At 52.3% G+C, this 115343-nt stretch carries 97 protein-coding genes, 2 pseudogenes and 1 riboswitch (1 of these 100 running past the window's edge); of the genes and pseudogenes, 71 read left to right on the forward strand and 28 right to left on the reverse strand.

Annotated features, from left to right (window positions below; translation table 11 throughout):
* Window positions 1-276: 276 nt before the first annotated feature.
* The gene (gene trpS / locus CF651_RS05310) at window positions 277-1260 is read left to right on the forward strand and encodes a tryptophan--tRNA ligase (RefSeq protein WP_094013826.1); all 984 of its coding nucleotides are present in this window, start codon (window positions 277-279) and stop codon (window positions 1258-1260) included.
* A 74-nt stretch (window positions 1261-1334) separates the two neighbouring features.
* On the opposite strand, the gene CF651_RS05315 is transcribed toward trpS, so the two are convergent.
* Window positions 1335-1535 (reverse strand): DUF5325 family protein, encoded by a 201-nt coding sequence (locus CF651_RS05315; protein ID WP_094013827.1) that lies wholly within the window; start codon window positions 1533-1535, stop codon window positions 1335-1337.
* 150 nt (window positions 1536-1685) lie between these two features.
* Between CF651_RS05315 and CF651_RS05320 the strand changes: the two genes are divergently transcribed.
* Entirely contained in the window at window positions 1686-1910 is a 225-nt protein-coding gene (locus CF651_RS05320) for an alpha/beta-type small acid-soluble spore protein (protein WP_094013828.1), read from the forward strand.
* Window positions 1911-2191: 281 nt separating this feature from the next.
* Here CF651_RS05320 and CF651_RS05325 read toward each other — a convergent pair whose 3' ends face one another.
* Window positions 2192-3172, reverse strand: a complete 981-nt coding sequence (locus tag CF651_RS05325) for a metal-dependent hydrolase (RefSeq protein ID WP_094013829.1) — start codon at window positions 3170-3172, stop codon at window positions 2192-2194.
* Window positions 3173-3352: 180 nt separating this feature from the next.
* Here CF651_RS05325 and CF651_RS05330 point away from each other — a divergent pair, with 180 nt between their 5' ends.
* The 3 genes from CF651_RS05330 (at window position 3353) to CF651_RS05340 (ending at window position 7729) form a co-directional block, all read left to right on the forward strand.
* Window positions 3353-3679: a hypothetical protein gene (locus tag CF651_RS05330; RefSeq protein ID WP_094013830.1), complete on the forward strand. Its 327-nt coding sequence runs from the start codon at window positions 3353-3355 to the stop codon at window positions 3677-3679.
* Between the two features lie 133 nt (window positions 3680-3812).
* Entirely contained in the window at window positions 3813-5621 is a 1809-nt protein-coding gene (locus tag CF651_RS05335) for an ABC transporter ATP-binding protein (RefSeq protein ID WP_094013831.1), read from the forward strand.
* On the forward strand, window positions 5618-7729 hold the full coding sequence (locus CF651_RS05340; RefSeq protein WP_094013832.1) for an ABC transporter ATP-binding protein: 2112 nt from the start codon (window positions 5618-5620) through the stop codon (window positions 7727-7729). The genes CF651_RS05335 and CF651_RS05340 overlap by 4 nt, the downstream gene beginning before the upstream one ends.
* A 460-nt stretch (window positions 7730-8189) precedes the next feature.
* On the opposite strand, the gene CF651_RS05350 is transcribed toward CF651_RS05340, so the two are convergent.
* On the reverse strand, window positions 8190-8864 hold the full coding sequence (locus CF651_RS05350; protein ID WP_094013834.1) for a DUF2306 domain-containing protein: 675 nt from the start codon (window positions 8862-8864) through the stop codon (window positions 8190-8192).
* A gap of 212 nt (window positions 8865-9076) precedes the next feature.
* On the opposite strand from CF651_RS05350, the gene CF651_RS05355 reads away from it, so the two are divergent.
* The gene (locus CF651_RS05355) at window positions 9077-9769 is read left to right on the forward strand and encodes a response regulator transcription factor (protein WP_094014095.1); all 693 of its coding nucleotides are present in this window, start codon (window positions 9077-9079) and stop codon (window positions 9767-9769) included.
* A complete protein-coding gene (locus CF651_RS05360) occupies window positions 9766-10851 on the forward strand; it encodes a sensor histidine kinase (RefSeq protein WP_094013835.1) in 1086 nt (361 codons plus the stop codon). Before CF651_RS05355 ends, CF651_RS05360 begins: the two co-directional genes overlap by 4 nt.
* A 64-nt stretch (window positions 10852-10915) precedes the next feature.
* Here CF651_RS05360 and CF651_RS05365 read toward each other — a convergent pair whose 3' ends face one another.
* Together CF651_RS05365 and CF651_RS05370 are read right to left on the reverse strand one after the other, a co-directional pair.
* The gene (locus tag CF651_RS05365) at window positions 10916-11614 is read right to left on the reverse strand and encodes a YetF domain-containing protein (protein ID WP_094013836.1); all 699 of its coding nucleotides are present in this window, start codon (window positions 11612-11614) and stop codon (window positions 10916-10918) included.
* Between the two features lie 38 nt (window positions 11615-11652).
* Window positions 11653-12354 carry a L,D-transpeptidase family protein gene (locus tag CF651_RS05370; protein WP_094013837.1) on the reverse strand — a complete coding sequence of 234 codons (702 nt, stop codon included), beginning with the start codon at window positions 12352-12354 and terminating at the stop codon, window positions 11653-11655.
* 263 nt (window positions 12355-12617) lie between these two features.
* Here CF651_RS05370 and CF651_RS05375 point away from each other — a divergent pair, with 263 nt between their 5' ends.
* The 7 genes from CF651_RS05375 to CF651_RS05405 all read left to right on the forward strand — a co-directional run bounded on the left by CF651_RS05375 (window position 12618) and on the right by CF651_RS05405 (window position 18964).
* A complete protein-coding gene (locus CF651_RS05375) occupies window positions 12618-13067 on the forward strand; it encodes a DUF441 domain-containing protein (protein ID WP_094013838.1) in 450 nt (149 codons plus the stop codon).
* A 69-nt stretch (window positions 13068-13136) separates the two neighbouring features.
* A riboswitch (cyclic di-AMP (ydaO/yuaA leader) is annotated at window positions 13137-13285 on the forward strand.
* A gap of 3 nt (window positions 13286-13288) precedes the next feature.
* A complete protein-coding gene (locus CF651_RS05380; RefSeq protein WP_245855715.1) occupies window positions 13289-14131 on the forward strand; it encodes a C40 family peptidase in 843 nt (280 codons plus the stop codon).
* A 142-nt stretch (window positions 14132-14273) separates the two neighbouring features.
* Window positions 14274-15374: an amidohydrolase/deacetylase family metallohydrolase gene (locus CF651_RS05385; protein ID WP_094013839.1), complete on the forward strand. Its 1101-nt coding sequence runs from the start codon at window positions 14274-14276 to the stop codon at window positions 15372-15374.
* Window positions 15352-16464: a DgaE family pyridoxal phosphate-dependent ammonia lyase gene (locus CF651_RS05390; RefSeq protein WP_094013840.1), complete on the forward strand. Its 1113-nt coding sequence runs from the start codon at window positions 15352-15354 to the stop codon at window positions 16462-16464. Before CF651_RS05385 ends, CF651_RS05390 begins: the two co-directional genes overlap by 23 nt.
* A 1-nt stretch (window position 16465) precedes the next feature.
* The gene (gene dagF, locus CF651_RS05395) at window positions 16466-17221 is read left to right on the forward strand and encodes a 2-dehydro-3-deoxy-phosphogluconate aldolase (protein WP_094013841.1); all 756 of its coding nucleotides are present in this window, start codon (window positions 16466-16468) and stop codon (window positions 17219-17221) included.
* The gene (locus tag CF651_RS05400; RefSeq protein ID WP_094013842.1) at window positions 17214-18236 is read left to right on the forward strand and encodes a sugar kinase; all 1023 of its coding nucleotides are present in this window, start codon (window positions 17214-17216) and stop codon (window positions 18234-18236) included. Before dagF ends, CF651_RS05400 begins: the two co-directional genes overlap by 8 nt.
* 11 nt (window positions 18237-18247) lie before the next feature.
* Complete coding sequence (locus CF651_RS05405; protein WP_094014097.1) at window positions 18248-18964, forward strand: GntR family transcriptional regulator; 717 nt, start codon at window positions 18248-18250, stop codon at window positions 18962-18964.
* Between the two features lie 170 nt (window positions 18965-19134).
* Here CF651_RS05405 and CF651_RS05410 read toward each other — a convergent pair whose 3' ends face one another.
* On the reverse strand, window positions 19135-19695 hold the full coding sequence (locus CF651_RS05410) for a hypothetical protein (protein ID WP_094013843.1): 561 nt from the start codon (window positions 19693-19695) through the stop codon (window positions 19135-19137).
* A gap of 62 nt (window positions 19696-19757) precedes the next feature.
* Here CF651_RS05410 and CF651_RS33100 point away from each other — a divergent pair, with 62 nt between their 5' ends.
* The 8 genes from CF651_RS33100 to CF651_RS05445 all read left to right on the forward strand — a co-directional run bounded on the left by CF651_RS33100 (window position 19758) and on the right by CF651_RS05445 (window position 27732).
* Complete coding sequence (locus CF651_RS33100) at window positions 19758-19883, forward strand: hypothetical protein (RefSeq protein WP_281254444.1); 126 nt, start codon at window positions 19758-19760, stop codon at window positions 19881-19883.
* Window positions 19884-19917: 34 nt separating this feature from the next.
* Window positions 19918-22092, forward strand: a complete 2175-nt coding sequence (locus CF651_RS05415) for a GAF domain-containing sensor histidine kinase (protein WP_179232695.1) — start codon at window positions 19918-19920, stop codon at window positions 22090-22092.
* Between the two features lie 18 nt (window positions 22093-22110).
* Window positions 22111-22749: a response regulator gene (locus CF651_RS05420; RefSeq protein ID WP_245855717.1), complete on the forward strand. Its 639-nt coding sequence runs from the start codon at window positions 22111-22113 to the stop codon at window positions 22747-22749.
* 59 nt (window positions 22750-22808) lie between these two features.
* Window positions 22809-23426: an NUDIX hydrolase gene (locus CF651_RS05425; RefSeq protein WP_094013846.1), complete on the forward strand. Its 618-nt coding sequence runs from the start codon at window positions 22809-22811 to the stop codon at window positions 23424-23426.
* Window positions 23427-23460: 34 nt separating this feature from the next.
* Entirely contained in the window at window positions 23461-24351 is an 891-nt protein-coding gene (locus tag CF651_RS05430; protein ID WP_179232696.1) for a protein phosphatase 2C domain-containing protein, read from the forward strand.
* A 61-nt stretch (window positions 24352-24412) separates the two neighbouring features.
* Window positions 24413-25642 (forward strand): MFS transporter, encoded by a 1230-nt coding sequence (locus tag CF651_RS05435; protein WP_094013848.1) that lies wholly within the window; start codon window positions 24413-24415, stop codon window positions 25640-25642.
* A gap of 514 nt (window positions 25643-26156) precedes the next feature.
* On the forward strand, window positions 26157-26639 hold the full coding sequence (locus tag CF651_RS05440) for a GNAT family N-acetyltransferase (RefSeq protein WP_094013849.1): 483 nt from the start codon (window positions 26157-26159) through the stop codon (window positions 26637-26639).
* A gap of 16 nt (window positions 26640-26655) precedes the next feature.
* Window positions 26656-27732, forward strand: coding sequence for an LLM class flavin-dependent oxidoreductase (locus tag CF651_RS05445; protein ID WP_094013850.1), 1077 nt, complete (start codon window positions 26656-26658; stop codon window positions 27730-27732).
* A gap of 162 nt (window positions 27733-27894) precedes the next feature.
* Here CF651_RS05445 and cysI read toward each other — a convergent pair whose 3' ends face one another.
* The gene (gene cysI / locus CF651_RS05450) at window positions 27895-29619 is read right to left on the reverse strand and encodes an assimilatory sulfite reductase (NADPH) hemoprotein subunit (RefSeq protein ID WP_094013851.1); all 1725 of its coding nucleotides are present in this window, start codon (window positions 29617-29619) and stop codon (window positions 27895-27897) included.
* Window positions 29620-29655: 36 nt separating this feature from the next.
* A complete protein-coding gene (locus CF651_RS05455; RefSeq protein WP_094014098.1) occupies window positions 29656-31476 on the reverse strand; it encodes an assimilatory sulfite reductase (NADPH) flavoprotein subunit in 1821 nt (606 codons plus the stop codon).
* A 353-nt stretch (window positions 31477-31829) separates the two neighbouring features.
* Between CF651_RS05455 and CF651_RS05460 the strand changes: the two genes are divergently transcribed.
* Genes CF651_RS05460 through gudD form a run of 4 tightly spaced genes read left to right on the forward strand, consistent with a single transcriptional unit; the run spans window position 31830 to window position 36413 of the window.
* Complete coding sequence (locus tag CF651_RS05460; RefSeq protein WP_094013852.1) at window positions 31830-32534, forward strand: FadR/GntR family transcriptional regulator; 705 nt, start codon at window positions 31830-31832, stop codon at window positions 32532-32534.
* 55 nt (window positions 32535-32589) lie between these two features.
* Window positions 32590-33510 carry a 5-dehydro-4-deoxyglucarate dehydratase gene (gene kdgD / locus CF651_RS05465; protein WP_094013853.1) on the forward strand — a complete coding sequence of 307 codons (921 nt, stop codon included), beginning with the start codon at window positions 32590-32592 and terminating at the stop codon, window positions 33508-33510.
* Window positions 33511-33543: 33 nt separating this feature from the next.
* Window positions 33544-35010 (forward strand): alpha-ketoglutaric semialdehyde dehydrogenase GucD, encoded by a 1467-nt coding sequence (gucD, locus tag CF651_RS05470; RefSeq protein ID WP_094013854.1) that lies wholly within the window; start codon window positions 33544-33546, stop codon window positions 35008-35010.
* 47 nt (window positions 35011-35057) lie between these two features.
* Entirely contained in the window at window positions 35058-36413 is a 1356-nt protein-coding gene (gene gudD, locus CF651_RS05475; protein ID WP_094013855.1) for a glucarate dehydratase, read from the forward strand.
* Between the two features lie 355 nt (window positions 36414-36768).
* On the opposite strand, the gene CF651_RS05480 is transcribed toward gudD, so the two are convergent.
* Entirely contained in the window at window positions 36769-38160 is a 1392-nt protein-coding gene (locus tag CF651_RS05480) for a dipeptidase (protein ID WP_094013856.1), read from the reverse strand.
* A 66-nt stretch (window positions 38161-38226) separates the two neighbouring features.
* Complete coding sequence (locus tag CF651_RS05485) at window positions 38227-38919, reverse strand: metal-dependent hydrolase (protein ID WP_094013857.1); 693 nt, start codon at window positions 38917-38919, stop codon at window positions 38227-38229.
* 198 nt (window positions 38920-39117) lie between these two features.
* Between CF651_RS05485 and CF651_RS05490 the strand changes: the two genes are divergently transcribed.
* Window positions 39118-40512: an extracellular solute-binding protein gene (locus CF651_RS05490; protein ID WP_094013858.1), complete on the forward strand. Its 1395-nt coding sequence runs from the start codon at window positions 39118-39120 to the stop codon at window positions 40510-40512.
* A 645-nt stretch (window positions 40513-41157) separates the two neighbouring features.
* Here CF651_RS05490 and CF651_RS05495 read toward each other — a convergent pair.
* The 3 genes from CF651_RS05495 to CF651_RS05505 form a co-directional block, all read right to left on the reverse strand.
* Window positions 41158-41535, reverse strand: coding sequence for a VOC family protein (locus CF651_RS05495; RefSeq protein ID WP_094013859.1), 378 nt, complete (start codon window positions 41533-41535; stop codon window positions 41158-41160).
* 87 nt (window positions 41536-41622) lie between these two features.
* Window positions 41623-42441 (reverse strand): helix-turn-helix transcriptional regulator, encoded by an 819-nt coding sequence (locus tag CF651_RS05500; protein ID WP_094013860.1) that lies wholly within the window; start codon window positions 42439-42441, stop codon window positions 41623-41625.
* Between the two features lie 163 nt (window positions 42442-42604).
* Complete coding sequence (locus CF651_RS05505; protein ID WP_094013861.1) at window positions 42605-43117, reverse strand: MerR family transcriptional regulator; 513 nt, start codon at window positions 43115-43117, stop codon at window positions 42605-42607.
* A 199-nt stretch (window positions 43118-43316) separates the two neighbouring features.
* Between CF651_RS05505 and CF651_RS05510 the strand changes: the two genes are divergently transcribed.
* Both CF651_RS05510 and CF651_RS05515 read left to right on the forward strand, forming a co-directional pair.
* Entirely contained in the window at window positions 43317-44447 is a 1131-nt protein-coding gene (locus CF651_RS05510; RefSeq protein WP_094013862.1) for an NADH-dependent flavin oxidoreductase, read from the forward strand.
* Between the two features lie 133 nt (window positions 44448-44580).
* Window positions 44581-45643: pseudogene (locus CF651_RS05515) on the forward strand (SDR family oxidoreductase).
* A 46-nt stretch (window positions 45644-45689) separates the two neighbouring features.
* Here CF651_RS05515 and CF651_RS05520 read toward each other — a convergent pair.
* Complete coding sequence (locus CF651_RS05520; protein WP_094013863.1) at window positions 45690-46070, reverse strand: winged helix-turn-helix transcriptional regulator; 381 nt, start codon at window positions 46068-46070, stop codon at window positions 45690-45692.
* 388 nt (window positions 46071-46458) lie between these two features.
* On the opposite strand from CF651_RS05520, the gene CF651_RS05525 reads away from it, so the two are divergent.
* The 9 genes from CF651_RS05525 (at window position 46459) to CF651_RS05565 (ending at window position 59927) form a co-directional block, all read left to right on the forward strand.
* The gene (locus CF651_RS05525; protein ID WP_094013864.1) at window positions 46459-47511 is read left to right on the forward strand and encodes an SGNH/GDSL hydrolase family protein; all 1053 of its coding nucleotides are present in this window, start codon (window positions 46459-46461) and stop codon (window positions 47509-47511) included.
* 121 nt (window positions 47512-47632) lie between these two features.
* Complete coding sequence (locus CF651_RS05530; RefSeq protein WP_094013865.1) at window positions 47633-49183, forward strand: extracellular solute-binding protein; 1551 nt, start codon at window positions 47633-47635, stop codon at window positions 49181-49183.
* Between the two features lie 13 nt (window positions 49184-49196).
* Entirely contained in the window at window positions 49197-51293 is a 2097-nt protein-coding gene (locus CF651_RS05535; RefSeq protein ID WP_245855720.1) for an alpha/beta hydrolase, read from the forward strand.
* A 285-nt stretch (window positions 51294-51578) separates the two neighbouring features.
* Window positions 51579-52649, forward strand: a complete 1071-nt coding sequence (locus tag CF651_RS05540; RefSeq protein WP_094013866.1) for an NAD(P)-dependent alcohol dehydrogenase — start codon at window positions 51579-51581, stop codon at window positions 52647-52649.
* A 137-nt stretch (window positions 52650-52786) separates the two neighbouring features.
* Window positions 52787-53494: a sialate O-acetylesterase gene (locus CF651_RS05545; RefSeq protein ID WP_094013867.1), complete on the forward strand. Its 708-nt coding sequence runs from the start codon at window positions 52787-52789 to the stop codon at window positions 53492-53494.
* A gap of 54 nt (window positions 53495-53548) precedes the next feature.
* Entirely contained in the window at window positions 53549-54364 is an 816-nt protein-coding gene (locus CF651_RS05550) for a sugar phosphate isomerase/epimerase family protein (RefSeq protein WP_094013868.1), read from the forward strand.
* 209 nt (window positions 54365-54573) lie between these two features.
* Complete coding sequence (locus CF651_RS05555; protein WP_094013869.1) at window positions 54574-55722, forward strand: MFS transporter; 1149 nt, start codon at window positions 54574-54576, stop codon at window positions 55720-55722.
* 248 nt (window positions 55723-55970) lie between these two features.
* Entirely contained in the window at window positions 55971-57524 is a 1554-nt protein-coding gene (locus CF651_RS05560) for a glycoside hydrolase family 43 protein (protein ID WP_094013870.1), read from the forward strand.
* Between the two features lie 93 nt (window positions 57525-57617).
* On the forward strand, window positions 57618-59927 hold the full coding sequence (locus tag CF651_RS05565; RefSeq protein WP_094013871.1) for a helix-turn-helix domain-containing protein: 2310 nt from the start codon (window positions 57618-57620) through the stop codon (window positions 59925-59927).
* Between the two features lie 129 nt (window positions 59928-60056).
* Here CF651_RS05565 and CF651_RS05570 read toward each other — a convergent pair whose 3' ends face one another.
* Together CF651_RS05570 and CF651_RS05575 are read right to left on the reverse strand one after the other, a co-directional pair.
* On the reverse strand, window positions 60057-60575 hold the full coding sequence (locus CF651_RS05570) for a dihydrofolate reductase family protein (protein ID WP_094013872.1): 519 nt from the start codon (window positions 60573-60575) through the stop codon (window positions 60057-60059).
* A gap of 231 nt (window positions 60576-60806) precedes the next feature.
* The gene (locus tag CF651_RS05575; protein ID WP_245855721.1) at window positions 60807-61535 is read right to left on the reverse strand and encodes an alpha/beta fold hydrolase; all 729 of its coding nucleotides are present in this window, start codon (window positions 61533-61535) and stop codon (window positions 60807-60809) included.
* Window positions 61536-61639: 104 nt separating this feature from the next.
* Between CF651_RS05575 and CF651_RS05580 the strand changes: the two are divergent.
* The 3 genes and pseudogenes from CF651_RS05580 to CF651_RS05590 all read left to right on the forward strand — a co-directional run.
* A pseudogene (locus tag CF651_RS05580) lies at window positions 61640-61936 on the forward strand (winged helix-turn-helix transcriptional regulator); the annotation flags it as partial.
* Window positions 61937-62505: 569 nt separating this feature from the next.
* A complete protein-coding gene (locus tag CF651_RS05585) occupies window positions 62506-64017 on the forward strand; it encodes an extracellular solute-binding protein (protein ID WP_094013873.1) in 1512 nt (503 codons plus the stop codon).
* Between the two features lie 106 nt (window positions 64018-64123).
* Complete coding sequence (locus tag CF651_RS05590; RefSeq protein WP_094013874.1) at window positions 64124-64429, forward strand: Dabb family protein; 306 nt, start codon at window positions 64124-64126, stop codon at window positions 64427-64429.
* A gap of 145 nt (window positions 64430-64574) precedes the next feature.
* On the opposite strand, the gene CF651_RS05595 is transcribed toward CF651_RS05590, so the two are convergent.
* Window positions 64575-65207: an FMN-dependent NADH-azoreductase gene (locus tag CF651_RS05595; protein ID WP_094013875.1), complete on the reverse strand. Its 633-nt coding sequence runs from the start codon at window positions 65205-65207 to the stop codon at window positions 64575-64577.
* Window positions 65208-65341: 134 nt separating this feature from the next.
* On the opposite strand from CF651_RS05595, the gene CF651_RS05600 reads away from it, so the two are divergent.
* The 4 genes from CF651_RS05600 (at window position 65342) to CF651_RS05615 (ending at window position 75063) form a co-directional block, all read left to right on the forward strand.
* Window positions 65342-65701: a winged helix-turn-helix transcriptional regulator gene (locus tag CF651_RS05600; RefSeq protein WP_094013876.1), complete on the forward strand. Its 360-nt coding sequence runs from the start codon at window positions 65342-65344 to the stop codon at window positions 65699-65701.
* 363 nt (window positions 65702-66064) lie between these two features.
* On the forward strand, window positions 66065-72475 hold the full coding sequence (locus CF651_RS05605; RefSeq protein WP_094013877.1) for an immunoglobulin-like domain-containing protein: 6411 nt from the start codon (window positions 66065-66067) through the stop codon (window positions 72473-72475).
* A 399-nt stretch (window positions 72476-72874) separates the two neighbouring features.
* On the forward strand, window positions 72875-73993 hold the full coding sequence (locus CF651_RS05610) for a glycoside hydrolase family 88/105 protein (RefSeq protein ID WP_094013878.1): 1119 nt from the start codon (window positions 72875-72877) through the stop codon (window positions 73991-73993).
* A 26-nt stretch (window positions 73994-74019) separates the two neighbouring features.
* A complete protein-coding gene (locus CF651_RS05615) occupies window positions 74020-75063 on the forward strand; it encodes a dienelactone hydrolase family protein (protein WP_094013879.1) in 1044 nt (347 codons plus the stop codon).
* A 420-nt stretch (window positions 75064-75483) separates the two neighbouring features.
* Here the strand turns inward: CF651_RS05615 and CF651_RS05620 are convergent, their stop codons facing one another.
* Window positions 75484-75912, reverse strand: coding sequence for a tautomerase family protein (locus CF651_RS05620; protein WP_245855722.1), 429 nt, complete (start codon window positions 75910-75912; stop codon window positions 75484-75486).
* 99 nt (window positions 75913-76011) lie between these two features.
* A complete protein-coding gene (locus CF651_RS05625; protein ID WP_094013880.1) occupies window positions 76012-76767 on the reverse strand; it encodes an SDR family NAD(P)-dependent oxidoreductase in 756 nt (251 codons plus the stop codon).
* 233 nt (window positions 76768-77000) lie between these two features.
* On the opposite strand from CF651_RS05625, the gene CF651_RS05630 reads away from it, so the two are divergent.
* From CF651_RS05630 to CF651_RS05650, 6 genes are all read left to right on the forward strand, one after another.
* Window positions 77001-77384 carry a MerR family transcriptional regulator gene (locus CF651_RS05630; RefSeq protein ID WP_094013881.1) on the forward strand — a complete coding sequence of 128 codons (384 nt, stop codon included), beginning with the start codon at window positions 77001-77003 and terminating at the stop codon, window positions 77382-77384.
* A 378-nt stretch (window positions 77385-77762) separates the two neighbouring features.
* Window positions 77763-77927, forward strand: a complete 165-nt coding sequence (locus CF651_RS31895) for a DUF2780 domain-containing protein (protein ID WP_144029021.1) — start codon at window positions 77763-77765, stop codon at window positions 77925-77927.
* A 407-nt stretch (window positions 77928-78334) separates the two neighbouring features.
* Entirely contained in the window at window positions 78335-78604 is a 270-nt protein-coding gene (locus tag CF651_RS05635) for a hypothetical protein (RefSeq protein WP_094013882.1), read from the forward strand.
* Between the two features lie 19 nt (window positions 78605-78623).
* Complete coding sequence (locus tag CF651_RS05640) at window positions 78624-78833, forward strand: hypothetical protein (protein ID WP_094013883.1); 210 nt, start codon at window positions 78624-78626, stop codon at window positions 78831-78833.
* A gap of 102 nt (window positions 78834-78935) precedes the next feature.
* Window positions 78936-80087 carry a Gfo/Idh/MocA family protein gene (locus CF651_RS05645; RefSeq protein WP_094013884.1) on the forward strand — a complete coding sequence of 384 codons (1152 nt, stop codon included), beginning with the start codon at window positions 78936-78938 and terminating at the stop codon, window positions 80085-80087.
* Window positions 80088-80297: 210 nt separating this feature from the next.
* The gene (locus CF651_RS05650) at window positions 80298-80954 is read left to right on the forward strand and encodes an S-layer homology domain-containing protein (RefSeq protein WP_094013885.1); all 657 of its coding nucleotides are present in this window, start codon (window positions 80298-80300) and stop codon (window positions 80952-80954) included.
* A gap of 70 nt (window positions 80955-81024) precedes the next feature.
* Here the strand turns inward: CF651_RS05650 and CF651_RS05655 are convergent, their stop codons facing one another.
* Entirely contained in the window at window positions 81025-82224 is a 1200-nt protein-coding gene (locus tag CF651_RS05655) for an MFS transporter (protein ID WP_094013886.1), read from the reverse strand.
* A gap of 72 nt (window positions 82225-82296) precedes the next feature.
* Window positions 82297-82914 (reverse strand): TetR/AcrR family transcriptional regulator, encoded by a 618-nt coding sequence (locus CF651_RS05660; RefSeq protein WP_094013887.1) that lies wholly within the window; start codon window positions 82912-82914, stop codon window positions 82297-82299.
* Window positions 82915-83186: 272 nt separating this feature from the next.
* Here CF651_RS05660 and CF651_RS05665 point away from each other — a divergent pair, with 272 nt between their 5' ends.
* From CF651_RS05665 to CF651_RS05705, 9 genes are all read left to right on the forward strand, one after another.
* Window positions 83187-86573 (forward strand): glycosyl hydrolase, encoded by a 3387-nt coding sequence (locus tag CF651_RS05665; RefSeq protein ID WP_094013888.1) that lies wholly within the window; start codon window positions 83187-83189, stop codon window positions 86571-86573.
* Between the two features lie 602 nt (window positions 86574-87175).
* Window positions 87176-88120, forward strand: coding sequence for an ABC transporter permease (locus CF651_RS05670; protein WP_425436223.1), 945 nt, complete (start codon window positions 87176-87178; stop codon window positions 88118-88120).
* Window positions 88121-88143: 23 nt separating this feature from the next.
* A complete protein-coding gene (locus tag CF651_RS05675) occupies window positions 88144-89010 on the forward strand; it encodes a carbohydrate ABC transporter permease (RefSeq protein WP_094013890.1) in 867 nt (288 codons plus the stop codon).
* A 75-nt stretch (window positions 89011-89085) separates the two neighbouring features.
* Complete coding sequence (locus tag CF651_RS05680) at window positions 89086-91446, forward strand: helix-turn-helix domain-containing protein (RefSeq protein WP_094013891.1); 2361 nt, start codon at window positions 89086-89088, stop codon at window positions 91444-91446.
* A gap of 192 nt (window positions 91447-91638) precedes the next feature.
* Window positions 91639-93195 (forward strand): extracellular solute-binding protein, encoded by a 1557-nt coding sequence (locus CF651_RS05685; protein ID WP_094013892.1) that lies wholly within the window; start codon window positions 91639-91641, stop codon window positions 93193-93195.
* Window positions 93196-93328: 133 nt separating this feature from the next.
* A complete protein-coding gene (locus CF651_RS05690) occupies window positions 93329-95521 on the forward strand; it encodes a glycoside hydrolase family 88/105 protein (RefSeq protein WP_245855723.1) in 2193 nt (730 codons plus the stop codon).
* A gap of 172 nt (window positions 95522-95693) precedes the next feature.
* On the forward strand, window positions 95694-96350 hold the full coding sequence (locus tag CF651_RS05695) for a hypothetical protein (RefSeq protein WP_094013894.1): 657 nt from the start codon (window positions 95694-95696) through the stop codon (window positions 96348-96350).
* A gap of 50 nt (window positions 96351-96400) precedes the next feature.
* Complete coding sequence (locus CF651_RS05700; protein WP_179232697.1) at window positions 96401-97975, forward strand: glycoside hydrolase family 28 protein; 1575 nt, start codon at window positions 96401-96403, stop codon at window positions 97973-97975.
* Window positions 97976-98183: 208 nt separating this feature from the next.
* Window positions 98184-100526: a lamin tail domain-containing protein gene (locus CF651_RS05705; protein ID WP_245855752.1), complete on the forward strand. Its 2343-nt coding sequence runs from the start codon at window positions 98184-98186 to the stop codon at window positions 100524-100526.
* 181 nt (window positions 100527-100707) lie between these two features.
* On the opposite strand, the gene gerQ is transcribed toward CF651_RS05705, so the two are convergent.
* Window positions 100708-101151, reverse strand: a complete 444-nt coding sequence (gerQ, locus tag CF651_RS05710; RefSeq protein ID WP_094013896.1) for a spore coat protein GerQ — start codon at window positions 101149-101151, stop codon at window positions 100708-100710.
* Here gerQ and CF651_RS05715 point away from each other — a divergent pair.
* The gene (locus CF651_RS05715; protein ID WP_094013897.1) at window positions 101150-101371 is read left to right on the forward strand and encodes a hypothetical protein; all 222 of its coding nucleotides are present in this window, start codon (window positions 101150-101152) and stop codon (window positions 101369-101371) included. The genes gerQ and CF651_RS05715 overlap by 2 nt on opposite strands.
* On the opposite strand, the gene CF651_RS05720 is transcribed toward CF651_RS05715, so the two are convergent.
* From CF651_RS05720 to urtA, 6 genes are all read right to left on the reverse strand, one after another.
* Window positions 101361-102188: an aldo/keto reductase gene (locus CF651_RS05720; RefSeq protein ID WP_094014101.1), complete on the reverse strand. Its 828-nt coding sequence runs from the start codon at window positions 102186-102188 to the stop codon at window positions 101361-101363. The genes CF651_RS05715 and CF651_RS05720 overlap by 11 nt on opposite strands.
* 227 nt (window positions 102189-102415) lie before the next feature.
* The gene (gene urtE, locus CF651_RS05725) at window positions 102416-103111 is read right to left on the reverse strand and encodes an urea ABC transporter ATP-binding subunit UrtE (RefSeq protein ID WP_094013898.1); all 696 of its coding nucleotides are present in this window, start codon (window positions 103109-103111) and stop codon (window positions 102416-102418) included.
* Window positions 103104-103886 carry an urea ABC transporter ATP-binding protein UrtD gene (gene urtD / locus CF651_RS05730; RefSeq protein ID WP_094013899.1) on the reverse strand — a complete coding sequence of 261 codons (783 nt, stop codon included), beginning with the start codon at window positions 103884-103886 and terminating at the stop codon, window positions 103104-103106. The genes urtE and urtD overlap by 8 nt, the downstream gene beginning before the upstream one ends.
* 52 nt (window positions 103887-103938) lie before the next feature.
* Window positions 103939-105060 (reverse strand): urea ABC transporter permease subunit UrtC, encoded by a 1122-nt coding sequence (gene urtC / locus CF651_RS05735; protein WP_094013900.1) that lies wholly within the window; start codon window positions 105058-105060, stop codon window positions 103939-103941.
* A gap of 17 nt (window positions 105061-105077) precedes the next feature.
* Window positions 105078-105983: an urea ABC transporter permease subunit UrtB gene (urtB, locus tag CF651_RS05740; protein ID WP_094013901.1), complete on the reverse strand. Its 906-nt coding sequence runs from the start codon at window positions 105981-105983 to the stop codon at window positions 105078-105080.
* Between the two features lie 96 nt (window positions 105984-106079).
* A complete protein-coding gene (urtA, locus tag CF651_RS05745) occupies window positions 106080-107351 on the reverse strand; it encodes an urea ABC transporter substrate-binding protein (RefSeq protein ID WP_094013902.1) in 1272 nt (423 codons plus the stop codon).
* A 484-nt stretch (window positions 107352-107835) separates the two neighbouring features.
* On the opposite strand from urtA, the gene CF651_RS05750 reads away from it, so the two are divergent.
* The 10 genes from CF651_RS05750 to CF651_RS05795 form a co-directional block, all read left to right on the forward strand.
* On the forward strand, window positions 107836-108141 hold the full coding sequence (locus tag CF651_RS05750; protein WP_094013903.1) for an urease subunit gamma: 306 nt from the start codon (window positions 107836-107838) through the stop codon (window positions 108139-108141).
* A gap of 17 nt (window positions 108142-108158) precedes the next feature.
* Entirely contained in the window at window positions 108159-108524 is a 366-nt protein-coding gene (locus tag CF651_RS05755; protein ID WP_094013904.1) for an urease subunit beta, read from the forward strand.
* 14 nt (window positions 108525-108538) lie between these two features.
* A complete protein-coding gene (gene ureC / locus CF651_RS05760; protein ID WP_425436224.1) occupies window positions 108539-110260 on the forward strand; it encodes an urease subunit alpha in 1722 nt (573 codons plus the stop codon).
* A gap of 99 nt (window positions 110261-110359) precedes the next feature.
* On the forward strand, window positions 110360-111061 hold the full coding sequence (locus CF651_RS05765) for an urease accessory protein UreF (RefSeq protein WP_094013906.1): 702 nt from the start codon (window positions 110360-110362) through the stop codon (window positions 111059-111061).
* A gap of 40 nt (window positions 111062-111101) precedes the next feature.
* Window positions 111102-111761 (forward strand): urease accessory protein UreG, encoded by a 660-nt coding sequence (gene ureG, locus CF651_RS05770; RefSeq protein WP_094013907.1) that lies wholly within the window; start codon window positions 111102-111104, stop codon window positions 111759-111761.
* A complete protein-coding gene (locus tag CF651_RS05775; RefSeq protein WP_094013908.1) occupies window positions 111754-112620 on the forward strand; it encodes an urease accessory protein UreD in 867 nt (288 codons plus the stop codon). Before ureG ends, CF651_RS05775 begins: the two co-directional genes overlap by 8 nt.
* An 84-nt stretch (window positions 112621-112704) precedes the next feature.
* Window positions 112705-113226 carry a PadR family transcriptional regulator gene (locus tag CF651_RS05780; protein ID WP_094013909.1) on the forward strand — a complete coding sequence of 174 codons (522 nt, stop codon included), beginning with the start codon at window positions 112705-112707 and terminating at the stop codon, window positions 113224-113226.
* Between the two features lie 271 nt (window positions 113227-113497).
* A complete protein-coding gene (cyoE, locus tag CF651_RS05785) occupies window positions 113498-114457 on the forward strand; it encodes a heme o synthase (protein WP_245855724.1) in 960 nt (319 codons plus the stop codon).
* A gap of 99 nt (window positions 114458-114556) precedes the next feature.
* On the forward strand, window positions 114557-115189 hold the full coding sequence (locus tag CF651_RS05790) for an SCO family protein (RefSeq protein WP_245855728.1): 633 nt from the start codon (window positions 114557-114559) through the stop codon (window positions 115187-115189).
* Between the two features lie 42 nt (window positions 115190-115231).
* Window positions 115232-115343, forward strand: partial view of an AEC family transporter gene (locus tag CF651_RS05795; RefSeq protein ID WP_094013910.1) — the 5' end (the start) only. Its footprint extends 812 nt past the window's final position; only the first 112 of its 924 coding nucleotides appear in the window; its start codon is at window positions 115232-115234; the stop codon falls past the right edge of the window.

Consider the following 115343-nt stretch of genomic DNA (forward strand, 5'->3'; position numbering starts at 1 on the left):
CCGGGGACAAAGGCGAACGCTCCGCTTCTCCGGAACCATCCGCCCGCTCCGCTGCATTCCCCGGACTTCCCGGGAGCTTGCAGGCCCTCCAGCCGCCCCCTTGGAGTTTGGGGGCTAGAGGGAAGTGAGCTGAGCTGGCGCCAGCTCAGCTAGGGTCAAGGTCAAGGTCAAGACCAAGACCAACAAGACAAAGAGCCAAGAACCAAGCACAAAAGCACAAAAGCACAAAAACAAAAAGAAGAAACAAAGAATCAAAAACATAGGAGGAAAACAAAGATGAAAAGAGTATTATCCGGCATGCAGCCAAGCGGTCAGCCAACCCTAGGAAACTACATTGGAGCCATGAAAAATTACGTAGAGCTCCAGCACACGCACGATTGCTACTTCATGGTCGTAGATTTGCACGCCATTACGGTGCCTCAAGAGCCCGCGGCTCTGAAGGAGCAAACCGAGTCGGTGACGGCACTATACATTGCCGCGGGAATCGATCCGGCGAAGGCAACGGTATTTTTACAGTCTCACGTGCATCAGCATGCAGAGCTCGGATGGTTGTTGACGACGCTGACCTACATGGGTGAGCTGGAGCGGATGACGCAGTTCAAGGACAAATCGGAGGGCAAGGAATCCGTAGGAACCGGGTTGTTCACTTATCCTTCCCTGATGGCGGCAGACATATTGCTGTACAATGCGGATTTGGTACCTGTCGGTGACGACCAGAAGCAGCATTTGGAGCTGACGCGCGATTTGGCGCACCGCTTCAACCAACGGTTCGGCGATACGTTCACCATTCCGGAGCCGTACATTCCGAAAGTGGGCGCACGCATCATGTCGCTGGACGATGCATCGAAGAAAATGAGCAAAAGCAATCCGAATCAAGGCAGCTTCATCGCCATGCTGGATGAGCCGGCTGTTATTCGCAAAAAAATTAGCCGGGCCGTGACCGATTCCGGCCGCGAGGTGAAATTCGATCCTCAAAACAAGCCGGAGGTCAGCAATTTAATGAGTATTTATGCCCAATGCTCGAATAAATCGATTGCGGAGATTGAGGCGCTGTACGATGGTCAAGGCTACGGACCGTTCAAGAAGGATTTGGCCGAGCATGTCGTTTCCGTGCTGGAGCCGATCCAACAGCGGTATAAGGACATCCGCCAATCCGGCGAGCTCTATGCTATTCTTCGCCAAGGAGCGGAGCGTGCGGGTGAACAAGCGGAGAAGATGATCCGTGTTGCGAGAGAGAAAATGGGCTTCCTGGTCCTGTAAAACGGCAAAATCCCGGGTACTCACCATGGCGAGCATCCGGGATCCGCTAATAGGGCTTGTCCTGAAAAAATAGATTACTGCGGGCTGTTGCGTTCCTCTTCTTCTCTGCGTCTTCTTTGCTTCGCTTTGACGACAAAGCCAAAGCCGATAAATCCGATTGAAGCGAGGGTAAAAAAGATAACGAGCCATAGGTTTCCCAAGCTGAGCCCCAGGCTGATGCCGGCCAGAAGCAGGGTGCCTACAATGGCAAATAAGAGAGCGAGTCCTTTGTTCATGCGGGTGGTACCGCCTTTCTGATGAGTATTTGAAAATCAAAAAACTTTTTCAAATTGTGTGTATAGTTTTCTCCGTACATCACATAATAAGTTTGCAAGCTTGCAAATACATCAAAGATATCATTCAGATTGAAAGGAGTGCTGATCATCATGGCACAAGGACAATCCAGCAACAGTAACACATTAGTAGTTCCACAAGCTTCTTCAGCTTTAGACCAATTGAAGTATGAGGTAGCTCAAGAGTTGGGTATTCAAATCCCACAAGACGGGTACTACGGTTACATGGCAACTCGTGATACAGGTGCAATCGGTGGTCACATCACTCGTCGTCTGGTGCAGATTGCAGAGCAATCGCTGGCAGGTCAATTCCGTTAATCGCGAATGAATGAACAGCTTCAAACGCATCATCATAGAAGCTCAAGGAGAAATCCTTGGGCTTTTTGAGCATATAAGAAAGTATAAGTTTACAACTTACTTTCGTCTGCCTTGACAAACGCATGCCAACTGGAAAGATGGCGAAGCCGTTAATCCTGGACATGCTGCAATGCAAGTCGCTTCAGCTCTATAACTCTTCAGGTAGCTACCTTCCTCGCCTTAGCCGAATGAGCAAAAGAAGAGGGCTGCTGCCGCAGCCCGTTGCTTGTTAACTGTTCCGGTTACGTATTGACCCGAAGCTTTTTCTCCAGCCGGGAATCGCTGAGCCAGCCTACATACGAATCGAGTGGCTGCATCTCGTGATCCATCAGAAGCACGGCGACGAATGGATACTGTCTCCGGTGGCGGTAGCGTACATCGGCCCAGCGTACCTCATAGCCCCAATCGTGCTGCCTCAGCTCGGCACAAGCGAAGGAGGTAAAGTACAGGAAAGCGGCAATGTCCTTATGCTGCTTGGATGCTTCGACAGCGGGATGCGAAGCGCAGGAAGCCTCGTCGACCCAAGTAATCTGCTTGTTTTTATAACCGCCGAGGGCGAAGCTGCCGTCCGCATGCTTTTTGACAATTTGCCATACATGAAGATGAAACGTAGGTATCAAGTAGTAGCGGTCGCCGTTGCGATAGTGCGGATCCTGCTGGTACAGATGAGATTCCAGATAATGATGATACCATGATCTCCATATATAATACACTGCAATACAGGTGTACAAAATAGGGAAGATGATATTCGGCTCCACCAGATGAACAGACCACATGAAAATGGCGACGATATGGCTTAAAAATATGAACGGGTCGAAAATATGGATAATATTCCAATGCACCCATTTTTCCGAAAAGGGCCTGTAGGCCTGGGTTCCATAAGTATTGAACAGATCGGTAAACACATGAAAGGCGACGGCGATAAACACCCACATGGCAACATGTCCTATTGGCAGGCCGGGAAACGAGAGTGCGAGCGCCAAGGTAATGAAGATGGTCCATAACACAAGAGCCGGCAAGGAGTGGGATAGTCCGCGGTGATTCTTGATGTAAGCCGCATTGCTCTTCAATCGAAGCAAAGTATCGGCATCCGGAGCTTGAGAGCCTATGACCGTTCCGATCAAGACGGCTGTAGAAACGGTTGGATCTGCTGCAACGACAGGATCGATATAGGCGAGTCCCGCCAATCCGAATCCGATCACTAGATGTGTTCCGCTGTCCATGGGTGTCCCTCCTAAAAGTATTCCAACTGGCATCGTAAGCAAAAGCTGTGTTTTTCCGTAAGAAGAGCTTACCTCGTAATCAAAGGCTGGCGTTTTCTAAGACTTGTGAGATCAGGATATAAAGACATATGATTAGTTTATCATTTTCTTCTTCAAAATAAAGCAAAGGGAGTGAAAAAATTGAGTAAAATCTTTGTCGAATATCAAATATTACCCCAATACAGGCCAGCTTATTCAGCATGGGTAGGGAAGGTGAGGGCCGTTTGCCCACAGCTGGAAGTATATGAAGGATCGGACCAGCCCGGTCTGTACGTGGAGATGTGGGAGGGGGTGTCACAGGACGATTATCGGAGAATGAAGGCGATTCGGAAGGACAAAGCGGGGAACGTTGAAAATCATCTGCCTATGGCTGCCGATTGGGCTCAGGTGGACTGGTCGCCTTTGGCAGAATGGGTTCAGGGCGGGGAAAGCAAAATACATATATGGCATTTTGTGAAGGTAAGATAGTCCATAATATGAAGTAAGGATATCCATGGTATCTTTTGGCGAGTCGCGGTAATCTTACAATAGCCTTGCAGTAGAGTATGGTTATTGCAAAGAAAATTGCTTCTAGATCGCGAAGCGCCCGGGGGTAGAATGGATGGAGAGGAACAATATTTTCTGGGGCCACATTAAGGAGAATCGCTGGCCTTACATCATTGGATTTGCATTATTGTCCATATCCAGTCTGCTGCAGCTGCTTATTCCACAGCTTTTGGGACATTTTACAGACAAATTGCAAAATGCAACGCTGACGTTGGATGAATCGGTGAAATTCGCTTTATGGATGATTGTCGTTGGGGTTGGTATCGCTTTTTTCCGCTCAACGAGCCGGATTTATTTGTTCCGTTTATCACGGATGCTGGAAATGAAGGTAAGGGGAGATCTGTTCAAGCATTGGGAGAAGCTGTCGGCGCAATATTTCAACAATCAGCGGATCGGCGATCTGATGTCCCATGCCATCAGCGATGTAGGTGTGATTCGCGAGGTAACGATGCAGGGATATTTTAACATTATGGAAGCGGGGCTTCTCATCATCGTGTCGGTCGTGGCGATGGTCACATCGGTAAACCCTTGGCTGACGCTGGTGACGATGCTTCCTTTGCCGCTCCTGAGCCTGTTGGCGTACCGGTTCAATAAGAGGATTATGGAGCAATCGGTGGACATGCAGCGTGCAATATCGGATTTAACGAGCCGGGTGCAGGAATTTACCGCCGGTATCCGTGTTGTGAAAGCGTTTGTACAGGAAAAAGAGGAGCGTAAGCTGTTCACCAAGGATAACCAGCACGCGGTCGATATGAACCGGAGATTCGTTCGCTCGAACTCCTTGTTCGGCTCGCTAAGCTCGGGGATTGTAGGCTTCAGCTTCCTAGTGTCGGTCGTTCTGGGCGGTGTGATGGTGCTGAAGCATGTGATCACCTTGGGCGAGTTCGTGGCCTTCAATACGTACTTGTCTCTGCTCATGGGCCCTATCGAGAACTTGGGCAAGGTCGTCAATTTGATGCAGCGGGGCAAAGCCTCCGAGATTCGGCTTATGGAAATTTTCCGGACGCAGCCGGATGTGGTGGACGATATGGCGGCCAAGCAGGATATCGAACAAATTGAAGGAGACATCGAAATTCGCAACCTGACCTTTTCGTATCCGGAAGCGCAACGGCCAACGCTTAAAAATATTAATCTTAAAGTTCCGAGAGGAAGCAGTCTGGCCATCGTAGGCCGGGTCGGCAGCGGCAAAAGCACGCTGGTTCACCTGTTGGTTCGGATGTACAACGCGCCGAAGGGAACCGTTTTCATTGACGGGCACGATATTCGGGAAATTCCGCTGCGCACGGTGCGCGGTCAGATCGGGATTGTACCGCAGGATCAATTCTTGTTCTCCTCCACGATTCGGGACAATATCGGCTTCGACCCGAAGCCTTATTCCGATGAGCAGGTGATTGAGGCATCGAAGGTCGCCCAGGTATACGACAACATTGTAGAGTTTCCTGATCAGTTCGATACGGCGCTCGGGGAGCGGGGCATATCGCTATCAGGCGGGCAGCGCCAGCGTGTAAGCATTGCCCGGGCAATCATTAAGAAGCCTTCGATTCTTATCTTCGACGACAGTCTATCTGCGGTAGATACGATTACGGAGGATTTGATCCTGGAGGGCTTGAAGTCGGTGATGAATAAGCGAACGACCATTATTATCGGGCACCGGATTTCGTCGGTTCAGGCGGCGGATCAAATTGTGGTGATGGATGAAGGCAAAATCGTGGAGCAAGGCAACCATGACCAGCTGCTTCGCCGCAACGGAATTTATGCGGATATGTACCATAAACAACTGCTGGATCAGGAAGCGGAGCGCCAGGACGGGCAGGAGCATGATGCGTTAAAAGCCCGGTTGCTGCAGGGAGGTGCCGGCGCATGAATATCCACAGCGAACGTGAAGTGAAGAAGTTTAAGGACAGCCAGCTCCTTACCAGGCTGTTGTCTTTTGCATGGCCTTATTGGAAAATGATCCTGCTGTGTATCGCCCTCGCCTTTCTTATTGTGGTTGCCGATTTGGCAAGACCTTATCTTATGAAGGTAGCGATCGACGGACATATTAACGGGCTGCACAAGCCGATGCTGTCTGCTCCCGTGAACCAGACGGAACCGCTCAAGCCTTATGGCTCGGCGTCGCGTTGGGATGGCCGTGATTATGTTCGGCTGGATGCGGCGGATGCCGCACAATTACAAAGCATTCCCGCTGGGGCGGACAAGAAGCAGATTGTAACTGTGGGCAATCAAGAATACATGATTTTCGGCTGGCTGCCAACACAGCAAGCAGAGGTGCAATTGACAGGCCAGGGTCAAGACACGGCCGTCCTCTCCGGAGGTAAATCGTATCCGGCGGTGCTGCTGGACGAGAAAGCGCTGGAGTCGTTCCGCAAGCAGGATTATACAGGCTTCGTGCAGATCGGCATCCTGTTCCTGCTGACAGTGACGGCGGGAGCCGTGCTCAGTTACTTGCAGAGTAATCTGCTTCAATTTACGGGGCAAAAAATTATTTTCAATATCCGTGAAAGGCTGTTTACGCATCTAAGCCGCATGTCGATGTCCTACTTCGACCGCAATCCGGTCGGAAGGCTGGTCGTACGGGTCACGCAGGATACGGAGTCCTTGAACCAGCTGTACTCTCAGGTCGTTGTCAATCTGGTCAAGGACGTCATCGTCTTGATCGGTATCGTCATCATTATGCTGCAGATGAGCCCGAGGCTGGCGCTGCTGTCCTTTGCGGTGCTGCCTTTCCTGGCGGCGCTGACCTTCTGGTACCGGTCCGTCATCCGGCATGCGCAGCGGGTGTCCAGAATTATTTTATCGCGGCTGAACTCGTTCCTGGCCGAGAATTTGTCCGGGATCCGGATTACCCAGCTGTTTATCCGGGAGGAGCGGCAGTGGGAGCAATTCGATCATCACAATACCGAATTTTATCGCGCAGGGATGCGGGGAACCGTCATTAACTCCATCTTCCAGCCGGCCATCGGCTTCCTCGGGAACCTGGCCATTGCTCTGCTGCTGTGGTATGGCGGAGCCAGCGTCATTGACGGAAGCATTACATTCGGTATCGTGTATGCCTTTACTCATTATGTGCGGCAGTTTTTCCAGCCTCTGATGAGTCTGGCGGAGAAATACAATCAGATTCAGACGGCGATGGTAGGTGCGGAGCGGATCTTCGATATGCTCGATGAGAAGCCGTCGATTGTCGATGCACCGAAAACTTTGAGCCTGCCGAAGCAGGTGCGCGGCGAAATTACGTTTGAGCATGTTTGGTTCGCGTACAACCGGGAGGATTGGGTGCTGAAGGATGTAAGCTTCACGATCCAGCCGGGGCAAACGATTGCCTTCGTCGGTGCGACCGGCGCGGGGAAAAGCTCGATCATTCAATTGATTAACCGGTTTTACGATATTCAAAAAGGGACGATCCGTCTCGACGGTGTGGACATTCGGGACATTCCGCTCGACGAGCTGCGCCGCTGCATCAGCATTGTGCAGCAGGACGTATTCCTGTTCACGGGAGACATTGCTTCTAATATCCGCTTGAACAACAAGGCGATTACGGATGAGCAGGTGTTCGAAGCGGCACGCATGGTGCACATGGACGAATTCGTCCGCGAGCTGCCGATGGGCTACGATACACCGCTCGGAGAGCGCGGCGTCAATCTGTCGCTCGGACAGCGGCAGCTGCTATCGTTCGCAAGAGCGATTGCTTTCCGACCGCAGATTCTTATTCTCGATGAGGCGACGTCGAACATCGATACGGAGACGGAGCTGATCGTGCAGGATGCGCTGCACAATATTTCGGCCGGACGAACGACGTTGATCGTCGCGCACCGATTGTCCACCATCCAGCATGCGGATCAAATTATCGTGATGCATAAGGGCAAGGTGCGCGAGATTGGAAATCATTACCAGCTACTGGCGCAGCGCGGGTACTATCACCGATTGTATGAGCTCCAGTACAAGGAGCAGAAGCCAATATCGAAGGCGAAGTAGGCTTAAGGCATAGCGGCCAGGAGGAAGCAAATAAAGCCGTAACCATCGTAAACCTCATGGACCCAGCCGTTTGTATAACGGTCGGGTTCATGAGGTTTACTTTTTTACCACAATAGAGGTTATCGGATGTGAATTTTGGTTTTGGCGATAAAACCTGCACCGAACGCGGTCGCTCGTCTGCAAGGCTTCGATGGAGGTTTTCTCAATAAGATCCTTAGTAAAGATTAACCCTCCGCATCCGCGTATTCCAGCCGGACTCCCTCTACTTTGATGTAGGCAGGAGGCCCGCTTTGCAACACCAACCATAGCGTTCCCTTTCACCGTTACCTCGAACTTGAGATGTAACGATAGCGGCTTGGTGACGCGCTGTGACCATGTCATTCGATTTCCACTAAGGACTGGATCGACAAACGCTGCAACATCTTCGCCTTGGGTAGCCGTACCTTTCCTCATTCGTTGCTTACGGTACCGCATCATTTGAATGCCCGCATGCGTGATTCGTGGACCCCATTCCCGTCTTACGTATTGTTCTGATCACCGCTTCTGCCGACAGGGGCAGGAGGATCACGGTTCCGATGACACTGCCTGTGTAGGCAACGACATATTCCAACCCCAGTACACCCGATAATAGGGTCAAGAGCAGGTGAATAGAGAGATTCGTAAAGCAAAAGGCGTAGTTTCTTATCATCCAATTGCGGTGCATGTCGAATTTCTTGCGCTTTACGTAAACATAGGCAGTCAAGGTGACGGCAAGCCAAGCCAAATTCCACAGGTTGAACATCATGCTGATGGTTCGTCCGCCTGTCGCATACGGAGCCATGTATCCGGAAGTAAGCACGACCCCGACCACGCTGATTAAATAAGCGTATCCCACGATTCGATGTGCATTCCGGTAATGACGGAGTATCCAACTCGAAATATTTATAATGCCTGCTAGTAAAGCAATTGAAGCAAAAGCAATGTGGACATCCAACACAGTCAACCAAACCGGCACCTCAAGCGTATGTTTGAGACCGAGCTTGTGCGAAAGGAAACCTGCTGCACCCGGATCCCAGACATATCGATTCAAGAGCGCCCAGAGGATAGATGCGATAGCGACCGCAACGATCCCCCCGTATAAGCGTCCAAGCTTCATTGTTACATCCTCCCTGTTTGCTAAAATCAGTTTTGACATCTACCAGCTTAATTCCGACCCGTCAAAAGACAAAGACCCAAACCATCACAAAACCATCACAAAACCGTCACGAACCCATCACGACATACAATCCGTTCCTGCCGCTAAGAGGAAAAGTGTTATACTATTCGGTAGGTTCCTGGTTTAATCGTGCCAAAAAGGTAGGGATTTTCATGAATCAAATGAAAACGGTAATGGTCATTGACGATGACGTCAGCATCGTTGAGCTTATGAGGGATTTTTTGGCGAATGACGGCTTTCGTGTGATAACGGCAAATGACGCAGAGACAGCACTGGCCTTGTTCAAGCAGCATCCGGTTGATTGCTTGATTCTGGACGTGATGATGCCTGGAGCGGACGGCTTTGACCTGTGCAGGAAAATTCGCGAGACGAGCCATGTTCCGATCCTGTTTCTAAGCGCGCGGGACGATGATCTTTACAAGATCCGGGGGCTTGGTATCGGGGGAGATGATTACATCGTGAAGACCGCTTCTCCCATTGAAGTGATTGCACGCGTCAAGGCGGTTTTGCGCCGGGTCAGCACATCGGGGCAGGTCATAGAGAACATTATCGATTACGGCCGGCTTCAGTTGAATATTACGACGAGGGAAGTATATGTAGGCGGTGAGACGGTTTCCTTTACTCCAAAAGAATACGAAGTATTTCGTTTGCTTGCCGAGCATCCGCGGCAGGTCTTTACCTACGATCTGTTATTGGATCGGTTCTGGGAAGGCATTGGGGATAAACATACGGTACGGGTGCTTATGGCAAGGATACGTGAAAAAATTGAGGCCGAGCCGAGTCAGCCACATTACATAACGAATGTTTGGGGAATAGGATATCGGTTCGAGGGCAAAGCGTTATGAAGGCAATCCGGGTACGCACGGTTTTGTTCGTTGCCTTGTTGATGATCTCAAGTCTTTCCTGGCTTACTTACGTTATCGTTTACCTCATCGAAACCAAATCCCTGCACATCGGTACTCGGGAACCCAGCCGAGTCGGGGTGTGGATAGCCATGTCCATGGGCGTTCTTTCTGCTGCAGCTGTGTTCGGATACGGTCTGCACCGATGGATTGTCAAGCCGCTCGAAGCCGTGGGCAAGGCCGCACGGCAAATTGCGGAAGGCGATCTGGATATCGCGATACCCCCTATGGGCATTCGAGAGATAGCAGATGTCAAGAATGGCTTTGACCTCATGGTTAGGGGGCTTGGCCGGTCTCTTGAGAAGCAGTCTGCTCTTGAAGAAGAAAGACGATTTTTTATCGGGTCTATTGCGCACGATTTGCGCACGCCGTTATTTGCCCTTAAAGGATATTTGGAAGGACTGGACCGGGGCATTGCAGCCACTCCCGAGCAAATGGACCATTACGTGAAGGTTTGTATACAAAAATCCAACCAATTGGACCGGCTGGTCACGGACCTCATCACTTTTGCCAAAACGGAATACATGGAAAACCTAAATCAGGAAGAGCCAATCGAGGTCGTGGAGCTTCTCAGCAAATCTGTCGAGACCCTGCGTCACTTAGCCGAAACCAAGATGATCACCTTTTACATTGAAGCGCCTCCGAAAGGCAGGGGATCGGGCACGATCCTTGGGGACGTCTATCTTTTGGAACGTGCCTTCAACAACCTGCTCGATAATGCTGTCCGGTATATCCCAAGCCATGGTGTCATTTGGGTAAGCTGCTCTTTTGCACCGGACAGAGTGACAATAACCATTCGGGATTCAGGTCCCGGCATACCGGAATCGGATCTTGGGCAGGTGTTCGAACCGTTATACCGCGGTGAGTCCTCGCGAAACCGGGAGTCTGGCGGAACCGGGCTTGGTCTGACTATAGCGAAGCGTATTTTTAGGGCCCATGGGGGAGAGCTGAAGGCCGGCAATCATCCTGAAGGGGGAGCGATGGTTACGGGATGGTTTCCTGATAAGCGGGATACGAGCGGATGAATAAACTTCGTTGAACTAGACGATTCCCGAAAGAGAGAAGCTTGAGCCACAGATATACTTACGGTTAACTGCTGGTTTGATCAGATTTTTTGTCTAAATAAAGACTCCCATCACTTTGGAGCTCAGCAAAAAATACCTCATCTACGGATTGCACCCCGAATGATTTGATTTGATCCTCAAGCCACTCCCGATTTAATTGCAGCTCCTTGAGGTTTCTTTTTACGATTTTACCGTCAACAATGAGCTCAGTCGGAAGATAAAGGCGCTTCTGAATAGGCAGCTTCAGATCCCTTTTGGTCGGAGCTTCCTCTTCTTGTTTCTTTAATACGCTTAATTTGCCATTGGGCTCTAGAATCCCATAGTCGACTTCCCGGACAGAGAAAACATTTTTATCTCGAAGCAGCATGCTTAAATCATCCATATTTAATTTACTTAATGCCATGGCTTTTGGTTGAATTTTCCCTTTTTTGATGACGATTGCCGGTTCCCCATCAAACAATACTCTAACTAGAGGCGATTTAAGAGCTAATTGCTCAATAAGTATCGTCAGGAAGGCCCACAAGGCCATGGCAGTAATACCGGCAGCCGCTTTAATTTCTTTATTCAGTACGATTTCACCGGCAATGTTTCCAAGAGCAATTCCTGTGATGTAGGTAAAAAATGTCATTTGGCTCAACTGTTTTTTTCCTAACAAACGTGTTAGCAGCAATAAAGCGACAAAGCTTAACAAAGTTCTGAGAGAATACTGAAAAATATGATCCATAACTCATCTCCGTTGATTGTATGTACCTGGCGCGGTCTTCACTCGAGTAAACCTAACTCTTCATATACCTTTAACGAGACGACGCCATTTGGAATCAGGCTGTGATCGCGTTGAAATTCTTTTAAGGCTGCGGTCGTGTTCGAGCGAAACTTTCCGTTGCACATCCCTTTGAAGTAACCGGCGCTTTTCAGCCGAGACTGAATCAGCTGCACGTCCCCTCCGACGTCGCCCTCCGCCAAATCCCTCGGTTCATGATTCGGGTCTCCCAATACATGACCATAAATTTTTACAATGGTACCAACCGGTATCATCTCAAATAGCTCTATGACATCACTATTGCGCATGCGGATGCAACCGTGACTCAAGTGCTGGCCAATGGAGTAGGGCCTATTTGTACCGTGAATACCGTAATTTCCCCAAGGGACGTTCAAACCAAGCCAACGCGGGCCGAAGGAAGGAGCCCAATCCTTCCCCTTATATACAATTTGATATTCTCCAACAGGAGTAGGAGTGGACGGATTGCCAACGGCAATAGGATATGTTTTGAATTTTTGCCCTTGTACACGGACCACCATTTGATGACGTTGAGGGTAAATTTCTATCATGTATATTCCCTGGTCAGCGACAATGGGCAAGGGGGTATCGGCATGAGCAGGGGAGTAAGTACTTCCTCCAAGCAGGGGCCAAATCAGTAAAGGCAGTATAAAGGAGCGCAGTATAAAATATCGCAGGCTTCGCATGTTTTGTTCTCCACCAGTTAAATTTTAATGTATGATCTAGGTTGTCCCTGAGGTGGAAGTTCATTCATTATTTTCGATAGATGATGCCCTAACCGTCTCATTCTTATTTGATGAAGATGCCGATTCGGCTTCCGGGGTTTTAACAGCATAAGCCCTATATCCCGAGAAAATACGGCTTTCGTCCCCCTGTATTTTTGCCCCTGATTCCTGTATGATGGAACATGTTGTCGAATTATGGAATGCAAAGGGGGAGTTTTGTCCTTATGCCTCAAATAGACATGCCTTCCGTCGTGCTTTTAATTTTTGCGGCCCTTGGGATCGTGAGCAATAACAATTCCATTACGATCGCAGTTGTTTTTCTGCTGCTGCTGCGAGTCGTGAATTTGCACCAGGCGTTTCCATGGATTGAAAAATACGGTCTGACGATCGGTATTATTGTCCTGACGGTTGGGATACTGGCACCACTGGCCAGCGGCAAAATTACCGTACAAACGTTGTACGAATCGTTTTTTCATTGGAAGTCTCTGCTCGCAGTAGCGGTCGGTGTACTAGTGGCTTACTTGGGCGGACGCGGGGCTATGCTGATGACGAACCAGCCGACCATTGTGACCGGATTGCTGCTGGGCACGATTTTGGGTGTCGCGTTCTTGAAGGGCGTTCCCGTGGGACCGTTGATTGCGGCAGGCATTTTATCCTTATTTCTTGGGAAATGACGCCAACTGCTGCAGGATGGACCCACCGATTTACAGACCGGGCAACGAATATATTGGATGGATAGCTTTTTGTAAAAAATGCCGAATCAGCACAGCACAAGTGCTTGTACGGGGGACTTCTTTCTTGGGGTGAATATTCGCGTGCCTATAGGCAGCGACTAAGGGAAACCTCTTCCCTAACCCGTCAACTAACCTCGGAGGCGAATAGGAGGAATTTGGCTTTGAAGCTTTTTGGTAAAATGTTTGTTTTTTCATGCGCATTTGTTTCGTGCGCCCTCTTTTCGGTCGTTCATGCACATGCAGCCGCCCCGGAGGAAAGCGTCAAAATTCAGGTGAACGACAAGATCGTTCTGTTTCCCGAAGGACAGCCGGTCGTGGATGGGAGCTCTCAGCTGCAAGTGCCGTTCCGGCCTTTGATGGAGTCGCTCGGCTACCAGATCGGCTGGTCACAGGAAGGCAGAGAAATTAAAGTTACAATGAAAAAAGACGATCAGACCTTAGCCTTGAAGACGGGAGATTCCTTCGTTGTCCTCAACGGAAAGCAAGTGAACTTGAATTCGATGATCGGCATGGCCCAAGGCAGCGTCTATATTCCGCTCCGGTTCGTCTCGGAAACCTTGGGCAGCAAGGTGCAATGGGATGACGACAACCGGATCGCTATCGTGGATGCCGATGGGAAATACCATGCCCCGGCTTGGTACAAGCCCAAGCAGCAGGATGGCGTGCTCGAATTTGCCCAAGGCTATCTTGGGGTTCCGTATGCTTGGGGAGGCACGACACCTGACGGCTTTGACTGTTCCGGGTTCGTACGTTATGTATTTAACCAAAAACGGGGAATGGATTTGCCGCGAACCTCTACCGAAATGTACGATAGTGTAGGAGTGGCGGTAGCTAGTCCCAAGCCGGGCGATTTGGTCTTCTTCTCCAAAAGCGGAACGTCCCATGTAGGGATCTACCTCGGTAACGGCCAATTCATCTCAGCTACAACGTCCCACGGGGTTCATATCGATTCACTCTCCAGTTCTTATTGGGGCTCGAGATACATAGGCGCAAAAAGCTTATAGGATTCATTTATCCAAAGTGAAGGCAGGATGAAACAGGTTGCTTCGGCAGCCTGTTTTTTTTGTTTACATCGAACTTATTGTGTGATACTTTAAACATTATAACGTTATAACCATAATAGAGTTGGAGAAAAAGGTGAGTGGAATGAAAGAAAGCTTCGTACTGCGCAACGTCAAGCGGGTGACCGGAGAAGCCCTCGACCTTGTGATACATGAAGGGAAGATTGCTGAGGTGACACCGCCCGGAAGCGGCCGCGGCCCTCGAATCCTGGATGGTTTCGGAGCCTACGTCTCCAGCGGTTGGATCGATCTGCACGTACATGCCTTGCCGCAATTGGATCCGTACGGTGATGAGATCGATGAGATCGGTGTGAAGCAGGGCGTTACGACGATTGTCGATGCGGGAAGCTGCGGAGCGGACCGGATCGGGGAGCTGGCTGCCAGCCGGGCGGGAGCCAAAACGAATGTATTCGCTTTTTTGAACATTTCGCACATTGGTTTGCAGCGTATCGACGAACTATCCAACCTGGACTGGATCGATTCGGAGAAAGTCAAGCACTCGATTCACAAGTATAAGGATGTTATTGTGGGATTAAAGGCACGCATAAGCAAGAGTGTCGTCCGTGACAGCGGGATCGAGCCGCTGCATAGGGCCAGAAGCCTTTCGGAGGAAACCGGCTTGCCGCTTATGGTACATATCGGATCAGGTCCGCCGAGTATCGAGGAGGTGATCCCTCTGCTCAAGAAAGGCGATGTGCTCACCCACTATCTTAACGGCAAGGCCAATCATTTGTTCGATGCCGGCATGGCGCCGCTTCCCGTGCTAACGGATGCGATCGCGCGAGGCGTGCATCTTGATGTGGGTCACGGCACGGCCAGCTTCTCGTTCAAGGTTGCGGAGGCGGCCAAGCGGCACGGTATCCGGTTTGACACCATCAGCACGGACATTTATCGCGGCAACCGGATCAACGGTCCCGTGTACAGCATGGCCCACATTCTGACCAAATTTCTTTATTTGGGCTATTCGCTTGAGGAAGTGATCGCTGCCGTCACGACCCGTGCCGCAAGCTGGCTTGGCAAGCCGGAGCTGGGACGAATCCAGGCAGGGGACACAGCGAATCTGACTTTGTTCAGGTTGTGCGTTGAGCCGACAGTTCTAGTCGATTCCGAGGGAGACCGAAGGATGGCGGAGGTTAGAATAGAAACCAAGGGAGCGGTAGTAAATGGCGAATTCATTGAATGCTAAATATGGCTTGAAGCGAGTGATTAACGCGAGCGGGCGCATGAGTATCCTCGGGGTATCGGCTCCGACGGATACCGTGATGGAGGCGATGAAGCGGGGCGGACAAAGCTACGTGGAAATAGCCGATCTCGTAGACAAGGCGGGGGATTACATCGCACGGATACTAGGCTCGGAGGCGGCGCTGGTTGTCAATTCGGCATCAAGCGGGATTGCTCTCTCGGTCGCGGGGATCGTGACGGAAGGGAACCGCCGCAGGAGTGAGCGTCTGCATCAAGACGAGATTATCAAGAATGAAATTATTATATTAAAAGGACATAATGTGCAGTACGGCGCACCGGTAGAAACGATGGTCTATTTAGGCGGAGGGAAGCTGGTCGAAGCAGGCTATGCGAATGAAGGCAAGGCGGAGCATATCGAGGAGGCTATCTCTGATAAAACCGCGGCGATACTTTATGTGAAATCCCATCATGCGGTGCAGAAAAATATGATTTCCGTAGAGGAAGCCTGGGAAATCTCGCAGCGCACCGGCGTTCCGCTGATCGTGGATGCGGCAGCGGAGGAGGATATCCAGAAGTATGTCAAGGTTTCGGATCTTGCGATTTACAGTGGCTCCAAGGCGATCGAGGGTCCGACCTCCGGCATCATCGGAGGAAAGCGCAAGTATATCGAGTGGGTGAAGGTGCAGCTTCACGGCATTGGACGCAGCATGAAGGTCGGCAAGGAAACGACCTTCGGACTGCTGCAGGCGCTGGATGAGTACGGAGTCAAGGAAGATAAGAGCGGGCAGGAGAAGGCTTCGCTGCAGGCGCTCATGCCGCTCGGTGAGCTGCCGGGAGTCCGCGTCACGATTGTACAGGATGAAGCGGGCCGTACCATCTTCCGCGCCAGAATCGCCATTGATCCGCAGGCCTCCGGCACGACTGCCAAAGAAGTGGTGAAGGGTTTGCAGGAAGGCGACATCGCCATTTATACTCGGGATTATGGCGTGAAGCAAGGTTTTTTCGATATTGACCCGCGTCCGCTGCAGGGTAACGATATGGATGTCATCGCAGACCGTGTCCGTGAATTGGTTACAAATGGAGGGAGCTTATAGCATGTCGAATATAGCGAAACGATTTTATAAAGGCCGCGTCGCCCTGAATGTGCTTGCGAACCGTATTGATAATGCCAAGGAAGTGTTCGAAGCCGCCGAAGGCTTCGTGCTGGTCGGCGTGCTGTCAAAAGATTATGCTACCGTAGAAGAAGCGGTTTCTGCCATGAAGCAGTACGGCGAAGCGATCGACGATGCCGTATCGATCGGCTTAGGCGCAGGGGATAACCGGCAGGCCGCAGTCGTTGCAGAAATAGCGAAGCATTATTCGGGAACCCATATCAATCAGGTATTCCCCTCGGTAGGAGCCACGAGAGCGAATCTAGGCGGGAAGGACAGCTGGATTAACAGCCTCGTATCGCCAACAGGCCGCGCAGGCTACGTCAATATTTCCACCGGCCCGGTCAGCGCAGCTTTGGATGAGCATGCGATTGTTCCGGTCAAAACGGCGATTGCACTAGTTCGTGACATGGGCGGCAATGCCCTCAAATATTTCCCGATGAACGGTCTCAGTCGGGAGGACGAACTCCGGGCGGTTGCTCAAGCCTGCGCCGAAGAGGCGTTCGCGCTGGAGCCGACCGGGGGCATCGACAAGGACAATTTCGAAGCCATTCTGCGCATTGCGCTGGAGGCCGGTGTGCCGCAAATCATTCCCCATGTATATTCGTCCATTATCGATAAGGCAACCGGAAGGACCCGCGCAACGGACGTACGGGAATTGCTGGCCATAGTCAAGAAATGGGTGGATTTGCATGCCTAATGCGAAGGTCGCCGCTTTCGGAGAAGTGATGATGCGGCTTGCGGTTCCGGGCTGCGAGCTGCTGACGCAAGCAAACACGTTAAATTATTCGTTCTCCGGTACGGGTGTCAATGTGGCTGCCGCCCTCACCCGGTTAGGGCATACGGGCTACATGGTATCCCGTTTGCCGGCCAACCCTGTCGGGGATGCGGCCGCATCCAGTCTCGGAAAGCTGGGGATTCATCCGGCATTTTTGAAGCGGGGGGGTCAATACATGGGCATGTACTTCCTGGAGAGCGGGTTTGGTACCCGCCCGAGCCGGGTGACCTATTCGAACCGTCTGGAGAGCAGCTTTAATACGGCGCCTGCAGGCGAATATGATGTTGACAGCATTGCGAGGACGGTCAAGCTTGTTCATTTTTGCGGCATTACGCTGGCAATGAATGATGGCGTTCGCCAGCATATGCAGGTATTGGCCAAGGCGGTCAAAGCCGCCGGAGGGACGGTCGTGTTCGACTGCAATTACAGACCCTCCCTGTGGGGCGACAATGGCTATGAAAAGGCACGGCCTCACTACGAGGCCATGCTGCAGCTGGCGGATATCGTCATGATGAACGAGAAGGACGCGATGTACACGCTTGGCATGATTCCGGCCTCCCGAGAAGGACGTGAGGAGCAGCTGCGGGAGCTGATTCCCGCTGTAGCGGCTCAGTACGATATTGCCGTCATTGCAGGAACACACCGCTCCATTCAAGGAAACAACACGCACTCACTGCGCGGGTTCATGTATAAGGAGCGGGTGTTTACCTTTTCGCGTACCCTAAATTTTGCCGTCTATGATAGAATAGGGGCAGGAGACGCCTATACGAGCGGGATTATTCATGGGGAGCTGAACGGCTTCCCTCCGGAGACAACCGTTGGCTTTGCGGCTGCCGCCGGAATGCTTGCCCATACGATTGCCGGTGATACACCGATGTCGTCGGAGCAGGAAATACGGCGTGCGATGACGGAAGCTGTGGGTGATGTAGAAAGGTAGTGGATGCAGCCGTGAATTTATCCCGGAGAAATAAACCGTTATATTTGCAAATTAAACATATTGTGAAAGACCGGATTTTGCATGGGATGTACCCGCTTGGAGGCACCATTCCGTCGGAGCCGCAGCTGGAGGAGGAATTCCAGGTCAGTAAAATTACGGTGCGCAATGCGATACAGGAGCTGGTGCAGGAAGGCTATCTGGAAAAAGGAAGCGGCCGTGGCACCAAGGTGATCCGCAATACCTCGGCCTCCAAGCTGTCCAGGTGGAAAAGGTTTACGGAAGTCCTGGTCGAGGAAGGCCACCGGATTGAAAAGCAATGGCTGCATGCCGAGACCGTGGACAATGAGGAAGGAAGCGAGCTGCACCGCTTGTTCGGAAGCCGCTGTCTGCGCATTGAACGCGTATATCGTCTCAACGGTGTCCCTTACATCCATTATACCCACTACTTGAGCGGGCAAATGGAGGACGCCGAGCTGTCCCCGGAGCCGAATGCCCAGTCGCTCTATGAGCTGCTGGAGGAGCAGAACATCGCGCTGGTGCGGTTTCGGGATGAGTTCGCAGCCTCGCTGGCTCCCGCAGAGGCAGGGCGCATTTTAGGCGTTGCGCCAGGAACGCCTTTGTTGAAGCGAACCCGCTATTCCTACGGGGAGAACGATGAGGTTGTAGAATACAGCATCGGATATTATCACACGGAGCAGCAAACGTATGTGGTGAATTACGAGGTATAGCTTTGGAGGGAGCGGTTCTCGAAAGAGGGACGCCCTTGCCATATCAATATGAGGTATGCGGGAAAAAAGCATCCGCCGACGTGCTCCCATTTGGCGCGCAGGCAGATGCTTTTTTTTGGTGTGTTCAATGCAGCAGGCCAGCATAGCCGGCACCAGCTTGTTCCCGAACGTTACCACTTATACGTTCCTTCCGAATGATTCAATTTATTGGCCCAGATGGTATACCCCATCCCCACGTACGTCAGCCCCCAGAAGAATGCAAAATATTTGTTGTCCTCCACCGGCAGCACCATGGATGCGATCATCATAACGAACAGACCCGGAATCCAGCGGGGGAATACTTTGGCACGGTAGGTGAGTAAGGTAAATACGAGCGTCCCTCCGGTAAAACAAATAAGGGTAAGTGTCCTTGAAATCACTACAAAGAGCCCATCCGGATTAATCTCCGGCTTTATGGAGGCAAAGGATGACCACAGCATGCATGTCGTCACAATATTGCCGATGATGATCGCCAGCACGGTAATAAATCCGATGACTCCGGTTTCGCGGGATTGAACCATGTAAGTGACAATCGTACAAGCAGACATCAGGATGCAGGCAATGAGCCCGAAGGTCAGCTCCTGCACACTGTCCGTCCCCCAAATCAAAGAGCTTGGCGTCATCCCCATTCGGATAATACCCGCCAGCAAACACAGCATACCTAACCATCGAATCACTTGCTTTTCATTCATTATCATTTCCGCCTCCCGCATGATCGTATCGCTTATGTGCTCATTGTAGAGGAGGGGGCATCATGGAAAACAGAGGAGGGGCGTCACGGGAATCGGGGAAACAGGATCGGGACATTTTCGGGAAAATCTCTTGGTCTGTTGGGAAAATAGCTGATTTCCATATTCAAGGCGAGGGAGTGCCGTTATAATGAAGGTAATCTTTACGATATGCAGGAGGACAGGATGCCGGAAACCCAGGATCGAACGGCCGAACATGCGGCGATATCCATGCGTTGGTTTACACAAAAGTGGGTCATCAGGGCTTTGCAGCTGGTGGTGATGCTTTTTGGCTTCATTACCTTGGTGCTCTATACAAGCAGCATTCCCCGCTATTATGAGGAGCTCGTTTCCACTTGTATTTTGAACGGCTGCGGTAATTGGGTCGTTGCCATGCCCCTGGAAAATGCAAGCCATATCAGTCTGTCGCTGGAAACGTATGGCGTATTGTTCGTTCTCATAGACGTTACGTTTACGTACGTGTATTATGCGGCCGCGATCCTTATACTTTGGAAAGGCTTCCGGGAACCAATGGCGCTGTTGGCTGCATTGGCGCTGATCTCGTTCGGCACTTCGTTTCCGTCCCTTACCTCCGTGGCCTCGCAAGGAACGGTGCTGCTTAACCATTGGTTTATGATTGCAGCTACGTTCGGCTGGATCGGACTGTCCCTGTTGTTTCTGTTGTTCCCTAACGGAGCCTTCGTCCCTCGATGGACGATTTATACATTTGTGATCATCGCAGCGGTGGATGTAACCAACTTTTTTTTCAACGGGAGCATTTGGAATGAATTCGATCTTCCGGTCGTTTTGCAGTTTCTATGGTATATGTCCTCGAATCTCATTCTGATTTATTCGCAAATATACCGGTTTCGCAAAGTATCGTCCCCGGCGGAGCGCCAGCAAACGAAATGGGTTGTGTACGGGCTATCCGTCGGCATTACGGGATTCGTTATCATGAGTATTTTGTTTAATCCCGGACTGAATAACGGAAGCGCATTAACTTACGTGTATCTCAACGGCATTCTCAATTTGGTGCTGCTCTCGATCCCGGTCACGCTGACCTTGGCAGTGCTGAGGCACCGGCTGTGGGACATCGACCCTTTGGTCAACCGGACATTGGTCTACACCGCGCTGACCATATGTGTAGCAGGCATTTATATTTTTTCGGTGTTTTACTTGAGCAGGATATTCGAGACCAAGGATAACTTGTTCATTTCTCTGGCTGCGACCGCCGTCGTGGCGGTTGCGTTTGCTCCGTTGAAGGAGAGGCTCCAAAGACTGATTAACCGGATTATGAAGGGGCGGCATGATGATCCCTACTCGGTGCTGCTGAAGCTGGGCAATCAGCTGGTTCAGCCGCTCCCGCCGGAAGCGATGCTGGGAGCCGTAGCCGAGACGGTCAAAGAATCGCTCCGGCTGCCTTATGCCGGAATTTCGATCGGGGTCGGGGGCCAGGATACACTTGTTGCCTCGGCAGGGGATCCGATTCACGAGGTGCTTCCTTTTCCGATTGTTCACGGAGGGGAACGGATCGGGACGCTGTACTTGTCCAGCCGTTCCCCGGGAGAAGCATTCTCCTCGGAGGACGGCAAGTTTCTCGATGTGCTGCTGCATCAGGCGGGGCCGATTGTGGAGAATGTGAACATGACGCTCGGCATGAAGCTGCTTGCGAAGGACTTGCAAGAGTCCCGGGAGAAGCTGGTGCTGGCCCGGGAGGAGGAACGGCGGCAGATTCGCAAAAATTTGCACGATGACCTGGCTCCGCGTCTTGCGGCGCTGGCATTGAATGCGGCTACTGCGGAGAAATACGTCGAGAAGCAGCCGGCCATCGCAATCGAAATGCTTGCCGACCTGCGGAAGGTGATCCGCTCGACCGTGGACGAAATTCGGACGCTGGTGCATGATCTGCGGCCGGCTTCTCTTGACGAGCTCGGCCTGATCAGCGCGATCCAGGAGCGGATCACGGAGCTCAACAAGCCGGCCCGCCTGCTGGCCGATGAGCAGGGAACCGCTCCGCTGAGCATCCGGCTGCTTGCGCCGCCTCCGCTTCCGGCGCTGCCGGCTGCGGTCGAGGTGGCCGCTTACCGGATCGTGACCGAATCGCTCGTCAACGTGATCAAGCACAGCCAGGCTACCGCGTGCACGGTTAAACTGCACGTGTCTTCCTCGCATCAGCTGGTGGTCGAGGTAACGGATAACGGTACGGGGCCTCATCCGTCCCATACGCAATTGCTGCCCGGCAAAGGAGGCATCGGCCTTGTCTCCATCCGGGAGCGCGCGGCCGAGCTGGGCGGCCACTGCACGATGGAACGGGTGGAATCCGGCGGTACGAGGGTGCTGGCGGTTTTGCCGATATCATAACAAAGTGGGGGATTGAAGTTGAGAGTATTAATTGCCGAGGACCATCCGCTGTTCCGCAGCGGTGTGCGAAATTTGCTTCAAACTACGGACGATCTCGATGTCGTAGGGGAAGCCTCCTCAGGGGAGGAGGCACTAGAGCTGGCGGATCAGCTGCGGCCCGATCTCATCCTGATGGATATCCGGATGCCGGGCATGAACGGCATTGAGGCGACACGGCACATTAAGGAGAAGCATCCTGCGATCGAAATTTTAATTCTGACGATGTTCCGGGATGACCAATCCGTCTTTACCGCGATGCGCGTCGGCGCCAAGGGCTATGTGCTGAAGGATGCCGACGAGGATGAGCTGCTGCAGTCCATCCGGATGGTAGGCAGCGGCGGGGCTGTCTTCAGCTCGGATATCGCAGGCCGGATGATGCATTACTTCTCCCAGCCTAAGGCGGTTCCGGCCGACGATCCTGCATTTGCGGAGCTGACGAAGAGAGAGATGGAAATATTGGAGCGGATCGCCGAGGGCGACACGAATGCTCAAATTGCCGCCAGGCTGCACATCAGCAACAAGACGGTTGCCAATTACGTATCGAATATATTGAACAAGCTGCAGGTCACGGACCGCAACGCAGCCAAACGGCTGCTGCAGAAATCCCGTGAGGATTAGGGCGTCAGCCCAAAGACCAACGATCGAATGCCAAATACCGAGAGGAGCTCTTCGTGAAAATGGATAATCGGGGAATCGAATGGGCGAAAAAAATTCAGGCGATCGCTCAAGCCGGGTTGACTTATTCCAGGGACGGCTATGACCTGGAGCGGTTTGAGGAGCTTCGGGCGATCAGCGTGGATATGATAGCGGCTTATGCCGATATGGAGATCGAGAAAGTGGCGGGGCTTTTTGCCAATGACAGCGGGTACTGTACCCCGAAAGTGGAAGTAAGAGCCGTAGTGATGCAGGGGGACGGGATTCTGCTGGTCAAAGAAACGCAGGACGGGGGCTGGTCGCTTCCCGGCGGCTGGGCAGATGTAGGGTACTCGCCGAAGGAGATTGCCGTCAAAGAGGTCAAAGAAGAATCCGGCTACGATGTCTGCCCGATCCGGCTGCTGGCCGTGCTGGACCGCAATAAGCATCCGCATCCGCCGTTGGCTTATCATGTATATAAGCTGTTTATCCTGTGCGAGCTAACGGGAGGCGCTGCGACAACGGGGATCGAAACAAGCGAGGTTGGTTTTTTCAAGAGGGAGGAGCTTCCTCCACTTTCGATAGACCGGATAACGGAATCGCAGCTGGACTTGCTGTTTCAAGAAGTGCGCCAGCCGTCGCCGCAAGTTCCATTGGACTAATTCATACATATTACGAGACCGGGAGGCGTTAAGCTTGCGAATAGAAACCTTAACCTTGCAGGGGACGACGGAATGGAATGAGGATGCTCTGGTGATCAATGAAGCCTTGGGGTTGTACGGGGTATTGGACGGGGCGACGTCGCTTCAGCCTTATCGCGGGCCGAATGGAGAAACAGGCGGATACTTGGCATCCCGTACGCTGAAGCAATTTTTCGAGGACCTGACTGTTGAGGATACTGCGAGCGACAGCCTGCTGCCCTATGTCGTTGAAGCGAATCGCCGGCTGCGCAGGCAGATGGCTGAAGCCGGTATCGACACGAACCGAAAAGACGCTTTATGGACCAGCGCTCTTGCCGTTATTCGCGTGAGGGACCGCTATATCGACTATGCTCAGGTCGGGGATTGCATGATTATCGCCCAATACGAGGATGGAACGATCCGGGTGCTGTCCAGGGATCAGGTGGCTCACATGGATAAGATCTCCAAGAACGCCCGGGAGGAAGGGATTCGTCAAGGCTTTACGACAAGAGAACAGCTGTGGGACATCGTAAAGCCCATCCTCTTGAATAATAGAACGCAAATGAACACGATCGAAGGCTACTCGGTCATGAGCGGAGAGCCGGAGGTGGCCGATTTCATAGAGTATGGACGAATCAACCGGATTCGGCTGAAATCCTTGCTGCTGGTGACGGACGGTCTGTTTCTGCCTTCGGATGGAGGAGCAGAAGGTGAAGGCGCGTCTCCTGTTGGAGGCAGACATGCCGACGCCTATGCGGAGCTGCTGTCCCGCATTGTCCAATCCTCGCTGGAGACCTATGCCCGGAAGCTGATGCAGCTGGAATCGGAGGACAAGGAGTGCCAGCGCTATCCGAGGTTCAAAGTATCCGACGACAAAACCGCGATCTGGATACAATTTCTTGGGTGAGGAAATACTATCCAGCAAGAAATGACGATATGACTATGAAATGGAAAAGGAACCCCGATATATGAATAAATCGGCTTTATGGCACGATCCCAAACAAAGAAAGCTGTTGTTCAGTGCCGGTTACAGCTGGATGTTCGATGCGATGGACGTAGGAATTATCTCGTTCATCGTTGCGGCGCTGGCCGTGGAGTGGAAGCTCGGCGCCCAGCAGGTTGGCCTGCTGACGTCGATAAATTCCATCGGCATGGCTGTCGGAGCCGTCGCGGCAGGAGCGCTCGCCGACCGGTATGGCCGGCGGGCAGTGCTGCTTTGGACACTGCTTATATTTTGCGCAGCGAACGGGTTATCGGCTTGGGCCGGCAGCTTTTTCGTTCTGTGTGTACTGCGGTTTCTGGCCGGCTTTGGGCTCGGGGGGGAGCTTCCGGTTGCCTCGACCCTCGTGTCAGAGTCAGTAGCTCCGAAGGAAAGAGGCCGGGCGGTAGTGCTGCTCGAAAGCTTCTGGGCCGTCGGCTGGATATTGGCTGCGCTGATTGCGTATTTCATCATTCCTGACTACGGCTGGAGAGCGGCCTTTGTGATTGGGGCACTGCCCGCCTTCTACGCTTTGTATCTTCGGAGAGCCATCCAGGACTCTCCCCGATTTATGGAGCAGCAGACCCGCAGGCTGTCCTTCGGCGAACGCGTCCGGTCGGTATGGTCTCCGGAATACCGGCGCTATACCGTAGCGCTTTGGATCCTTTGGTTTACGGTCGTATTTTCCTATTACGGCATGTTCCTCTGGCTGCCGACAGTGATGGTCCTGAAGGGCTTTACTTTGGTCAAGAGCTTCCAATACGTCCTCATCATGACGCTGGCGCAGCTGCCGGGCTATTTCACAGCTGCTTACCTGATTGAGAGGTATGGCCGCAAGTTTGTGCTGGTTACTTATTTGCTGCTGACTGCAGCAAGCGCCATCTGGTTTGGCAGCGCGGAAACGGAGGGAGGCTTGATTGCGGCAGGGATTCTCTTATCGTTCTTCAACCTAGGGGCCTGGGGAGCGATGTATGCGTACACGCCGGAGCTGTATCCGACCTCCATCCGGTCGACCGGCGTCGGACTGGCCGCTTCCTTCGGCAGGATAGGGGGCATTATCGGCCCGTATCTGGTCGGGATGCTGGTGGCTAGGCATACGGGAATTACATCGATTTTTATCGTATTCTTCTTTGCCATCGTGATTGGCGCCCTGGCTGTGATGATCTGGGGAAAAGAGACGAAGGGAACGGATCCGGATCAAACGGCGGCAGGAGCATGACGGTTCGACCAACCGCCATGCAGAGCGATTAACGCACGCTTGGGATTGCGCGGATTGGACAGATCGTTGAAACGATATGTGCCGTATGCTCCGCTTTCAAGGCATGTCTGGCAAGGATGAGATGAATACCGGCTTTCAGACGGGATAGGGAGTAAAGAATCAGCGCCAAGCACAGAGTAGAACGGAGGGGGGCAGGTGTGGGGTGGAGGAGTGGAGCATCCGCCCTTGAAACTTGTGTTCTACCGCTGCTTGGATGGATTTAAGGAACACGAGTTTCAACAGCGACCCGAACCTCCTACCTGACTCCCTCCTGATCCACAAACGTATAGGGTTCACCGAAGGACGCCGTAAGGCGTTCTTCTCATTTTAAACTTCAATAGAAATGATCGATTTATGGATAGAAAATCGTGATTATCCTCGCATTGACGGCTTTCCTGCGCGGTGATAAGGTTAATTACAAGTCAATAACCAACTAAAACAATGCGATTTATAAGAATTGGAGGAGGGGCCGACGATGAGCACACACATAACTGCTGCTGCAGAGGATATCCGCAGTACGGATGCGGAGCAATTGATCAAGGAGCTCAGTCAGGAGCTGGGAGCACTGTACGATTCAGATGGAAGCGCCGGTTTTCAACCTTCGGATGTGGAGGTTCCGCGTTCCGCTTTTATTATCGCGCGTTTGAACGGCCACCCGGTCGGCTGCGGGGCACTTCGCCCTCTGGATGAGGAGACGGTGGAGGTCAAGCGCATGTATACGCGAAGCGGCTTCCGCCGTCAAGGGGTCGCCCAGGCGATTCTGGCCGAAATCGAGCGTTTGGCGGAGGACTTCGGCTACAGCCGGATCAAGCTGCAAACCGGACCGAAGCAGCCTGAAGCGGCTGCGCTCTATGAACGGGTAGGCTACTACCGCATTCCAATTTATCACGGAGATTGGGACCGGGTGCTGGCTTACCAGAAAGATATTCAACCTAAGCCATCCGTCAAAACGCGATGAGGGAGGCTCATTCATCATGAAGTTTGCCCTATTCAGCCTGATGAGCAACCTGCCGAATCCCGTCACAGGGGAGAGCCTGACGACACAGCAGAAATTTGCCAACGTGCTTCAGCAGGCCCGACTAGCGGAGGAGCTTGGCTTCGATGCCTACGGCGTCGGGGAACGGCACGGTGCGCCTTTCCTGTCTTCTTCTCCTCCGGTTGTGCTGACGGCGGTGGCGGCAGCAACCTCAACGATTCGCCTCCTCACGACGGTCACGGTCCTCAGCGTCCTCGATCCGGTTCGCGTGGCGGAGGATTATGCGACGCTGGATCATTTGTCCGGGGGAAGGCTTGAGCTGATCATCGGTAAAGGCAACGATCCGCGCCATTATCCGCTTTTTGGCATTACGGAAGAGGAGCAATGGGCATCCCTCGCCGAGCGGTATTCACTTCTCAAGCGTCTTTGGACGGAGGAAAACGTAACCTGGCAGGGGCATTACCGGCCGCCGCTCGAGAACGTTACGACCCAGCCGCGCCCTTATCAGCAGCCAATCCCAATATGGCATGGCAGCGCATCGAGTACAATCTCTACAGAGCTAGCGGCCAAGTATGGGGAGCCGTTATTCTCGTCCAATACGTTCCACCCGCAGGCCAAATATAAAGCGCTCATCGACCATTATCGAGAGCGGCTCGCTTATTATGGCCATGACCCGGCTCAAGCGGTCATAGGCGCCGGTGCAGGCAGCCTGTATTTGGCGGACACGACGGAGGAAGCCATCCGCCGGTACCGTCCTTATTATAATGCGTTTCATGCTACGGCATCTGCACAGCATAATCAGTCTCCATTCAAGGACCTTGAGGATAACCTGGAAAATGGGCCGATCCTTGTGGGCAGCCCGGACCGTGTGATCGAGAAGATCCTGAACTATCACAAGGCGTACGGACATCAAGTGCTCAGCATCAGCGTCGATGGGCTGACCGAAATGGAGCAGCGGGAACAGGTCGAACGCTTTGCCCGCGAGGTCGCGCCGGTGCTGCGCCGGGAAATCCCGAGCGCCGTATGGAGCCGTAAGGTGTCCCAGCCGCAAGGGCCTTTTGTTCTACAAGCTTAGCTTTTGCTCCGGCCTGAGTCCTCATGGACCCCTGAGAGTTACATGGCACTGCTATTGCCCCTTTGTTCCGCATGTTAACAACCAGCCAACGCCGCAACGTGAAAAAGATCGCTAACCATCCGGCCAAGCTTGCCGGATAGAGCGATCTTTTTTTAAATTAGCTTACGAATGAAAATCTTGTCCTGAACGAACTTCTTTAACATGTCCTGCGCGAATGACAAAATCACCGAAGTGCTCGCCTTCATGTCGTTCTTTAGCGTACTGGAAAATGATCGGTCGGAGTGACTCCAGAATCTCGGTCTCCCCGATATTTTCCTTGTACAGCTTATTCAGCCGGTTGCCGGCGAAGCCACCGCCCAAATACAGGTTGTATTTACCAGGTGCCTTACCGATAAATGCGATTTCGGCCAGCATCGGTCGAGCGCAGCCATTCGGGCAGCCTGTCATACGAATGACGATATCGTCTTCACGCAAACCAGCCTCATTCAGCATCGGCTCAATTTTATTCAGCAATTCAGGCAGGTAACGCTCCGCTTCAGCCATCGCCATTCCGCACGTAGGCAGCGATACGCAGGCCATGGAATTTCTTTGCAGCGCGGTGTGGTGAACGCCATCGGAAAGACCGTATTCTTTAATTAAATCTTCGATTTTTTTCTTCTTTTGACTGCTTACATTACCGATAACCAGGTTTTGGTTCGCTGTAAGCCGGAAATCGCCGGTATGAACCTTCGCCACTTCTCTTAAACCGGTCATCAAAAGATAGTCGCCTTCATCCTTCACGCGTCCGTTCTGGATAAACAGGGTATAATGCCATTTGCCGTTGCTTCCCTTCACCCAACCGTAACGATCCCCATTATGCTCGAAATAGTAGGGGCGTGCCGCTTCAAGCTCCCAGCCTAACCGGCTGCTTAATTCCTTGACAAACCACTCGATGCCGCGGTCGTCAATCGTATATTTAAAGCGCGCGTGCTTCCGGACAGCCCGATCCCCATAGTCACGTTGAATCGTGACGGTTTTCTCTGCGACCTCAACGACCTGCTCCGGTGTGCAGAATCCGATCACTTGGGCAACCTGCGGGTAGGTTAGCGGATCGCCATGGGTCATCCCCATTCCGCCGCCCACTGTAACGTTGAACCCTTTCAAGCGGCCTTCCTCAATGATCGCGATGAAGCCCAGATCCTGAGAGAAGACATCTACATCATTGGATGGAGGTACTGCCATACCTATTTTGAATTTGCGCGGTAAATACACTTTACCGTAAATAGGCTCTTGTTCTGCTTCGCTGTCCTGGCTATCCACGACTTTCTCGCCATCAAGCCAAATTTCATGATAAGCTCTGGTACGCGGGTCAAGATGGGTGCTGATTCGGGTTGCCCATTCGTAAACCTCGGAGTGAACCTCGGATTGATACGGATTGGGGTTGCACATCACGTTACGGTTAACGTCACCGCAAGCGGCCAGCGTGCTCAGGAGCGCTTCATTTACTTCCTTGATCGTCTTCTTCATGTTCCATTTGAGCACGCCGTGCAATTGAAACGACTGACGGGTCGTCAAACGGATCGTGCCATTCGCATATTTTTGCGCAATACGATCCATCATCAGCCATTGATCTGTAGTAACGACGCCGCCTGCGGCGCGTACGCGCAGCATGAATTGATAAGCCGGCTCCAGCTTTTGTTTATGACGCTCATTCCGCAAATCCCTGTCATCCTGCATGTAGCTGCCGTGAAATTTCATAAGACGATTTTCATCTTCAGGGATGGAAGCTGTAATGACGTCCTCAAGCGTTTCCGCAAGGTTACCCCGGAGGTAATTGGTTCTGCGTTTGATCTCCTCCACATCACTGTGCGGCGCGCTGTTGGGTGAAAGTAAATTATTATCTGACATACGGCTTTCTCCTCTCGAAATCTTCGGGAATCTCTATTAGTAAACGTCCCGCTGATAACGTTTTTGCTGTTGCATACGGGTCAAATATTCCACTGCTTCATCCGAGCTGAAGCTGCCCTCTTGTTCAAGGATGGTCAACAAAGCTTCATGGACGTCATGCGCCATTTTCTTCTCATCGCCGCATACATAAATATGGGCACCTTCCAGCAGCCACTGATAAAGCTCCTTGCTCTTTTCAAGCATCCGATGCTGAACGTAGACTTTCTTATCCGTATCGCGGGAGAAGGCCACATCCATCCGTGTCAGGACTCCTGCCTTCAGCCAACGCTGCCATTCGATCTGATAGAGGAAATCGGTTGTAAAATGCTGGTCTCCGTAGAACAACCATGTTTTTCCCTCCGCACCAATTTCCTCTCTTTCTCCCAAAAAGGCACGGAATGGCGCAACGCCGGTGCCGGGTCCGATCATAATGACAGGCGTATCCGGGTTCTCAGGAAGCTTGAAGTTCGGGTTATGCTGAATGTATACCGGCAAAGTATCCCCTGCATGGATTCGTTCAGCCAGCTGAACGGAGCAGACGCCGTATCGTTCTCTGCCTTGCGCCTCGTATCTTACGGCACGAACGGTAATGTGAACCTCACCCGGTACTGCTTTGGAGCTGCTCGAAATCGAATACAGACGGGCGGGCATTTTTCTCAGGATCGGTAAAAACTCGCTTGCAGTCACGCCTCCAAAAGGATAATCCTGAACCAGATCCAATACATCCCGTTCTTTGATATAGGCTTTCAGGTCTTGTTCGTGCCCCGGTGCTACCAGTTCTTTCAGAGCGCTGCCCGAAGTCAGCTTCGCCGCTTGCTCGAGCAAAGGCTTTGTCAGCACCGTAATTTCATAATGACGAAGCAGGGCTTCTTGAACGGTGCTCTTGTCGCCTTGTTTATTCAGGGTCACAAGCTCATTGGCGTTCCAGCCCATTGCCGCGATCAGCTCGCTGACAAGCTGAGGATGGTTTTCGGGATAAATGCCCAAGCAATCGCCCGGCTCGTATTGAAGATTAGAGCCATCGAGAGATATTTCAACGTGGCGGGTTTCCCGATCGGAGCCGCGTCCGTTCAAATTCAAATTTTCGAGGACCTCGGCCTGAAACGGGTTCGTTCTGGAATAGTCCGATGCGGTGCCATTCTCGGCCGCCGGACCGGAATCGCCTGGAATGGAAACGGCGTCCGTCGTTTGCCCCAGCGTACTTAACACGTTTTTCATCCACTCTGCCGCAGCTTCGTCAAAATCTACGTCGCAATCGACACGGTCTGTAAGACGCTTTGCTCCAAGCTCTTCCAAACGCTGGTCGAAGTCCTTGCCCGTTTTGCAGAAAAACTCGTAGGACGTATCTCCCAGAGCCAGCACGGAAAACGATAAGCCCTCCAGTTTTGGCGCTCTTTTGCTGTGAAGAAACTCATAGAAGGGAAGCGCATTATCCGGCGGTTCTCCCTCGCCATGCGTGCTGACTACGATAAACAGGTTTTGTACCTTCTTTAAATTATTGGTCTTAAAGTCGCTCATCGAGGAGAGGGTGACATTCAGGCCGCGCTCTTCCAGCTGTTTGGACAGCTTCTTGGCCAAGCCCTGGCTCTTTCCGGTTTGCGATCCGAAGAGCACCGTGGCCTCCTTGGGCACGACCGCCGAGCTCGTTGTTACAACGGCTAGCGGAGCGTTGGAGGACGCCTGTGTTCCGGCTGCGTTAAGAGCTGAGAAATAGCCGCTCAACCAGATTCGCTGCACTTCGGTTAGCGTAGGCAGCAGGCGATTAAGCAGTTCAGCCTGCTCCTGATTAAAAGGACTGTTTGTTACTTGAAGTTCCAACAAGATTCACCCCACCTATCATGTAATTACGAATTCCTAGTATTCTTATATCAATTATTTATTCGCTATATAGAACCTAACACAGCCGCACGAACAGGTCAATTAGAATGACCTTATAGGATCTATAAGGAAACCTGATATAAGCGGCTTATGCATCGATTTGGACCAAAAGGGCGTAGTAAAACGCCATGGGATCGGCGGTTATACTGTCGGTCATCCCCGGCTGCAATCGCCTTGCGGGAGGTCGCGGGGAATCAGGGACAGCATGGAAGCGAAGGAAACAATTGACCTTTAGGTTTATTTGTCATACAATTGAACAAACGGACAATAAACATAATTGAGTGGTGGAGCGCATGGCAGGCAATCACAATGAGCTACAAATGAGAGGCATCAAGAGGGAGACCATGTCGAAGCAGGTCGTGGATCAAATTATCGGGCTGCTGCGAAGCGGCCAGCTGAAGCCCGGTGATAAGCTGCCGACGGAAGCGGAGCTCAGCGGAAAGCTGTTCGTCAGCCGTCCCGTGCTTCGCGAAGCCTTGAGCTCGCTGGAGACGATGGGAATGATTCACCGTAAAACACGCGAGGGCACTTATTTTGCCGATAAAATCGGCAGCAAGCCGTTCTCCATTATGCTGGCGCTATCCGCGGGGGACATTCCTGCGATTATGGAAGCGCGCATGGCTTTGGAGCTTGGCTTGGTGACCGTCGCAGCGGAGAAGATCTCGGAGGACCAGCTGGCACAGCTTGAAGAGCTTCTGCGGTTGATGGCATTGCGGACCAAGGATTACGTAGATCTCGACAAGGAATTTCACCGAACGATTGCTTACAGTGCAAACAATCCGATTCTCGAAGGCAGCATTGATCCGCTTCTGAACATGTTTGACGAAACGCTGAGCCAAATTGCTTTGACGGACCGCGACCACGCGATCACTTTGCAGGAGCATCAGGTTATCTTTGAGGCTTTGCGGCGAAGGGACGCCGCGGGTGCATTCAGCGGTATGTATGCCCATCTTAACCATGTCAGGGCGAAGGTCATGAAGAGACTGGCAGAGAGCTGATAGCTCAGCTCAATTCAGCCCAAAAACTTTTTAGCGGAGGAAAGGTGGTATTCCTATGACAGCAAGCAATTTGAAAGCGCCTACAGGTATTCTCGGTTTTCCTGTGACGCCTATGGATCCGAATGGCAGCTTGAATGTGATCGCTTTGGAAGCGAATATCCAATTTTTGATCGACAATGGATTATCCGCGATTTTTATCGGCTGCGGTTCCGGGGAATTCCATGCAGTCAGTCCGACCGAATACCGGACGATGGTGGAGACGGCACTGGCAGTCGCCAAAGGCAAGGTGCCCGTGTATACAGGTGTGGGAGGCAACATCAGCCATGCATTGGAGCTCGCCCGAATATCGGAAGCTGCGGGAGCCGACGGCTATCTTATTCTGCCTCCGTATTTGATTGAGCCGGAGCAGGAGGGGCTGTATCAGTATTTGAAGACGGTTATCGACAGCACCCCGCTGAACGCTATCCTCTATCAGAGAGACAACTGCGTGCTGACTTTGCCTACGCTGCAGCGGCTGCTGGAATATCCCCAGCTTGTCGGGTTCAAGGACGGGCTCGGTCACATGGAAACGAATATTGAATTCACTCAGACGATCGGGGACCGGCTGGGCTGGCTGAACGGCATGCCGATGGCCGAGGTGACGATGCCTGCTTATGTAAATCTGGGCTTCCGCTCTTATTCTTCCGCGATTTCCAACTACATTCCGCACATTTCTGCCATGTTCTATGATGCGCTGCTGAAGCAGGACAAGGAGCGGCTCAACGAGCTTTATACGCACGTCATATTGCCGATTAACCGGATCCGCAGACAGAGAAAAGGGTACGCTGTGTCCCTCATTAAAGCCGGGATGGAAATTGTCGGCCTGCCTGTAGGAACTACCGTCAGACCGCCGTTAATCCCCGTCGAGAAGGAGCACTACCAGCAGCTGGAGCGCATAGTGAAGGCGGCCTTCGAACGTTTTCCCGTTACCAAGTAACGCACCTACATTCACCGTAATCCAGGAGGGAACATGAGCCATTTTACCGCAAATGAAACCTATCGCAACTTTATGAACGGGCAATGGAAAGCATCGGTTACAGGGCAAACGGAAGCAAGCCTCAACCCTGCGAGAACCGGCGAAATCGTCGGTTACATCCAAAAATCGAACGCGCAGGATTTGGATGAGGCCGTGGCGGGTGCAAAGCAAGCGCAAAAGCATTGGCGGAAGCTGTCGGGAGCGGCACGCGGCGACATGCTGTATAGAGCGGCAAACGCACTGGAACGCCGGCTGGATGAGATTGCGGAAACAATGACGCGCGAAATGGGCAAGACGCTGCCGGAGGCCAAGGGCGAGACCGCAAGAGGCGTCGCGATTTTGCGCTATTATGCGGGGGAGGGGCTGCGTTCTGTCGGGGACGTGATCCCGTCTACGGATAGCGAAGCGTTGATGTTCACAACCCGCGTACCGCTTGGCGTTGTCGGTATCATTACACCATGGAATTTCCCAGTCGCCATACCTGTATGGAAAATGGCTCCCGCCCTCATTTACGGGAACTCGGTTGTGATCAAGCCGGCATCCGAGGCGGCCGTGACGTGTGCCAAGGTAATCGAATGCTATGAGGAGGCGGGATTCCCTGCCGGGGTTGTGAACATGGTCACCGGGCCGGGCTCTGTGATCGGTCAAGGTCTGGCTCAGCACCCGGACGTGCAGGCCGTTACCTTTACCGGCTCGAATGAGGTTGGCAAACGGATCGGACAAGCGGCTCTTGCGCGGGGCGCCAAGTACCAGCTCGAGATGGGCGGGAAAAATCCGGTCATTGTTGCTGACGATGCCGATCTGGACTTGGCGGTGGAAGCGACGGTGAACGGGGGACTCCGGTCTACCGGACAAAAATGCACGGCCACGAGCCGGGTCATCGTACACCGCGAGGTTTATGAGTCTTTCAAGCGAAAGCTGCTGCAGCGAATCGGGCAAATTACAGTCGGGGACGGGATGAAGGACGGCGTATGGATGGGACCGTGTGCCAGTGAGCATCAGCTCCGGACGGTCCTCTCGTATAGCCGGAAGGGGCTAGAAGAAGGCGCGGTGCTTTTGCATGGCGGCAAACGGATCGAAGGGGAGGCCTACGACGGCGGCTATTTCGTGGAGCCTACCGTATTCGAGCAGGTAGCGCCGCATATGGCGATAGCAAGGGAGGAAATTTTCGGACCGTTTCTTGCTCTGATGAAGGCGGACACGATGGAGGAAGCAGTGGAGCTGGCAAACGATGCGGAATTTGGGCTGAGCGCCTCCATTTTTACTTCCAATATCGGCCGCATGCTGTCGTTCATCCAAGAGATGGATGCCGGACTGATCCGAATCAACGCAGAAAGTGCAGGCGTGGAGCTGCAAGCGCCATTCGGCGGGATGAAGCAGTCGAGCTCCCATTCCCGCGAGCAGGGGCGGGCGGCGATTGAGTTTTTTACATCGGTGAAGACGGTGTTTGTGAAAGGCTAGGCGGATTGTGAACTAACCATACTTAATGACGATTAGGGGTTGGTACGATGAAGGAACCGTTGACCAATGACAGCCTGGCAGGTACGCCGCTCGTTACGGAGATGCGAGTGGTGCCTGTTGCGGGTCATGACAGCATGCTCCTCAATCTGAGCGGGGCGCACAGTCCCTATTTTACAAGAAACATCGTGATCCTGAAGGATAGTGCCGGTCGGACGGGCATCGGTGAGGTGCCTGGCGGCGAAAGCATCCGGCAAACGCTGGTTGACGCGCAGCCGTTGGTTATCGGGCAGCCGATCGGCAGCTACCATGCCGTGCTGAACGCGGTGAAGCGCGGGTTCGCCGATCGGGATGCGGGTGGCCGCGGGCTGCAAACCTTTGACCAGCGCGTTACAATCCATGCGGTGACCGCTTTGGAGGCGGCGCTGCTGGATCTGCTCGGACAGTATCTCGGCGTGCCCGTTGCCGCGTTACTGGGGGAAGGGCAGCAGCGCAGCCAGGTGGAGGTGCTCGGTTATTTGTTCTACATCGGGGATCGGAACAAGACCGGTCTGTCGTATGTCAGCGCTCCGGATGCGGAGGACGAATGGTTTCGGCTGCGCCATGAGGAAGCGCTTACAACGGATTCGGTTGTGCGGTTGGCGGAAGCGGCCCATGATCGGTATGGCTTCAATGATTTCAAGCTGAAGGGGGGCGTGCTCCGGGGCGAGGAAGAGATGGAAGCGGTGACGGCATTGGCGCAGCGGTTTCCGCAGGCCCGGATTACGCTTGATCCGAACGGGGCTTGGCCGCTTGCGGAAGCTGTCCGGCTGTGCCGCGGGCAGCAGCAGGTTCTGGCTTACGCCGAGGACCCGTGCGGAGCGGAGCGGGGCTACTCCGGCCGCGAAGTGATGGCGGAATTCCGCCGCGCCACGGGGCTGCCTACGGCAACGAACATGATCGCGTGCGACTGGCGGGAGATGGGACATTCCATCCAGCTGCAATCGGTCGATATCCCCCTTGCCGACCCGCACTTTTGGACGATGCAGGGGTCCGTCCGGGTGGCGCAGCTGTGCGATGCGTGGGGGCTTACCTGGGGATCGCACTCTAATAATCATTTCGATGTTTCGTTAGCTATGTTCACTCATGTCGCTGCCGCGGCACCGGGTCAAATTACGGCGATCGATACCCATTGGATATGGCAGGATGGGCAGCGGCTGACGAAGGAGCCGCTGCGGATCAAAGGCGGTAAAATTACCGTCCCGGATAAACCGGGACTCGGGATTGAAGCGGATATGGGGCAAATTGAGCTTGCCCATCAGCTGTACCTGCAGATGGGCCTTGGGGCGAGGAACGACGCCGCCCAGATGCAATATTTGATTCCCGGGTGGACGTTCGATCCCAAGCGTCCTTGTCTGGTGCGGTAGCAATGGAGGGGACATGTTCTTTTATTGAAATGGGGAAACCCCTCAGCAGATTTGACTGCTGAGGGGTTTCTATTTAAGCTGCGAGGCAAAGGTGACCATGCCGGGCATCGCCGCTGCGTGCTGCTTTGGGCCTAGCAATCGCCGACTGCGAGTCTACGCAGAGGGGCGCCTCGACGGCCTGCTGCACATGGCCGTGTGCTGCTTAGGGCTCAGCAATCGCCTAGCGGCAAGCTCACGCAAGGGAGCGCCTCGACGGCCTGCTGCCCATCGCTGCGAGCCACACAAAGGGGCGCCTCCGCAGCTCTGTTGCATGTGACTGTGCTCAGCACCCCTATGCCGGGTGCCTGAGCGTTCTTTATGCATCGGCCTTCGGAGCCGCTTGCAGCTCCTGCCAGTATTGGCACAGCGTCGCAATGCCTTTATCGAAATTATCAAGATGAAAGTGCTCGTTCGGCGCGTGCATATTTTCGCTTGGCAGGCCGAAGTCCATCATGACGACGGGTGCGCCCAGCACCCGGGAGAAGACTTCGACGATCGGAATCGAGCCGCCGCTGCGTATGTATACCGGGGCTGTGCCGAAGCCTGCCTCGTACGCGCGGGATGCCGCATGGATGTAAGGATGCTCCGGCGAGATATAGAATGGCTTCCCTCTGTGCGTTTGCTGCACCTTGACGGTGACGCCGGCCGGCTTGAACTTTTCAATATGCGCCTCGATCCGCTTCATGATCTCATCCGGGTCCTGCTGATCGACCAGACGGCAGGAGATTTTGGCCCCCGCGGCGGATGGAACGATCGGCTTCAGCCCTTCCCCCTGATAACCGCCGTAAATCCCGTTAATCTCCAGGGTGGGCCGTGCCGTAGTCCGTTCCAGGAACGAAAAGCCTTTTTCGCCGGTCAACTCGGGCACCGCAAGCTCCTTGGCCGTCTTTGCATCGTCGAGCTCAAGCGCGCGGAACGCTTCCCGCTCGATGTCGCTAAGCTCGTTCACGCCCTCATAGAAGCCTTCGATGGTAATATGCCCATCCTCATCGCGCATGGAGGCAAGTAGCTGTACGAGCGCAGTGGCGGGATTCGCTACGCCGCCGCCGAATAGCCCGGAGTGCAGATCGTTCTTGGCCCCTTGGATGTCGATTTGGAAGCCGCACAAGCCCCTCAAGCCGTAGCAAATCGAAGGTACGCCCTCATCGTGCATCGGGCCGTCAGAAATGACGATCGCATCCGCCTTCAGCAGCTCGGCCTGCTCCTGCAGAAAGGCGGGGAGACTCGGACTGGCGATTTCCTCCTCGCCTTCAATGCAAAACTTCACATTCACGGGAAGCTCACCGATCGTCTTCAAAAAAGCCTCGACTGTCTTCACATGGGTATACAGCTGTGCTTTATCGTCGGTGGCGCCGCGTCCGTACAGCTTCCCGTCGCGAATGACCGGCTCGAACGGAGCCGTCGTCCACTGCTCCAGCGGGTCTGCCGGCTGCACGTCATAGTGCCCGTAAATTAATGCCGTAGGCTGACCGGGAGCATGGAGCCAGTCGCCGTAGACGACCGGATTGCCTGCGGTAGGAAGCACCTGCACGTTGTCCAGCCCTGCCTTGCGAAGGCTGTCCGCCAGCCATTCCGATGCTTTTGCCATATCAGGTTTATGCTCCGTGCTTGCGCTCACGCTAGGAATACGGACGAATTCGATCAGCTCCGCCAAATGACGGTCCCGATGCTCCGCCAAATAGGCGCTTACTTTGGATTTGGAATCCATACACGAACGTCTCCCTTCAAAATTGGATACAGCCGGGTCTAATTGCATTGTAATCTAAAGCTGTGGCTATAAAATAAAGTGCTCGCCCGGATGCATGACTCTGCCCTCGATGCCGCGCGCGCTTAGCAGCTTCGCAAAAGCGGCCCCGTCCTGCTGGATCAGCTCGAACGTATTATAATGTACAGGGACAACCTGCTTGGCTTGCAGCCATTCCGCTGCATCCGCCGCATCCTCCGGTCCCATCGTATACAGGTCCCCGATCGGCAGGAAGGCCAGATCAATGGCATTCCGTTCACCGATCAGCTTCATATCGAGGAACAGGTTCGTATCGCCTGCATGCAGAATCGTATGACCGTTCCAGCGGATGATGAAGCCTGCAGGCATACCGCCGTAGATGATCTCCTTGGTCTCATGATGGATAACAGCCGAGCTGTGAAACGCCTGAACCATCTGCACTTCAGCGTAACCGAGCGAAATGCGTCCTCCGATGTTCATGTCCTGCGCCTTGACGCCCTGCCAGCTCATATATGTGGCGAGCTCATGAATGGCAATCAGCGTAGCGTCGTTCGATTTGGCAATCTGCGCCGCATTCTGGATATGATCACCATGGGCATGGGTCAGCAGCACATGCTGGACACGGATGGCATCCGGGTCCGCAACGGCGACCGGGTTATCCGACAGGAACGGATCAATAATGAGCGAATGCTCGCCATCCGACAGCTGGACACAAGAATGTCCGTGATACTCGACTTTTAACATCCAATCACCTCGTATTTAGAATGAATACCCTATTCTTCATTATAATGGACAAGTAGAGGACCGTTCAAACGAGGCCGTAACGTCTTGTCCTCACGAGAGCTTTTCAGTATGATGAAAAAGTGATCGGGTTCATTTCAGGCACGGGAAACAAACCGCTTAAAACACATATACAGTGAAAGCGAAGATGGTGGGGGTCACATGAAAAAAAGAATAAGCCGCAAACATTTTCGGCTTAGATTAGATGAGATGGTCGCTACGCTTCGTCATGAAATCATTTCTGGAAAGCTTGCCGTCGGCAGTTATTTGCCGTCCGAGAGCGATCTGGAGCAGCGCTTCGAGCTCAGCAACGCTTCGGTGCGCAATGGGCTCAAGGTACTGGTGGACGAAGGGCTCATTGAGAAAATTGCCCGGGTCGGCAATCGGGTCACCTGTCCGGCTCCAGACCAAGGCACGGTCATTAAATTCGGTTACGTCCATGACATCGCCGATTTGGTCGAGATGGACACGCTGCTTGCCGAGTTCGGACGGCAGCATCCGCATATCCAGGTGCAGCCTGTGGAGCTTCCCTCCGGCAGCTATTCCAAGACGCTTCAGGATTATATGCAATCGGAAATACTGGATGTTGTTCTGATGAACAACAACAATTTTCAGGATTTTGTAGAGAACGGCTGCACGGAATTATTGGAGAGGATCGAGCCTGTTGAGGATTGTTCCACGTTCCTGAATAAGCCTTTTCAGCAGGGAGACGGACTTTGCGTCCGGCCGTTTATTTATTCTCCGGTCGTTTTATGCTACAACCGGAAGCACTTTGAACAAGCGAACGTTCCGGTGCCTGACAGCAGCTGGACCTGGCGGGAGCTGCTGCAGTACGGGCGTCAGCTTGCGGTCAAGAATGAGCATTTCGGCTTTTACTTTTATTTGCCGTCCCGCAACCGATGGCCGATCTTTATGCTGCAGAGCGGTGAGGCGTTTCAGGCCGATGCCGAGGGACAATATCATTTGCAGAGCCGAGGCCGGCTGCTCGGGAGCCTGGAAACCTGCAAGGATTTGCTGGAAATGACCGATGTATTTCCAAGAATATTATCGGAGAGCGACGCGGATGCCGAGGCCCTGTTTGTGAAGGGAAAAGTATCGGTCATCATGACGACCTACTATTTCCTTAACCAGCTCCGCCAATCGGATATCGTCTTTGACGTTTCCCCGCTGCCAGGACTGCAGGATTCAAGCACACTGCTGATTGTGAATGGCCTGGCTATCAGCAGCAGGTCGTCGAACAAAGACGCGGCAAGGCTGTTTGTCGATTTTATGACCGGCTATGAGACGCAGCTCTTGATCCGCAGGCGGACTTTGAATATTACCGCAAGCCGGCGGGCGATGGAATGGGATGGGGAAGAGTCGATTTACCGCCCGTCGCGGTTTTATATGTACAGGGAAATCTTCCCGACGCTGCGCCTGATTACGGAGCTAGGTCTAAGTAATGCCCAGCTCAAAGCGATACAGCGGGATATCATGCTATTTTTATCGGGACTTCAGGATGGAGAAGACTTGCGGGAGCAGCTGGAATCGGTGCTGAGTCAGGTATCGCAGGCTTAATGGAAGGCAAGACTAGTCGAAGTTCGACAGGGGAATAGGCGGTGCTTTTTCCACAATAGAAGCTATAAGCCTCCGAGTTCATCGAATGTTAAAATTGTATTTGGCGATACAACCAACCATAGAACGCGGTCGCTCATCTTGAAAGGCCTCGGAACAGAAAGACACGAGTCGTTGATTTAACGCGGTTTTTGAATTGAATAGTCGCCGATTCTAATTTGTCTCCCACTGAATAATCCTGTCAGTTCGCGAAACAAGTCCGTCGTATTTTTTTGAAAAAGAAAAAGACCACAGGTGTCGTATTTCCCCCGCACGATATTTGTATAAAGCAGGAAGCCGTAGTTTCTGAGGAGACACTTTTGTTTAATCTTAACACGGCTGCCGATACATGTCGGCAGCCGTGTCTTTGTGGTTTATTGAACTATAGTGCCCGTTAGCGGACTACACCTTAGCTTCCCACTCACTTTTACCAAGAGTGTAATTGCAAAACTATCCTCCCGTTACTTCAATAGCCTGACGATGATTCTCGTCAGCCTGGCGTCATGATGCTATCGTTTACCGTTAGCTGAAAAGTCGATCGAATATCTCAGGTTCAGTCCTAGTTTTTTCGTTCTCGAATTTGCTAATAGTGGTGTTGGTGTTCTCCTCTTAAGCGACAAGACTAATTAAATTGCCATCGGGGTCCTTTACAATCGCGTAGCGCTCTCCCCAAGGCGTATCCCGTGGCCCGCGATGTCCGATATATCCATGTAGCGTCAATTGGCGGTACAATTCATCCAGTGCTTCGCGACTCTCAAACTGGAATGCGAGCTCTATTCGATATCCGACAGGCTCTTCCCAGCCGTCCAAAATGACCTGCGCCGACTCCCATGTGCCGAATGCCAAGCGAATCCCGTTATGCTCCACCTCAACGTGATGTTCTTCGTTGGCGCTTTCCGGTATTTCGAATCCCAACATACGGTAGAAATCCAAAGCCCTTTTCATCTGTTCCACGAAAATCGCGACTCTTTTTAACTTAACCGTCATCCTTCGTAACTCCCATCGTTGTAATTTATTTTTCACCCCCACTATATCAATTGTACCGATTGTCAAAATAGTAAAAAACGGACTTCTTTATCCCTTTTTAGTCAGTCGTTTAAGAGGCAATCCATAATAACGCGTAAAGGTATTGGCAAAATGAGACTGATCGTAGTAACCGTATTTCAGCGCAAGATCCGTCAAGCTGGAATAGTCTCCCCTATAAAACTCTTGTAGTATACTTTGAAACCGGACGATTCCCAGCATTTCCTTTGGGCTCAATCCGAATTCCCTATCAAAAGTCCTTCTTATGTGCCTTTCGCTGAAATTTACCTTATCCGCCAGATTCGTTACGGAAAGATTCCCTTTGTAGAGATACATATACTGCATGCTTTGGTACACCAAAGAAGGAGTAGGCATACCGCTGTCATTCAGCATTTGGCATAATTTATGCTCGACAATTTCAATGATGTCCGAGGTTGTCTTAGCGGTCAGGATTTCTTCGACCCAGTACAGCCCTTCAAGGCCCCAGACTTCTTCCAGAAAGACATGATGTTTCATAAACGCAGAGAGGGGGAATTTTAATATATCCCGGGCCGATTCCGAATAAATCCGAATACCGAATATCGAACGAGCTTCAGAGAAATGCAAAACTTCAGATTGAGTCGCCAACCCTACGACATAGGCGGCCTTCCGGCTTGAAGGAGAAAGAAGATCCACAACGATATCGACGCAACCATCCGGTATGATCCGATGCCATTGATGCTCCGGCACGGGCTGAAAATCCATTGTCCAAAAGGAAGCAACATGCGATTCCAAGCGGCGACTTGGCGTATATTCCCGGCAACGGTACCAAGGGCGATGCAATTCCGGCTGCAGTATGGGAGAATGTATAGGTCGATAGGGATGAGTCATCTTAACCTCTCCTTGTCCACGATATTTTGTCCATCGCTCTTATTATACTTCAGTTAATCGAAATGAAAATTCACTTCTCCCAGTGCAGCAACATCGAACATATGCGCATTGCAAAATCCGGCCGCTGTGGCCGGATTTTTGTTGAGCTATCGTGCCCGTTAACTTACTCTTCCGTCAGTCTACCAGTTGGCAACTTGTCCATTTTCGCATATGCGGGAAAATAACTCATCTCAACGACGGAAATGGGCTTTATTTGTTCTATCTCCTTGTGATCTTCTAAAACTTCGTCTTGACTTTGGTCTGAGGATGCCTTGCGGGGTCTCCCTTCTTCCAGTTTTATGTCAATAAAATCAACAATCTGCTGAAGTGAGGAGATTTGATTTACGATATTTTCGCGGTGACTTCTTAATTGATCCACCAGTTCGGGATATTCCGCGGAAGCATTGTCGGCCGAGGCCGCCAAAAATGGCCTCATAGCCTCAAGCGGCATTCCCGTTTTTTTGAGGCAGGATATTAGCTTGATCCTATAGATGTCCTCTTTTCGATAGACGCGATGCCCGTTTTCCTTTCGTTCTGCCTGAGGCAGGAGCATGATCTTTTCGTAAAAACGGATCGTGTCCTCGGAAATTCCGGTTTGCTCAGCAGCTTGCTTGATGGTAAACGTTTGTTCTGCCATTGTGTCCCCTCCTGAAATTTCCATTTTGTGTATTATACATCTTGGAGCCGACTCCAAGTCAAACGTATTCCCCCACCCCTTATCCTTGGGCAGCTTCTTTGTTTCCGCACCTTGACTTGGATTCGACACCAACTTTTATTATGGGTTCTGACGGGGAGAAAATCCTGGTCAATAAAGCTAACTAAAGGAGTGGGCCTCTATGAACCCTAAATATCAACCTTTAATGGAGACGTTTCATTTCAAGAATGGTATCGAAGTAAAGAACCGCATTGTTCATGCGCCAATGACGATATCGTATTCCAGGCAAGACGGTACGATATCTGATGAGTTAATCACCTATTACGAAAGACGTTCGAACGGTGTTGGAATTGTTATCACAGGGAGTACAATAGTCACACCAAATAGCAGGGTTTTTGGCGGTGAATTGGCGGCTGATCATGATGATAAGATCCCGAGTTTACAACGCCTGGCAACAACAATAAAGAAAAGCGGGGCAAAAGCCATTCTGCAAATCTTTCATGGCGGTCGTGAAAGTTCGCCGGAAGTGGTATCGAACAGTGAGATTGTAAGTGCGAGTGCGGTTGCTAAAGAAGGGGGGAGCGTAATCCCTCGAGCACTCGAGGAAAAGGAAATTGGGGAGATCATTCGTGCGTTTGGCGCTAGCACTCGGAGGGCAATCGAGGCTGGTTTCGACGGGGTAGAGATTCACGGGGCAAATCGATTTCTTATTCAACAATTTTTCTCACCGTACACAAACCAACGCGATGATCATTGGGGAGGAAATATAGATAAACGTATGGCGTTTCCGCTCGCTGTTGTAGATGAAGTGCAAAAAGTGGTGGCAGAGTATGCCAAACAGCCTTTTCTTGTGGGATATCGGTTATCGCCAGAAGAAGAATGGACACCCGGTATTACAATGGCCGATACACTTAAATTGGTGGAAGTCCTCGCAAATCATAATTTGGATTATTTGCATGTCTCTTTAATGGACTTTTGGTCTAAGCCTAGACGTGGAGTAGAGGACAATCGCTCCAGAATGGAAATCATCTATGAGCTTGTCGGGCAAAGAGTTCCCGTTATCGGTGTAGGTTCGATCCACACACCTGATGAGGCGCTAAGAGCGTTACAATCGGGAATTCCATTTATTGCACTTGGACGAGAACTGATTATCGATCCAGATTGGGTTGAAAAAATAACTCTAGGTAAGGAAAACGAAATTCGTACGGAGTTAACATTAAATGATCAAGAAAAATTGGGGATTGCCGAACCATTATGGTTGAAAATCGTCCATACTCCGGGATGGTTCCCTATCGCAGATAAAGCGAAATGAAAAATGGTAACGATGAATTTACCTGGATTACTTTAAAGTGCTTATGTCACTATAAAGTGCGTACTTCCTATGTATGGTTAGTTGATGCAAAATGATGTTGTAGAAAGAATAGTACAGAGGGAGCTGAACCCGTATGAATAGTACAGCAACACGCAAAGTCGCCTTGGTTGTGGGTGCAAATGGTGTTATAGGCCGCAACCTTATCGATCACCTCATCACTCTCCCGGATTGGGACGTAATCGGCGTATCGCGCCGCGGTGGAGAATCAAGTGAGCATGTTCGTTATGTGGCTGCGGATCTACTCAATATAGACGAACTTCACGAGAAGTTAAGCGATGTAACGGAGGTAACACACATTTTTTATGCTGCTTACCAAGACCGTCCAACTTGGGCTGAGCTTGTTCCACCGAATCTCTCCATGTTAGTGAACATCATAGAAGTGATCGAACCAATCGCGTCGGGCTTAAAACATGTCAGTCTGATGCAGGGATACAAGGTATACGGTGCACATCTCGGCCCGTTCAAAACGCCTGCTCGTGAGACAGACGCCAACCACATGCCTCCTGAGTTCAATATTGATCAGCAAAATTTTTTAGAAGAACGGCAAAAAGGTAAGGCTTGGACTTGGTCTGCACTCCGTCCTTCTGTAGTTTGCGGCTTCTCGCTTGGAAATCCGATGAACCTCGCAATGGTCATAGCGATTTACGCTTCAATTTCGAAGGAGCTTGGAATCCCTTTACGGTTTCCAGGCAAGCCGGGAGCCTACAACAGCCTCTTGGAGATGACAGACGCCGGGCTTCTCGCAAAGGCAACAGTATGGGCGGCGACCGACGAACGCTGTGCGAATCAGGCATTTAACATTACGAACGGCGATCTGTTTCGTTGGAATGAGTTATGGCCGAAGATCGCTCAATACTTTGGCATGGAAACAGCGCCTCCGTTGCAGATGTCTCTGGACGTTCATGGCAGACAAGGAGCAGCTTTGGAACAAAATGGTCGAGAAGCATGGGCTTGCCCGGAATTCCTATAAAGATGTATCCTCTTGGCCATTCGGTGATTTCGTGTTTGGATGGGATTACGATTTTTTTGCCGACGGAACGAAGGCTCGTCGTTTAGGCTTTCACGAATTCGTCGATACCGAAGCCATGTTTATGAACATTTTCGACGACTTCCGCAAGCGCAAAGTCATCCCGTAAACTACCGTATACAATAAGAAAACCGACCTCGTTTTGGGTCGGTTTCTTAGCTGTTATTTAAGTCGGTAAGCGTTGGATTAACCAGAATGGTAGCCTTTCCCTCGTACTTTCTCTCTATATGCGAATCGCCCCAACGGCACATCAGATGCAGGATCTCCTTTAGACTCCAGCCGTAGTCTGTCAACTCATACTCAACTCTTGGTGGTACCTGATTATAGGAAATACGTAAGATGACGCCCTCTTCTTCAAGCTCCCGAAGGTGCTGCGTTAACATCTTTTGAGTAATTGCAGGAATCAAGCTTCTAAATTCACTATTCCGTTTCTTGCCAAATGTCAGATGAAAGAGGATAACAGGTTTCCATTTCCCGCCAATTACCTCCAAAGTTGCCTCTACTGCAGTGTTGTAAATTTTTTCAGCCTTTTGCACACAACCTGCTCCTTCTCGAATATTGCGGCACCGGTCACTGGTAACTCCTGATGAATTGGGGCATGAAATGGCCCTATTAAACATTATAACTACAACCCAAATATTATGCTATCCTCCCGCTTAATGAAGCATCGTCCGTCCGGTAAGCCCCAGGCGTTTTTTTTGCGTAGAAAGTAGAAGTTCCTCCTACTGACCCGCAGGGTATGAATGTTTAGCTTATAAGGCCGGCGAAGCCAACCGGGGGACCTGTCCGCGGCACACAGAAAACATGACTATTTTCTAACTTATAAAATAAAAAGAATAACTTATTGACAACGCTTTCTTTTGTGGAATATGATAAGTTATGAGTTAGATAAGAGTCAGTAATTCATGAGGAGAGGGCATAACCATGCTGTACAACGGATTATATTTTCATAACGTATCGGAGCTGGAGCAGCGAGACCATGGATCTGGGGTGAGGCTGCAGCGGTTTCCCAAGGAGGTGCGGCATCAGCTATCGGAGAAAGGGCGCTGGAAGGCAGTTCAGTCCAACGGATGCGAGCTGCGTTTTGTTACAGAGGCCAAGCACGTGCGGGTGACGGTCGCTTCGCAGGAAACGAACGGTAGGGTGTTCGTGTTTCGGGGGGACTTTTTCCATTCGGCTCATACGCTTCAGGCGGGTGTCGTACAGACGCTGCAGCTTGATGTGCCGGAGCGTTTCGCTGACGTGATCCCGGAGCGGCTGAACAACCGTGCCTTTCAATCCAACGTGTGGCGGCTGTACTTTGACCGCTTCAGTGCGGTTTTTTATGAAGTGGAAAGCTTCGGCTTCGAGGTGCGGGCGCCTTATCCGGAGGAGATGCCCCGCCTGACGATGCTCGCCTATGGATCCTCGATTACCCAGGGGGCCGGGGCGTTAGCCAACTATAACTGCTACGTGCAGCAGGCTGCCAGACGCCTGGAAATGGACGTGCTGAACCTGGGCTTAAGCGGATCGTGCTACTGTGAGGCGGAGCTGGCGGACCATCTGGCCGAGCGTCACGATTGGGATATCGCCTATTTGGAGCTCGGCGTCAATATGCGAAGTGTTTTTACAGTGGAGGCATTTAAGGCCCGCATCCATTACTTGCTGGACTCGATGATCGAGCGCCATCCCGGCAAGCCGGTTTTTTTGACGACCATGTACCCGAATCGGGGGACTTACTGTCATGAGGAGGCGAGCATTCGCCCCTACCGGGAGCATGAAGAGCAGTTCAACGATGTGCTGAGGTCCTACTGTGCGGACAAACAGCATAAACAGCTGCATCTGCTGAACGGCAGTGACATCATGACGGACTTCGTTTCCTTGACCAGCGATCTGATTCATCCTTCCGACTACGGTCACATGCTGATGGGTGAGCAGGTAGCCCGGCTGCTGTGCACTGAGGTGGAGAGGCTGCGGGCCAAAGCGGTAGGCAAGTAAGACAAGTAAGCGCAGCGGGGCGACAGAGGGCAAGCGGAGAATAAGGTGAACGAGCCGAGGCTCAGGATCAATGAACTTTACACATATGCAATTCATGACGAACCATAAGGGGAGTAATCCAATGAAAAAATGGCTTTTGGTAGTAACGGGGGCGGCGCTGACCGCTACCTCGGTGATCGGCTGCGCACAGCCCGGGTCCCAGGGAAGCGAAGGCACGGCCAGTCCGGGCGGGAAAACATCGTTCTCGATCTCGTTCCGCTCCGGTAACATCTCTTATGCGGAGAATCATCCGAATATCAACGAGGAGAAGTGGGTCAAGAAGCTGGAGGAGCTGACGAACACGAATCTGGACATCCGCCTGATGCCGCATAAGGAATTCGATCAAAAAATGATCCAAATGTTCGCAATCAACGATATTCCCGATGTCGTACAGGCAAGTGCGGGGTTAACAAATCCGCAGCTGGCCGGCTCGGTACAGTCGGGGGTCTTCATGCCGCTGAACGATTTGCTGAACAAGCACGGCAAAAACCTGTTGGCCAAAATCCCCAAGGATGCGTGGGAGAAGGAAACGGATGCGAACGGGAACATTTACGCCATACCGGAATGGCTGTCGAATCCCTCCCGGCGGGCGACGTGGATTCGCGCGGATCTGCTGGAGAAAACCGGCCTTCCGGAGCCGAAAACGGTGGATGACTATCTCAATGTCATGCGTGCCTTCAAAAAAATGGGCGTTGAGAATCCCTATATGGGCCGTGAGGATTTCGTCTATTCGGACGCCTTTTTCGGGGCGAACGACGTGTTCGCCAACTTTTTTATGAAGCAGGGGGATCAGATTGTTCCGAAGTTTTTTAATGTGGAAGGCATGCAGCGGACGATGCAGACGTACAAAACGATGCTCGAGGAAGGGCTGATCAGCAAGGAGTTCGCAACGACGAATCCGACCAAGTTCAAGAACGATATTCTTGCCGGCAAGGCGGGAATATGGAATATGAACGCGAATCTGCTCATTCAGTGGGACAATCAGCTGAAGGAGAGCGTCCCGGGCGCGAAGATGAAATTGATATCGTCCCCGACGGGGCCGGACGGCAAGGGCGGCTTGAGGCTGGTCGGAAACGTGACCCGGGCTTATTTCATTAATAAAAATGCAAAGGACCCCGCAGGCATTATTAAATTTTTTGATTGGATGGTCAGCGACGAGGCGGAGAAGTTTTTCACCTTCGGGATCAAGGGAGAGAACTACACGGAGGAGAACGGCAAAATCAACTACAAGGCTCCGGCCAATGCACTTGAGGTGGATGAGGAGACGTACAGGCAAACCCTGCTCTGGTTCGTACAGGACACGACCTATAACAAAGGCTCTCTGAGCTTGACGCCGGAAGGGCAAAATCTGATGAAGCTGTACGACACCGTGTTGGCGAAGGAAGGCCGGGACGGCATTCAATTCGAGCCCCAGCTGCAGGGCTATACGAAAAATCCGGATATTACGCCTACCGGGGATAAGCTGCCGCCGGTTGTTCTGGTCCATGTGATCAAAATGGTGTACGGCAAGGAAAACATCGCCGATTATCCGAAGGTGCTGGAGGAGTGGAAGTCGAAGGGCGGCAACGAGATCATCAAAGAGGCGACGGAGCGTTATAACAAGAAGGAAGGCGTCATTTTATCGAAAAAATAAGGAGGCGTTACGCTTGAACCATTGGCTGAACGGAAAATGCACGAGACTGCTCGTCTGTGCCGCCTTGCTTGCAAGCCCCCTCGCAGGGGCGGAGCCTTGGTCTGGTTTGAAAACGTTTACGGGTACAGCTGAGGCGGAAGGGACGACAAGCACGCAGCTGTTTTACGACAGCTTCGAGTATGGCGACGCAGCCCCCGTACCCGGCTCCGCGCCATCCTTATGGTCCCAGGACGGCACGAGCGGAAGCTTGGTCAAGACGTTGACCAGCGGCATGCATACGGGGACGTACGGAGCCAAAATCGACGCGACCGATGCGCTTACACTGCACCTGAGCACAGCAGGCTACAAAAACATTCAGCTCGGCTACTGGTACAAGTCGAGCGTCACCGCAGGCGGGGTGAAGGTGGAATATTCCGTCGACGGCGGGGGTTCATGGGTGACGCTTGATCCGATCGATGCGGCCCAGGGTACGTTCAAGCAAAGGACGTATACCTTAACGGCCCCGGAACGGATGTCCGCAGACAATCTGGCGGAGCTCAGAGTTCGTTTCCGCGTGGACACGGCGACTGCTCTGTCCGGCAATGTTTACATCGATGATGTGGAGCTTGCAGGGGAGCCGCTGTCAGGTACGATTCCCGAGCCGGAGGGACCGGACATCACCTTCTTTAACGATAACTTTGATGACCCGGACAATTATGGCTCGGGGGGCGGCGTTGTCATTCCGTCTCCATGGGTACAGGAAGGGGCAAATGCCAGTGCCGCCAAGACCTCCGTATCGGCCAGTGCGCCATCGCTTCCGAATCTGGTCAAAATGGATTCGAAGGATGCCTTGGCCCTCCCGTTAAATACGACAGGCTACGGCAGCATCAAGCTGAGCTATTATACGAGGGCATCCTCCTATATTAGCGGCAGCATCATTGCCGAATGGTCACCCGACGATGGAGCGAGCTGGACGACGCTTGAGGAATTCAAGCTTCCCCCGGGCACAACAGAGCAAAAAAACAGTGAACCCAACACGTTGAAATCGTGGACGCTGGCCAGCAATGCAAACAATAACGCTCATGTGAAAATAAGGTTTCGGGTAGGCGACACGATGAACGCCAACATGTACATTGACAGCGTATCGATCGCGGGACAGGCGATCCCGGGCATTCCGCCGGCGGCCAGTCCGGTACCGGTCACACCGCCGACGGAGCCGGCGCCTTTTACCCCTCCGGCAGGAGTTACGCTGTATGAGGATGTGGAGATTGGCATGGCCGGAACGCGGCCGCTGTATACGTCCATTGCGGTACCGGAGACCGTACCAGCGAGCCCGATGCCGGTGGTCGTGTACATTCATGGCGGAGGCTGGAATCACGGTGACCGGAAGCAGGCGTTAAGTACGATTTGCAGCTATGTGACCAAAAGAGGCTATATCGGCGTATCACTCGATTACCGGCTCACCCCGGAAGCACCGTATCCGGCCCAAATTCAGGATGTAAAGCTGGCCATCCGATATTTGAGAGCGCATGCGGCACAGTATGGTATCGACCCCGATCGGATCGGGGTATGGGGTTCCTCCGCAGGAGGGCATTTGGCCTCGCTGCTCGGCACCTCGGGAGATCTGACATCAGCTGATCAAGTGACGCTGGATAATGGGCATACCGTGAATGTGCCGGATTTGGAAGGCAGCGGAGGCTGGCCGCAATATTCCGACAAGGTGCAGGCCGTTGCGGACTGGTACGGCCCTGCCGATTTTACAACGGAGTTCGCGAACAGCTACAGCTCGGTGACGGCGCTGCTGGGAGGGCACAATGCCTTCTCCGTGCCGGATGAAGCCCGGCTGGCGATGCCCGGAACGTACGCCTCCCCTGACGATCCGCCGATATGGATTCGTCATGGCGATGCGGACGCAACGATTCCTTACACCGATAGCGTCACCTTTGCTAACCAACTGACCGCTGCCGGGGTGCCGGTTGTTGATTTGAAGATCGTTCCGGGTCAAGGGCACGGCTTTACCGGGACCGCGTCGGAGCAGGCCAATGCGGAGGCTTGGACGTTCCTGGATCAGTATGTGAAGAACCGGACGGTCACGGAACATGTGTATTATAAGGCGGGATACCAGCCGTAGGCACAGGTATTGCAGAGAAAAGCTGTTCCCGTAGCGAAAGCGGGGGCAGCTTTTCTTGTTTGCTGCAGCGATTCAGAATAGGATATATGACTGATGAAGGCGGATGAAATAGGTGGTCCGCATTTCTTTTTGCCTCCTTGCAGGAATATGGGGATTGAAACCGAATACATAAACTTAGTATAATAATTAAACTTAGTTGATGCCGAGCCGAAGCCAGCGAATTGGCGGCAGGCTCCTCCATTCCATTCACCCTGAACCTTAACTGCCTGAAGGAGGAAACAAGAGATGACAGCAGCAACCGAAATGATTCCAGAGACAATGAAAGCGGCCGTGATGCATACTCCCGGACATATCGCCATCGAACAGCTGCCGGTTCCCGAAGCCGGCCCGGACGAGGTACTGATTAAAGTCATGGCCGTCGGAGTATGCGGGTCGGACGTGCATTATTTTGAGCATGGCCGCATCGGTCCTTATGTTGTGCGCAAGCCGATTATACTGGGCCATGAGTGTGCCGGTATCGTCGTTGCCTGCGGGGAGCGGGTGACGCGCTTTGCTCCCGGCGACAGGGTCGCCGTCGAGCCCGGCGTTACGTGCGGGCGCTGCGAGCAGTGCAAATCCGGCCGGTACAACCTGTGCCCGGATGTGCAGTTCCTGGCCACACCGCCTGTGGACGGGGCGTTCGTGCAGTATATCAAGCATCGGGAAGACTTCGTATTCCCGATTCCCGATCATGTGTCGTTCGAGGAAGCGGCCATGGCGGAGCCGTTATCTGTCGGCATCCACGCGCTGAACCGCGCCGGCTTCAAGCCCGGCGGGGAGGTGGCGATCATCGGCATGGGGCCGGTCGGGCTGTTGGCCGTTGCCGCAGCCAAAGCTTTCGGCGCCTCGCGTATTTATGCAAGCGACCTTGAGGAGAACCGGCTGCAGGCTGCATTGAAGCTTGGCGCGACAGACGCCATTTCCGGCAAAGCCGGGGATGCGGCTGAACGCATCCTGGAGCTGACAGCGCAGCGCGGGGTGGATTTGGCAATAGAAACCGCCGGGCATCCGCGTGCGCTGCAAACCGCCATGAAGGTGATTAAACGCGGCGGCAAGCTGTCCATCGTCGGGCTCCCGCCCGTGGATGAGGTCGGCTTCAATGTTCCATTCCTTTGCGACAATGAGATCGATATTTACGGCATTTTCCGGTATGCGAATACGTACCCGACGGGCGTACGCTTTTTATCGTCCGGCATGCAGGGATTAAGCGAAATCTTTACGGATCGCTTTCCGCTCGAGCGTACACAGGAAGCGATGGTTAAAGCAATGACGGAGAAGGCGACCAGCGTGAAAATCATCGTATATCCGAACGAGTAACCGATGAAAGAATAGCATGAATTTGCAGGGCCGAAGACACTTAACTCCAGGTTCCATTGGCGAAAGACGCCGCTTGACGGCACCGTTTACAGATTCAATCAAATAAGGTACGTTAATGGCGGAGGTGTTGCTTGCGTATGGAACCAAGCGGTATGAAATTATTTTTGCTGATCGGCCAGTCGAACATGGCGGGCCGGGGCGAGCTGACGGCTGGGGAGCTGACGCCTGTCCCCGGCGTATGGAGCCTAGCAGCCGATCTGACATGGAAGGCTGCTGTGGATCCGCTTCATTACGATAAGCCCGAGATTGCCGGGGTTGGACCCGGCTTGACCTTCGCTGAGACCATCGCAGCGCAGGGCAGCCAGCCGATCGGGCTTATTCCTTGCGCCGTTGGGGGCACAAGGATCGAGCGCTGGGTCGGAGGAGCGGACTTGTATGAGGCTGCGCTGCAGCGGGCGAGGGCTGCACTGCCGCACGGCGAGCTGAGCGGTATTTTGTGGGCGCAGGGCGAGAGCGATTCGGACGACGCGGAGTGCGCGCGGGCGTATGAGGAACAGTATTTTTCCCTGATCCGCGATGTGCGGGAAGATTTGGGCTGCGGTACGAAGGTTCCCTTCATCGCTGCCAAGCTGGGCACCTTTATTCGTGAAAGCGATTATCCGTATACCAGATACATCCAAGCAGCGGTTGAAGCAGCTGCGGATCGTTTCCCAAGCTATGGCTGGGTAAGCTCCGATGGATTGGAGCATAAGGGAGACTTTTTGCACTATGACGCGCAGTCGGCCCGCGAGCTTGGCAAACGGTTTGCGCAACGGTATTTAAGCATGATGTCCGGCCGATCCTAGAAGTCCGGTGAAACTATGCGGGCTCGGCGATCAAAATGGGGGAGGATCACAAGCATGAAGCTGTCGTTTACCACATTAGGCTGCCCGGATTGGGAGCTGGACACGGTGATCGGGAAGGCTGCGGCCTATGGCTTTGACGCGATTGATTTTCGCGGTCTTGCCGGAGAGATGAATCTGTACAAGCTCCCGGCTTTCTCCGCGGGGGTATATCACACCCGGGATCAAATTCGGGCTGCGGGGCTGGCCGTATCCTGCTTCTCCAGCTCGGTTCATATGGTGTCCGCCGACAACTATGAGAAGAATCTCGCGGAAATTCGTGAATACGCGAAGCTGTGCTCGATCTTCGATACCCGCTATATCCGGGTGTTTGGGGGCGCCATCGGGCAGTTAAGCCGCGCGGAAGCGCTGGAGGCAATGGTGCGTCATTTCCGGGCCATGGGTGCCGTGGCCAAAGAGCATGGTGCGAAGCTGCTGCTCGAGACGCATGACGATTGGACGGCCTGCGCCGATGTAAGAGCCGTTATGGAGCAGGTCGATCCCGAAGCGGTAGGGGTGCTGTGGGACCTGCACCATCCGTACCGGATGCTCGGAGAACAGCCCGAAACGACATGGGAAGCGTTAGCCCCGTGGATTCACTATACGCATGTAAAGGACTCGTATAAGAAGCCGGAAGGGAACGGCTCCTTCCAATACTGCCTGCTGGGCGAAGGCGATGTGCCGATTCCTTCGATCTATGCCCTCTTGAACAGCAAGGGCTATGACGGATATTACACGCTGGAGTGGGAGAAAAAATGGCATCCGGAGCTGGAGCAGCCGGACATCGTGTTTCCACACTATGTGCAGGCCATGCGTCATTTGCATAACCTGTAGAGAAAGGCTATCGAGGCGTTTATAAGAGGAGCACTGCGGATCCCGAGAGGGAGGCGGTGCTCCTTTTTTTGTTTCTGTCGAGGATGACGTTCTGCTCATCCTGGCAGCCCTGGATGTCACGATATTGCATTGTCAACCCATATCCCCGGTGAGATAATAGGCAACATATAGCAAGCTGCCAAGATTCCAAGAGAGCGGAGAGAAGCCAGATGACCTATTTTTTGCTGTTTTATATCGTTTTTTATATGGGGAATGCGGTGTATGGGACGTATTTGCCCGTTTACTTCCAGTCGATCGGCGCCACACCGACACAGATCGGGACGCTGCTCAGCTTGGGGCCTTTGGTTGCGGTGCTGGCCCAGCCTTTGTGGGGATCAATCGGGGATCGGGCGAAGACGAAAAACTCGGTGCTTGCCTTCTTGATGATCGGCAGCAGCATCGTCATCCTGTTTTTCCCACTGTCTACGCTATTTGCTTATTTATTGGTTATGGTCTGCTTGTTCACGTTTTTCCAGACGTCCATTTCCGCGCTTAGCGATGCGATTACGCTGGAAGAGCTGGAGAAGCATAAGAAATGGTCGTTCGGCCCGATTCGTCTCGGGGGGACGGTAGGATTCGCTATCATGTCCCTGACGTTCGGATTTATAGCAAAATATAACATCAACTATCTGTTTCCCGTTTATGCGGCTATTATGGTGGCGGCGCTCCTGCTGCTAACCCGGTTTCCCCGCATTTCCGGCTACCAATCGGCAGGCAGCAAAATGCAAGTCTGGGTGCTGTTCAAAAACCGCAAGCTGATGACGTATATGGGCATCAGCCTGGTGCTGCAAATTACGCTGGGCTATTACTATACCTTCTTCCCCGTTTATTACCGGGAGCTTGGGGGGGACAGTGTCCTGCTGGGCTGGTCGATGGTCATCTCCTCTTTAAGCGAAATTCCGTTTCTGCTGTTTGCCCAGCGTATTTTGCGGCGTATCCGCATTCCGCATATTTTGCTTATTTCCAGCATTGCGGCTGCTCTCCGCTGGTTCTGTTTTTATTTTACAGATCAGCCGCTATGGGTGCTGCCTGCACAAATACTCCACGGACTCATCTTTATCGTCCTCTCGGTTACACTTGCCATGTACATCAATCAAGAGGTGCCCAAGGAGCTCAAGGCAAGCGGCCAAACGTTTCACGGCCTGCTCAGCCTTGGTCTGGCCCGGATTATCGGCAGCTTCGTCGGAGGCTTCGCGAGCGAGGCCTTTGGGATGAGGAATGTATTCCTGTACAATGCATGGATTGCACTGGCCTGCGGCTTGGTCATTGTGATGGTAGCTGTGAGGGAGAAGCGTTCGGCTGTAAGTGTGAACGCATAGAACCAAGCCGTGCGTCTGCCTCTTTCCTGCGTGCAAAGTGCAAGAATTGTTAAGTTATCCGGATCTGAGCATATTTTGTGTAGAACCTTGTTTGGGCTATCCCTTACAATAGGAAGGTACAGGGGCGCCGGACCTGAATTTGTATAGTTTGCTGCAAACGATTACGGAGGGCTTGGCGAGGAGCTCCCGCCGGATCAATTTCAACCGCTTTCATGGCGGGAATTTTAAATATAAGGGAGACAGATACAATGAGCGTTAATAAGCAAGAGCTGCCGGTATGGTACGCTGATTTAGGCGATGGGCAATTCCGCAATCCGATTCTTTATTCCGATTATTCCGATCCCGATGTCGTTTGCGTCGGTGACGATTTTTATATGACCGCTTCCAGCTTCAACAGTCTGCCGGGGCTTCCGATTCTGCACTCGAAGGATCTTGTGAACTGGACCCTGCTGACGTATGCGATTCAAGACGAGCTTCCGGGCGGTTACGACCGTGTGCGTCATGGAGACGGTATTTGGGCACCGAGCATTCGTTATCACGACGGGAAGTTTTGGATATTTGTGAGCATGCCGGACGAGGGCATTTTCATGACGACGGCCGTGGATCCGGCAGGTCCTTGGACGCCGCTGCACCTGGTAAAAGACGTCAAGGGCTGGATCGACCCTTGCCCGCTGTGGGATGAAGACGGACAGGCTTATCTTATTCATGCGTTCGCCAACAGCCGCTGCGGCATCAAGCATAAGCTTAAGGTTTGTAAAATGAGCCCGGACGGCACGTCGCTTTTGGATGACGGCGATATCGTGTTCGACGGTACAGTGGAGCACCCTACCCTGGAGGGTCCGAAGTTTTATAAAAGAAACGGGTATTATTATATTTTCGCCCCTGCCGGAGGTGTGCCGACAGGCTGGCAGACGATTTTCCGTTCCAAGCATGTCATGGGCCCTTACGAAGACAAAATCGTGCTTCATCAGGGGGACAGCATCGTGAACGGTCCGCATCAAGGCGGGTACATAGAGCTGGAGTCGGGCGAAGCCTGGTTCATTCATTTCCAGGATCGCGAAGCGTACGGGCGCATCGTGCATTTGCAGCCAATGCGCTGGGAGAACGATTGGCCGGTCATGGGGATCGACACGAACGGAGACGGAATCGGCGAGCCGGTGCTGGTTCATCCAAAGCCGGATGTGGGCCGCGAATGGCCGTTTGCCGTTCCGGATATGGGCGACGAGTTCGATCGGCCTGTATTGGGGCTGCAATGGCAGTGGCAGGCGAACCGCAAGACCGATTGGGCGTCGCTGGAAGCGCGGCCGGGTCATGTGCGTCTGTTCGCCAAGAGCGCCAAGACGCTTTACGAGGCACCGAATGTGCTGTGCCAAAAAATTCCGGCGCCTGTTTTCTCGGCAACGGCCAAGCTGGACTTCGCTGGAATTCAATTGCAGGAACGGGCGGGTCTGACGGTATTCGGCCATCAATACCGCTATATAGCTGTGGAACGTACGGAAAACGGAAGCGAAATCGTTTTTGTGCATGGCGAAGGCAATAAGGAAACGTCTTCGGAGAAGACAGCAGTGAGCCTGCCGCTGCCTGCTGGAGCCACAACGGTCTACTTCCGCGTGCAAGTCGTGCTGGAAGCTAAATGTACATTCCAATACAGTCTGGATGGAGAAGCATTTACCACCGTAGGCGATGCGTTCGAAGCGGTACCCGGCGGCTGGGTCGGTGCGAAGCTGGGCTTGTTCTGCCTGCAGCTGTCATCCGCCGATGCGGAAGGCTTCGCGGATTTCGATTGGTTCCGCTTTGCCTAAGGGAACTGCAGTCAAGAAATATGCTTACAGCCGGCCCGTCGGCCTGTTTGGAGGGCAAGGCAAAGCGGAACCTGAAAGGAAGTGCGAGTGTCTATGACGCGCAAATACTTATTACGGCTCCTTTGCTTCAGTCTTCTTCTTGGGGCACTGCCGACGGTGTTTATCGGAATGATTTCTTATTATTTGGCTACCCGGGATATTGAGGAAAAGGTTAATGAAGGCAATATGCAGCTGCTGCTGCAAACCCAGATGCGGGTGGAGCAAACGTTAAAATCATTGGAAATGTCCGCTACGCAGCTGGCCAATTCCTCTGTCGTTCTGTCGGCGATGAACAGCCCGCTTCAGAACGAGGATTTCGTTCAGGCCAGGCAGCTGACGACTGAGCTGACGAATCTGCAGTCGGTAGCGGTGATCAAGCAGGCGCATTTGATTAATTTTCAATACGATTGGACGGTGAGTCTGGGCACGTTGAAAAGGCTTAGCGAGCTGGATAATCGCGGTGAGCTTCAGGCCTTGGCAGCGAAGCAGACCGGCATGTTCTGGAGCACCGGGGATGGGAGTTCGGCTCCGGGTACTGGTACTCGGCCAGCCGGAACGGGGAAGGAGCCGGATACCGTGAGCCTGGTGCTGAAGCTGCCGATGCTTACCAAGTCGAGCACCCCGAAAGGCATGCTCGTCGTTCAAATTTCGACTGCCGATCTGAAGGAAGGCTTGGCACCGAGCAGCAAGCTGGGCAGCAGCTACGTTCTGGACAAGGCGGGGCAAGCTTTCTTGTCCTCGTCTGCGGACAAGGCGGCCACGGCAGAAATCAACGGCCACATCGCGAAGGCGCTGCAAGCGGACGGCCGTAAGCAGGGTGTCCTTCGGTCCGAGCTGGAAGGCGAGGAGGTCGCTGTCCTTTACAGATCCTCCGGCCATAACGGATGGACCTATGTGTCTATCGTCTCCATTGCCGAGATGACGAAGGCCACGAAAAATATCGCACGGGTGACTGCCGCCGCTTGCGTGCTCATTTTGCTGGTCGTTGCCCTCCTCGCTTATATCGGAAGCCGCCGGATGTATTCACCGATCCGCAAGCTCCTGGAGCTAACGCAAAAAGTGGAGGTCCCCGGCGGCAGCCATCCGGGCACCCGCAGCGACGAGCTGGATTACATTCAGGCGAGCCTGGAGACGCTCGCCGTATCGAGAAGCCGGCTGGAAGAGCAAATGCAGGGTCAGGTTTCGCATTTGAAGGAATTTTTCGTTCTGAAGCTGTTTACCGGACAGCTGTCCGACGATGATTTTTTGTACCGTGCCCGGCTGTACGGGTTTCCAACACAGTGGAGCCGTCTTTGCGTGCTGACGCTGCAGATCGATAATCTGCAGGAAACACGCTACCAGGAGCAGGACCGGGAGCTGCTGCTGTTCGCGGTGAACAATATCGTGGGGGAGCTGCTTCCTGCACATTCCCGGTTCAGCCCGATTCTGCTCAACGCCTCACAGGTCACACTGCTGACGGCGGATACGGAGGAGCCTGAACGGCTGAAGGCGTACGCGTTCCAGACGGCCGAGCTGATCAAATCGAAGGTAGAGCAGTATTTGCAGCTTCAGGTCAGCATCGGCGTCAGTTCGGCGTTCACCCGGCCCTCCGGGACCGTCAAGGCCTACGGTGAGAGCTTGATGGCGTTGAAAAGCCGGATGAGTCTGGGACCGGATATTATCGTCCACTACGAAGATATCGAGCAGCAGGGGGAAGTCGAGAAAATCGTATACTCCCACCTGAAAGTGATGGAGGATAAGGTCATCCAGGCGCTGCGGGAGCTGAAATCCGATAAGGCGTTGGAGGCGTTCCGCGAATACTTGGCGTCCGTCTTAAATAAAGACGGCTTTACCGGGGAGCACTCTATTTTGTTCATGCAGCTTATTTCCCGGATCATGCAGATGATTCAGGAGCAGGGGGTTTCCGCAACCCGCGTACTGGATGGGGAAAAGGAGCTCGATAAGCTGTTGAAGCTGCAGACGAGAGAAGATATCCTGCAGTGGTTCCAGCTGCGGATGTTTGAGCCGGTCGTGACCGTCTTAGGGGAGAATGCCGATATCCAATACGGCAACATTGCGGAGCGGATGGTCCGCATCATCCGCGAGCAGTACGACTGCGATATTTCGCTCGAGTCGTGCGCTGCCATCTTGAACTTCCATCCGGTCTATTTGAGCCGCGTGTTCAAGAAGGAAATGGGTGTGACCTTCAGTGAATATTTGTCCGAATACCGGATGCATATGGGCAAGGTCATGCTGGAGACGACCACGCTCAAAATATCGGAAATCGGGGAAAGACTTCAGTATAAGAACATCAGCGCCTTTATCCGAACATTTCGCAAAACGTTCGGGCAAACCCCCGGGAAATACAGAGAATCGCTCGATTAAGCAAGGGCTGCATGCTGGAATCATGGACCCGAAAGCCAAGAAATCAAGCATCATCCTGCCCGATTGGGCCTGGAGATGCTTAATTTCTTTTTTACATTTATCCTGCTGCCACTGCCGCTGCTGTACATATTATGCCTTTCCTACCGCATAATGCAGCTGGACGACACCGCCACCGAGCGGCTTGCAATGAAGCAGCTGCACATTCTGAACACGGTATTGCGCTTGGTCCGTTACAAGATGAAGCCCCTTCCCCTCCAGCACCGGTGCCATGTTGAACAACAGCTCATCGACAAGACCTTCACCCAGAAAAGCGTTGTGCATATCCGCGCCTCCGGCAATGAGTGCCAGGGCATGCCCTTTTTCCTTCAAATAAGCTAATGCCTCACGGGGAGATGCGGCAAGGCGGACGCCCGGCATTTCGGTGACGGTTCCGGATACGACGACGATATCGATACCGGCCAAAGCGTCCCCGAAGCCGCCGCCTGACGCTTGCATGTTCTCAAAGGTCCGGCGGCCGACGATGAAGTTGCCCGCAGCCCGAGCATGTGCAACAAAATCGTCCAGTGTCTCCGGCTTGGGCGGGTTATCGGGGCCTGATTGTGCGTAGTTGCCATTCGCGGTTAATGTTGCCCATAGCATCGTTTTCATTATTTTTTCCTCCTCATTTTTCCATCCATTTTCGTAAGCGATTCAACGGTTTACTGCAACGACGGGTATTCAAACGACGGTTCTTTCGAGGACTCTGTGGATCGACGCGGCGACCCGGTCCGGCCGATCCTCCTGCACGTAATGTGAGGCATCGTTCAGGATCTCGGTCTCATGCATCCGAAGGTAGCTTTGCCATTTGGCCATCTCTGTGAGCGGGAAGCCTGCGCTATCCTACGTTCCCCACAAAATTTGTGCGGGGACATCGGATAAAAACGGCAGCTTGGCTTCGATGTGCGCCAGCCATGCCTTTGCCTTCCGGATCTGCCAGGGGAATACCCATGTCGGTATTCTTGATTGGGGGGTGGGAAAAGGGTCGGTGTAAGCCTTTCTCAGACTTTCCGTCACGTTTTCCGCATGGTGGATACCGTGGGGAACAATTTTTGCGGCAAAAAAATTTCGCTGGGTTTGAAGCCAATAGCCAAGAGGCCAGCCTCCCATAGCCAACGAAAAAAGCTTCATCGGCATAAGCGTTGCGGGCCATGCCCAGGTGTTCATCAAGACGATGCCTCGCAGGTTTTCCCGGTGCCGTACGGCATAATGGAATCCGACAGGGCCTCCCCAATCTTGAACCACTAACACAAAATGCTTCAGGCCCAAGTGACGGATGAATTCCTCTACCGCAGCCGATTGCTCCTGTGGGGTAAAGCCATACCCGGAAGGAGCCTTTGACATGCCGAAGCCGGGATAATCCAAAGCGATCAGCCGGCAGCTGCCGCTCAGCTCCTTAATGACATTGCGGTACAGGTAGGACCACGTCGGATTTCCGTGCAGCAGAAGCACTGTCGGTCCTTGCCCTTCATCGATGTAATGAATGATTCCGTCACGATAGGGCAACCAATGATCCTTGAACGGATATTCCGATGCGTCCACGTCAAACGGTCTCTTTATCGCTATCTTCACTTTGTTCACCTCCTCTTTCACAAGGTTAGCTGACTATGGTAAATTTGAAAAGTAGTTACAAAAAAGTGCAATAGTTTCAAAAAATGAACTAAGGGGGAACACCTATGATTAACCCTTCCTGTCCTGACGCGATCGAGCCCGTCTTGGAGCTTTTGGATGGCAAGTGGACCCTGCTGCTGCTGTTCGACTTGTTCAATGGCATCAAGCGTTTCGGGGAGCTGCGCCGTTCGCTTCACCCGATCAGCCCGAAAACGTTGACAGACCGGCTTCGACTGTTAGAGGAAAAAGGAATCGTGACACGGACGCTCTATCCCGGCGTCCCCCTGCACGTTGAATATGATCTTACGGAGCGGGGGCAGCGGCTCCAGCCGATTTTTGCAGCGATGAGATTGTGGGCGGAACCGCTGCCGGGGGCGAAGGTTACGGGCAGCACGTCATGTCTTGGCGGGCACGACCCAATGACCCCGGAGCAATGGGAGAAGGCGATTGTCGAGGCGCCTATTGTTCAGGCTGGTGTGGAAAGCGGCTTCGGGGCGGAGCATGTTGTCGGAGGGGAGCCGGTTCGTTACGGTTCTCTTATGGAAGTAAAGTTTGGGGACGGGTGGATTCAAGGGCGGTACGAAGGAAGCTCGGCGCAAGACGCCTCGATACGATTTCATTCCGCCGGCGACGAGGTGCTGTATATTCGCGAGGGTCATTTGGTACGAATCAAGAGATCCGTTGTGTAGGCATGGAGCCTTCGAAGAGGCACGTTTGAATTGGGCTGGAAGGCAAGAGGTACAATATCGGGTTATGTCCGGCGTATGGCTGGTTGCATAGAAGCTATTGAACCGATAAACCGGGGGTTAACCGCAGTGTTTGGGGGGATCGCGGAATAAAGTTAATTATAAGGTATAGCAATTCACAATGGTACGGGACATAATGGGGGCAGCTATTGAACATCGACAATTGATGAGAGAGAGGGTCACCCATGAAGAAGAAACAAACGGCAATGACGATGAGCGGTATCCTGCTTCTAACTACAGCTTTAACGGCCTGCGGCGGGGATAAGGCAGCGGATGGAGGCAGTAAAGGACCGGCTGAGGATAACAAGCCGTATCCGATTACCCTGGTGGTCAATCAGGTCGGAGAAATCCCGCTCAAGGACAATGATATGGAGAAAGCGATCAAAGCGTATACGAATACGGATTTGCAAATTCAGTGGATTCCTTCGTCCGCCTACGATGAGAAGGTCAACGTGATGATCGCCTCAGGCGAGCTGCCATCGCTGATTAAACTGAATTATACGCCTACGGTCATCGGTACCTTGAAATCCGATCAATTTTGGGAGATTGGCCCTTACTTGAAGGATTACAAGAACCTGAATGCACAAAACAAGCAATTTTACGATAATATTTCGGTCAACGGGAAAATCTACGGCGTTCCGTTGTTCCGGGATCTTGGCCGCGCCGTAGTTCACTACCGCAAAGATTGGCTGGATACGCTCGGACTGCAGCCGCCTAAATCGTTGGATGACTGGTACAACGTCATTAAAGGGATCTCGCTCGGCGATCCGGATAAGAACGGCAAAAATGATACATTGGGATTCATGATGGATAAAAAATACAACCAGGATTCAGGCTCCACGCTTACCCGGCTATCGGTGGCCCAAGGCGGACCGAACAAATGGCAAAACGATAACGGAACCTTTACGCCCGAGTTTATGACGGAGCCGTTCTTCCAAACGATGAAGCTGTTCAAACGGTTATACGATGAAAAGCTGATCAACCAGGATTTTGCGGTGGTCGATTCGACAGAAGTCACCAAAGCGTATGAATCCGGCCGGGCCGGCATTCAAATTAGCGGAGGCAACGCCCAAAGCTGGATGGATAAGCTGGTGAAGGTCGTGCCGAACGCCGTGGTGGATGCCGCGCCGCTGGAAGGCCCTAACGGCAGAAGGCTGCCGGGAGAAAGCGGGAATAACGGCTTCCTCGCGATTCCGAAAGCATCCGTTAAAACGGAGGCGGAACTGAAGAAGGTGCTGAAATTCGTCGATCAGCTGATGGATCCGAAGATGGCGACGCTGCTTGTCAAAGGAATCGAGGGGCGGCATTGGGCGGATAAAGGCGAATTCACGGAAGTGCTGGACCGCGATGCGGACGTGAAGGAAGTCAAGCCTTACCGCGATAACCTGCCGCAGCGCAATGAATATTACAATATTGCCAAGCCTGCCAAGCAGCCTGACCTGTTCCGTAAAAATACGAGCATCGGTAAATCGAATGAGCAATTTATCGTACCGAACCCGGTATTAACCCTGGATTCGCAAACGTTTGCGGAGCGGGGCAAAGAGCTGGAGCAAATGATTACGGACGCCGAAACGAAATTCATCATGGGTAAAATTGATGAAGCCGGATGGAAGGCTGAAATCGAGAAGTGGAGAAAGGCCGGCGGCGACAAGCTGGCTCAGGAATACAAGGAAGCTTACCTGAAGACGAAGAAATAGGGTCTGAACTGCAAGGAGGCAAGCATGGAACCCGAGAGGTATGGTATGCTGGATGTGGCATTGTCAGTCCAAGTGCAGACTATAGACCGTTAGGGGGCTTCATCCCATGTATGAGCATCTCGTCAGCTTCAAATTCAATGAAAAATTCCAGCCGGGTATGGAGGCGCAGCTGCTCGAAACGCTGCTGTCCTTCAAAGGACGCATACCCGGGATCGTCGAACTGACAGCAGGAGTCAACGTCACCGAAGAAACCGGTAATATGCACGGCTACACGCTCGGGCTTCGGGTTACCTTCACCGATCAGGAGGCATTGCGCCAATACGGCCCGCATCCGATGCACCAGCAATTTGTCGGTATGCTGGATGGGATCCTCGACAATGTGGTCGTGGTTGATTATCCGATTGTAAAATGACAATTATGCAAAAAAAGAACGCAGGCCGCGTTGGCCTGCGTTCAGTCTGTTGGGAAAACTCAACAGGCTTTTTTTACTTTAGGAAATGATGCGACTTATTTTCCTAACGGATAACGAGGGGCTCCCCCGAATTACGCTCCCAATATCAGAAACGTTTGGCAACTTCCTTAGCATGTGCCATTGCTTTTTCTTTAATAGCTGGAGCTTGCTCTAATGATGCCGTCCCTTCAACAAAAATGGCCTCAATAGATTGAATCCCATAGAACTGTAAAACTTTATTAAGATAGCTGTATCCCATTTCAATAGGAGCAAGTGGACCCTCCGAATAAACAGAACCGCTAGCTTGAATGTGTAAGGCTTTCTTGCCGGACAACAGACCTACAGGACCATTTTCGGTATATTTGAAAGTCTTGCCCGGAATTGAAGTCGCATCTGTGTATGCTTTCAAAACCGGCGGGATCGAGAAATTCCACATGGGGGAAACATACACGTATTTATCAGCAGCCACAAATTGATCAACAACCGCCTCAAGACGAGCTACTTTTGATTTCTCCGCTTCCGACAGTTGATCGAAAGCCGAGCCTGACCGAAGCTTTCCCCAACCACGTAAAACATCGGCATCGAATTGCGGAATATTCTCTTTGTACAGATCCAAATGAACAACTTCATCTGTTGGATTGGCTTCACGGTACGCTTCAATAAATTTCGCGCCTACCGCGAGGCTGAAAGATGACTGAGGATCAAGGGGATGTGCGGTGATGTACAGTACAGTTGCCATTAATTAAAACTTCCCTTCTGTAATTAGAATCATTACACTTCTAGGGCTGATCATATACTATATATATTTTTATGTGAAGTAGGCACAATCATGTTGTATAGTATTAAAAAAGGTACTGTAATGGAGGCCAACGTATGCAAAAGAACCCTGTCCAATGTCAATTCGTTGTGGCGCTGGATTCGATCGTCGGCAAATGGAAGCCGATTATCCTTTATCATTTGCTTCAAGGTAAACCTTTGCGTTTCAATGAGCTAAGGAGATTGCTGCCCGATATCACGCAAAGGATGCTTACGCTCCATCTGCGCGAATTGGAGGAGGAAGAGATCGTTAAACGAGTTATTTATCCGCAAATCCCGCCGAAAGTGGAATACTCCATCACGGAATACGGCAAGAGCCTGTCCCCGATTTTGGAAACCTTACATCAATGGGGAGCGGCCCATCTCGAGCGAAAGCAGCTCAAAGAGGCAAAAAATGAACAAACAGAAACGGACTAGCGTTCGACATTACGCTGATCCGTTTCATTCAATAGAAGATGTAAAAATAAAAAGAAAAGAGGTAAAAAAAATTGCATTTATTTTACAAGCCCCTTATCTATAATGGCTTTATATGGAAGGAGAAGATGTATTGGTCAAATAGTGCGCTCATCTGGTATCGCTTACAATTCATTGCGCTTATCCAGGAGAGGAGAGGATAAATTGATGAGAGCATGAGCCGGCTGAAGACCGAAAGGCACCGGCTGAACGCAGCGATACGTATATAAACGAGTTTAATTGAAAGCGTATTCTGAATACGTTTTCTGAATTCGCTTTCCAGGCGTGAATGACTTTTTATACTATGACACAGAATGGAGTGAGGCAATGAGTCAAAGTAGGATCCTAAAGAGAGGTATTGCATTGGTATTGGCGGCTTCTCTCACAATTCCATTTATTCCGGCTTTACCTGTAAAAGCTGCCGATCCGGCGCCACAGGTCGTTACGATTGACGCTAACGCTGTCGACACCAACCCAGTCAACACGTTTAAAGGCTACGGCGCCGTATCTGCCAACAATACGTCCCGCTTACTGCTGGATTATAAGGAAGAGCACCCGGATCAATACTGGCAAATCATGAATTTGCTGTTCAATCAGGATACCGGAGCCGGCATCACGCACATTAAGGTAGAAATGGGTAACGACTCCAACACGTCGTCCGGTACCGAGCCGGCAACCAAGCGTTCTGCGGATGAACCGGCCAACGTTCGCCGTGGAGCAGGCTTTGTATTTGCAGCGGATGCCAAGAAGATCAATCCTAACATCAAGGTTAGCATTCTGCGCTGGACCGAGCCGAACTGGGTTCAGCCTTGGAGTGACGGCAACTCTGCCGATCCGACGCTTCCGGCAACTCAAGCAGCTTATGAGCGCTTGTACAAGTGGTATAAGGAGACGGCCATCGCGTTGAAGGACACCTACGGCTACACGCTCGATTACATCAATCCGGACCGTAACGAAACGAGCACGCCGAATGTGAATTTCATTAAGTGGTTCGCAAACCGGATGCATCAAGATTCCGATTTCCCGAACTACGATAAAATTAAGATCGTCGCCTCCGACGAGAACACTACACTGAACATTCCGGACCGAATGCTGGCTGATGCCGACCTAATGAAGGCAGTCGATGTTATGGCCTATCACTATAACATGGCCACCAGTGCCAACTATGTGAAGGTCAATCAGGATAATCAGAAGGAAGTTTGGTACAGCGAGGGCGTGGCTCCGCAGACCTGGTCCCAATACCGGGTGAATTACGACCAACCGTTCGGAGGCCCAGGCAGTGCGCTGGACGTGGCCGGCCGATTTATCGGTATGTACACTCAAGGCAAACGGACCCATTATATGTTCCAGCCTGCCGTCTCCGCTTTCTACAGCGGTGGACAATACAGCAGCAAAGAGCTCGTTTCCGCCAAAGATCCGTGGTCGGGGCATTACACGATCGATGTTGGCGTAAATACCGTGCAGCATTTCACCCAGTTTGCGGCTAAAGACTGGTTGTACTCCAATGCCAGTGCAGCCGTCATTGGAAACAGAGGCAATAGCGAAATGGACGGTAACGCAACCGGCGCTGAATATAATCGGCTAGTCCTGATCAGCCCGGACAAGAAGGATTTTTCCGGCGTACTGGTCAACGACAGCGACCGTGTGGCTAGTTTCCAATTTGATGTGAAGAACAATATCGTAAACTCCGGCAGTCCGGCACAGGTTTGGGAAACTCGCGGACCGGATAACGGGCAAGAGTACGACGCGAACTGGTACCAACGACTCGCTGACATTACGCCGGTACCGAACGGGACTTTGGACGGGTATACGTACAATCTTACAGTGAAACCGCACTCTATGGTCAGTTTAACGAGTACGGTGAATAACCCGAATACTGATCATCCACGTACACCGTATACGCGCAACAACACGATTCCAGCGCAAAGCGTTTTGGATGTACCCGGCAGCAACCCTGCCCTTCTCTATGAGGACGATTTCGAATACAGCGGATATCCGACTGTTGACGGTTTAAGCTACCTGGCACGCCGTGGCGGTACGCCACGATATACGAACGACCAAGGGGGCGCTTTCGAGGTTTACGAAGGCATTGGCAAGGACGGCTCCAACGGCTTAAGGCAAATGATCCATTCAGGCATCAAACCGGGTACATGGGCTACGACTCCTTTTTCGTTTACGGTGTTAGGCGATGAGCGTTGGACCAACTATGCCGCATCCATAGACTTCAAGATGGATATGGACCCAACGCGCACAGGGGAAAACTACGTTGCTCTAGGCGTACGCCATAAGCTGCAGGGAACGACGGCCGATTCGGAATCCGGCTATAAATTCCGGGTTTATGCCGACGGCACGTGGCGGTTGATTCGTGAAACGACTACGTTGACAAGCGGCAGCCTCACCGGCTTCGATCCTAAGGTATGGCACAGGTTCTCGGTAAAAGCCGTGAACAATATCATTACAGCTTCGTTGGACGATAAGGTTATCACCAATTATCTTGACAATGGCAGCACAGGTACGCTGCTTTCTGGTCAAGTAATGCTTCAAACCAGCCTGCGAACGTCGGTATTCGACAATTTGAAAGTGGAAGCCGTGAACGGCTACGCGCCTTATGCAAAGGAGCGGGTAGACGATCTGGATTCCCGTGTTGCGTACCACGAGGGCAACTTCCCTTGGAGCCACAGTGTGTCCGGCGGTTACGCGCGTATTCATCGGACCTTGACCACAAGCGGCGCGACGATTACGCCGATGAGCAATCTTACGAAAGTAGAGGGTACGCTAAACCGGTGGTATTTGGTGCGAAATGATGGTAATACGTTAGCATGGAGCTCCAATACCGCCAATGCTTGGGCAGGCGATAACGGCAGCTACGCTTCCTTGACCTTTAACGGAACCGGCGTAACGGTATACGGCATCGGGCAAGGCTCCGGTTCCGTCGCCCGAATGGATGTTTATTTAGACGATTTTGGCAAAGGCTACAACCATGATGTATCGAAAAGAGTCGCCACCAATGTTGCCTACGCAGGTAACACTTCCAGCCAAGTCATTTACCAGGTAAACGGACTCGCGCCCGGTACGCATACGGTGAAAATTGTTAAAACCGGTGCAGCCAGCGGCTCCGGCAATACGATGTCCATTGAGAAGGCAGTGGTTACACCATCTTCGGACAGCAATGAACTCACGTACCTGCAGCTGCCGTTCACCGGTACCGGCTTCAGCCTGTTGGGCGATACCGCTACGGTTACCCTTGATGTATATGTAGACGGTACCTCTGTCGGATCGAATGTTGTAATCCCGGCCGTAACCGGCAAACGTACGGAAAGCTATTCGTACAGCGGATTGCCCAATGGTCCTCACACGTTAAGATTAATGGTGAAAAGCGGAAGCTTTAGTGTAGACGCAATCGATATTTTGGGCGACATCTACGGTAATGTTACGAAAACGGCCTTGAGCGATTTGATCGCAAAGGTAAGCAGCTATCAGGAAGTGGACTATATCGCGGCGGATTGGACTGCATTCACGAACGCTTTGAATACGGCACAAGCGCTGCTGGCGAATCCATCGGCTACCCAATCGGCTATTGATCTTGCCACGAATTCGCTGCAAACGGCAGTTGACTCGATGAGGCTGAAGAAGCAGCCCGTAGCCTTGACGGGTACGATCCCAGCAGTAGTTGCGACCAAAGTCGGCAGCTCGGTTGCGGGACTTCCAACGACCGTTAAAGTAACCCTTGCGGACGGTACCACAGATGCAGATGCGAATATCGTATGGCAGAACAATACGGCTGACCGGTTCACCGTTCCCTACTCAGCCGTACAGGTTAAGGGTGAAATTGTCGGCGGTAAAAATCTTTACGTAACTGTTCAGGCAGAGGTTATACCGGAAGGTTTAGTTTACTTCCTGGATCCCGGTATCAGCACTTCCACCGTAACGTCTTCGTATACCGCAGTCAAAAATTTGGCAGGTACCGATCTGCTTAACGATAAAGCCGATCAGCTGACCAGCAGCGATACGGTTTGGGGGCATACGAACGCAGCTGCCAGCTATTCCTACAAAGGATTAGGCGGCAGCATAGTCGAAACGGACAAGAGTCAGACAGGCGTTTATACGGCGAACACGAAGGATACTCCGCTGGTCTATGTACTTCCTTTGAAGGCTGGCAAGTATACGATCACTTCCTTCCATCGGGACTGGTGGAATATCAGCAACCGCACGATGGATGTGAGTCTCAGCTATGTGGATGCCGATGGAAACACGGTAACCAAGACGATTAAAACCGGCATGATAGCAGGAACTGACGGAGTGACGGTTGCTTACGATTTCGATCTTCCGTTGGACGCGACAGTTAAGTATAAAATTAATAATACGTACGCTCAAGCTGCACTGATCAGCTATTTAGGTGTAGCAAAAAGAACGGCCATTGCAGCCGATCTGCAGGCTGTATCCAACGCCAAAACCATCATGGAGACTGCAACCTACAGCGTGAATAAAGCAACGGCCAATACGGAAGCGGATGTCAAAAGTTGGCTTCAGCAAACCTTTGCCAATTTGAACGGTATGAGCGCAACCGGCGTTACGATTGGCGACTTGGCGATGACCTCGTTCCAAGCGGCAACCGATAGCATAAACGGCAGCTTTGCTTTTACGGCCGCCCTGGCGAAAGGTGAAGCTCAAGGAACGGCAGCAGTTGTCGGAACCATTACGACATCTGATACGACGAAGCCGGTGATTACGCTCACAGGAAATGCAACGGTCAATGTAACGGTGGGTGCCAGCTACACGGATGCGGGAGCGACGGCTACCGACAACGTGGACAGCGACATTACCAGCCGGATCGTAACGACTATAACCAGCAACGGAAACCCAGTAGCGGCTGTGGATACCTCCGTACCTGGTACCTACACGTATCATTATAATGTAAGTGATGCTGCAGGCAATGCGGCTGAGGAAATCACAAGAACGGTCCATGTTTTAGCTGGACCGGATACGGTTAAACCCGTCATCACGCTGATCGGCGATGCAACGGTCAACTTGGCAATCGGGGCAGGCTATACCGATGCGGGTGTTAAGGCGGTTGACGATCATGACGGCGATATTACGAACCGCACGGTAACGACCATTACCTACAACGGTAATCTGACCTCGTCCATCAGTACGGTGGTTCAGGCAACCTACATCTATCATTACAATGTAAGTGATACCGCAGGCAATGCGGCCAATGAAGTGATAAGAACGGTCAACGTAACAGCGGCTCCGGTAATGGATACAGTGAAACCGGTGATTACACTGAATGGGGACGCAACGGTTCAGTTGATCGCTGGCGCCACCTATGCCGACGTCGGTGCCAGCGCAATGGACGACCGTGATGGAAGCATTACGGACCATATCGTAACCACGATTACGAAGAATGGTACCGTCGTAACGGCAATCGATACTTCGTCTGCAGGCACCTACACCTATCACTACAATGTGCGCGATGCAGCAGGCAATGCGGCTGATGAAGTGACAAGAACTGTAGTAGTAGCTGCAGTAGTTAACAACAATAATAAGGGCAATAAGCACAACTCGAGCTCGTCAACGGTGCCTTCCGTTACGACAACGCCTCAGCAGCCGACTTCGACGCAAATGTTGAGCAAGGACGATTTGAAGGCAACGACTGCGGGTCAATTCACTGCACAAATTACAGACGGTAAAGATTCGGTACTGCTTCCTAGCAATGTTTTGGAAATCATTGGAGACAAGTCGCTTCATTTAGTTCAGAAGGATGTGACGATCAATATTTCCAATGAAGTATTGAAGAATATCCAGACAGCGGTATCCGGAGATCAAGCTCAAGGAGCGCGAATCTATATCTCGGCAGCCGTAGCATCGAAGGATGAAGTGAAAGATGTCTTGAATAAATCTGGACTTAACGGTTCGGTTCACTTCTCTCCTGCAAGTGAGATGTATGACTTGGCCGTACATGTCGTAACGGCAGACGGCGCCAAGGTGGCGGTAACAACGCTGGTCGATCCAGTGGTTGTTACGTTTAGAATCGATCCGAAGGCGGATCCCGACTTGCTGGGTGTCTATGAAGTCGGGTCAAACGGCACCCTCTATTACCGTGGCGGAACCTTGGAAACAGACGGAACGATGACCGCGAAGGTTGATCGTCTCAATCAGTACGTCGTGCTGGAGTATAACAAGCAATTCACAGACGTGAAAGAAACCTTCTGGGCGAACGACGTCATTACGAAAATGGCAGCCAAGCACGTGATCGAAGGCGTGACCGATGCTGAATTTAACCCGCATGGCAACGTGACGAGAGCAGAATACTCGGCGATGATTGCGCGGGCGCTTGGTCTCGAGCCAGCAGCAGCTTCTGGTTCCAGCTTCAAAGACGTAGGCACTAACGATTGGTATTCTGGGGTTGTCGCTGTATTAACCCAAGCGGGTATCGTGACGGGTCGCAGCACGGATTCCTTCGAGCCGAATGCCAATATCACCCGTGAGGAAATGGCTGTGATCGCCGCTCATGCCTACGAGTTTGCAACCGGCAAGAAGGCTTCACCAGGAAAAGAATCCACGTTTGCTGATTCGAATCAAATTTCCGCATGGGCACAAAATTCGGTCGGCATTGCGCAAGAAATCGGCTTACTGAAAGGGCGAGACAACAACCAATTCGCACCTCAAGAAAAGATGACGCGGGCAGAAAGCGCACAAGTGATGTTCAACCTGCTGAAAAGCATGAAGCAAAAATAAATAACTTCCGTTAGGTTTACAAGCAAGCAGCTCTTCCCTATGACTAGGGGAGGACTGCTTGTCTCGTTTTAGGTTATTTTCAAGACAGGGATGTCCGTCTTATATAGTCAAATCACATTTTCACAATATATGCGGCGCCATTCATCTGAAAGGGAACGGACCAGAGCCCTTTCCCTGGACCCACTATGAGCCATCCTCGGCTGGCTTTGCCACGATTTGCTTGGGAATTGAACAAGATACGATAAAGATAGGGTGAAATCGGCAAGAAACGCTAAGTTTCTTTGGGGCAAATATGCTAAGGTAAATTAGGGCTGCAGCAAGATTGTAAGCGATTGCCGATCATGGCACGCGAGGGCTTCACCCGCATTTACCTTACTACTGAAGGAGGATTACAAAGCAATGAATACTACCTGGTCTGTAGCTATGGCTGATTCTTTTATGCAAAAATATCCGATCGTCTCCGACATGCCTTTTCAGAAAAGAAGATGCTGGAATTACGAGAATGGCTGCGCATTAACGATGCTCGAGCGCGTTTATCGTGTCACTGGAGACGAGCGTTACTATCAATATATTAAAGAAAATATGGATCTGTTTATCAAGCCGGACGGCACTATCGATACGTATGAGCTGAACGAGTACAACGTCGATATGATTAACCAAGGCAAGTCACTGTTTATGCTGTATGAGAAAACAGGCGAGGAGAAGTACAAGAAAGCGATCGAGCTGCTCGTCACCCAGCTGAAGGGCCATCCCCGGACAAGCGAGGGCGGCCTGTGGCATAAGAAAATTTACCCGTTCCAAATGTGGCTCGACGGTGTGTACATGACTTCCCCGCTGCTGGCGGCTTACGCCCAGCTGACCAACGAGCACGAATGGTATGACGACGTAGCGAACGAAATTTTGCTGATGGAGAAAGTATCCCGCGATCCGGTGACCGGTTTGCTGTATCACGGTTGGGATGAAACGAAAGAAGAACGCTGGGCGAATAACGAAACAGGCTGCTCCCCGCATTTCTGGGGTCGTGCGATCGGCTGGTATGTGATGGCTATCGTCGATGTATTGGATTATTTGCCGCTGGACCATCCAAAACGGGGGCAGATCGTAGGTATCTTCTACCGTTTGGCGCAAGCGATTATCAAATATCAGGACGCGGAGTCCGGGATGTGGTATCAAATTATGGATCAGGGCGACCGCAAAGGCAATTATTTGGAAGCTTCCGCGTCTGCGATGTTCGTATGTGCACTGGCTAAGGGTGCACGCCATGGTTATTTGGGCAAGGATGCGCTGGAGGCGGCGAGACGGGGTCATGCAGGCCTGCTTGAGCGCTGTGTAGGCAAAGGCGAGGATGGAGCTTATTACCTCGATTATATTTGCAGTGTGGCGGGGCTCGGCAACAAGCCTTACCGCGACGGCTCCTTCGCTTATTATATCAGCGAACCGACACGCAGAGACGATCCGAAGGGCTATGCGCCGTTCGTTATGGCATGCGTAGAAATTGAGGCTACAGCTTCCAGATAACATGGGAGGAAAGGCGGGAATCGAACATGACTTGGAACCCGGATGCGTATTTGGAACGATTGTATACGGCAGCAGGCACACAACGGCTGGCTTTTCAAGCAGGAAGCCGGGAGTCGTGGCAGGCATGGCGAAGTGAGCTGAAGGAGAAGCTGATCGAATCGCTCGGCGGTTGGGGCGATACGATTCAGGATCCGTCGCCGCGGCTGCTGGAGCGTGTTGAGTATGAGGATTACGTACGCGAGCGGATCGAGCTCCAAACTGCGGAGTCGCTGACGATGCCCGTCTATGTGCTGCTCCCCAAAGGAAAGCAGGGGAAGCTGCCGGTCGTTGTCGGCTGTCACGGCCATGGCTATGGCAGCAAGTCTGCTGTCGGTCTGCTGCCGAACGGGGATGAGGCCGGAGACGATCCGAACGTGCACCATAAATTCGGCGTCGCGCTGGTAAAGCGCGGCTTCGCCGTCATTGTCCCTGAGCTGCTCGGCTTCGGTGACCGCAAGCTGGAGCAGGAGGTTATCGTCAATCGGGATACGAATTCGTGCTTCCCGATCGGCGTATTCCTGATGATGCTCGGCAAGACGATTGCCGGCATGCGCATTCAGGAAACGATGGCTGCGATCGACTATGTATCGACACGCCCGGAGATCGATGCCTCTCGCATCGGCATCTTCGGCTTGTCCGGCGGCGGGCTCGTGGCCGCCTTCACGGCTGCGCTCGATGAACGTATTCGTGCAGCGGTGGTGAGCTGCTACACGAATACGTTTTACGATAGCATTTTGCATCGTCGTCATTGCATCGACAATTACATTCCGGGCATTCTCCGCTATGCCGAGATGCCGGATTTGATCGGCCTGACTGCGCCGAGGGCACTGTTCATCGAGGCGGGGGAGCGGGACCAGCTGTTCCCGCTGCACGGCACGAAGAAGGCGCTGGCAAAGCTGGAGCAGGTATATACTGCTGCGGGTGTGCCGGATCAGCTGGCTTCCCACCTGTTCCCCGGCGGGCATGAGGTGTGCGGCGAGCAATCATACGCCTGGCTGGAGCGGCAGCTGCAACTCCGCAGGGAGACCTAAGGCTGCAAGCAAAGCCTTGCCGATAATCATTAGTTGGAACCTGTTGAGGCCGCTCCCATGCGAAGCATGGGCGTGGCCTTGAATTTTGTTGAACGAATGGGAAGTAGTTTAGTGGAGAAGAATGGATATGAAAAATGACGATCACTAGGGGTACTCCTTGTGGTCGCCTTTTATTTTTAATGGGTTAGCTAAAATGCTCCAATATGATCTTTCCTATGGTTTTTCCCGACTCGATTTTTGGCATGTGCCAGCTTCAGGTTATCGGGTTGATCGGGGACAGTTTCTGATTAAGCTCTACCGGGCACGATAGTCGAGAGCATGCCGCATGGCAGCTCCTCGTTTCCGCAAACTCCACACATGAAATTGTCGTATCAGAAAATTTGTTGGGCCGCATTTGAAGTTGTTATGCTGCTCAAATGATTACATAGCTGCCGCGTCAATTGGTGATGTTCGGAAAGCCGCTAAATCCGCTTTCCGCCCAAAGATCCCCCAATTTTCTTCGGGGACTTCGTGAATGATGATATAGACGGGGATGAGGTCAGAAGTGCCGAGCTGCCGTCCGAAAATTGCGCTAGCTCCTTCGACCAGCCTCATTTTGGCGCCGCTGTCTAAACCGCCCTCAATGACGAAGATCTGCACGCTGACAACATTCGTTGTCGCTTCTTCTTCTCCCATAAAGACAGTATCCTGATCGTAAAGATTAAAATAGGTCCAAACCGTACTTTTGACGAAGGGTGACTTTGGCAAGGTTTCGCATTCAAGAGCAAAATCTGTAAGTTCTCCGACAATGGCTCGCCGTGCCTTCAAATCGAACGCAGCTTCAGGTGCGTGAACAATAATCATTGGCATTGTATTTTCCTTTCCTTAGACATATTATGAGGCCGCCGCATCTCCACGCAGCGGCCTCTGACAACTAGAAGGAAGGTGCTTTGCGGCCATTACTAGCCATCAGATGTTCTGGCCGCCCGAGACCTCGATTCTCTGCGCATTAACCCAGCGATTGTCGGAACCGAGTAAGCTGGCGACTGCGGGACCAATGTCGTCGGGTACGCCGACACGACCAAGGGCAACCATCGCGGCAAATGCGTCATTGTAAGCAGGCGTATCGCGTACAGCACCGCCTAGAAAATCGGTTTCGATTGCACCAGGTGCAATGGTATTAGCGGTGATACCGCGATGACCGAGTTCTTTAGCCATATAGATGGTTAGAATCTCGACCGCTCCCTTCGCCGCAGAGTAGGCGGAGAATCCGGGATAAGATACACGAGTGAGACCTGATGAGAAATTCACAATACGGCCACCATCCGCAAGAAGCGGCAGAAGGGTCTGAGTCAAGAAAAACACGCCCTTGACGTGCACATTGAACAAGCTGTCGAACTGAGCTTCTGTTGTTTCGGCGAAGTCTATCATTTCTCCGTGGCCGGCATTGTTCACCAGGTGATTGAAAGTGGGGCTATCCCAAGTAGAATGCAAGGTCGAACGGACTGTCTTAGCAAAAGCCGCAAAGCTGGCGATGTTTCCAACATCGAGTTGTAGAGCGACTGCTTTACGCCCCAGAGCTTCGATTTCAGCAACAACAGACTTTGCTTCTTCTACTTGGCTGCGGTAGGTCAGGATGACATCACCGCCATGACGTGCAATACTGATGGCAGTATTGCGACCAAGTCCGCGGCTGCCCCCAGTGACGATTGAGATGTTTGTCATTGTAACTTCATCCTCTCAAGAATCTTTATTAATTACACTGTTATCATAAGAGATAAAGTTTACTTGAAGTCAAGGCTTTTTTGATGAAATAATAAGTATATAATTGAACAGAGGAATTCTTTGTTTTAATCCTATTTATATCATTATTTACAGCTAAAATACGGCTAATTTAATTAGAAAAGCCAAGGAATTATTTAAAGTATACTTTAATAGAAGGGGATGAAGGTTTATTTATGTTGACAATAAAAGAAGTAACTGAATTGACAGGAATAGCGGCTCCCACACTTCGATATTACGAAAAGGAGGGGCTGCTTCCACATGTGAAGAGAAATGAAAATGGGAAGCGGTTGTATGATGAAGAAGATTTAAGCTGGATACACTTTGTTACTGCACTTCGGGCAACAGGAATGCCGATTGCCCAAATTCAGAAGTATGTATACTTGTATAAAGAAGGGGACTCGACGATTTCGGAACGAAAAAGGATGATGCTATATCATAAAAAAGATATTGAGAGGAGTATAAGGGAACTATATTTAAATTTGGACAAAATAAACTATAAACTTGCTCTATATGATGTATTAGAATCACAGATTGAACGGACTAGCATCAAAATTTGACTTAAGCCTGTTTCCGAAACGCATACGGTATCAGCGTACACGTCAATAGCCCAGGCCTATCATTGTACTTGGACTGTTATAGATTCTATCACGAAGTCCTCAGTGGAATAGACGATGACCAAGTCAAAACGGCTCCAGTGACTTCGGATCACGGGGATCCTCAGCGAGGCAAGATAACAGAGGATGCTTGCGTGAGCAGACGGGTTAACAGTTCTTCATCCAATCTGTTGTCCGGAGAAAAGCTAAAAAGCTGACGTCTGCTGCTTACAGACGCCAGCTTTTTAGCTTTTTAAGGAAGATCAATAAGCATTTCGCCAGTTACTGAATAAATTTCCTGAATTGTAAAATAATAAACCTGTGTCAACAGGAGGTGATATATTGAAACACATGGTTAGGCAACAAATAGCTGCAGAAGCAGGGATTACGGAACATCAGGCAGAAAAAGCAGCAGAAGCTCTTTTAGGCTATTTTAAAACTAGATTACCTGAAGAGATCAACAGCGAATTATACAACTCGATTATTGGCGAAGATAATCATGACTAACTCCCGTTTGGGAGTTTTTTACGCTTGTTTTCATAATTATGTGGCACCCCAATAGGTGCATGGATGGGCCCATGACGGCAGCGGGACGGAAGGTTGGGGTTGAGAAAAAGGTACCGCCAGATCCGCAACGCGAAAGGTCGATCAACGAACGTACAGGTATGAAGCCATTAGGACTTGGGGGCTCCCAGGTCTTTTTTCTTGGGCAAGCAACCAGTTTTTCCCTCCGCGCATAGTGTATAGTATCACTGAATTGGAGGAGATTTTCGAAATGGCATACAACCCTTACAGCTATACTTACGGACAGTATCCATATGGGCAATACCCTGTAACACAATACCCTGGCCAGTATCCGGTAGGTTATCCGGTCCCTATACCCATTCCTTATTCAACATGGGGTTTTCCATACAGTGGATGGTATAGCGGGCATTGGTACGGCGGTCATGGAAATTGGCATGACTGGAACGGCGGGCATGGCGGCGGTCATACGAGTCACGGCCACCATGGCGGTCACGGAGGACACCGGTCATCGAAATCCTCCAAGTCTTCGAAAAAGTAAAATGATCATGAAAAGAAGGGAGCCGGACTTGTTCCGGTCTCTTTTTTCATTAGCCGGAAAATGCTGCCCGATCAACTTGCCATCCGGCGGCTTTTCCTTTATTTTAATAAGAAACGAATGAAAGGGAAGTGCATTGCTCAATGAGAACAGAAAATCAAATTAAACGCAAATTGAACGAGCTTCAAATGCAAAAACAAACGCTCGCCTCCAGAAAGGCCGAGTTGCAGAGCCAGGCGGCGCAGGACGATAACGCTATCCAATCCATCACTTTGCAAGTTGAGCATGTGGAAGATATGATCCTGCTGCTGGAATGGGTGCTGAATGCACCGATGGGCAGCTATCACGGCTAACAGACTGCTGGGATCAAGCATCCAGGACAGACGGCCCTCCTTTTTCTTGGTTATCTCGGAGCCGATTCGGGTAATAACGAGGAAAAAGAGGAGGGAATCACCATGAATACGATTCGCGTGGGGGTTGTGGGCACTGGTTTTTCGGCGCAAGCGCATATTGAAGCGTTACGAAGGATCCCGCTGGTAGAGGTATGGGGCATCCTGGGGAGCTCGCCCGAGAAGAGCAGAGCCGCGGCGCGCAAGCATAACATCCCGATGGCCTACGACTCACTGGACGAGCTTCTTGCGGATTCGGATATTCGAGCCATCCATAACTGCACGCCGAATGCGCTGCATTATGAGGTGAGCCGAAGGGCCATTCTGGCCGGTAAGCATCTGCTGTCCGAAAAGCCGTTGGCTGTAAATAGCCAGCAGTCCGCCGAGCTGCTGAAGCTGGCCACGGAGAGGGAGGTTACCTGCGGAGTTTGTTTTAATTACCGGCATTATCCAATGGTTTCCCAAGTCAAGGAAATGTTGCATACGCAGGAGCAGGGGACGGTTAACCTCGTCTACGGCGGTTATTTGCAGGACTGGCTGCTGCTGGAAACCGATTACAGCTGGCGGCTGGACTCCGAGAAGAACGGGCCCTCAAGGGCGATTGCCGATATCGGCTCACATTGGTGCGATACGATACAGTATGTGCTGCAGCGGAGCATTACCGAAGTAATGGCCGATCTCAAAATCGTCCATCCCGTTCGGCTCAAGCCAGCGGAAGGTCCGCAAACGTTCGCTGCTCTGGAGGAGGATGCGGAGCGGGAGGAAGTGGCGATTGAGACTGAGGATTACGGCAGTGTACTCATTCATATGGAGGGGGGCATCCAAGGGGTATTCACTGTTTCCCAGGTCGCGGCGGGCCGCAAGAACAACCTGCATTTCGAAATATCAACCGACAGCGCATCGTTTGCGTGGGATCAGGAATCGCCCAATCAGCTGTGGGTGGGCAAGCGGGAGCAGTCCAACGAGCAGCTGCTCCGCGATCCCGATTTATTGCTGAAGAAATCGGCAGCTTTGGCTCATTATCCTGGAGGGCATCAGGAGGGCTGGCCGGACGGGTTGAAAAACCTGTGCAACGACTTTTACCAAAAGGTGTTGAATCAGAAGTATAGAAGCTCCTTTGCAACCTTGGCGGACGGACACCGCATCATGCTGCTTATCGAGGCGATTCTTGAGAGCGCGCGGGAAAGAAGATGGGTTTCCGTTCCCAAGTTTGAATAGAGGGAAGTGAAGGAAAGACATGTCTTGAGCCGGTTACGGCAGGCATGTCATTTTTTTGTTTTCGGGTGAGGAGAGAGCAGCTGTAGTTGATTTGTTGTTGAACAAAAGGGAAAATAATACAATTACACCAATGTCAAAATAAAGGAATTTATCATTCGTTATTGAACTGTTTATTACCGACTAAATATCGGATTACAAGATTAAAATAGGATGGGTGAAAATGAAGTGTGGAAAATTTTCCAGTTGGTATGCTTGAGTCTTGTGCTCACTTTTACAACAATGGATACTCAAATTTATGCTTCGCTAGTAAAAACATCCGCGGATTTCAAAGATCTTACTAATATGGATGATATAACGAAAGCGAAAATTGACAAATGGTTATCTCTTGGATTAATACAAGGGGTGTCGGAAGACCAGTTCGGCATAAAAGATACCATATCCCGCGCTGAGTTCGCCAAGATCGTGGCTCTTACGGTAAGATTGAAAATAGATACCACTTTGAAAAAATCAAGCTTCATTGATGTGGAGGCAGATGATCTGAAGTATGGTGATTTACTTCCCTATATAGAAGCACTTCGCCAAGCTGGCATTACCAATGGTGTTGATCAGGATCGGTTCGATCCTAGAGGCGAAGTGACTAAAGAGCAGTTCGCTGTTTTTTTAATCCGTAGTCAAGCTAAAGATGCAGAGGGAAGACAAACAGAGGGAACAGCCGATGCAACGGTGTCTCCTTATGCAAAAGGGTATGTGGCATTGGCGTTGAATTTGTTTCCGAATTTAAATTCTGACGGCCCCTATTACGGTTCTGCCCCCATTACCCGTCAAATGGTCCTCCTCGGGTTAGATGTTCTTACGATAAGTTATTGAGGATGCCACTAATAATTTTTGAATGCTCATTGTTCATCAATAATATTAAGTATCAGTATCTGTACATGTGCTACTCGTTATTCAGAAGTGCCTTGTAGGGTATCTCTCTGGACTTGAAGGAAAGCAGGAACCCTATAATTAAAATCACACCGGCCATCAAGTAAGGAGAGCCCATATGAAAGTCGAATAGTGCACCTGCTGCAATGGGACCTACAATGTTGCCAAGGCTGGTAAAGGCGGAATTTAATCCTGCTACGTAGCCCTGCTGCTCGTCGGCGAACTTGGACATTTGCGTACCAATGGCCGGCCGCAACAGATCAATCGCAAGAAACAGGATAAAGGTAACGGCAATCATGAACCAGAAGGTGTGCGCAAACAGCGTAAGGATGACGAAGAGCGCGGAGACGAGGAGGCTTAACGTAATAACCTTTTTCTCCCCGAACCGATTGATGATCCACCCAAAGATCGTAACCTGCACGACGGCTCCGCTGATCGAACCAAAAGTAATAATGAAGGCAATATCCTTCGGCGTAAATCCGAATTTACGGTCGACGAACAGTCCGAACACGGTCTCAAAGCTAGCAAGTCCGAAGGAAGTGACGAACACCACAATCAAGCTGATAAAATAAGGCGCGCGGTAGGATCGGGTAAGCTGTTCCAGCAGACCGGCTTGTGCCGGCTTTACCGCATCCATGGTGCGGACAGTCTTCGAGGCTTCGGGTAAAAATAGAGCAGTAACAGCCATGGCAAGCAAGCCGCCTGCCGCAGCAGTGGAGAAGGGAACCCGGATTCCGAACTCCGCGATAAATCCGCCAACTCCAGGTCCTATGATAAAACCTGTTGTGATGGCTGCATTAATCAACCCCATGCCTTTTCCGCGTTCCTCGTCATTGGTAACATCAGCTGTATAGGCCATAACGGCAGGCATGACAAGCGCAGCGCTAACTCCTCCCAGCATCCTAGCCAGAAACAGGAGAGGCAGCGTGCTGACGGCGCCGAACATCCACTCCGATATGGAAAAAAGCAGCATGCCGGCTAGAATGATCTTTTTACGGCCTATGGAATCGGATAGCCGACCTGCCAGAGGCGAGAATACGAGCTGCGTGATAGAGAAAGCAGCAACAAGCAAACCGAGCACGCTGCCATTAATATGAAGCAGATTCATATAACTAGGCATAATGGGGATAATGAGCCCAATACCTGTAAAAATAATGAAATTATTCAGCATGAGAAGCATTATCGCTCCTCGGTTTCTTAGCAGTAACGACATGGTGGAGAGCCTCCGTGTGATTTTATATACTGAACGTTCGTTTTGTATTCGTGCATAGGAGACCAAGGATGACTATTCCTCCTCAGATTCCGTCAGCTTATTGCGGGTTATGCCGTTTAGAAATACGGTGATGGCATCTTTATAGAGTACGCGTGTTTTGTGGGGAGAAAGGCTTCGCGATAATTGATTTGCTCCGAAAAAGAGGGCTTCCAATATGACGGCGAGACGTTCCGTATCATTTGGGCCAAATTCACCGCAGTCGATCCCTTCTTGCAGCAGCTTCTGATTAAATTCCAAATGTCTAGCCATCATCTCGGCTATTCTGGATTCGACTTCAGAGGTCTTCTCCTCTTGATGGAAAAACTCATCCGCAGCTTTCGTAAGAGGGTGGTTCAAATCATCATCTGCCAGCTGCTGGGCCACTCCATAAAGCTTATCGGTAGTTGTCTTATACAGATGTACACTTTGTCCCCAGTTAAGAATCCATTCACGGTCCCATTCTTCAATTAAATAAAGGAACAAGCCTTCCTTGCTTTTGAAGTGGTAATAAATATTCCCCTTACTGCTGCCGGTTGTTCTCACAATATCTTCAATTGAAGTCGCTTTATAGCCTTTTTGTACAAAAAGCGCTCGAGCGGCTTCCGCTATTTTTTTCTTGGTTTGTTCGCTTTGGAGCTGTTTTTGGTTCATGACGCCCACTCCTGTTCATCACGCATACTGAACGTTCATTCAGTATCGTAGCATAGTGATTTTCACGGGTCAAGCGACACCTTGGGCTTTCCGAAGCAGCAGTAAGATATTTTTCTCTGCAAATGAGTCGATTTTCTTTGTTTTGCAAAGATGTGCAAACCCGGCAAAATAATCGTACCTCCAATCCAAACCGGTCAAAATAATACGATTGTCCGTCCGGACAACTTCTTATATAGTAAGAGAAATTTGATACGCCTAGGAGGAATACTTAGATGGCCGAGTTTCGTATGCAGTCATTTCAACAGCCTGAATCGACTTACCGGGTTCATCCGTTTTGGTTTTGGAATGGGGAGATGGATGATGACCAAATCCGTTATCAAATCGATGAGATGGCGGATAAAGGGCTGGGCGGATTTTTCGTTTGCGCGAGACAAGGCCTGCAGGTGCCTTATTTGTCCGATGCCTGGTTTCAAAAGGTACGCGTAGCGGTGGAGGCGGCGCAGCGCCGTGGTCTGAACGTCTGGCTGTACGACGAATATCCGTACCCGAGCGGAATTGCGGGTGGAGAGGTGACGCTGGAGCATCCCGAGGCGAAGCACTACACCCTTACCCATCAGGCTGAGCGGGTGCAAGGCGGCGAGCGTCTCTCCGTGGAGCTGCCCTGGGCACGCATTTTGTATGCCAAGGCGATCCCGGTTACCGAGACGGGGGAGAAGCGATGGAACGATGCGGTGGATGTTCGTTCGTCCATCGGGAATTTTCAGGCGGAGCCGATTTTTCAAAAAGCGGGCTTGACCGCCTACAACCAGAAGCGCTTCTTTACGTACCGCACCGTGCAAAAGCTGGAATGGACCGCGCCGGCCGGCGAGTGGGAAGTGCTGGTCGTGCAGGAGAAGGAAATTGAAGACTTCAAATATTACGGCACGTTCGTCGATCCGTGCAATCATGAGGCGATGGCAACCTTTATCCGCTTGACGCATGATAAATATGCGCAGCATTTCGGAGAATACTTCGGCAATACGATTAAAGGCATGTTTACCGATGAAATCGGGCTGCTGGGCAGCATCCCGTGGTCGCCGAAGCTGGCTGAATTTTTCATTGAGCAGCATGGCTACGATCTTCGGGAGCATCTGCATGCGCTGCTGTATGAGGAGGCCGACGAAGCCGCCAAAATTCGCTACGACTACTATCAGGCGATTCATATGCTGCTGCTCGATGCTTATCATAAGCAGGTGCACGACTGGTGCGAGCAGTATGGGCTGAAATATGTGACGGAGGTGCCGTCGGTACGGCATACGACGCAGCTGTACAGCCATGTGCCCGGCGGAGATACCGCACACGAGAAGCTGGGGCGGTCTTTGGATTGGATCCTGAACAATCAGGCGGAGAGCTTCCGCAGCAGCGCCAAAATGGTCAGCTCGATCGCCCGCCAGCTGGGCCGGGAACGCAATCTGATCGAATGCTTCCACAGTGTCGGCTGGTCCATGACGCTGCAGGATGCGAAGTGGATGATTGACCGAATGGCGGCTCAGGGCACGAACTTTTTTAACTTTCATGCGTTTTTCTATACACTGGACAGTCTGATGAAGCATGATGCGCCACCGTCCCAATTTTTGCAAAACCCGTATTGGTCGCATTTCAAGCAATTGGGCGACTATGTCGGACGGGTCAGCTATGTGATGAGCTGCGGTCAGGCAGACATTAAAGTGGCTGTGCTGCAGCCGACGACCACGTTATGGGCGCATATGGGGAATCCGTTCCACCATTTCGACTACGGCGGCAATCAGCCGGAAGAGGAGCGGAAGCTTGCGGATTTGAAAGCGTGGTGGACACGCATCTGCAATGAACTGACATACAGCGGAAGAGACTTCGACCATCTGGATGCGGAGCTGCTGGCGGAAGCCGCCGTCGATCACGGGCATGTCTTGATCGGAAACGCAAGCTATTCGGTCATCATTCTGCCTCCGATGACGAATCTGGAGAGTGGTGCCTGGGCGAAGCTGGAGGCGTTCCTCGCGCAAGGAGGAACCGTCATCAGCATGGGGCAGCTGCCCTACCAAGCCATCGAAGCCGACGGATGGGATGCCGCTGCGGTCACGGCTGCTTTCGGGCTGCCGGATGCTGCACGCGAGTCGTTATGGACCGGCAGCGGGAACGCGGACGGCGCGGCCCAGCTGCAATGGACCAAAGGCGAAGCTCGCGCCTATCATTTGCCGTTTGCCGCATCGGCTGAAGCATCGGCGGTGCTGGGCAGCATGTCCGCGCTGCTCGAGGAGCTGCAGCCGCTTGCAGTGAAGCTGCTGCCGGCCTACGGCGGCAAAAGCTTGCTGATGCAGACGCGTCGCATTGATGCGGATAGCTTCCTTGTGTTCGTCAGCAATCAGGAGGAGGCTGTGCGCGACGTCTCCCTGCAGGTAGCGGAAGCGCTTTGGGCCGCTGACGGAGCGGATGCAGAACGCGAGCGGTTTACAGTTGCCGTTACTGAGCTGTCGCTGGACCGCGGGGATGAAGCCGCGGTGGAAGCCCGGCAGGAGGGAGAGGGCTGGAGTCTGCCGGTCCACCTGGATTCGTATGAGTCCAAATTGTTCCGCTGGACACGCGCCGTTACGCAGGCTGATGGGACAGCGGCAGCAAACGATGGCCGTACAGCTGCCGGGACAAGCCCAGCCGCTCAGGAGAAGCCGTGGAGCCTGACTGTCGACGCTTCCGAATCGACCTTGTGGACGATGCAGACGGAGCAGGCCAATGCGGTACGCCTGGATGCGTTCAAGCTCTCGATCCGGGGGGTGAACGGAGCCTCTAACCAAGGACTAGGGGAAGGCCATGATGACGGTACGCTTGTGCAGGTGAAGACCTTTATCGATCAATGTGCGGATCTGGCCGCTTCGACGAAGCTGCCGGTGAACATGAGCCAGCTGTTCGGCACCCCGATGCGAATCAGCTTGTCGTATCCACTTCAAGCCCGTTATGCTGCTGCCTTGCGGGTGGACCAGCCGCTGGATAAGGTTTGCCTGGTTATGGACCAGGGCGCGGTGTCAGGGAACGGCTCGATCCTTGTAAACGGTCATCGGATCCGGCCGGCGGATTTTGAACGTACCTTCCTGTACGACCATATGAACGTCGGCTATGACATTACTTCATATATACAGCAAGGCGTGAATGAAATCGCCGTCGAGGTGGAGATTGAGCAGGACTGGAACGGCCTGATCGATGCCCTGTACGTTACAGGAGCTTTCCAGGCTGCATTCGATGCGGAGCAGTGTCCTGTATTGAAACGTCCCGTTGTTCAGGAGCTGCCTCTGACGGCGGGTCCTTATCCGGGATATCCGTACTTCGCGGGGACGATTTCTTTCAGCCGTGACGTGCAGTTGGATGCATTGCCTTCCACGTCTTCGTTCGAGCTCTCGTTCGAGGGCTTGGACCCTCAGTTCCATGAGGTGGCCGAGGTGCTGGTGAACGGTCAGTCTCTGGGGGCCCGCGCTTGGATGCCTTACCGCTTCGGTGGGGAGACGAGGCTGCTGCTTGAAGGCTCGAACCGGATTGAGGTTCGGGTGACCAATACTTTGATTGGTTTGCTTGAGGGCAAATATTTCGACTATGCTTTGCACGAGTTGAAGCCTGTCGCAGCTCGTTGGAGCGATGTGCGTTCCATACAGTAAGATGATATGATCCCCGAAATTTAGTTTTTGGTTTTTGGTTTGGTTTAGGTTTAGGTATTGCTTTGATTTAAGTTTGGTCTTGGTCTTGGTCTTGGTTTTTGATTTTGGTTTTTGGTTTTTGGTTTTGGTTTGCCGGTTTTGAGGTGAGATGGCTCCGCCATCCATACCGACCTAGTACCTTAGAGGAAAGGGCCCCCCCTTTCCTCTTTTTTCTTTCTACTCCCCCTGGAGAAAGGGCATTAGCGGAGGGAAAGGGGATGTATCGGAGGAACGAAGTGATCGCCTTTGAAATCGTGAATACACCTTAGAGGACTCCATTTAAAAAATTCACGATTTCAACAGCGGCCGAAGATACATCCCCTTTCCTGCAGCGCCTGCCTTGAATCCGCCTCCCTCCGCGCCCGCCCTTTCTCCCCTTCCACTCAATATTGTCTCAACCCGCAAAATAGTCTCAATCCCTGTCCAAGCTGCGATTATCTTGCCTTTGCCGCGAACAATAATGTACGATTGTCAACCGCTCCAATTTGATTTAAGTTGATACAACGATGAATTCAATTTGAGAGAGGGGAATGGAGAGGATGGCTTTAGTACAACCAGAGCGCATGGCTTCCGGCAATTCCGCGAAATCCCAAGGCCGCCGTAAAGGGGGGCTATTCAAGGATTTAAGCCGCGACAAATATTTATACCTGCTGGCGCTGCCGGGGATCTTGTTTTTTCTAATTTTCAAGTTTGTCCCGATGTGGGGCGTTGTCATTTCATTTCAAAATTATTCTCCGTTCGCCGGCATTACAGGCAGCGAATGGGTGGGCTTCGAGCATTTTCAGCGGTTTTTCTCGAACCCGGATTTTATGCTGCTGTTCCGCAATACGATGGCGATCAATCTGTTGAGCCTGATTTTATTTTTCCCGCTGCCGATCGTGCTTTCCTTGCTGTTAAATGAGCTGCGCAGCGTCATGTACCAACGGATCGTACAGTCGATCGTATACATGCCTCACTTCTTGTCCTGGGTTATTATTTCGGGCTTGACATTCCTGCTGTTTGCGAAGGGCGAGGGCCTGGTCAATAAGCTGCTGGAGGGCGTCGGCTTGGCCCGCGTAGACTTTTTAACGAACCCGGATACCTTCTGGCTTATGCTGACCGTACAGTCCATCTGGAAGGAATGCGGCTGGGGAACGATTTTGTTCCTGGCGGCGATGGCCAGTATTGATCCGGGCGTGTATGAAGCAGCCAAAATCGACGGCGCCGGACGCCTGCGCCAAATGTGGAGCATTACCCTGCCCGCAATTCGCAACGTTATCATTACTTTGCTCATATTGCGGTTGGGACACATGCTGGATGTCGGCTTCGAGCAGGTCTTTCTGATGTATAACGGCGCGGTTTCGCAGGTTGCCGAAGTGTTCGATACTTATGTATACCGTGTCGGGATTCAACAAGGGGAATTCAGCTACAGTACCGCGGCAGGCTTGTTCAAGTCCGTTGTCGGCCTGGCATTGGTAGTCCTGTCCAACTGGATTGCCAAAAAAATGGGAGAAGAAGGCGTATATTAAGCCGAATTCAAAAGGAGGATCACATGAAACAAGGACTGGGCAACCGTCTTTTCAACGTATTTAATATCGCACTGCTGGGTATCGTAGCTATCGTTACGTTTTTCCCGCTCTACTATGTGTTTGTTGTCTCCTTCACCGATCCGACGGAATATTTGAAAAAGAGCTTCGTGCTCTTCCCGCAAACCTGGTCGCTTGAATCGTACAAATTCCTTATGGCGACGGGAGCTTTTCCCAGATCGATCGGTGTCAGCGTGTACATTACGCTCGTCGGAACCGTGCTGAGTTTGGTTGTCACTGCATCTCTGGCTTATGCGTTATCCCGCAAAAGAATGCGCGGCAGACAAATCATGCTGCTCGCGATCCTGGTGACGATTTTGTTCAACCCCGGGATGATCCCGAACTACATGCTCGTTCGCGAGCTGAAGCTGATCGACAGCTTGTGGTCGCTCATTTTGCCGGCACTGGCCAGCGGCTGGAACGTGATTCTGATGAAGGGCTTTTTCGACAGTATCCCTGCGGAGCTGGAGGAATCGGCCTCGATGGACGGCTGCAACGACTTGTCCACGTTTTTCCGTATCATTTTGCCATTGTCGCTGCCATCGCTTGCAGCCTTCGGATTATTTTACGCAGTGGCCTATTGGAATCAATTTTTCAATGCGCTGATTTACATCAACGACGCGACCAAATGGCCGCTTCAGGTCATGCTGCAAAACATTTTGCTCAATGCGAACAACGCTGATCTGCGGATGGATGTGACGACCGTAGCGCCTCCGACAGAAACGTTGAAAATGGCCGCAGTCATTGTGGCAACGGTTCCGATTTTGCTGGTGTATCCTTTCTTGCAAAAGCATTTTGCCAAAGGGGCTATGGTAGGCTCGGTTAAAGGGTAAGCTTCTTCCAGGTAGAGGATTTCAGCTCAAGATGTCGAATCGTGTAAAAAAATTGTTTTTTGGAAGGTGAGCATCTTGACTGGCATACTCCAAACTTGGCTGGGCTATATCCAGAAATATAAATACAACAACCGCTTTTTCCGCAAAAGCCTGGCGATGATTCTAATTATGGCGAGCATTCCGGGACTCATCATCGGGCTGAGCATTTATTGGATCGCGACGAACAATATCGAGGAAGAGCTGCAGCGGCTGCACCAGAATCAAATCAAGAACCGGGCGGTGAATATTGACGATCAGCTGGCTTTCCTGGAAATGACGGTGTCGCACTGGGCATTCGATTCCAAGTTCGACGAGAAGCTGAAATCGATTAATTTCGCATACAACTACGACACGGTGCAGGAAATGTACCGCACGCTGCTCTCGATGGAGAGCGCTCATCCGCTGCTGCAAAAGGTGGAGCTGTTTCTGGATAAGCCGCGTCCGCTGACATTTTCAACGGAAAAATACGCATTCTTGAGCGAGCTGCCCGAGATTGAGAACTACGAGGTGCTGCTGAAGCATGACAAGTCGCTGTTTTGGACGAACCCGTATCCCGCGGCTTCAGGACGGCAGGCGATTTCGATCGTGAACAAAATTCCCGGCGGGAGCAGCGAGCCATTCGGGGCTATTATTGCTACTATCAACCAAGACAGTTTGCAAAAGCTGCTGAACACATTGACGCCCTATGATGAAGGGGTAACGATGCTGTTCAGTGAAACCGACAATGTAAATTTGTCCAGCAGCGCAGCTGCGGGCTCAGAGCTGGATGAGGCCATCCGGCATGCTTATGAGAAGCATCAAGCGGAGCTTGGCGAAGCGTCCGAGCAGAACTCGAAGCCGGAATCGTTTCTTTATGATTACAAAAAGGTGTCGTATTCCGTATCGTACGGGCATTTCAGCCGTCTCGGCCAGACATGGGTTTATATATCCGCGGCACCATTGACATCGATTACGGCTCCGGTGATTGCTATCTCCAAATGGATCCTGATTGTCAGTATTACCGGGCTCGTCTTTGCCTTGCTGCTGTCCTGGTTCGTATCCCGCCGAATTTACTCGCCTGTTCAGCGTCTTGTTACTCTGCTGACCGGTGAGAAGCATGAAGGGGTGCGGGATGAATTCGACCTGATCGAGCAGCACTGGCAGCACTTGTCCAAGGAAAGCGAGTCGATGCGGTACAAGCTGAATGAGCAAATGCCGCTGCTTCGCGAAGGATTTTTTCTCCAATTGGTGCAAGGCTATCTGATTTCGCTTCAGGAGAGCGATATTAAGGAGCGCATGAAGCGTTATGGCTGGGAGACGGAGGAGCGCCAATTCGTAGCCCTGATGTTTCAATTAACCGGCTTCTCCAATCTGGAGGGGCGATTTTCCGCAGGCGATGAGAATTTGGTCACCTTCGCGGCTTCCAACATTATTGAAGAGCTGCTGCGCAACCAGTACGAGCAGGCGGAAATTATTAATTTTCACAATTTCTCAATAGGCGTGCTGCTGTCTTTCCCATCCTCACATCCGGTCAAATGGCTGGAGAACGATTTGGAGCAGGTATGCAATGAGGTTACACGGACGATTAACCGGATTCTGAAAATGCAGGTGACGATATCCGTCAGCAAATGGATTCACAGCGTGAAGCAAATTCCGCATCTGTTCGAGGAAGTGAGGCAAGCGTTGGTATATCGCGATTTGTTGGACGACAATCAGATTATTAAAGCGGAGCATCTGTCCAAGCTCAATGTTTTGAAGGAAAGCAGCTACCCGTTCACCCTGGACAAAGAGATTATTCATGCGATCCGTAACGGGCAGGAAACCGATGCGGTCGATTTAATCAAGCAGTTCATGGACGAGCTTTCGGCCAACGGCTCTACGGAATTTATGCTGCAGCAAGGCATGCTTCAACTGCTGGGAAGTATCCGGTATGCTTCCTTGCAGTCGGGAATGAACCCGGTGCAGCTGTTCGGTACCGTCAATTTGTTCGAGCAGCTGGCCCAGATCAGGGAGCCGGAGGAAATGCTCAAATGGTTCCGGCATAAAGTGATTGCCGTCTTTGTGCAGGAAATGATCAGCCGGCAGGATTACCATTTCAAGCAAATCATCGAGCAGGTCATCCTTTACTTGCATGAGCATTACATGACCCCGCTTTCGTTGGAATCATGCGCAGATCTATTCGGCACGAGTCCTTACACGCTAAGCCGTGCGTTCAAGCAAATTACAGGAATTAACTTTATCGATTTCTTGACGAACATCCGCATCAGCAGCGCCAAAACCCTGCTCATTGAAACGGATATGAAAATTAATGAAGTGGCCGATCGGGTCGGCTACCAGCATAGTTATTTTAACCGCCTGTTTAAAAAGTACGAAGGCATCACGCCAAGCCAATACCGCGAGTTAAACCGCACGGAATAAGGGTTTGCGGCCTTGTGCATTGAAGTGCAAGGCTGCAATATAGTCTCATGTGCTGGATTTGCGGCTACAAAAAAGTACGATTGTCGATCAAAGTCGAATGTACTATCGTCTACCTTGTGCTCGACTTCGACTGGAACCGGAACGGATCGTTTCAATGTCAGAGGATAACCACAAAACAAGGGAGGATCACGAATGAAATTAAAGAGAAGCAAGAAATCAGTTATGGGCTCGCTCGTGCTTATGCTGGCGCTTTCAAGTGTCGTTGCTGCATGTGGTAACAAAAACAACGCCGGAGGGAACGCCGCAGGCGGGAATGAGGGACCTCTGGAAGTGAGTGTAATGACGATTTTGCTCAGCCCTTCACCGGCGGCAGATGACAATAAGATTAAGCAGGCGATCGAGAAAGCAACCAATTCCAAGCTGAAAATTCAGTGGGTTTCCGGTAATAACTACACGGATAAGCTGAACGTGACGCTCGCTTCCGGCGACATTCCGGATCTGGTCACCATCAACGATCCATTCACCTCGGTATTCCGCAATGCGGTAACCCAAGGGGCTTTCTGGGATTTGACACCTTATATTAAGGATTACCCGAACCTGAACTCCAAAATTTCCAAAACCGCTTGGGAATTGACCAAAATGCAGGACGGCAAAAACTACGGGATTCCGCGTCCGCGCCCGGCAGAAGCCGATCAATTTTTCGTAATCCGTAAAGACTGGCTCGACAACCTGGGCTTGAAGGTCCCTACGACAACCGATGAGCTGTACGATGTCATGAAAGCCTTTGCGGAGAAAGATCCGGACAAAAACGGCAAGAACGACACCATTCCGTTGGCAGCTTACATGAACCCGCCTGCCGATATGGGAACGCTTGCTATGATTGAGAACAGCTTTACGGGTGCGAACGTGAAGAACGATAAATGGAAGCTTGTCGACGGCAAAATTGTCAACACGGCGCTGCTGCCTGAAACGCGCAAGTCGCTTGAATATTTGGCGAAAATGTACAAAGAAAAGCTGCTTCCTGAAGACTTCGCTTCTTTGAAGCTGACTCAGGCATCCGATCTGTTCAAAGGCGGCAAAGCCGGGATTATCCTGGAAAAAGCCGGCACGATGAACGATTATTACGAAAAGCTCAAGAAAATCGACCCGAACATGAAGCCGGAGGATTTCTATCCGCTGACCAGCATGAACGGCTACAACCCGAAAGGGCCTGGCTTCTCCGGTATGATCTCGATTCCTAAATCCGTTCCTGAAGCGAAAATGAAACGTATCCTAAAAATGGTCGATACTTGGATGAACGATGACGTATTCGCGATCCAGCAGTACGGTATCGAAGGCGTGGATTACACCGTGAAGGACGGACAAAAAGTCGTGAATACCGAGCAATTGGCGAAAGATAACGGACCGGACTTTAACCAAATCGTTTATGTCGCGGATCCTTATGCCAGCTCGACGAAGGTGTACTTCCCGAAAGAAGCGAACGATCTTTTCAAAAAAATCCAGGACGAGCGTGAGAAAACGAGCGTAGCCGACGTAAGTATCGGTTTGTACTCTCCAACTGTTCAAAAGCTGCTTCCTGAGTTCGAGAAAAAAGTGCAAGACTTGAAAACGAAAATTATTTTGGGCCGCGAGCCGATTACCGCTTGGGATGACTTCGTAGCCAAAGCGAAAACCGATGCCGACCTGGCCAAGATGAGTCAAGAGATGACGGATGCGTATCAAAAACGCAGCGGCGGAGCGGCGAAGTAACAAAGGGTTGCTGCTTCAGTGAAGGATTGAAAGTAAATGATGAAAGGGGCGGGCAGATTCCGCCCCTTTACTAATGAAACAAAGTTAGGTGAAGCGGATACGGATTCAACGGGCTTCAATGGGGAGGAAGAAAATGATGACTGAGCGTTACATCGATATCAACGAAAGCATCTTCGCCAAATGCGGGGATCGCGTTAGTGAAATATTAGCCACGGTAGCAGACCGGTATGTAGGCAGTAATCCGCCGCATCCGATGACCTACCGGGCTTTTTGCGCTGACGGCATTTTGAAAAAGCACGATTACAGCTACAATTTTAATCTGACGGAGCGGTTCCCGAGCCTGGAGAACGGGCAGCTTGTCTATGCCTGGTGCAAATATTGGAGCGATGCTGAAGCTCCGTTGAACTTTATTCTGTACTGCTACGGTCCGTTGATCTTGTATGCCAACGGGGCGCAAATTTATAAGGCGAACATTGCAGATGAATTGAATCCGAAGCGCAGAACAGTCGTGACGGTCCCGATGAACAAAGGGTGGAATCATCTCGTGTTCCAATTCACGAAGACGGAAGCAGGCTGCGGCGGTTCCCTCGGACCGGGCTCGTATAAGAGCAATCCGGTTCATTTTCTTGCGCCTTCGCCGGAACGTTCCGGTCACGAGGGCTGGATTTATTCCGAGCCGCAAAATGCGGTGTGGAGCGAGCTGCCGGGTGAAGGCAGCACCGAGGCCGATCATGGCGTGACCTGGTATCCGAAGCTGCAGTGGAACGCTGCAGAGCAGGAGAACAATCCGATCGCGCGCATCTTCGGCAAGCTGGAGGGAGCCTATGCGCTTGCTTGGACCAAGCTTCGCTCCTTCTCGCAGCAGGTCCGCGAGGTGGAGCTTACCGGCTGTGCGGCCGGGAAGATCGCCGTCTATCTGGACGGTGACCTGAAATGTACGGTCGACAAGGCCGGAGCGTTCCGTGTCGGGCTGAGCTTGTCCTATGGCGAGCATGACTTGACGGTTCAAAGCTTCGGCTCCGGTGAAGCTGTAGGCTTCAAGCTGGATTCGCTGCCTGACGGAGTGCAGCTGGTAGAACCGTACCCCGTGCATGGAAGTAAGGATGCTTGGCTGTATTTGGGGCCATTTGCGGCCCATGAGACCGTGCCTGATTTGGCCGATTCCCTTCGCTCCCTGGTGGAGACGGAAGCAGGCGGGACGTTCTGGCGGTTGGATCAACCGAACACCTGGGTGCGCCCGTTTACGGAAAATGCGCTGTTCGGCAAATGGAATTATCCGCTTGGCGTAACCCTGTACGGCATGCTACAGACAGGCAAGCTGCTGGAGCGCGACGACCTGCTCCAATATGTATACAAGCATGTGGAAACATGCACCCGACTGTACGGCTATGCCTTGTGGGACAAGGAGCAGTACGGCGCATCAGGTGTACTGAATACTTTGGCTACACTCGACAGCCTGGACGACTGCGGCTCTTTCGGCGCAACGATGCTGCTTGCTTTGCAGGAGCAAAAGCTGGAGGGCGCCGAGCGTATTGCGGATGTGATCGCAGACTACATCAGCACCGGACAGGAGCGGCTCCCGGACGGGGAATTGTACCGGAAGCCGCGTCATGTGGATTTCCCGAACGCGACGCTCTGGTGCGACGACCTGTATATGAGCGTGCCTTACTTGTGCCGCTGCTACCAACGGACAGGGGAAATCAGCTTCCTGGAGGATGCAGCGAACCAATTCATTCAGTTCAAGAAGCGGCTTTACATTCCTGAGCTGCAAATTATGTCCCACGTCTATGACTTCGGGATCGATAAACCGACCCGGATTGCTTGGGGACGCGGTAACGGCTGGGTATTATTCTCGTTATCCGAGCTGCTGGCCGTCCTTCCGGAAAATCACGGTCAACGCGCCGAGCTCATCCAATTCTTCAACGAATTGTGCGAGGGATACCTGCGTTTGCAGGGAGTTAGCGGTCTGTGGCATCAAGTATTGACCGAGCCGGAGTCCTACGAGGAAACGTCCTGCACATCCATGTTCCTGTACGCATACGCCCGCGGCGTCAGATATGGTTGGATCACCGATACCGAGAAATATATCGCTGCCATCCACAAAGGCTGGAACGGCATGGCCCGGATTTCGATCGATAAATTCGGGAACGTCTATGGGGTCTGCCGCGGCTCCGGGTATTCCTACAGTGTAGGCTACTATAAGGATGATCTTTCCTGGCTGCTCAACGATACGCACGGGATCGGCATCGTCTTGCTGGCAGGTATCGAGGTACTGCAATTGGAGCGTCATCTGGCAGCCGGCAAGACTGGTGCTGCAGCGGTATAGAGAAGCCGTTTCTGATGTAATATAGACCCGGCAAAATGGATGAACGGCTGGAAGCAAGAACAAAGAGCCGTGCTTTTTGTTCAATAAGCAGACATGTTCCCTGCCGGTACTTGAGCGATTGGCAAAATTTTGAGAAGATAGTGCAAGAAAGGCGCAAGGGGGCGAAACAGACGTGAAACGATTGATTTACCGGGCCCAATGGCTGGAAGGGCAGGACGAGCAGGGATTGCAAAGCTTGCTGTCCGACAAGGACGCGGCAGTTCAGCGGCATGTCGATGGCGGGGGCATTATGACCATTGCAGCCTATAAGTGGCAGCATCATGTTTTTTTGTACTATGAGTGCATCCGGGAGGTCATTCAGCCGGAAGAGCTGTTCCCGTCGGCGGAGCCGTTCTTGGAGGATTGGCCCGGGAAAGCGGAGAAACGCAAATGGATGCCGATGATCGACGTGTTTCATTTTAACGAGCCGGTCAGCTATGAGCATTGGCTTCGCAAGGAGCCGGTGGAGCGGCGGGCGGGGCGCGTTGCGCATCTGAAGCCGGAGATGATCAGCAGTTATATTTATTATCATTATCAGCTTCAGGAAGAGAGAGCCTTCCTTGGCGACAAGTATGAGATTATTGCCCTGCACGACAATCTGATGTTCGGCTATCAGGAATTTCCGAAGGTCATCGAAGAGCCGCTTGCGCCGAAGAAGCTGCAAACGAAAGGGACGCCGGAGAACTGGAACGATTCCCGGATGGACCTGCACTTTCAGGCCTGGGAGGACGGGCACCTGTATTTCAAGCATATTGACCCGATTTTCACCCTTTATTGCGGTGATCGGTGATAACTAGGCAGTCGAGCCAATGAGAGCGACTACAGAAGGAGATGAATAGGGTGGTTTTCAATATCCGGGATTTCGGTGCCGTCGGTGATGCGACGACCAAAGATACGAAAAGCATTCAAGCGGCCATCGACCGCTGCTTCGAGCAGGGGGGCGGCACCGTGCTTGTTCCGAAGGGAGAGTATTTGTCGGGAACGCTGCTGTTGAGATCGAACGTCAATCTGCATTTGGATGCGGCAGCCCGTATCGTAAGCAGTATGGAGGAGCAGGATTTTGAAGCTCCCTTCTCTGAAGGGCCGGATGTTCAGGCGCTTAGCGAGGGGCAAGGCAGCAGTGCGCTTATTTGTGCCCGGCATGCGGACAAGGTATCGATTACCGGATTCGGCACGATTGACGGACGCGGAGAGCATTTTCTCGAGCCGGAGGACGGCGTAAGCGACTATGTGCTGCTGCCGCTCGGCGGCTTCCGCCCGAAGCTGATTGACTTTGAAGGCTGTACGGATGTGCTGTTTCGGGATGTCACTTTGTACCGTGCTTCCTCCTGGGGCCTTCATATGACCGGGTGCAGCCGGGTGAACGTCGATGCTATCAAAATTCTCGGACAGCTGCGCGGACCGAACAATGACGGGATCGACCCGGACAGCTGCAAGGACGTTCATATCTCGAACTGCCACATTGAAACGGGCGACGATTGCATTGTGGTCAAAACGACGAAATACGGTGCAGAGCGTTACGGCGCGTGCGAGAATATTACGGTGACGAACTGCACGCTGACCTCACATGATTCCGCAATCAAGATCGGAACCGAAACACATGGAGATATCCGCAACATTACGGTGACTAATTGTGTCATTCGCAACTCCAACCGGGGGATGGGACTGTGGGTTCGGGACGGCGCGACCGTGGAAAATATTTTATTCTCCAACATTACCGTCGAAACGCGTCTGTTCAGCGATGAGGAGGAAACGAAGCGGGAGCTGCGCTGGTGGGGCAAAAGCGAGCCGATCTTCATTACGGCGGAACGCCGCAAAGGGGCGACCTGGGCTCCAGGCCGCATTCGCAACATCCGGTTCGATCACATTCTGGTGGAGGCCGAGGGCGGCGTGTACTTGGAAGGCTCGGAGGAAAGCGTCATCGAGGATATCTCAATCCGCGGCCTGAAGCTGGCGATGCGCCGCAAAAGCGGATACCCGGGCGGGGTGTTCGATACCCAGCCGTCGGAGCGCGGGGTGTTCCCGCACCATATCCCGGCCGTATTTTGCCGCTATGCGAAGAACGTATCGCTTGACGGCGTAGAAATCGTATGGGACGGCGAGCCGAATCCGCACTGGTCCCACGCAATGTACGGCGAGCAGATCGAGCGCCTGACGATCAAAGGCTTCCGCGGCGCACCGGCCGCTGCCGGCATCGATAGCGCCATTGCTTTGAAGCGGGTACGGGAGCTTTCCGTGGAGCAATGTAAAGCGGAAGAGGGAACAGGCACCTTCCTTTCCTTGGAAGAGGTGGCGCCTGACGGTCTGTTCGTCGTTGGCAATGATTTCTCCAAGGCGCGCCAGGGGGTTGCTTTTGCCGACGGCACCGCGCCGGATTATTTTGCAGCGGCCAATAGGCCTGCGAAGCAGTCATAGTTTATGTACGTAAGTTAAGGAAGCCCGGTCGGACAACAGGTCCGCCGGGTTTCTATTTTTTTTGTAAACATATGAAATTAGGCAAGTTTACTAGATTCTCCTGTGATAGAATGAGTTTAGGCGTATAGCCTAATTTTTTCCAAATTAAAGGAGGAGAAGTGAAGTGAAAAGGTACAACCGTCTGTCTCGTGTCGCTTGTGCATTAGCCTTGTCCGCAGCCGTTCTGCTGTCCGTAGTGCTACCTGCTCCGCAGGTTCGAGCGGAAGGCCCGTCCGATCCGGCCCCTGTCATCCAGCCTGCAGGCACAGCGAATGGGAAAAAGGTACTGTTCGACAACACCCATGGACAAACCGCCGGTGCGGCCGACTGGGTGATCGACGGGGGCTTCTCCGATTTTGGCAACGCGCTTGCCGGTGCCGGCTACTATGTGAAGGAGCTGCGCAAAGCGACGCCGATTACCTTGTCCGATTTGACCGGATACGATGTATTGGTCATCGGGGAGGCGAATATTCCTTACAAAACATCCGAGCAGACAGCTTTGCTTAATTATGTGCAAAATGGCGGCAGTATCTTTTTCATCGGAGATCATTACAATGCCGACCGGAATAAAAACCGTTGGGACGCATCGGAAGTGTTCAACGGCTATCGACGGGGTGCCTGGAGCAATCCGGCCCAAGGCATGAGTACAGAGGAGGCGGCGTCCGCAGCCATGCAAGGCGTAGCCAGCTCCGATTGGCTGGGCAGCAATTTCGGCGTGCTGTTCCGGTATAACGCGCTGGGGGATATTACTGCTAACAATATTGTCGCACCCGGCCAAGCGTTTAACATTACAAGCGGTGTGTCCACGGTAGCGATGCATGCGGGTTCGACCTTGGCCATTATGGATCCCCAGAAGGCCAAAGGGATCGTCTACTTGCCGGCGACAAGCACGAAATGGGCAAGCGCCGTTGATCAAGGCGTCTATGCCGGAGGCGGAGTGGCCGAAGGTCCTTTTGTCGCGGTAGCCAAGGTCGGCGCCGGGAAGGCCGGCTTCATCGGCGATTCCTCGCCGGTGGAGGATGCGACGCCGAAATACAAGCGTGAGGAGACGGGCGCTTCGAAGACAACGTACGACGGCTTCCAGGAGCAGAACGATGCGGCGCTGCTGGTGAATCTGGTGAATTGGCTGGCAACGCCGGAAAGCTATACGAGCTTGAGCCAGGTTTCCGGGCTGACGCTGGATACGGCAACGCCACTACTCGCCATGGAGACGCCGCAGACCTCAACCGAGCCGCAAGCGGAGCCATGGGCTGCCCCGGCAGCAGGATATAAGTGGTGGGATCCGACCACCTTTAAATCCGGCTCTTACGGTTATGCGACGTCCGGTGGCGGCGGAGGCGGGGGAACGGGCGTATTTTTCTCCGAGTATGTGGAAGGAAGCAGCTACAACAAGGCATTGGAGATTTATAACGGCTCGGGGGCATCCATCGACCTCAGCGGCTACAGCATCGCCCAGTCGAACACGACGTCGACCATTGCTTTGAGCGGTACATTGGCGAACGGAAGCGTCTATGTCATCGCCCATCCGAATGCCTCCAGCACGCTGCTGGCCAAGGCTAATGCTACCAGCTCGACGATCTCCTTCAACGGGGACGATTCGGTGACATTGATGAACGGCAGCACGGCGATCGATGTCATAGGCACATCGGGCACCTCCTTCGGTACGGATAAGACGTTGGTGCGCAAAAGCTCCGTTACGGCGGGCAGTACCTCCTATGTGTCCACGGAGTGGGACTCGTATGCCGCCGATACCTTTACGTATTTAGGCAGCCATACGGTGATGTCGACGAACAACGCGCCGGTTGTCGCTAGCGCCATCGCCGACCGTTCGGCGGCAGCGGGCAGCGGAGCCTTGACGATTGACATTTCAGGCACGTTCACAGATGCCGACGGCGACGCCTTAACGCTCACGGCAGCCTCCAGCAGCAGTGTAACGGCGTCTGCCTCTGTCAGCGGCACCACCTTGACGGTAACGCCTGTTGCAGCGGGGACGGCAACCATCACCGTTACAGCCAATGACGGCAAGGGAGGCACGGTGTCTGACGCGTTTACTGTCACCGTTACCTCCGTCGCGACAACCTCGCTGAGCGAAGCGTTCGAAACCGGGACCAAGACGGCTTATGCCGCTGCGAATGTCACACTGGGCTCGGGATCATGGTACTTTGACAATGCGCTGATCGGCAACAGCACGACGGACAAGAAGAACGGCACCCAGTCGGCACGGGTAAAAGCAGCAGGGGCGATCACGATGAATTTCAACGTGACGGGCGCGGCTGCGGTTTCCGTGAAGCATGCCAACTTCGGCTCCGATACGGGAGCCAGCTGGAAGCTTCAGAAGTCGCTGGATAACGGAGCGTCATGGACGGATGTAGGATCGACGTACACAAGCTCCGCATCCCTTGCTTCCCAGACGATTACGGTGGGGGAAAGCGGCGCGGTCCGATTCCGTATTGTCGTCTCGGGCACATCGGGCAGCCGGTTGAACTTCGACGACTTCACGATTTCAAACTGATTTCATCATCATTCCTGGCTGTTCATGCAAAAAGCCGTCACGAATCTGTGACGGCTTTTTCCGGTAGGCAAGACAACCTTCGTCTACTTGACAAACGCATACCATCTGGACAGATGGCGAAGCCGTTTATCCTTGTTGGAGGAGGGAAGAGGGGAAGCAGCTCTAGATGGACCTTCTAAAATTAACGGGGCGGTAAAGGCTGACCCGAGTAAGGGTAGCTGTATTTCAGCTCCTCGTCAAAGGTCACATAATCTAGGTTCACCATGAGCAGCAAATAACGCATGCCCGTGTTCGGATCACTGATAATAATGTGATCGCGGCCAGCCGCTTCGATCCGGCCCTTGAATATTTTCGCATTCCATTCGCTGTTGTTTTCATACGTCATGTAGAACGTGCCTATCTTGCCCAGGTTCAAACGTAAAATATTTTCGATAAAGGACTGCTCCAGAGGGAGCTGGGAGACCGTGGTGCCCTGAGGAGAGATGTAAGACCCGCTTGGCACCTGCGGCGGCTGCATTTGCTGTGTCTGGGGAGCATATTGCGGAAATTGCCCGCCTGCCTGAGGGGGATACCCGGGATAACTGTAAGCGGGAGTCCCTGACGGCCGGTAAGGAAGGTTCGTCATGTTTGGAAATTCCTCCTTCAATGGAATGAATATTGTTTTCCTACACTTATACCTATTATGGTGGCTTGGACAATTAGCACCTTTCGGAGAAGAAAAAAGCCGAGCTTTTTCCGAGAGCTTGTTTCACGTCCTTCAGTTCCCTGCAAAAGGCTGCAACGCAAAAAAAGCCACCGCACCGGGCGGCAGCTTCTCGCATTTTGTAGCCGATATTAAAAGTTAAAGTTATCCGGGTCAGGGCCGAACCGGTGGTTTTCGTTCAATGCATCCAGCTTGGCGATATCTTCCTCCGAAAGGGAGAAGTCGAATATATTGCCGTTTTCACGGATGCGCGCTTCGGTAACGGACTTCGGAATGGTGACGATACCGTTCTGCAAATCCCAGCGCAAAATAATTTGAGCTGCCGATTTGCCGTATTTCGCAGCAAGCTCGGTCAGGACCGGAATGTCCAGATTGCCTTGCATGAGAGGGCTCCAGGCCTCCAGCTGAATCCGGTGGGCTGCGCAGAAGCTGCGCAGCTCCTGTTGGGTCAGACGCGGATGGCATTCAACCTGGTTTACCATCGGTACGACTTCGCTTCCCGCGAGCAGCTCCTCGAGATGGTGCACTTGAAAGTTGCTAACGCCGATAGCGCGGACCGCGCCGTCCTTGTACAGCTTCTCCAGCGCACGCCACGTGTCTTTATACTTACCCTGGACCGGCCAGTGGATCAGATAAAGATCGATGACCTCCAGATCCAGCTTCCTGCGGCTTTCTTCAAAAGCGCGCAAAGTCGAATCGTAGCCTTGGTCGGCATTCCATACCTTGGTCGTAATAAACAGCTCTTCGCGGGCTGCGCCGCCTTCCTTAATCCCTGCTCCTACGCCGGCCTCGTTGTTGTAGGCTGCGGCTGTATCGATGCTGCGATAGCCGGCCTGAATAGCCGTTTTGACCGATTGAATGACCTCATCGCCATCCTTCGTTTTCCAAACGCCAAGTCCAAGCCAAGGCATTTTAACTCCATTATGTAATACAGTGCTGTCGGAAATATGCTGGATCATGGGGTTCCTCCTACGCTTTGAAATGGTTTTTGAATGCAAGAGCCTTTCTTTATTATCATACCACGCGGAGTCGCAGGAATGAAATTCGGCGGTGGCCGAGAGGGCGGGAATTGATTCATCGAGCCGGTAAAAAAAAGAAACAGCTGCCGGAATCGCTGCTGTTTTCCAATGCCTTAATGCCATTTTGTGCAATGCCTCCTTGATGGGATCAATTGCACAGGGCAGGATCACACGGCCAAATGCTTTTTGACCTGCTCCTCGCTCAGCGCAGAGGAACTGCCCTCGGCAACGATCGTCCCTTTATCGAGCACGTAATAATAATCCGCGATGCTTGTGGCAAAGGTGAGACTCTGCTCGACCAGCAGAACGGACATCCGCTTGCTCGCTTTAATCGATTCAATCACCTGTTCAATCTCCATCACGATGGACGGCTGGATGCCTTCCATCGGCTCGTCCAGAAGGATCAGCTGCGGCTCGGCTACGAGCGCACGGGCAATGGAAAGCTGCTGCTGCTGGCCCCCGCTTAAATCCCCGCCCTTGCGGCGCATCATTTCTCTCAGCACCGGAAACATCTCGTAGACGGAATCCGGCACGCCTTTGCGGCGGACGCTGCCGGCCTCCAGACCGAGCAGCAGATTCTCCTCGACGGTCAGCATCGGGAAAATATCCCTTCCCTGCGGCACATAGCCGATGCCTGCCTTCGCCCGCTTATCCGGGGAAGTGTGGGTGAGCTCACGCTCGTTGTAGGTGATGGTTCCCCTGCGGGGCTTGATCAGGCCCATGATTGTTTTCATGAGCGTCGTTTTGCCGACTCCGTTGCGGCCCATCAGGCAGACCACCTGGCCGGGCTCAACCTGCATGCGGACGTTCCGGAGAATCATGCTTTCTCCATAACCTGCCTCCAGCTCCTGAATGCTAAGCATCGCGCTCACCCCTTCTTCCCAAGTAAACCTCGGCCACTTTATCGTCGTTTTGGATGTCCTGCATCGTTCCTTCGCGCAGCACAGTGCCTTCATGCATCACCGTAACGGTTTTGGCGAACTGGCGCACAAATTCCATGTCGTGCTCCACGACGACGATCGTCTGCTGGTCACTGATTTTATGCAGCAGCTCGCCGGTTTTCTCGGTCTCGCTGTCGGTCATGCCGGCGGCCGGTTCATCCAGCAGCAGCAGCTCGGGCTCCTGGATGAGGAGCATGCCGATTTCAAGCCACTGCTTTTCGCCATGGGACAGGGAGCCTGCTTTATCTTTGGCCTTATGCTCCAGGCCGATCATGTGTAAGTAATATTTCATCTTATCGCGCTGCTCGGGGGTCGTTTTGGCGACGAGCGAGCTGAGAAGGCCGCGTTTCTGCCGCATGGAGAGCAATAAATTTTCCTGTACGGTCAGTGTGATGAAAATGGAGGGGGCCTGGAATTTACGGCCCACGCCGAGCTGTGCGATTTGGTGCTCCTGATGCTTGCTCAGATCGATATCCTTGAATCGAACCTTCCCTTTGGAGGGCTTGACTTTGCCGCAAAGCACATCCAGCAGCGTTGTTTTACCTGCGCCGTTCGGACCGATCAAGAAGCGCAACTCCCCTGATTGGAGGGAGAAGTCCAGTCCGCGGATGGCTTTGAAGCCTTCAAAGTCGACTTCGAGCTGTTCGATTCTCAATAAGTCGGCTGCCATTTCTTTTCTGGGTGACGTCTCCATCATGTGAGTTCCTCCTAAGCGTTTTTTACAAGCCTTCTATCCTATGTTTCCCTATTTATTTGGTCACGGCGGGATTGCCCTCGTTGTCCAGCGTGACAAGCGGGGAGGGGGGCTTGATTACAGCAGCCTTACGCCCCTGAAACCAGCCTCTTTTATCGGCAAAATCCTTGCAGGTCCCTACTATCCCTTTCGGTAAAAAGAGGACAACGACGATGAACATGGCCCCTAGAATGATCGGCCACCACTCAGGATAGGCTTCGCTGAAGCTTGTTTTGGCAGCGTTCGTGATGACTGCGCCGAGTATGGCTCCGAAGATGGAAGCCCTGCCGCCGATAGCAACCCACAGCACCATTTCTATCGATGGAACGATTCCCATTTGGGCGGGAGAGACAATGCCCTCCTGCAGGACGAACAAGATGCCGGCGAGCCCTGCCAGACCGGCGGAAATGCAATAGATGAATACTTTGTACGTTACCGGGTTGTAGCCGATAAATCGGACGCGGTTCTCCCCGTCACGAATGGCGACGAGGATTTTGCCCAACCGGCTGCCTGCGAGCCATTGGCAGAGCACAAGGGTAGCAATTACAACGAAAGCTGTAATGTAGTAGAACGTCAGCTTGGTTGAAGGCTCTCCCATCGGCAGGCCAAGGAAGGTATCGAAGTTGGTTAATCCGTTCGTGCCGCCGGTATAGCCCTGCTGTCCGACGAAAAGCGTCACCGTGATGATCACGAGAGCCTGTGACAAGATCGAGAAGAACGAGCCTTTGATCCGGTTCCGGAAGGTCAAGTAGCCTAGCAGGAAGGCGACCGCCATAGGCACAAGGATCGCTAACACAATAGCCGCAGCCGCCGACTGAAAGGGGAGCCAGAAGGCAGGCAGCTTGTCGACGCCGCTCCAGGACATGAAGTCGGGAAGCTCCCCGTGTGAAGCGACGAGCTTCAGATGCATTGCCATGCAGTAGGCTCCCAGTCCGAAATAGACACCGTGACCGAGACTCAGGATACCGGTGTAGCCCCAGATCAGGTCGAGCCCCATCGCAATGATGGCGTAGGCCAGAAACTTCCCGAGCAGCGACAGCCGGAATTCGGAGAGAAACATCGGCGCTGCGAGCATGACAGCAAACAAAATGAGCGTAAATGCAATTTTTATTTTCGTGTTGGATAGAGATAAATTCATGGGTATCTGCCCCCTCTTTAATCCAGTGCCCGGGATCGGGTGGTGACCAAGCCTGAAGGCTTCCACTGCAGGAATGCAATGATCAGCGTAAACACAATGACTTTGCCGAGCGTTGCGCTGGTCGTGTACTCGAAGGCGGTGTTCAGTACACCGATGCCGAGTGCGCCCGCCACGGTGCCGATGATTTTGCCAATGCCGCCCAAAACGACAACCATGAAGGCATCGACGATGTAATAGGTGCCGATGGAAGGTCCGATCGGACCGATCAGCGTCAGGGCGCAGCCTGCGATACCGGCCATGCCGGAGCCGAAGGCAAAGGCCTGCGCATCAACACGCCGGGTGGAGATGCCAAGGCAGGAGGCCATACTGCGGTTTTGCATAACGGCCTGCATATTGCGGCCTCCGCGACTGCGATATTGGTACAAATAAATAATCGTGATGCACACGATGACGAGCCCGATGATAAACAGCCGCTTGTAGGGCAGCGTCAAATCTGCGCTAAGCGCTAGACCGCCCTCAAGCCATTCCGGCGCTTTGACTGCGACATTCGGCGCGCCGAATATTTGTCTTGCCAGCTGCTGCAGGACGAGACTGACGCCCCAAGTGGCAAGCAGACTGTCGAGCGGGCGGCCGTACAGGAAGCGGATGAGGGTATATTCGAGCAGCCAGCCGATAGCGAAAGCTACGGCAAAGGCAACGCCAATCGAGAGAACGAAGTACCAGCCGAAGGCGGAGGCGGGCATAAATTTCTGGAACAGCTGCTGGATCGTATAGGCCATGTAGGCGCCGATCATAATGAACTCGCCGTGCGCCATATTGATGACATTCATCAAACCGAACGTGATGGCAAGCCCCAGAGCGATAAGCAGCAGAATCGAGCTTAACGAAATACCGTTAAATAATTGAAGTAACAGTAAGCCCATCGGCTTCAACCTCCTTCTTTAAAACGCAAGACTGCCCGCAAAGGGGCAGCCCCGTCCATTGGTTCTTCTTCAAATTGTGCTGCGTCTAAGCCGTCGTTATTTTTTCGTAACCTCTGCGCCCCAAGGATAGGTTTTGAGGAATGGATCCGGTTTGACCGGCTGTCCGGAATTCCATACTTCTTTAATGAGCCCGTCGGCCTGCACTTGACCGATGCGTACGGTTTTGAACACGTGCTGGTTATCGCCGTCGATTTTGACCTTGCCGCCAGGTGCACTGAACTCGATGCCTTTGGCAGCTTCCTTGACTTTGTCTACATCCACGGATCCGGCCTTTTTCACGGCTTCCGCCCACAGGTAGACGCCAAAGTAGCCTGCTTCGATCGGATCGTCCGTCACGCGGTCTTTGCCGTACTTCGCTTTGTAAGCTTCAACGAACTTTTTGTTTTCCGGCGTATCCGTTGTTTGGTAGTAGTTCCATGCAGTATAGTGTCCTTCCAGCACGGAAGCGCCGATCCCGCGGATTTCTTCCTCCGCCACACTAACGGATAGGGTGGTCAGATCCTTTGATGTGATGCCTGCATCCTTCAATTGCTTGAAGAAGGCTACGTTGCTGTCGCCGTTCAAAGTATTGAAGACAACATCCGGCTTTTCCTTTTTGATCTTACTAATAATTGTGTTGTAATCGGTATGTCCGAGCGGCGTATATTCTTCGGCAATCAGGGTGCCGCCTTCCGCTTTCAACTGCTCTTTAATAATTTTGTTGGCCGTTCTAGGGAACACGTAATCGGAGCCGAGCAAGAAAAACTTCTTGCCTTTGTTTTGCAGCAGCCACGAGACTGCCGGTACGATTTGCTGGTTCGTTGTCGCCCCGGTATAGAAAATGTTGGGTGAAGCCTCCAGGCCCTCGTATTGAACCGGATAGAAAAAGAGTCCTTTGTTTTGCTCGACTACAGGAAGCACGGCTTTACGGCTTGCCGATGTCCATCCTCCGAAGATAACCGCTGTTTTGTCTTTTTGCAGCAGCTTCTTTGTTTTCTCTGCGAATGTCGGCCAATCGGAAGCGCCATCCTCGATGATCGGCTTCAGCTGCTTCCCGAGCACGCCCCCAGCCTTGTTGATTTCTTCGATGGCCATCATCTCGGCATCCTTAACGGATACTTCGCTAATAGACATGGTTCCCGTAAGGGAGTGCAGGATGCCTACCGGAATCGTGTCGCTTCCTGCATTCGCCGGCTTTGCGTCGGTTTTCGTTTCTGTCGCTGCAGGTGTAGCGGCTGGCTTGGCGGTTGATGCGCAGCCGGCCAGCAATGCGGTGAGTGACATGCACACCGCCATTAAAACTTTGATCCCTTTTTTCTGTACCTTCATCCTATCCACTCCTCTTTAAATAATGGGTACTCCCCATGGCATCATGCATGATGCCGGTGAGTAGAGCATAGCTTGCCAACAGTTCAATCCGGCAAGCCAGTGAGTTCTATCCGCGTCATGGAAGCCGATGAATATCCGGATATTTCATGCTGTAAAATTCATTTGGAACGTTTTCTCACATGACATATCATAGATTATGCGTTAAGTTTGTGTCAATATACATTACACGAAAAATATTTTCGAGCTAACCTTCGGCTTTTTAATTCCTTATTCAGGGATATTATCCTTTTATGACCGAAAAATAGCTAAAAATGCGTAATATCCATTGAATTTTGAGGGAAGTAAAATGACATTGGAGATTTACAGTTGGTAAAATAGCGAATATAATATACTCAGATGCTATTCAATATTCGTCTTTATCACGTCAGGTTATATAACATTAATGAAGATTTGTGTACATGGGTCCTAAGGAGGAACTTCAATTATGCATTTAACGGAAAGGGAAAAAGAAAAGCTGCTCATTACCGTCGCCGCGGATTTGGCCCGAAGAAGGCTTCAGCGGGGTGTGAAGTTGAATTATCCTGAAAGCATAGCTTTAATTACCTCGGAAATTATGGAGGGAGCGCGCGATGGGATGACGGTGGCTCAGCTTATGCAATACGGGACGACTATTCTTAAAGCGGATCAGGTGATGGAGGGTGTCCCTCAAATGATACATGAGGTACAGGTAGAAGCGACCTTTCCCGACGGGACCAAGCTCGTTACCGTTCATCAACCAATAGGACATTAATGGGGAGGAGCACGAGGATGATTCCAGGCGAATACCGTGTCAAAGATGGAGAAATTACGCTGAATGCCGGCAAAAAAACAGTCGACCTTCTTGTCATTAATGCTGGAGACCGTCCGGTGCAGGTGGGCTCTCATTATCATTTTTTTGAAGTGAACCGCGGGCTTCTGTTTGAACGGGAGCAGGCATTCGGTATGCGGTTGAACATTCCGGCAGGTACGGCGGTCCGGTTCGAGCCGGGCGAAGAGAAGCCGGTCCAGCTCGTGGAGCTTGGCGGAGCAAAGCTATCCTACGGCTTGAACAGCTTAAGTCAAGGAGAGGCTGTTCCGGGGGCGCTTCCCGCCGAAGTGAAAAAACGGCTGGATGAATGGAAGGAAGGGGTGTAGCTAACGTGGCAACGATGAGTCGAAAAGCCTATGCGCAAATGTTCGGTCCTACGGTCGGAGATGCCGTTCGGTTAGCGGATACGGAGCTGTGGGCCGAGATCGAAGCGGATCATACCGTGTACGGGGAAGAATGCAAGTTCGGCGGGGGAAAGGTCATTCGCGACGGTATGGGTCAATCCAGCCGGCATACCCGCGATCAAGGCGTACTGGATACCTTGATTACGAATGCCATCATTATTGATCATTGGGGTGTCGTGAAGGCCGATATCGGCATCAAGGACGGCCTGATCGCAGGTATTGGCAAAGCGGGAAATCCCGATCTGATGGACGGGGTGCATCCGAATATGGTTGTTGGAGCCAGCACAGAGGTGATCGCAGGAGAGGGCAAAATCATTACCGCCGGGGGCATCGACACCCATATTCATTATATATGCCCTCAGCAAATCGAAACGGCACTCGCATCCGGCGTGACGACGATGATCGGCGGAGGTACAGGTCCTGCCGCGGGAACGAGCGCTACGACGTGTACGCCTGGCGCTTGGCACATGTACCGCATGCTGGAGGCGGCGGAGGCGTTCCCGATGAACCTTGGCTTCACCGGCAAAGGCAACGCCGCTTTCACAGCCCCGCTCGTGGAGCAGGTGGAAGCGGGGGCGATCGGGCTGAAGCTGCATGAGGACTGGGGCACGACGCCCGCGGCGATCGATGCGTGTCTGAAGGTGGCGGACCAGTACGACGTGCAGGTCGCGATCCACACCGACACATTGAATGAAGCGGGCTTCGTCGAGGATACGCTCGCAGCCATCGGCGGCCGTACGATTCATACGTACCATACCGAAGGCGCCGGCGGCGGGCATGCTCCGGATATTATCCGTGCTGCCGCGGAGCTGAATGTGCTTCCGTCGTCAACGAATCCGACCCGTCCTTACACGGTGAATACAGTGGAAGAGCATCTCGATATGCTGATGGTTTGCCATCATCTTGACAGCCGCATTCCGGAGGATGTCGCTTTTGCGGATTCGCGGATCCGGCCGGAGACGATTGCGGCCGAAGATATTTTGCACGACATGGGCGTGTTCAGCATGCTCAGCTCCGATTCACAGGCGATGGGCCGGGTCGGCGAAGTGATTATCCGCACGTGGCAAACGGCGGATAAGATGAAGAAACAGCGCGGCTATTTGCCCGCGCCGGGGGAGACCTCCGAGCCTGCGAGCGAGCAGGACAACTTCCGTATTAAGCGCTATGTCGCCAAATACACGATTAACCCTGCGATTACCCACGGGATCAGCCACCTTGTCGGTTCGGTGGAGGTGGGTAAGCTGGCTGATCTTGTCGTGTGGAGCCCGATGTTCTTCGGCATCAAGCCGGATTTGGTGCTCAAAGGGGGCATTATCGCCTACGCCCAAATGGGCGACCCCAACGCTTCGATCCCGACGCCGCAGCCTGTCTTCGGCAGACCGATGTTCGGCTCCTTCGGGAAAGCGTTGAATCACAACATTACGTTCATCTCCCAAGCTGCTTACGATCTAGGAGTGCACGAGAAGCTGGGCCTGCAAAAGCGGATCGAGCCGGTGAAAAACTGCCGCAGCGTGACCAAGAAGGATATGATCCATAACGGCGAGACGCCGAAGCTGGAGGTCAACCCGGAAACGTACGAGGTAAAGGTGGATGGCACGGCGATAACTTGCGAGCCTGCTGTGGAGCTGCCTATGGCGCAGAGGTATTTTCTTTTCTAATTCTTTCTTTCTATATTTTAGCGAATCCATTTAAAAAGGCGGAGATATTTCCTTCCTTTGCGGCGCTGGGCTTTTTAAATGGAGGAGTGGAGGGTACTCATGCAGCAACCAAACCCGCCTTCTTGGCTCTCCTATGTACAATTGCTGGATTCCGCCCTGCCGATCGGCGGCTTCTCACATTCGTTCGGCCTGGAGACGCTGGTGCAGCTGGGCGTCGTCGAGCAGCCTGTGCAGCTGAAGCAATATATTGAAACAATGCTGTACCAGAGCTGGGCTCCGGTGGATGCGCTCGCGGTCAAGGCCGTATATCTATATGCGCCGAACCAGGAATGGTCGTCCCTCTGGGAGGTGGACCGCACCCAGCATGTGCAGAGAACGGCCGTGGAAACGAGAGAAGGCGTCGTCAAAATGGGCCGCAGGCTGCAGCAGCTCGCCCGGGCCATGTACCCGGATCTGCCGTGGAACATTCTGCTGGCTGCCGTTCGGGACCGGCAATGCTTCGGAACCCATCCGTTGATTCACGGCTGGCTCAGCTACCATCTTCGGGTGCCGCTTGCGATGGCGGCCGAAGGCTACCTGTATGCCTGTACAATGACATGCATCAACAGCGGTCTTCGGCTGATGTCCATCGGCCAGACCGAGGGGCAGCGGCTATTGTCGGAGCTGCTTCCGGTCATTACCGACGCATGGCGCAGCGTGGAATCGCTGGACCCGCTGGAGGACGGCTTTGGCAACACCCCATCAGCGGACATCGCCATGATGCGCCACGAGGCGCTTTATTCCAGATTATTTATGTCTTAATCTATCGCTGCCATTTTATATAAACAGGAGGCTGACGCATATGTGTCAAGGATCATCGCATCATCATCATTGGGAAACGCCGGACCACCCGCACATGGATCGTCCTATGAGAATCGGAATCGGAGGGCCGGTCGGATCAGGGAAAACGGCGCTTGTCGAGCGTCTGGCACGCAGGCTTAATGATCGTTACAGCATCGCTGTGATCACAAATGATATCTATACAAAGGAAGACGCGAATATTTTGATTCGCTCGGAGGCTTTGCCGGCGGAACGCATTATCGGTGTGGAGACGGGCGGCTGCCCGCATACGGCGATCCGCGAGGACGCATCGATGAACTTTGAAGCGATCGAGGAGCTGGAGAACCGTTTCTCCCATCTGGATATCATTTTTATCGAGAGCGGCGGGGATAACCTCGCGGCAGCGTTCAGCCCCGAATTGGTGGATCGCTTCATCTATATTATCGACGTGGCGCAGGGGGAGAAAATCCCCCGCAAGGGCGGCCCGGGCATCATTCGCTCCGACATGCTCGTCATCAACAAAATCGATCTGGCTCCCCATGTCAGAGCGAGCCTGGCGGTCATGGAGGAAGATACATTGAAAATGCGCGGGGAGAGACCGTTTGTCTTCTCCAATCTGTTCGACGGCCAAGGTCTGGATACGATCGTGGATTGGATCGAGAAGGAATTTCACCGTGCCTAGCATCACCGGCTGCATCTCCGCTTCCTTCGCGGAAGTGGAAGGGCAGACAAAATTAAGCGATAGAATGCACGCTTATCCGCTCAAAATCGCCAAAGCCTTCCCGTTCGATGGAGGCCAGCTCGGAGTTTACGTCATGGACGCGTCGCCGGGGATCATGTCCGGGGACCGCTATGAGCTGGATTGGCGGTTCGGCGAGGAAACGCAAGTGTTCATTACCAATCAGTCGTACACCAAGGTGCATCCGGCTTACGCGCACCCGCTCAGCGAGCAGAAGCAATCGCTCACGCTCCTTCGAGGCAGCTACGTCGAGTACATGCCCGAACCGTTAATGCTGTATAAGGACGCCGTTCTTTCCAGCACCATGGAGGTTCGGATGGAACCGGGCTCCGCTTTATTGTTAACAGACCTCGTATGCCCGGGCCGAACCCACCGGGGGGAAATTTTTCACTATACGCTGTACCAAAACAAGCTTTCCGTCTATTATGATAACGAACTGATTTGTGCAGCCAGACAAAGGGTTGAGCCGGGAAGACAGAGGCTTGCCGGAATCGGCAGCTGGTCGGACTATACCCACAGCGGCTCCTTGTACTTGTTCTATGACGGCATCGGGGAGACGTTCATCGAGCAGCTTCGGGAGTTTATCGAGCATGTGCTGCAGGAACGTTCAGACCAGGCGGCTGCCGGGAGGGCGGTTCAGCAGTCTCCGCTTTATTACGGGCTCAGCCGCGCATACAAGCACGGTCTGATCCTTTCGGTGCTCGGGCATAAGGTACATGCAATCCAATTTTTGCTGGAAGCGGTTTGGCAATATATCCGCAAGGAGCTTTTTGACAAACCTCCACTCCAGGTGCGAAAATAAGACTGGCAAGCACAATACAACAAACCATCATTCCGTCCGCGGTAGTTGCTGCGGCGGATTTTTCACTTTGAAGGAGGGTCCGGCATGACGAATTTGTTGATTCTGGGCATGCTGCTGCAGCGGCCGATGCACGGATACGAGCTGCAGCAGCAAATCCAAAGCCAGCGGCTGGACGTTTGGTCCAACGTGCTGTCCGGCTCCATTTACTATGCTTTGAACAAGATGGAGCACGAAGGTCTTGTTGTGACGGAATCGGAGGAGCGGACCGGCGCACGGCTTCGCAAAACGTATGCCATTACAGAGCAGGGCCGCCAGACGTTCATGGAGCTGCTTCGTTCCGCGATGGTTCAGCCGCCGCACGAGACCGGATCGGCCTTTTTCACGATGATTCCTTGGCTGTCTTTTTTGGAAAAAAGGGATGCTTTGGTGTTTTTGCAGCAAAATAAGCAGAGGCTGGAAGATATGCGCCTGGTTTGGGTTAGCCGAAGGGAAGAAAGAGCGGTAGTTGAACAGACGGGACCCATCCTGTGGGCCATGGACAACACGATCGAAATCATAGATGCGGATCTGCGGTTTATGCGGAAGCTGATGCAGGCTTTGGAATAATGGCAGATGGTTCCACAGGAAAAGCCGTGTTCAAGTAATTGTTGATTTCGGTTCGCAATATATCGACAATATTTTGAATTCATCATGCCTTTTGTTGTCAAACGGGTATGAGGTTGATATGATAAAGGAGAAATGCGGGGGCAGGCAAATCCCCTCGCCGATCTTTGTGAACATAGTCACTAGGTTATCGCATCAAAGGTACTTTTCAATATAGAAAAGTCATGCTACGAACCAAGCTTTCCTGAGGGAGGCTTTAAGGAGGTACAATACCGTGGGAAAACAAATAGGGCTGGATCTTCCGGCGGATTCTGCTGCAGCTGTTGCAGAGTCGCAGCACGCGGATCAAGTCGATCAAGGACCTGTCACTTGGAGAGATTTTGTGCAGCTGGCCAAGCCGGGCATTATTTTTTCGAATTCGATCACTGCGTTCGGCGGCTTCTGGGTCGCATCCGGATGGCATGTGAATTGGCTGCAAATGCTGTATACGATGATTGGAACCGCGTTAGTCATGGCATCAGGCTGCGTGCTCAACAATTATCTTGACCGTGATCTGGACACCAAGATGGCCAGAACCCAGAACCGGGCAACGGCAACTGGAAAGCTGTCCGCGCAGGTGGTTTTGTGGTACGGCATTATTCTCGGCATCATCGGGGTATCGGGGCTTTGGCTGCTCGTCAATCCGATTTCGGCGCTGCTCGGAATGCTCGGTCTGTTTCTTTACGTTTGGGTGTATACGGCGTGGTTTAAGCGTACCTCGGTTTGGAGTACCTTTGTAGGAAGCTTCTCCGGAGCGGTACCGCCTGTCATCGGATACTGTGCGGTTCGTCAAGATATCGATGCCGGCGCCTTGATTTTGTTTGGCATCATGTTCCTGTGGCAGCCTCCCCATTTCTGGGCTCTCGGCATTCGCCGTGTAGAAGAATACCGTGCCGCAGGCTTTCCTCTGCTGCCAGTGGTCAAAGGCTCGTTTGTGACCAAAATGGCGATGATCCGCTATGTTGTGCTGATCGTGCCCGTTTCCCTGCTTTTGTATGTATATGGTTATGTGAACGTCATTTATTTCTACGCCGCCGCCGCGATGGGCTTGTACTGGGCGTTCCTCTCCATCAAGGGCTTCAAAGCGGAGGACGAAGTGCTCTGGGCGAAAAAGATGTTCATTTATTCGATCAATTATTTAACGCTGTTGTTCATTATTATTGTTTTGACAACAGTGAAAACACCTGTGGGCTAAGCAAACGCCAAAGTCCATAGCTGAATACAACTGGAATGCGATGAAGTCCCATGACAGCATGGGGCTTTTTTTGCAGAAATGACGAGGAGATGATACATAGTGGAAGCTGGTGCAAATGCAGGAGGGCAAGGTAAGTGGTTCAAAATTGTAGTCGTGGTGCTGCTGCTGGCCATGATCGGAACGTTCGCTTACATGCTGATGAAGGGGAAAGAGGAGAAGCTGGGCGTTATCCGCAAAACGCCGGACTTCAAGCTGGAGAATCTGGACGGGAAACAGGTCGGCTCGGCGGAGCTGGCAGGAAAAGTGAAGCTGGTTTATTTCTTCTATTCCACTTGTCCGGACGTATGTCCGCCGACGACGTATACGTTGTCCAAAATTCAAGATCAATTGGTGAAAAAAGGCGGCTTCGGCGATAAAACGGCGATCGTCTCGATCAGCTTCGACCCGACCAAGGATACGACGGCGCAGCTGAAGGAGTTCTCAAGCCGATACCATCCCGACTATAAAGGCTGGTACTTCCTGCGTGCGAATGAAGAGAAGACAGTGCTTGACCTTGCGCAGCAGTTCGGTCTTATGGTCATTAAAGACCCGCAAGGCGGAACGTTCACGCATCAAAACTTTATTTTGCTGGTAGATAAAAAAGGCGACATGCGCAGCTACTACGACGGCAGCGATGCCGATTTGAACATTGATAAAATTACGCAGGATATGATGAACCTGACGAAAGAATAGGATGGCACCTAAGAAAGAAGGCACCTGGGAGAGCAAACAACCATGACCTATTTTACGCACATATTGTTGAACAATGTCATTCCCTTGACGATAATGATCGCTCTCGGCGCGGGTCTTTACCGGGCCTTCAAACTGGATATCAAGACATTGTCCA

It is taken from the genome of Paenibacillus rigui (genome assembly GCF_002234615.1).
Classification (GTDB): domain Bacteria; phylum Bacillota; class Bacilli; order Paenibacillales; family NBRC-103111; genus Paenibacillus_S; species Paenibacillus_S rigui.

Excerpts from the sequence above, each read along its gene's own strand:
- CF651_RS05415 (WP_179232695.1), top strand. The coding sequence starts at position 19,918 with ATGCCGGAAACCCAGGATCGAACGGCCGAACATGCGGCGATATCCATG.
- CF651_RS05480 (WP_094013856.1), bottom strand. The coding sequence starts at position 38,160 with ATGGATTCCAAATCCAAAGTAAGCGCCTATTTGGCGGAGCATCGGGAC.
- CF651_RS05555 (WP_094013869.1), top strand. The coding sequence starts at position 54,574 with ATGACCTATTTTTTGCTGTTTTATATCGTTTTTTATATGGGGAATGCG.
- CF651_RS05490 (WP_094013858.1), top strand. The coding sequence starts at position 39,118 with ATGAAAAAAAGAATAAGCCGCAAACATTTTCGGCTTAGATTAGATGAG.
- ureC (WP_425436224.1), top strand. The coding sequence starts at position 108,539 with ATGAGTCGAAAAGCCTATGCGCAAATGTTCGGTCCTACGGTCGGAGAT.
- CF651_RS05615 (WP_094013879.1), top strand. The coding sequence starts at position 74,020 with ATGACTTGGAACCCGGATGCGTATTTGGAACGATTGTATACGGCAGCA.
- CF651_RS05625 (WP_094013880.1), bottom strand. The coding sequence starts at position 76,767 with ATGACAAACATCTCAATCGTCACTGGGGGCAGCCGCGGACTTGGTCGC.
- CF651_RS05400 (WP_094013842.1), top strand. The coding sequence starts at position 17,214 with ATGCCTAATGCGAAGGTCGCCGCTTTCGGAGAAGTGATGATGCGGCTT.
- CF651_RS05445 (WP_094013850.1), top strand. The coding sequence starts at position 26,656 with ATGAAGTTTGCCCTATTCAGCCTGATGAGCAACCTGCCGAATCCCGTC.
- CF651_RS05510 (WP_094013862.1), top strand. The coding sequence starts at position 43,317 with ATGAACCCTAAATATCAACCTTTAATGGAGACGTTTCATTTCAAGAAT.
- CF651_RS05335 (WP_094013831.1), top strand. The coding sequence starts at position 3,813 with ATGGAGAGGAACAATATTTTCTGGGGCCACATTAAGGAGAATCGCTGG.
- trpS (WP_094013826.1), top strand. The coding sequence starts at position 277 with ATGAAAAGAGTATTATCCGGCATGCAGCCAAGCGGTCAGCCAACCCTA.
- CF651_RS05485 (WP_094013857.1), bottom strand. The coding sequence starts at position 38,919 with ATGTTAAAAGTCGAGTATCACGGACATTCTTGTGTCCAGCTGTCGGAT.
- CF651_RS05425 (WP_094013846.1), top strand. The coding sequence starts at position 22,809 with ATGGATAATCGGGGAATCGAATGGGCGAAAAAAATTCAGGCGATCGCT.
- CF651_RS05765 (WP_094013906.1), top strand. The coding sequence starts at position 110,360 with ATGCAGCAACCAAACCCGCCTTCTTGGCTCTCCTATGTACAATTGCTG.
- CF651_RS05560 (WP_094013870.1), top strand. The coding sequence starts at position 55,971 with ATGAGCGTTAATAAGCAAGAGCTGCCGGTATGGTACGCTGATTTAGGC.
- CF651_RS05375 (WP_094013838.1), top strand. The coding sequence starts at position 12,618 with ATGCCTCAAATAGACATGCCTTCCGTCGTGCTTTTAATTTTTGCGGCC.
- CF651_RS05755 (WP_094013904.1), top strand. The coding sequence starts at position 108,159 with ATGATTCCAGGCGAATACCGTGTCAAAGATGGAGAAATTACGCTGAAT.
- CF651_RS05390 (WP_094013840.1), top strand. The coding sequence starts at position 15,352 with ATGGCGAATTCATTGAATGCTAAATATGGCTTGAAGCGAGTGATTAAC.
- gudD (WP_094013855.1), top strand. The coding sequence starts at position 35,058 with ATGAAGGAACCGTTGACCAATGACAGCCTGGCAGGTACGCCGCTCGTT.
- CF651_RS05340 (WP_094013832.1), top strand. The coding sequence starts at position 5,618 with ATGAATATCCACAGCGAACGTGAAGTGAAGAAGTTTAAGGACAGCCAG.
- CF651_RS05675 (WP_094013890.1), top strand. The coding sequence starts at position 88,144 with ATGAAACAAGGACTGGGCAACCGTCTTTTCAACGTATTTAATATCGCA.
- CF651_RS05495 (WP_094013859.1), bottom strand. The coding sequence starts at position 41,535 with ATGACGGTTAAGTTAAAAAGAGTCGCGATTTTCGTGGAACAGATGAAA.
- urtD (WP_094013899.1), bottom strand. The coding sequence starts at position 103,886 with ATGATGGAGACGTCACCCAGAAAAGAAATGGCAGCCGACTTATTGAGA.
- CF651_RS05715 (WP_094013897.1), top strand. The coding sequence starts at position 101,150 with ATGTTTGGAAATTCCTCCTTCAATGGAATGAATATTGTTTTCCTACAC.
- CF651_RS05685 (WP_094013892.1), top strand. The coding sequence starts at position 91,639 with ATGAAATTAAAGAGAAGCAAGAAATCAGTTATGGGCTCGCTCGTGCTT.
- CF651_RS05620 (WP_245855722.1), bottom strand. The coding sequence starts at position 75,912 with ATGCCAATGATTATTGTTCACGCACCTGAAGCTGCGTTCGATTTGAAG.
- CF651_RS05590 (WP_094013874.1), top strand. The coding sequence starts at position 64,124 with ATGTATGAGCATCTCGTCAGCTTCAAATTCAATGAAAAATTCCAGCCG.
- CF651_RS05315 (WP_094013827.1), bottom strand. The coding sequence starts at position 1,535 with ATGAACAAAGGACTCGCTCTCTTATTTGCCATTGTAGGCACCCTGCTT.
- CF651_RS05410 (WP_094013843.1), bottom strand. The coding sequence starts at position 19,695 with ATGAATGAAAAGCAAGTGATTCGATGGTTAGGTATGCTGTGTTTGCTG.
- gerQ (WP_094013896.1), bottom strand. The coding sequence starts at position 101,151 with ATGACGAACCTTCCTTACCGGCCGTCAGGGACTCCCGCTTACAGTTAT.
- CF651_RS05550 (WP_094013868.1), top strand. The coding sequence starts at position 53,549 with ATGAAGCTGTCGTTTACCACATTAGGCTGCCCGGATTGGGAGCTGGAC.
- CF651_RS05780 (WP_094013909.1), top strand. The coding sequence starts at position 112,705 with ATGACGAATTTGTTGATTCTGGGCATGCTGCTGCAGCGGCCGATGCAC.
- CF651_RS33100 (WP_281254444.1), top strand. The coding sequence starts at position 19,758 with ATGGAAAACAGAGGAGGGGCGTCACGGGAATCGGGGAAACAGGATCGG.
- CF651_RS05540 (WP_094013866.1), top strand. The coding sequence starts at position 51,579 with ATGACAGCAGCAACCGAAATGATTCCAGAGACAATGAAAGCGGCCGTG.
- CF651_RS05670 (WP_425436223.1), top strand. The coding sequence starts at position 87,176 with ATGGCTTCCGGCAATTCCGCGAAATCCCAAGGCCGCCGTAAAGGGGGG.
- CF651_RS05610 (WP_094013878.1), top strand. The coding sequence starts at position 72,875 with ATGAATACTACCTGGTCTGTAGCTATGGCTGATTCTTTTATGCAAAAA.
- gucD (WP_094013854.1), top strand. The coding sequence starts at position 33,544 with ATGAGCCATTTTACCGCAAATGAAACCTATCGCAACTTTATGAACGGG.
- CF651_RS05690 (WP_245855723.1), top strand. The coding sequence starts at position 93,329 with ATGATGACTGAGCGTTACATCGATATCAACGAAAGCATCTTCGCCAAA.
- urtE (WP_094013898.1), bottom strand. The coding sequence starts at position 103,111 with ATGCTTAGCATTCAGGAGCTGGAGGCAGGTTATGGAGAAAGCATGATT.
- CF651_RS05355 (WP_094014095.1), top strand. The coding sequence starts at position 9,077 with ATGAATCAAATGAAAACGGTAATGGTCATTGACGATGACGTCAGCATC.
- ureG (WP_094013907.1), top strand. The coding sequence starts at position 111,102 with ATGTGTCAAGGATCATCGCATCATCATCATTGGGAAACGCCGGACCAC.
- dagF (WP_094013841.1), top strand. The coding sequence starts at position 16,466 with ATGTCGAATATAGCGAAACGATTTTATAAAGGCCGCGTCGCCCTGAAT.
- CF651_RS05605 (WP_094013877.1), top strand. The coding sequence starts at position 66,065 with ATGAGTCAAAGTAGGATCCTAAAGAGAGGTATTGCATTGGTATTGGCG.
- CF651_RS05530 (WP_094013865.1), top strand. The coding sequence starts at position 47,633 with ATGAAAAAATGGCTTTTGGTAGTAACGGGGGCGGCGCTGACCGCTACC.
- CF651_RS05660 (WP_094013887.1), bottom strand. The coding sequence starts at position 82,914 with ATGAACCAAAAACAGCTCCAAAGCGAACAAACCAAGAAAAAAATAGCG.
- CF651_RS05505 (WP_094013861.1), bottom strand. The coding sequence starts at position 43,117 with ATGGCAGAACAAACGTTTACCATCAAGCAAGCTGCTGAGCAAACCGGA.
- CF651_RS05720 (WP_094014101.1), bottom strand. The coding sequence starts at position 102,188 with ATGATCCAGCATATTTCCGACAGCACTGTATTACATAATGGAGTTAAA.
- CF651_RS05365 (WP_094013836.1), bottom strand. The coding sequence starts at position 11,614 with ATGGATCATATTTTTCAGTATTCTCTCAGAACTTTGTTAAGCTTTGTC.
- CF651_RS05360 (WP_094013835.1), top strand. The coding sequence starts at position 9,766 with ATGAAGGCAATCCGGGTACGCACGGTTTTGTTCGTTGCCTTGTTGATG.
- CF651_RS05565 (WP_094013871.1), top strand. The coding sequence starts at position 57,618 with ATGACGCGCAAATACTTATTACGGCTCCTTTGCTTCAGTCTTCTTCTT.
- CF651_RS05630 (WP_094013881.1), top strand. The coding sequence starts at position 77,001 with ATGTTGACAATAAAAGAAGTAACTGAATTGACAGGAATAGCGGCTCCC.
- urtC (WP_094013900.1), bottom strand. The coding sequence starts at position 105,060 with ATGAATTTATCTCTATCCAACACGAAAATAAAAATTGCATTTACGCTC.
- CF651_RS05435 (WP_094013848.1), top strand. The coding sequence starts at position 24,413 with ATGAATAAATCGGCTTTATGGCACGATCCCAAACAAAGAAAGCTGTTG.
- CF651_RS05440 (WP_094013849.1), top strand. The coding sequence starts at position 26,157 with ATGAGCACACACATAACTGCTGCTGCAGAGGATATCCGCAGTACGGAT.
- CF651_RS05325 (WP_094013829.1), bottom strand. The coding sequence starts at position 3,172 with ATGGACAGCGGAACACATCTAGTGATCGGATTCGGATTGGCGGGACTC.
- CF651_RS05640 (WP_094013883.1), top strand. The coding sequence starts at position 78,624 with ATGAGAACAGAAAATCAAATTAAACGCAAATTGAACGAGCTTCAAATG.
- CF651_RS05500 (WP_094013860.1), bottom strand. The coding sequence starts at position 42,441 with ATGACTCATCCCTATCGACCTATACATTCTCCCATACTGCAGCCGGAA.
- urtA (WP_094013902.1), bottom strand. The coding sequence starts at position 107,351 with ATGAAGGTACAGAAAAAAGGGATCAAAGTTTTAATGGCGGTGTGCATG.
- CF651_RS05600 (WP_094013876.1), top strand. The coding sequence starts at position 65,342 with ATGCAAAAGAACCCTGTCCAATGTCAATTCGTTGTGGCGCTGGATTCG.
- CF651_RS05655 (WP_094013886.1), bottom strand. The coding sequence starts at position 82,224 with ATGTCGTTACTGCTAAGAAACCGAGGAGCGATAATGCTTCTCATGCTG.
- CF651_RS05385 (WP_094013839.1), top strand. The coding sequence starts at position 14,274 with ATGAAAGAAAGCTTCGTACTGCGCAACGTCAAGCGGGTGACCGGAGAA.
- CF651_RS05750 (WP_094013903.1), top strand. The coding sequence starts at position 107,836 with ATGCATTTAACGGAAAGGGAAAAAGAAAAGCTGCTCATTACCGTCGCC.
- CF651_RS05525 (WP_094013864.1), top strand. The coding sequence starts at position 46,459 with ATGCTGTACAACGGATTATATTTTCATAACGTATCGGAGCTGGAGCAG.
- CF651_RS05460 (WP_094013852.1), top strand. The coding sequence starts at position 31,830 with ATGGCAGGCAATCACAATGAGCTACAAATGAGAGGCATCAAGAGGGAG.
- CF651_RS05320 (WP_094013828.1), top strand. The coding sequence starts at position 1,686 with ATGGCACAAGGACAATCCAGCAACAGTAACACATTAGTAGTTCCACAA.
- CF651_RS05545 (WP_094013867.1), top strand. The coding sequence starts at position 52,787 with ATGGAACCAAGCGGTATGAAATTATTTTTGCTGATCGGCCAGTCGAAC.
- CF651_RS05370 (WP_094013837.1), bottom strand. The coding sequence starts at position 12,354 with ATGCGAAGCCTGCGATATTTTATACTGCGCTCCTTTATACTGCCTTTA.
- urtB (WP_094013901.1), bottom strand. The coding sequence starts at position 105,983 with ATGGGCTTACTGTTACTTCAATTATTTAACGGTATTTCGTTAAGCTCG.
- CF651_RS05650 (WP_094013885.1), top strand. The coding sequence starts at position 80,298 with ATGGGTGAAAATGAAGTGTGGAAAATTTTCCAGTTGGTATGCTTGAGT.
- CF651_RS05595 (WP_094013875.1), bottom strand. The coding sequence starts at position 65,207 with ATGGCAACTGTACTGTACATCACCGCACATCCCCTTGATCCTCAGTCA.
- CF651_RS05350 (WP_094013834.1), bottom strand. The coding sequence starts at position 8,864 with ATGAAGCTTGGACGCTTATACGGGGGGATCGTTGCGGTCGCTATCGCA.
- CF651_RS05645 (WP_094013884.1), top strand. The coding sequence starts at position 78,936 with ATGAATACGATTCGCGTGGGGGTTGTGGGCACTGGTTTTTCGGCGCAA.
- CF651_RS05665 (WP_094013888.1), top strand. The coding sequence starts at position 83,187 with ATGGCCGAGTTTCGTATGCAGTCATTTCAACAGCCTGAATCGACTTAC.
- cysI (WP_094013851.1), bottom strand. The coding sequence starts at position 29,619 with ATGTCAGATAATAATTTACTTTCACCCAACAGCGCGCCGCACAGTGAT.
- CF651_RS05585 (WP_094013873.1), top strand. The coding sequence starts at position 62,506 with ATGAAGAAGAAACAAACGGCAATGACGATGAGCGGTATCCTGCTTCTA.
- CF651_RS05570 (WP_094013872.1), bottom strand. The coding sequence starts at position 60,575 with ATGAAAACGATGCTATGGGCAACATTAACCGCGAATGGCAACTACGCA.
- kdgD (WP_094013853.1), top strand. The coding sequence starts at position 32,590 with ATGACAGCAAGCAATTTGAAAGCGCCTACAGGTATTCTCGGTTTTCCT.